Source organism: Exiguobacterium sp. SH4S7 (assembly GCF_004336795.1).
GTDB classification, from domain to species: domain Bacteria; phylum Bacillota; class Bacilli; order Exiguobacteriales; family Exiguobacteriaceae; genus Exiguobacterium; species Exiguobacterium aurantiacum_A.
This window is the reverse complement of record NZ_SJUT01000002.1, coordinates 1-115,343: the sequence shown is the minus strand read 5'-3', so window position 1 is coordinate 115,343 and position 115,343 is coordinate 1. Positions and strand designations below refer to the sequence as shown.

Sequence of the window (115,343 nt, the reverse complement as noted above, 5' to 3'; positions counted from 1 at the left end):
AACTTATTCAAGACGCTGTCCAAAAAACCGAGTTTGGCAACTATTTGGCGCTCGATCCGGAGCAAGCGCGCGAAATCATCGAGCGCTCTGGCGAACAACTGTCGATGTTTGAACGCTACGGGGCTTCGGCCGTCATTCTTTGCTCGCCGACGATTCGGATATTCGTGAGACAGCTGCTCGAACGGTACTATCCTGACGTTCCGGTCCTTGCGTATAACGAATTGCTCAGCTCGCTCGAAGTGAAAAGTATTGGGGTGATTTAATATGCAAATTAAAAAATATACAGGCAAGACGATGTCCGAAGTGATGGCGAAAGTGAAACAAGAGCTCGGCGATGAGGCTGTCATCTTAAATTCTCGCCAAGTCAAGAAAGGATGGTTCGGGTTGTTCGCTTCACAAGAAGTTGAAGTGATTGCCGCACTCGAGAAAGCGCCGCTAACGGTCAAGCCTCGAACCGAGCCGAAACTGCAGCCGAAACAAGCAAAGGCGAAGCCGATTCCTGCACCTACACCCACTCCACAACCGGTGACGCCTGTTCCTGAAAAGAGACGTTTGCCAGCGGGTCTGACCCATATCGAGTCGCTCTTAGCGTCTGAGTCGTTCACGAATGAATCGTGGGAAGAGCGAATCAACGAACTGTACTATACGACTAAATCGCTAGAGGTCGTCGAGCAATACGTCTATGACCAGATCCGCAGTTCCTTTTTACCGGTCCCGGATGCGTTGCGCTACGTCATGCTCGTCGGTCCGACCGGTGTCGGCAAGACGACGACGCTCGCGAAGCTTGCCGCCCACTATAAGCTCGACCAAGGGATGTCTGTCGGTTTGATTACGACCGACACGTACCGGATCGCAGCGATCGAACAGCTGAAGACGTACGCCGAGATTTTAAATATCCCCGTCGAGGTCGCCTATGACTTTGACGACTTTAAACGGGCAAAACAACTGTTTGCAAGAAAAGATATCGTCTTGATCGATACGGCCGGACGCAATTTCCGCGATGAGGCGTACGTCGAACAGTTTCATAACCATCACGACTTCTCGGAGACGAGCTTGTCACTCGTGCTCAGTCTGACGTCGAAAATGAAAGACATGGATTTGATTTACCGACAGTTTGAAAAGTTGCCGCTCCGGTCGCTCATCTTCACGAAAGCGGATGAGACGAGTGATATCCACGCGATGTATCGGATGGTGCGCGAGAGCGGACTCCCCGTCGCTTGGCTGACAGACGGCCAGGAAGTGCCGGACGATATGGTCGCCGGCGACCCAGACATCTTGACGCAAAAGATGCTTGAGAAGGAAGGGTGGACACGATGGACCAAGCAAGGCGTTTAAGAGCGAAGACGGATGTCGCACCAACGACAATCGCGTTCGCGAGCGGAAAAGGCGGCGTCGGCAAGACGAACGTCTGCGTGAACACCGCAATCGGGCTCGTCGAACTCGGAAAGCGTGTCTTGATCGTCGATCTCGACATCGGGATGGCGAACGTGCACATTCTTTTGAATGCGGCGCAGTCTAAAACGATGGTCGATTCTGTGAAAACTCGGACTCCGCTTGCGTCTTCGGTTCAGAAAGACGTGCACGGTGTCGATATATTACATGGAGGAAGTGGACTTGACACATTAGTTCAATTCTCAGAAGCAGACATGCAATTTTTAATGCGTGAACTTGAAGTGCTGACGACTTATGATTACGTACTGTTTGACATGGGAGCAGGAGCAACGGACACATCGTTACGATTCATTGAAGGATGTGACGAGATGTTTCTCATCCTGACCCCAGAACCGACATCGCTGATGGATGGTTACGCGTATACGAAACTCGTGCATCGTCAAAGTCCGGATTTACCGATCGGGGTCATTGTCAATCGGGCGCAGTCGGGGGAAGAAGCACTCCAGTGTTACGAACGGATGGAAGTCGCATGCCGACAGTTTTTGAATAAACCGATTCGGTTCCTTGGTTTTTTACCAGATGACGCTTCTGTAAGGAAAGCGGTCATCGCCCAAGTCCCGTTTTACCAATTTGACCGAAAGAGTGATATTAGCTGGCGGCTCGAGCGTATTTTGACAACGCTTACCGGAACACCACCGAAGCCACGGCACTTCATGGATCGGTTGATTGGGAATTTGCGGCAACAGTGGAAGCGAGTCTAACGACAGGGAGGCAATATAGATGGACGTGAACGAATACTTAGGGTTGTTTTTGGATGAGTCACAAGAGCATATCCAATCGGTCAACACACAGTTGATGAAATTTGAGCAGACGGCTAGCGCTGAAGCGGTTCAAGAGATTTTCCGTTCGGCCCATACGCTCAAAGGGATGTCGGCGACGATGGGTTACGAAAGCGTGGCCAATTTGACACACGAGATGGAGAGTGCCCTTGACCTTGTCCGGTCAGGCAAAAAAGAGAGCAACCAATTGTTGCTTGATACGATGTTTATCGCGATGGAACAGATTGAAGCGATGATTGCCGACATCGAGACGGGTGGAACTGGTACGAACGTCGACGTCAAAGCGACGGTTTCGGCATTCCAGTCGTTTATCGGAGGTAAGGAACAAACAATCGCTGCGGCGGAAGAGTCGTCGGTGTTTACTGTCGACTTGTATGCGGATTCGGTCATCGAACAAGCGAAACAGACCGGTTTTGAGGCGTTCCAACTTCATGTTAAGTTATCGGATGCCGTCGTCTTAAAAGCAGCCCGGGCTTACATGGTGTTTGATCGGCTCCAAGAGCTCGGTGAAGTCGTCCGGACCCACCCTGAGACGGAAGCGATTGAGCAAGAACAGTTCGACTTGTCGTTTGACGTCTTGTTCTTGTCACAAGAGACGGCTGCAGTCATCGAACACGCCGTCTCGCAAGTGTCGGAAGTTGAAACAGTCCACGTCTCGGTATTTACGAGCGTGAGCGAGAGCGAGCCGGAAATTGCTGTGAGTGCAGAAGCGGTAGCAGTGCAAGAAATAAAACCGAAAGCGCAAGAAGCAGAAGAACCGAAAGAACAAGCTGTCGCTCAAGCGAAGACGATTCGTGTCAATTTAGAACGGATCGATCGTCTCATGAACTTGTTTGAAGAATTCATCATCGACCGCGGCCGACTCGAACGCCTTGCCGACGAGGTCGGACAGCCTGAACTAAACGAGACGGTCGAGAAAATCAAACGTGGCACGAACGAACTGCAATCACTCGTGTTGACGTTACGGATGATGCCAATCGAGCAAGTGTTCAACCGGTTCCCACGGATGGTCCGCTCGGTCGCGAAAGACATTCATAAAAAAGTTCAACTCGATATCTCAGGAGCTGACACGGAACTCGACCGGACCGTAATCGATGAGATCGGTGATCCGCTCGTTCACTTGATTCGCAACGCGATCGATCATGGCATCGAGCTTCCTGACAAACGCGTCCAAGCCGGCAAACCGGAACAAGGGCGACTCGCCCTCCGTGCTTACCATGGCGGTAACCGTGTCTTCATCGAGATCGAAGATGATGGAGCGGGAATCAATGTCGATAAAGTTCGGTCGAAAGCGCTCGAACGTGGTGTCATCACGACCGAAGAAGCGGCGTCGATGACAGACAACGAGCTCGCGATGCTCATCTTTGCACCGGGCTTCTCAACGGCAGACGTTGTCACAGACTTATCAGGTCGTGGCGTCGGACTCGACGTCGTCAAAAATAAAATCGAATCGCTCGGTGGTGTCGTCACGCTCGAGACCGTGGTCGGACAAGGAACCAAGTTCCAAGTCAGTCTACCGCTCACGTTATCAATCATCTCAGCGATGCTCGTCCAAGCGGGTGATGAGACGTATGCCATCCCGTTGTCATCGATTCTCGAGACGACATTGCTCGATGAAGCCAACATCCTGACGGCCCATCGCGAACGTGTCTTCGATTTCCGCGGACAACTCGTCCCGCTCGTTTATTTAAAAGAAATTTTCGGGATCGATTCGGAAACAAAATCACAGTTCCCGGTCGTCGTCGTGCGTAAAGGTAATAAACTCGTCGGAGTCGTCGTGAACGACTTGATTGGTCAACAAGAGATTGTCATGAAGCCACTCGGGACGTATCTCGAAGGCATTCCGGCTATTTCGGGGGCAACGATTCTCGGAGATGGACGGGTCGCTCTCATCGTAGACAGCAACGATCTCTTTTAAGGAGGAAGAAAGATGGAACAAAAATGGGTAGTGTTTTCACTCGCATCGAACACGTACGGAATCGATGTCCAATCAGTCCGTTCGATTGAACGGTTACAACCTGTCACCCGGGTGCCGAACGCACCAACACACGTGAAGGGTGTCATCAACCTCCGTGGTGTGGTCACACCGGTCATCGACCTCAGGCTTCGCCTCGGTTATGAAGAAATCGCACCGACAGACGAGACACGGATTTTGATCGCTTCTTTGAATCAAGGCGATGCTGGTTTTATCGTCGATCGTGCCAACGAAGTCGTCGAGAGCGATGAAGTCCGGATCGAACCGATTCCGGATTCGAGCCACGAGATGCACTCGGCACACTTGACGGCGATCGCTAAAGGTGAGGACAAGCTGTTCTCGCTTCTCGATGCGAACGCGTTGTTCGAGGACCAACATGCTGAGTGAATTTGAACAAGATTTGTTAAAAGAACTTGGGAACATCGGTTCTGGACATGCGGCGACCGCGCTCTCGACACTGCTCGCCAAGCCGGTCAACATCACGGTATCGTCTGCTGAAATGGAACCGATCACATATTTACCGGACCGCGTCGGTGGTCCCGAGCGCCATGTGGCCTCTGTCCTGTTAGAGCTTGGGGGCGAGATCAGTGGCATGATCCTGATCATGTTCCCGGTGGATGATGCGGAGAGTATGGTGGCTTCGCTGATCGGCTCACCGTTCACGTTCCAATCGAACAACGAGCTCGGTAAATCGGCGTGGGAAGAGATCGGTAACATTATGAGCGGGGCTTACGCGCGAGCGTTAGGCGACTGGCTCAATACGCCGATTATGATTCAAGTGCCGGCGACCGCGATTGATATGGCCGGATCGATCGTCGAGTTTGTCGTCACGTCCGTTCAACCGGAAGAAGATGCCGCGCTCTATATCGACACGACGTTCATGATTGACGAGAAGGTGAGTGCCGGGCATGTGCTCTTCTTACCGACGCACGGCTCGCTAGATCGGATTCAACGAAGGTTGCTTGGCCATGGCTGAAGTTCTTAAAATCGGGATTGCCGAGTGGAAGCAAACGACAGCACCGAACCGGCTCCGCACGGCGGGACTCGGCTCATGCGTCGGTGTCATCTTGTATGATGCCCGGATGCAAGTGGCGGCTATGGCACACGTCATGCTTCCAGATTCGGCGATCGCAAGGAAACACCAGACGATCGAAGTCGGGAAATATGCGGATACGGCCATCGATGCTCTCGTCGAGTCACTCAAACGGGCCGGGGCAGGACGCCTGCAAGCCAAGATGGCCGGTGGGGCCCAAATGTTTCAATTCAAATATGAGAACGCGGCGATGCGAATCGGGGAACGAAATGCCGAAGCAATCCGCATCGCTTTAAAAGCACATCACATCCCGCTAATCGCCGAGGATTGTGGTGGGCATAACGGACGAACGATTGAATTTGACGTGGCAACATGCGTCTTATCGATTCGGACAGTGAGTATCGGAACAAAAGAACTATAAGGGGGGATCGACATGACGACTCAGCTTACCCAGTTGTGGGATCGTTGGAATACTGACCGCGATATGGATACGGCAAATGAATTATTATCACATTATGAATTTCTGATCCATTATCACGTGCAACGAATGATCGTGACGCTCCCAAAGAGCGTCGAACGCGACGAATTGAAAAGTTTGGGTTACATGGGATTGTACGATGCCCTCATGAAATATGATCCGGAACATAATAATAAATTCGATACGTATGCAGCTTTTCGGATTCGGGGTGCCATTATCGACGGACTTCGAAAAATCGATTGGCTGCCGCGCTCGGTACGAGAGCGCGTGAAGAAGATTGACCATGTCGCCGAACAACTCGAGCAAAAGCTGCACCGTGCCCCGACGAAAGAAGAATTGGCCGACGCGTGCGCGCTTCCGATCGCTGATATCGAAAAGGCGATGGCGGAAGGGTATTTCGCGAACATGTTGTCGATTGACGAGGCGGTGACGCTCCAAGAAGAAGGAAAAGTCATGTCGGTCACGTACTTTGACCCCGATTCGGAAAAACCGGAAGACACGTTGTTGCAACGCGAGTTAGTCGACGTGCTGACGACCGAGATTGATCATCTGTCTGAAAAAGAACGTCTTGTCGTCTCGTTATTTTATTTTGACGAGTTGACATTGACGGAGATTGGGGAAGTGTTAGAATTATCGACTTCCCGCATCTCACAGATTCATTCGAAGGCGTTAAAGACACTCAAACAGGCGCTAGGCCGCTCGTATCTAGAAGAGAAGACATCGTGAGGAGGTGAAGGGATGACTTTTGTGTTGATGATCGCGGGGATCGTGATTGCCTATGGTCTATTGATCGGGTTCCGGCAGATCCAAACATTGAACGAACGCGTCAATCGGCTCGAAAGCGAGAAACGCGAGACAGAGGCGTTGCTCTTGTCATTCATGGAATCGATGAGCGATGTTGTGAAAAACGACGCGCCTGAATCGTCAAAACCGACCTCGGTCGAAATCGCCGAGACAGAAACTGAAACGTCTGAAGACGGCGCGATTAACCCGAGCGTCGAAGAGGTGTTGCTCCGTCATTCAGTCCGCGACACGGCACGTCTCCTCGGAAAAGGGGAAGGCGAAGTGGCGCTTTATGCGAAACTTCGACAAAAGTGAGAGTTGCCGGATTCGGCGACATGTGCTATAGTAATTTTCGGTGTTAAACACATCACACACGTCTCGGGATGGTATTCCTCGGTGCCGAAAGGTCGGAGTACAACGATGAACGAGGCGGAGGACTTTTTTAAACCACAAGGAGGAAATTTATCATGGCAGTAATCTCAATGAAGCAATTGCTCGAAGCTGGTGTACACTTCGGTCACCAGACACGTCGTTGGAACCCAAAAATGGCGAAATACATCTTCACGGAGCGTAACGGAATCTACATCATCGACCTTCAAAAGACGGTTAAAAAAGTAGACGAAGCTTACAACTTCGTTCGTGAACTCGCGGCAGAAGGCGGAAACGTCCTCTTCGTAGGTACGAAAAAACAAGCTCAAGATACAATCAAAGAAGAAGCACTCCGTTCAGGTATGTACTTCATCAATGAGCGTTGGTTGGGTGGAACACTCACAAACTTCTCAACAATCAAAAAGCGTATTAACCGCTTGAAGCAACTTGAGAAAATGGAAGCTGACGGCACGTTCGAAGTACTTCCTAAAAAAGAAGTCATCATCTTGAAAAAAGAAATGACACGTCTTGAGAAGTTCCTCGGCGGAATCAAAGATATGCCAGGCGTTCCTGACGCTCTCTTCATCGTTGACCCACGCAAAGAGCGGATCGCGATTGCAGAAGCTCACAAATTGAACATCCCAATCGTTGCGATTGTCGATACAAACTGTGACCCAGATGAAATCGACTACGTTATCCCAGCGAACGACGATGCAATTCGTGCGGTTAAATTGCTCACTTCTAAGATGGCTGATGCGATCATCGAAGCGAAGCAAGGCGAAGAAGAAGTTGCTGAAGAAGCTGTAGCTCCAGAAGCTGAAGCTACAGAAGCTGAGTAATCAGTTAGACAACAGGTGATAAAGGGAAAGCCTTTTATCACCTTTTTTTAGGAAATAGTCTATTCGAAGCCTAGTGCTTTTATTTTAAAAAAATGTAAGTTTTACAAGGAGGAATTTCCGATGGCAGTTACAGCAGCAATGGTAAAAGAACTTCGTGAAAAAACAGGAGCAGGTATGCTCGATTGCAAAAAAGCACTCGTGGAAACAGACGGTGACATGCAAGCGGCAATCGACTTCCTTCGTGAAAAAGGGATTGCTAAAGCAGCAGCTAAAGGCGATCGTATCGCAGCTGAAGGCTTGACAGCAGTAGCGGTTGAAGGCAACAAAGCTGCTCTCGTCGAAGTCAACTCAGAGACGGACTTCGTTTCTAAAAACGAGAAGTTCCAAACACTCGTAAGCGATGTGGCGAAAGCGGTTCTCGCTTCAGGTGCGACAACAGTTGAAGCAGCACTTTCTGCTGAATTCGTGGCTGGTAAAACGCTTGAGATTCACATTCAAGAAGAAGCATCGACAATCGGAGAGAAAATCTCGCTCCGTCGCATCGCTGTTCTTGAAAAAGCGGACGACGCTGTATTCGGCACTTACCTTCACATGGGCGGACGCATCGGTTCGGTCGTCGTCATCGACGGCACGACAGATGAGTCAGTAGCGAAAGATGTAGCTATGCACGTAGCAGCAGCTAACCCACTTTACGCGACACGTGACGAAGTCTCGGCTGAAGAAGCAGAGCGCGAGAAGAAAGTCTTGACTGAACAAGCAATCAACGAAGGCAAACCTGCTAACATCGTCGAGAAGATGATCGCGGGACGCATGAACAAGTACTTCGAAGAAATCTGCCTCGTCGACCAAACGTTCGTCAAAGACGCTGACTTCAAAGTTGGAAAATACGTAGAGTCTAAAGGCGGCCGTATCAACTCGTTCGTACGTTTCGAAGTTGGAGAAGGTATGGAAAAACGCGAAGAAAACTTTGCTGAAGAAGTAATGAACCAACTTAAAAAATAATCTGCGTCATGTATGATGATGCAATTAAAATTGGGAACACGTCTGTATAACCTTGAGTTAGTTCGTTAAGGGAGCGTGTTCCCTTTTTTCAAGCATGAGGAGGCAAAGTATGGAACCGAAATATAAGAGAATTGTGTTAAAATTGAGTGGAGAAGCGCTCGCAGGAGATCAAGGATACGGAATCGATCCGGCAATCGTCAACTCGATTTCTGGACAGATTAAAGAGTTAGTCGCCATGGGCGTCGAAGTAGCGGTCGTCGTAGGTGCCGGAAACATCTGGCGCGGAAAGACGGGAAGCGAACTCGGTATGGACCGGGCCAATGCCGATTATATGGGCATGCTCGCAACTGTACTTAACTCGCTTGCACTTCAAGACAGCCTCGAAACACACGGTGTCCAAACCCGCGTCCAAACATCAATCGAAATGCGTCAAGTTGCTGAACCGTATATCCGCCGCCGGGCGATGCGCCACCTTGAAAAAGGCCGGGTCGTCATCTTTGCAGCAGGGACGGGTAACCCATACTTCTCGACAGATACGACAGCAGCGCTCCGGGCAGCCGAGATTGAAGCTGACGTCATCTTAATGGGGAAAAACAACGTCGATGGCGTCTACTCGGCAGACCCGAAACTTGTCCCGGATGCGGTCAAATACGAGTCACTCACATACTTGGACGTCTTAAAAGACGGTCTCCAAGTCATGGACTCGACAGCGACGTCACTATGCATGGACAACCATATTCCGCTGATTGTATTCTCATTGCTTGAAGAAGGAAATATCAAACGTGTCGTTCTCGGGGAACATATCGGGACGGTAGTGGGAGGAATCAATTCATGAGTGCAAACGAAGTTATGAAAACGGCTGAAGAAAAGATGGTTAAAGCCCATACATCATTAAAACGTGATTTTGGGACGCTCCGCACCGGACGCGCCAGTGCATCGATTTTGGACCCGGTCCAAGTCGACTACTACGGTGTGCCAACGCCGCTCAACCAAGTAGCGAACATCAACACGCCGGAAGCTCGTCTTTTGTTGATCCAACCTTGGGACAAGTCGCTCGTAACGGAAGTCGAGAAAGCGATTCAAAGAGCGGATCTCGGTCTGTCGCCATCTTCGGACGGGACAGTCATCCGTTTAGCAATCCCTGCCTTGACGGAAGAGCGCCGGAAAGAACTCGTTAAAATCACGAAGAAGTATGCGGAAGAAGCGAAAGTTGCGGTTCGTAACGTTCGTCGTGACGCGAACGAGAACTTGAAGAAGCTTGAAAAAGATGGTGATTTGACAGAAGACGACCTCCGCGGTTACGCGGACGACGTTCAAACGTTAACGGATTCTTACATCAAAAAGATTGATGAGTCTGCAGCGGTCAAAGAAAAAGAGATCATGGAAGTATAATCACGGAAGTGGTATACCAAAAAGCTGTGTGGGGACCCTTTTACTGAAAGGGTCCCTCTTTCATACAATCAGGAGGATAGACTATGTTTAAATGGGTGAATCCTAAAACGAAGACTGAGGCGGAATTGAGCATCCCCGAACATGTCGCCATCATCATGGACGGAAACGGCCGTTGGGCGAAGAAACGCGGGCTCCCGCGCATCATGGGTCACCGGGAAGGGATGAAATCGGTCCGTGAATCAGTCCGGACGGCTCAAGAGCTCGGCATCAAGTCGCTGACGCTTTACGCGTTCTCGACTGAAAACTGGACGCGTCCAGAAGAAGAAGTCAATTTTTTGATGAAGTTGCCGAAGCAATTTTTAGAGACCGACTTAAAAGAACTCGACGAACAAAACGTCAGAGTGCTCGTTGCCGGTGACGTGTCGAAACTACCGCGTGGAACACGCGAGGCGGTCGAGGAAGCGCGCACGCGTACCGCGACGAACACAGGGTTAGACCTCGTCTTCGCGTTGAACTATGGCGGCCGTGACGAACTCATCCAAGCGATGCGTGACATTGCGCGCGACGTATCGGCCGGACACATCAATCCGGATGAAATCGACGAGTCGATGATCGGAGAGCGGCTCATGACGAATATGCAAGATGTCGATTTGATCATTCGGACGAGCGGTGAACAACGGTTATCGAACTTCCTGCTCTGGCAAGGGGCGTATGCCGAACTCCACTTCACAGACGTATTGTGGCCCGAGTTCAAACGTGAGCACTTCGTCGAAGCAATCGAAGCGTACAATACACGTACGCGTCGGTTTGGTGGAGTGTAATATGAAAACACGAATTATTACCGGACTTTGGGCCGGCGCCATCTTTGTCAGCTTGATCGCCCTTGGCGGCAGCCCGTTCGTCATCTTGATGGGCGTGCTCGCTTTGATCGGTTTGAGCGAGTTTACGATGATGCGTGAACATAAGCTGACAGCGTTCCCGTTCCTCGTGACATCGTTGCTCGTAGCGTTCCCGTTCGTCATGATGCTCTTAGAACGGCAGTTGTTGACGAGTGAACTTCCGATTTCGACGAGTCAATGGATGGTGCTCGGGTTAATGCTGCTTCTCTTTTGGACGGTCGTCACAAAAAACCGTTTCACATATGAAGATGCGAGTTTTTATTTCGTCTCGGCTGTTTATCTCGTCATCGGGTTTTCAAGCTTTGCCCTCGTCCGTCTGTCTGAAGACGGGCTGGCGAAAGTATTGCTCGTCTTATTTATCATTTGGGCGACCGACTCGGGTGCGTATTTCACGGGGAAAGCAATCGGCAAGACGAAACTGTGGCCCTCGATCAGCCCGAACAAGACGATCGAAGGAGCTGTCGGCGGTATTGTTTCAGCTGTGGTCGTCGGTGTCGTCTATGTCTTGATTGAACCGGTCCTACCGCTCGTCGAAGTGCTCGTCTTAGCGGTTGTCGTTTCTGTCGTCGGCCAGCTCGGTGATTTGGTACAATCAGCGTACAAACGTCAGTTTGGCGTAAAAGATTCTGGACATCTATTACCGGGACATGGTGGCATTTTAGACCGATTTGATAGTATGATCGCGGTATTCACCGTAATTTGGATTTTCAATTTGTTGTAAAAGGAGTGTCAAGATGAAGCGAATCAGCTTAATCGGGGCGACTGGTTCGATCGGCGTACAGACGTGCGACGTGATCGAGCAGCACCCCGACTTGTTTGAACTTGAGGCGTACGCGTTCGGAACGAACGTCGAGGTAGCCGAGGAATGGATCAATCGCCTTCGCCCGAAATACGTATCAGCCAAAACGATCGAGGTACTCGAACAGCTCAAGCCACGCCTTACATACGAACCACTCTTTTTTATCGGACTCGAAGGGTTGATCGAATGTGCGACCGCTGAGCGGGCCGATGTGGTCGTCACGGCCGTCGTCGGGGCAGTCGGCTTAGAGCCGACGCTTGCCGCCATTAAAGCCGGTAAAGATATCGCCTTGGCGAACAAAGAAACGCTCGTCACAGCCGGACATCTCGTCATGGCCGCCGTCAAAGAGCACGGCGTCAGTTTGCTTCCGGTCGACAGTGAACACTCGGCCATCTATCAATGCCTGAACGGAGAACGTCGCGAGGACGTTTCAAAAATCATTTTGACGGCCTCGGGCGGAAGTTTCCGTGATCAGACACGCGCTGAATTAGCGAGCGTGACCGTCGAAGAAGCGCTCAATCATCCGAACTGGTCGATGGGTGCAAAAATCACAATCGATTCGGCGACGATGTTCAACAAAGGGCTCGAAGTCATCGAAGCGCACTGGTTGTTCGATATCGATTATAATGATATTGAAGTGGTGCTCCATCGGGAGTCGATCATTCACTCGATGGTCGAGTTTAAAGACGCCGCAGTCATGGCGCAACTCGGAAACCCCGATATGCGGGGACCGATCCTCTATGCGCTCTCTACCCCGAAACGGCTTGAAATCGAAGGGAACAAGCGGTTAAACTTGAGAGAAATCGGGACGCTCCATTTTGCGGAAGCCGATTTAGATCGCTATCCGGCTCTTCGACTAGCGTATGAAGCAGGTCGTCAAGGTGGTTCAATGCCAACTGTGTTGAATGCGGCTAACGAAACGGCTGTCGATTTGTTCTTGAACGGAAAGATTGCGTTCGTCGAGATTGAATCGATCGTCGCGCAAGCGATGGATGCACATACAGTCATTGTAGAACCGACGCTTGAGCAGATCCTTCAAGTCGATCAATCGGTTCGTGAACAAATTCAGCAACGAAAGTGAAGGTGGGAAATAGATCATGCAAACTTTTATCGCCATCGTTTTGATGTTTGGGGTGCTCATTTCAGTTCATGAATGGGGACACCTCGTCATGGCGAAACGGGCAGGGATTCTCTGTCATGAATTTGCAATCGGGTTTGGGCCGAAAATCTTTTCGTTCAGAAAGAATGAGACGCTCTATACGATTCGCTTATTGCCGATCGGTGGTTACGTCAAGATGGCGGGTGAGGATTTCGAGCCGATCGAAGTGAAGGCCGGTCAACAAGTCGGGCTCCGGTTAACGAGCGCTGGCACAGTCGACCGCGTCTATTTCCAACCGGACCAAGCGACGGATGTACACGTCGTCGGCACGGTCGACAAGTTTGATTCAATCCGTGAATTGAAGATTCAATTGCTCGTCGACGAAGAAGTGCGGGTGTACACACTCGAGCGCGACACACTCCTCGTCGATCAAGGTATGGAGATTCAAATCGCACCGTACGACCGCACGTTCGGAGCGCAATCAGTTTGGAAGCGAGTGCTCGCGATCGCAGCCGGCCCGGCCATGAACTTCGTCCTTGCTTTCGTCTTGCTCGTCATTGTCGGTCTCGTGCAAGGCACACCGACAGACGATGGTCAAATCGGGACGGTACAACCGGATTCAGCGGCTGATCAAGCCGGGCTCGTCACCGGAGACGAAATCGTCTCGATCGAGGGTGAGACGATTGATAACTGGCTCGACCTGAGAACGGTTTTGGCCGATCGTGCCGATACACCGACCGAGGTGACCTATATTCGGGCGGGTGAGGAACAAACGGTAACGCTCACACCTCAAGCAGTCGAACAAAATGGTGAGACGGTCGGTATCCTTGGCGTGACAAATGCGCTCGAGCGATCACCGACAAAAGCGTTCACAACAGGAGCTGAGACGACGTGGACGATGTCGACATTGATTTTCTCTGCGGTCGGTGATTTAGTGACCGGCCAAGTCGGAGTCGATCAACTCGCAGGTCCGGTCGGGATTGTCCGCATGACCGACGAAGTGGCGGCGAGCGGTTTCATCATGTTGCTCAACTGGACGGCACTTTTATCCGTCAACTTGGCGATCTTCAACTTGTTGCCACTTCCGGCGCTTGACGGGGGACGACTCATCTTCTTGTTGTTCGAGGCAGTGCGTGGTCGACCGATCGATCCAAAAAAAGAAGGGTTCGTCCACTTTATCGGATTTGCCCTGCTTATGCTGCTCATGCTCATCGTCACTTGGAACGATATCCAATCATTTTTCAAATAGACTGTGTTAGAGAAGGGAAACGTTGATATTTATGAAACAATCGAGATTGCTTATGCCTACTTTGAGAGAGGTTCCTGCTGACGCTGAAGCTGTCAGCCATCAACTTCTCGTGCGCGGTGGATTTATTCGACAAAATGCAGCGGGGATCTACTCTTATTTACCACTCGGTCATCGTGTGTTACAAAATATTCAAACGATCATCCGTGAAGAGATGAACCGGGCCGGGGCGCAAGAACTGCTCATGCCGGCGATCCAACCAGCGGAGCTATGGGAAGAGACGGGACGTTGGGACATCTACGGACCTGAACTGATGCGTTTGACGGACCGTCATGACCGCCGTTTCGCACTTGGAGCGACTCACGAAGAGTTGATCACGTCGATCGTCCGTGACGAGTTGAACTCGTATAAGAAGTTACCGGTCAACTTGTACCAGATTCAGACGAAGTATCGCGATGAGCGTCGTCCGCGGTTCGGATTATTACGCGGACGTGAGTTTTTGATGAAAGATGCCTACTCGTTCCACGCCACACAGGCTGATTTGGACGAAGAGTACGACAATATGTACAACGCTTATTCGCGCATCTTTGACCGCACCGGTTTGAAGTATCGTCCGGTCGTGGCCGATTCAGGCGCGATTGGCGGGAAAGACACGCACGAATTCCAGGCGCTCGCCGAAATCGGTGAGGATACAATCGTCTATACGGATTCGTCGTCATACGCGGCGAACATCGAGATGGCGGAAACGCTTGACCGTTACGACATGCAAGCGGGTGTTGTGCTCGAGCTCGATAAAGTCGATACGAAAGAGCATAAGACGATCGAAGACGTGGCGCGTTTCTTGGGCGTGGAGACGAACACGACGATCAAGTCGGTGTTGTTCAACGTCGACGGCGAGACGGTCATGGCGATCGTTCGCGGCGATCACGAAGCGAACGATGTCAAAGTGAAGAACGCCCTTGGCGGACTCGATATCCAAATGGAAGACGAGTCGAAGATCATTGAATTGTTCGGCTGTGAACCAGGGACGCTCGGACCGATCAACGCACCGGTCAAAGTCGTCGCCGATTACGCCGTTAAATATTTAGTCGATGCGGTATGTGGCGCCAACGTTGCGAACACGCACTTCATGCACGTCAATGCAGAACGCGACTTGTCGCACTTGACGTATCATGACCTCCGCTTCGTCGTCGAAGGCGACTTGGCACCAGACGAATCTGGTCCAGTCCGGTTCGCACGTGGGATCGAGGTCGGTCAAGTGTTCAAACTCGGCACGCGTTACTCAGAAGCGATGGGCGCGACGTTCTTGAACGAAGAAGGCCGGGCGGAACCACTCATCATGGGTTGTTACGGCATCGGTGTCTCGCGGACGCTTTCGGCGATCGTCGAACAGCACCACGACGACCGCGGCATCGTTTGGCCGAAGAGTGTCGCACCGTTTGATCTGCACTTGATCGCGATCAACGCGAAAGACGAGACGCAACTCGAACTTTCGAATCGACTTTACGATGAACTATCGTCGAAGTATGATGTATTGTACGACGACCGCAAAGAACGGGCCGGCGTTAAATTTGCCGACGCTGACTTGATCGGCTTGCCGATTCGTATCAACGTCGGGAAGAAAGCCGGTGAAGGCATCGTCGAAGTGAAAGTCCGTGCTACGGGCGAAGTGATTGAAACGACGGTAGAAGAGTTGCCGCAAGTGATTGTCGCGCAGCTCAACGAGACGCATTGATCGATGAAGGTGACGGTTTCTTGCCGTCACCTTCATTTTTCGACATTGTCATATAAAAGGGGGGGACGACTTACCCGTGGAAGCAAATCAAAAGATGCAATTACTGTTGACGGATCTCGGGATCACGACAGAGAGTGATCAGTTCGACGGAGCGGAACTATCGCGTCTTGTCGTCAATAAGCAACGACGGACGTGGACGTTTTACTTCAAGATCCGCCAAGTGTTACCATATGAGGTTTATCAATTGTTCATGAGTCGGGTCGAGAATCGGTACGCGACGTTTGCCGATGAAGTGTATGCTCGTTTTACGACAGAGACGGGTGGAAGCGAGCAGGATTATATCGACTACTGGCCGCGCATCGTCAGTGAGCTCAGTCAAGTGTCGGGGGCGATGCGAAGCTATTTCGCAACTGTCAAACCGCGCTTCGAGCAAAACAAGTTGCTCATTCCCGTCCGCTCCGCACCTGAGGCGAGCTATGTCGATAAAGAGCTGTGCCAAGAAGTTCAAGCGCTCTACAGTGCTTACGGGTTTATGAAAAAGCCGTGCCAAGCGAGTTTCTCAGAAGACGCGGAAGCGAATCAGGCGTTGCGTGAACAAGTCGTCCAAGAAGATATCGAACAGGCGAAACTCGCACTCGCGGCCCAGTTCGCCAAAGCGACCGAGACGAACGATGAGCCGATCACGGAAGTGCGGATGGGCGCCTTGATCAAAGACGAGATTGTCCCGATCAAGACGATCATCGAAGAAGAACGCCGTGTCGCCATCCGCGGACTCGTGTTTTCAGCCGAACGGAAAGAGTTGAAGAGCGGGAAGAAGCTATTCACGATCAAGATGACCGATTATACCGATTCGCTCATCGTCAAAGTGTTTGCACGTGACGATGATGACGACCGTATGCTCAGTGCCGTCAAAAAAGGCATGTGGATCCAAGCGGCCGGACGGGTCGAAGACGATAGCTTCATGCGCGAACTGTGCATGATGGCGTCGCAGCTCCAAGAAGTGAAAGTCGAACCGAAGCGTGACGAATGGGCCGGGGAGAAACGTGTCGAACTGCACGCCCATACGCAGATGAGCCAGATGGATGCGGTCACGAACGTGTCGGCGCTCGTCGCCCGGGCCGCCAAGTGGGGTCATCGCGCCATCGCCATCACCGACCATGCCGGTGTGCAGTCGTTCCCGGAAGCATATTATGCCGGGAAAAAGAATGACATTAAAATCTTGTACGGTGTCGAGGCGAACGTCGTCAATGACGGCGTGCCTGTCGCGTATCATCCGACCGACGTCTCGCTCGACGAGGCGACGTACGTCGTGTTCGACGTCGAGACGACCGGTCTGTCGGCCGTCTACAACAAAATCATCGAACTCGCCGGCGTCAAGATTAAAGACGGTGAGATCATCGACCGGTTCGAAGCGTTCGCCGACCCGAAGCATCAACTCTCGGCGACGACGATCGAACTGACCGGGATCACCGATGACATGGTCCACGGACAGCCCGACCCGGAAGTGATCGCGAAACAGTTCGTCGACTGGTGCGGCGACGGGATTCTCGTCGCTCATAACGCCTCGTTCGATATGGGCTTTCTCGAGGCGACGCTCCGAAGCGGAGGACATGAGCCGGACGATTATCCGGTCATCGATACGCTTGAACTGGCCCGGACGATTTTACCGACGCTCAAAAACCACCGTCTCAACACGCTCGCCAAGCGGTTTGATATCGAATTGACGCAGCATCACCGGGCCATCTATGACGCCGAGGCGACGGCGTACCTGCTCATGAAGTTGCTCGATTTGGCGAAACAGATGTTCGAGATGCAGACGCATCGGTCACTGAACGCGAAAGTCGGCAGTGACGTCTCGAAGATCCGTCCGTTTCATGCGACGGTTTACGCGAAAACGAAAAAGCCAGGATTGCGCCACTTGTATGAGTTGATCTCGTTGTCGCACATCGACTATTTGTTCCGGATGGCTCGAATGCCGCGCTCAGAGATCGAGAAGCGCCGAGAAGGGCTGCTCATCGGCTCGGCGTGCGACAACGGCGAGATCTTTGACGCCGCCTTGAACAAGTCGGACGAAGAGCTCGAGAAGATGATGGCATTTTATGACTTCATCGAGATTCATCCGCCAGCACTGTATATGCATCTGATCGATAAAGAGATCGTCGCGAACGAGCTTGAACTTCGTGATATTATCAAACGGATCATTCGCGTGGCAGGTCAAGCCGGACTTCCGGTCTGTGCGACCGGGAACGTCCATTACTTGGACCGGACGGATCGGTCGTATCGCGAAATCCTGATCCGGACGCAAGGTGGGGCCAACTTCATTAACACGAGAAAAGAGTTGCCTCATGCCCATTTCCGGACGACGAAAGAAATGATGGAAGAGTTTAAATTTTTAGGTGACGAGCTCGCACGGGAGATTGTCATCACGAATCCGAACGCAATCGCCGATCAGATCGAAGCGATTCAAATTATCCCGGATGAACTGTATACGCCGAAAATCGAAGGGGCGGATGACGAGGTCCGCAATATGAGTTATGACATGGCCCGCTCGATTTACGGGGACGAGCTTCCGGAGATCGTCGAGGCCCGGCTCGAGAAGGAACTGAAATCAATCATCGGCCACGGTTTCGCCGTCATTTATTTGATCTCACATAAACTCGTCAAGAAGTCACTTGACGACGGTTACCTCGTCGGTTCACGGGGATCGGTCGGGTCGAGTCTCGTCGCGACGATGACCGAGATCACCGAGGTCAATCCACTACCACCGCATTATGTCTGTCCGAAGTGTCAACACTCTCACTTCTTTAATGACGGGTCGATCGGTTCCGGGTACGATCTTCCGGACAAGCAATGTCCGGAGTGTGGGACGTGGTATACGAAAGACGGACACGATATCCCGTTCGAGACGTTCCTTGGCTTTAAAGGGGACAAAGTACCAGATATCGATTTGAACTTCTCAGGTGAGTACCAGCCTCACGCTCACGCCTACACGAAAGTGTTGTTCGGAGAAGAGTACGTCTATCGTGCCGGGACGATCGGGACGATTGCCGACAAGACGGCGTACGGATATGTGAAAGGCTATGCGACCGAAAACGACAAGATTTACCGGAACGCCGAAGTCGATCGTCTCGTCTCGGGTGTCACCGGTGTCAAACGGACGACCGGGCAGCATCCAGGCGGGATTATCGTCGTCCCGGACTACATGGACATCGCCGAAATCTCGCCGATCCAGTATCCAGCCGACGATCGAACGTCTGAATGGAAGACGACACACTTCGACTTCCATTCGATTCACGACAACTTGCTCAAGCTCGACATTCTCGGACACGATGACCCGACCGTCATCCGGATGCTCCAAGACTTATCAGGCATCGACCCGTTGACGATCCCGACGGATGATCCGACCGTCATGAAAATCTTTTCGTCACCGGAAGTGCTCGGTGTCACACCGGAGCAAATCGAGTCAAAAACAGGGACGCTCGGTATTCCTGAGTTTGGGACGAAGTTCGTTCGCCAAATGCTTGAAGAGACGAAACCGTCCACGTTCTCAGAGCTCGTCCAAATTTCAGGTCTGTCTCACGGGACGGACGTTTGGATTGGGAATGCGAACGAGTTGATCTATAACGGGACGTGTGAACTGAAAGACGTCATCGGGTGTCGTGACGACATTATGGTCTACTTGATCTACGCCGGACTTGAGCCATCGTTCGCCTTTAAGATCATGGAGTCGGTCCGTAAAGGGAAAGGTTTGTCTGACGATATGGAGTCAGAGATGCGGGAGAACAGCGTCCCGGAATGGTATATCTCTTCTTGTAAGAAGATCAAATACATGTTCCCGAAAGCACACGCGACCGCGTACGTGCTCATGGCCGTCCGGATCGCTTACTTCAAAGTGCACCACCCGATTCTGTATTACGCGACATACTTTACGGTCCGCGCCGGCGATTTTGATTTGTCGGCGATGATCAAAGGGTCTCAGGCCGTCCGCAAGGCGATGTCTGATATCCGGGAGAAAGGCTTCGACGCCACGGCGAAAGATAAAGGGCTTCACACCGTGCTCGAACTCGCACTTGAGATGCTCGAACGCGGCATGAAATTCCAAAACATCGATCTTTACCGTTCGAATGCGACCGAGTTCTTGATTGAAGGCAACACGCTCATTCCACCGTTCAACGCTGTCGATGGACTCGGGACGAACGCGGCGAAAGCGATTGTCGAGGCGCGTGCCGAAGGTCAGTTCTTGTCAAAAGAGGATCTCCGGAAACGGGCGAAATTGTCGAAGACGATTATCGAGACGCTCGATACGATGAAATGTCTCGAAGGCCTGCCTGACGAGAACCAACTTTCGTTCTTTGATTTTGGGGTGTAAGTTGCGAAAAAGCGGGAAAATATGATATATTGGTATCGAACAATGTTGGATACTACGACGGAAAGGAGTAGGGAACCCTACTCCTTTCTTGTATGTAAAAGCCAGAAGGAGGGATGAGAGTGTCCAAAATAACAGAAGTCGTCGAAACAATCGCGTTGCCGATTGTCGAGCAAGCGAACATGGAATTGGTCGATGTTGAATTCGTGAAAGAAGGGCCAGACTGGTTCTTGCGCGTCTATATCGATAAACCGGGGGGCGTCGATTTAGATGATTGCGTCAACATCAACGAGCAACTCTCGGAGAAATTAAACGCTACCGACCCAATCGAACAAGCCTATTATCTTGACGTCTCGAGTCCCGGTGCCGAACGACCACTTAAAAAGCCGACTGACTTTGAGCGGGCGATTGGGAAAAACGTCTACATTAAAACGTTTGCCCCGATTGAAGGTGCCAAAGAGTTCGAGGGCATTTTGACGGAGTACGACGGCGAGACCGCAGTTGTCGAAACGCGCATCAAGACTAGAAAAAAAGCGATATCGCTACCGGTTGATAAAATTGCACAAGCCCGCCTAGCGGTCACGTTTAGTTAAGGAGAGGTAAAGATGGGGCCACAATTACTCACAACAATCGAACAGATTGCACAAGAAAAAGGGATCGAGAAAGAAATCATCATCGACGCGCTTGAACAGGCGCTCATTTCGGCATATCGCCGAAACGTCGCCAACCCGAACGAGCACGTCAAAGTTGAGTTTGACCAAGTGACAGGTGACATTCGCGTGTTCGCGCTTCTCGAAGTCGTTGAACGCCTGACGCATCCGGACCAACAGCTTTCGCTTGAAGAAGCGCACGAAATCGACCCGAACTTTGAGTTAGGGGACTTCCATAAAGAAGAAGTGACACCGAGCGACTTCGGTCGTGTCGCAGCGATGACGGCCAAACAAGTCGTCACGCAAAAGATGCGTGAAGCCGAGCGCGAACGCATCTACAACCACTTCGTCGATAAAGAAGACGAGATCATGACAGGGATCGTCGAGCGGTTTGACCCGCGCAACTTGTACATCGGTTTAGAGAACAACATCGAGGCAGTGTTGACGCCGAACGAACAGATGCCGAACGAGTCGTATAAGATTCATGAACGCATCAAAGTATACGTGACGAAAGTTGACTCGACGACGAAAGGTTCTGGCGCGGCGATTCAAGTGTCGCGGACACATCCTGGCCTACTTCGTCGTTTGTTCGAACTCGAAGTTCCAGAAATCGCGAGCGGGACGGTCGACGTCATGTCGGTGTCGCGTGAAGCGGGAGACCGTTCGAAAATCGCGGTCCATTCAGACATCGTCGATCCGGTCGGCGCATGTGTCGGTCCAAAAGGGCAACGTGTCCAGACGATCGTCGATGAATTGAACGGTGAGAAGATCGACATCGTCCGTTGGTCGAACGATCCAAAAGAGTTCGTTAAAAACGCACTCAGCCCGGCTCAAGTCGTTGACGTATATGTCAATGAACCGAACAAGTCGACGACAGTCGTCGTGCCGGACTATCAATTGTCGCTCGCGATCGGGAAACGCGGTCAAAACGCGCGCCTCGCCGCCAAGTTGACAGGTTGGAAAATTGATATTAAGAGTGAGACGGATGCAGAGAGCATGAACTTGTTCGATACGTATGCCGAAAAAGTTGAATCAACGCCAGAAATTGTTCACAATGAAGTTGAACAGACTGACTCGGTTGATGTGACGCTCGAACCAACCGCGGTAAAAGAAGAGGAATGACCATGAAGCAAAAGAAACTTCCTTTGCGTAAATGTGTGATCACTCAAGAGATGTTACCAAAGAACGATTTGATTCGTGTCGTACGGACGCCGGAAGGCGACGTCGTCATCGACACGACCGGCAAACTGAACGGTCGTGGCGCGTATTTGTCAAGAGATGTCGATGTGATTCGTTTAGCAGAGAAAAAACGAACGCTTGATCATCATCTGAAAGTAAAGACGAGCGAGACACTTTATGAACAGCTAGAACAAGCTGTCACAGGTGCCGAATCATGAGTCAGTGGGAATCATTGTTAGGCCTCGCCTCACGTGCGAGGAAGGTAACGATGGGAGAAGAGTTTGTCTTGAAGGATGTACGGGCTGGCCGAGCCAAGCTCGTCATTCTTGCCGGAGACGCGGGAGCGTCGACGAGAAAACGGATTACCGACAAATGTACATCGTATGGTGTTCCATTAATCGAAGTGAGCGACCGACATACAATCGGAGCTGCTTTAGGTAAAGACATGCGAGTCGTCGTGTCTGTGACAGAATCCGGATTTGCGAACAAGCTTAAGCAACTTCTCTCTTAACTATTAACGGAGGTGGATGCTTTGGGAAAACGCGTCTATGAATTTGCAAAAGAACAGAATGTAACAAGTAAACAAGTCATTACTCAGCTCGAGAAGATGAACAAGTCAGTGAAAAATCACATGGCTGTATTGGATGATGAGTCGGTCAAGCAACTCGACCGTGTCTTCAACCCTGAGAAATATCGTTCGGCTGAGAAGCAAGAAAAACCTGCTGAGTCGAAGCCGGCTGAAGCGAAGCCTGCTGCGAAACAAGAAGCAGAGAAAAAAGAAGCACCGAAAGCCCGTCCACAAACTTCTAGCGCCCCGAGCAATCAAGCGGGCAACCGTGGTGGCAACCGTTTCGGCAACAACCGTAACGATAACCGCAACAAAAAGCGCGGCGGTAAATTTAAAGGGAAGCCTGCAAAAGCGGCAATCCCGTTAGAAGCAGATCCTAATTCGAAAACGAGCCAGCGTAAAGCATCTCGTTTAGCGCAAGAGTCTGAAATGGGCAACGTCATCAAGTACGAGGATGTCCTCAGCGTATCGGATCTCGCGGCGAAGATGGATAAAAAGCCAAACGAGATCATCATGAAATTGATGGGTCTTGGCGTCATGGCGACGATCAACCAAACACTCGATGACGAGACGATCGAATTGCTCGCAACTGAATTCGGTTTCGAAGTCGAAAAAGAAGTCATCATCGATGAGACGGACTTCGAAGAAGTAGAAATCGACTTCTCTGAGTACGACCTCATTGAGCGTCCTGCCGTCGTCACAATCATGGGTCACGTCGACCATGGTAAAACGACGTTGCTTGACTCGATCCGGAACACGAAAGTCGTCGCTGGCGAAGCTGGTGGGATCACGCAGCATATCGGTGCGTACCAAGTTGATATCAACGGTAAAAAAATCACATTCCTCGACACACCAGGTCACGCCGCCTTTACGACGATGCGTGCCCGTGGAGCTGAAGTGACGGATATCGCGATTATCGTTGTCGCAGCAGATGATGGTGTCATGCCACAGACAGAAGAAGCGATTTCTCACGCGAAGGCGGCAAACGTCCCAATCATCGTTGCCGTCAACAAAATGGACAAAGAAGGGGCTAACCCTGACCGCGTCAAACAAGAGTTGACTGAATTCGGACTCGTACCGGAAGAGTGGGGCGGCGAAACAATTTTCGTACCGATCTCTGCTTTGAAAGATGAGGGAATCGATGAGTTGCTCGAGATGATCTTGCTCGTTTCAGAAGTCGAAGAGTACAAGTCGACGCCTGAAATGCCAGCTCGCGGTTCGGTCATCGAAGCGAAGCTCGATAAAGGTCGCGGTCCTGTCGCCACGCTTCTCGTTCAACACGGGACACTTCGTATCGGTGACTCGATCGTCGTCGGCAGCACGTTCGGACGCGTCCGGGCCATGGTCAACGATATCGGTCGTCGTGTGAAAGAAGTTGGCCCATCGACGCCAATCGAAATTACAGGATTGAACGATGTCCCACAAGCTGGTGACCAGTTCATCGTCTTCGAAGACGAGAAAAAGGCACGTGCAATCGGAGAGAAACGTTACCAACGTTACCTCGAGTCGCAGCGCCGTGAATCGGCTAAAGTCAGTCTTGAAGACTTGTTCAGCCGGATTCAAGAAGGCGAAGTCAAAGACTTGAACGTCATCATCAAAGCAGACGTTCAAGGATCGGCTGAAGCGCTCGCTGGATCACTCCGCAAAATCGACGTCGCAGGCGTCAAGATCAACATCGTGCATCAAGGTGTCGGTGCGATCACAGAAGGTGACGTCATCCTCGCTTCAGCAGCGAACGCGATCATCATCGGATTCAACGTCCGTCCAGACGGTAACGCCCGATCAATGGCCGAACAAGAACACGTTGAAATGCGTCTGCACCGGATCATCTATAACGCGATCGATGAAATCGAAAGCGCGATGAAAGGGATGCTTGACCCTGAGTTCGTTGAAGAAGTGATCGGACAAGTCGAAGTCCGTGACGTCTTCAAAGTTTCAAAAGTCGGTGCGATTGCCGGCTGTTACGTCACTGAAGGTAAAATCTCACGTGATGCCGGCGTACGCGTCATCCGTAACGGGATCGTCGTGTACGAAGGTAAACTCGATACGCTCCGCCGCTTCAAAGACGATGTCAAAGAAGTTGCGACAGGCTACGAGTGTGGGATCAAAGTAGAGAAGTACGACGACATCAAAGTGGAGGACGTCATCGAAGCGTTCGTCATGAAAGAAGTCGAACGTAAATAAAGTGAGGAGGGAACACGTATGAACATTCGTGCCCAACGTGTTGCTGAACAGATGCGTAAAGAGATCACAGATATCCTTTTACGCGAAGTCAACGACCCACGTACAAAGAACGCGACCATCACGAGTGTAGACGTGACGGGAGATTTGCAACAAGCGACGGCCTATTACACGGTGCTCGGAGACGACGCCGACGTGAAGGCTGAGACGCAGGCAGGTCTTGATAAGGCGAGCGCCTTCATCCGCCGTGAAATCGGCAGCCGGATCCGTCTCCGCAAGACGCCGGAATTGTCGTTCGAATACGATTCTTCGGTCGCATATGGTAGCCATATCGATTCGTTGATCCGTGATTTGAATAAAGACTAATAAATTGAAGGGGGGACTTGTGTCTCCCCTTTTTTGATATGGAGGAATGAACGTGGAACCGACAGGGATTTTAATACTAGACAAAGACAGCGGGATGACGAGCCACGATTGCGTCTTCAAGCTGCGCAAACTGTTTCAAACGAAAAAAGTTGGCCATACCGGCACGCTCGACCCGGAAGTGACCGGCGTGTTGCCGATCTGTTTCGGCCGTGCGACGAAACTGTCCCGGTTTTTGACCGATGAGGGCAAGCGCTACGTCGCCGAAGTCACGATCGGGACGGCGACGATGACGGAAGACGCACACAGCGAAGTCGTCGCGCAAACAGATGTCGCGCCTGATGCGTTCACGGGTGAAGAAGTCGACCGCGTTCTCGGCACGTTGACCGGAAGCATCGAGCAGGTGCCTCCTTACTTCTCGGCCGTCAAAGTGAACGGGAAGAAGCTATACGAATACGCCCGCAAAGGACAGACGGTCGAACGGCCGCGCCGCATCGTCGAGATTCACCGGTTAGAACGGACGAACGAACCTGTCTTCGAGGACGGCGTCTGCCGGTTTCGCATTGATGTCGAGTGCGGAAAAGGCACGTTTATTCGGACACTTGCCGTCCAAATCGGGGAAGGGCTCGGTTACCCGGCCCATATGAGCGACCTGCGTCGCACACGGTCAGGCACGTTCGATGAAAGGGACGCCGTGACGCTCGCGGAGCTCGCGGCGTTAGAGACGGTCGAGGAACGCGCTGAACGGCTCATCCCGCTCGAGGACGTGATCAAACGTTGGCCTTCCATCACCATTCCAGCCAACCGGGAACGGTATATTCGCAACGGTGGGCGCTTAAACGACGTCTCACTCGAATTTGAACTGTTTACTGTCTATAATGAAGAAGGAATTCCGCTCGCCCTCTATAGACGGCTTGACGGAACGACAGACGCAACAGTCGAGGTCATGTTGACAATCGACTAAGGGGGAATTTGAAGTATGGAAACGATACATCTCACACATCCCGAGACGCCAGAGTTTGTCCCTTCGGTCATGGTACTCGGATTCTTCGACGGCGTTCACATCGGCCATCAAGCCGTGATCGAGCACGCCAAACAGCGCGCGGAGCAGCTTGACGTGCCCGTGACCGTCGTCACGTTCGATCCGCACCCGAAACAAGTGCTGTCGAACAATGCGGATGCTGTCCGTTATATCACGCCGCTCAAACGAAAATTACAGCGGATCGCCGCGCTCGGTGTCGAACGTTGTCTCGTCTTGACGTTCACAAAGCAATTGGCATCACTGTCACCGCAACAGTTCGTCGACGATTATTTGATCGGCGCGGGCGCCGTGCACGTGACGGCCGGATTTGACTATTCGTACGGGAAGTTCGGGGAAGGGACGATGGAGACGATGCCCTACCACGCCCGAGGACGCTTCACGACGTCCGTCGTCGCCGAACAGACGAGTGACGGTGACAAAGTCTCTTCGACCCGGATCCGCAAACTTCTTGGCGCAGGCAGTGTCGACCTGGCGAGTGAGCTGTTAGGGGCGCCTTACGTCATCTGTGGCGAAGTCATCCATGGTGACGCCAGAGGGCGGACGATCGGCTATCCGACCGCGAACATGGTGATGGATGCGTCTTATGTCATGCCACGGCTCGGCGTTTATGCGACCCGCGTCCGCCTAGAAGACGGCCGGACGTTTGATGCGATGACGAACGTCGGTCGTCGGCCGACGTTTTATGACACCGGAGACGTCTCGATTGAAAGTCATTTATTTGATTTTTCGGAGGACTTGTACGGACAGTTGCTCGAAATCGAATGGGTTCACTATTTGCGCGATGAACGGGCGTTCGACGGACTCGATTCGCTGATCGCGCAGTTGAAACGAGACGAGACGGCGGCTCGGGCAATCCTATCTTGACTTTGGAGCAGGGGTCATGTATTCTAATTTGGTACGCAAAGTACACCGCTTCGCTTGGCTGGACGATTCACCAACGACGGCTCGGCAACGCGGCAATTTTCTATTAAATGGAGGTGGAGAGGCAATGGCACTCTCAAAAGAACGTAAAAACGAAATCATCGCGGAATACGCGACAAAACAAGGTGACACTGGTTCACCGGAAGTTCAAGTTGCTGTTTTGACTGAACAAATCAACACTTTGAACGATCATCTTCGCACACATAAGAAAGACCACCACTCACGTCGCGGTCTTTTGAAAATGGTTGGACGTCGCCGTAACTTGCTCACGTACCTTCGTAACAAGGACGTAACACGTTACCGTGAATTGATTCAACGCCTTGGTCTCCGTCGTTAATCCGAACGGGCCAAATGACGGACTGGGACACTCGTTCCTAGTCCGTTTCTTCTTTTTTTGGAGGAAAATCATTAGACAAACATATGAATGAGTTACATAATAAACTAGATAAGGTTTGAGAGGAGAATGTACATGTTAGGTACGAAACAAGTTTTTTCTACAGAATGGGGCGGTCGTCCGCTGTCTGTAGAAGTAGGTCAACTCGCGAAGCAAGCGAACGGTTCTGCACTCGTCCGGTACGGGGACACGGTCGTGCTCGCCGCGGTCACAGCTTCAAAAGGACCAAAGGATTTAGATTTCTTCCCGCTTACGGTCAACTATGAAGAAAAATTATACTCGGTCGGTAAAATCCCAGGAGGTTTCCTACGTCGGGAAGGTCGTCCTGGTGAGAATGCGATTTTAACGTCACGTCTCATCGACCGTCCAATCCGTCCATTATTCCCAGACGGATTCCGTCACGACATCCAAGTCATGATTTACGTCATGTCGAACGATCCGGACTGCTCGGCTGAGATGGCCGGTATGCTCGGAACGTCGATCGCCTTGTCGATCTCGGACATCCCGTTTGACGGACCGATCGCTGGAGCGACGGTCGGACGTGTGGACGGACAGTTTGTCGTCAACCCGACGGTCGCACAACTCGAGAAGACAGATCTTGAACTTCAAGTCGCCGGAACGGCAACTGCGATCAACATGGTCGAAGCAGGCGCGAACGAAGTACCGGAAGACGTCATGCTCGAGTCAATCTTGTTCGGTCATGAAGAGATCAAAAAGCTCGTCGCGTTCCAAACGGAAATCGTCGAAGCGGTCGGGAAACCGAAGTTTGAATACACGGTCTCTAAATTTGACGACGCGTTGTCACAAGAGCTTGAAGCGGCTCGTCCAGAAATTAACGCTGCCGTCCAAGTCGAAGAGAAACACGCGCGTGACGAAGCAATCAACGAAGTCATCGCGAAGTATGTCGCGTCGTACGAAGCGCGTCTCGCTGACGAGCCGGCCAAGTTGAAAGAAGTATCTGGTATTTTGAACAAGTTCGTCAAAGACGAGGTCCGCCGTTTAATCACGGTCGATAAAGTACGTCCAGACGGCCGTCGCCCGGAAGTCATCCGTCCACTCGCGTCAGAAGTCGGCGTGTTACCGCGTGCGCACGGTGTCGGTTTGTTCACACGGGGGCAGACGCAAGTCATGTCGATCGCGACACTCGGCGTCATCGGTGATGCTCAAATCATCGACGGCATCGGCTTAGAAGAGAATAAACGTTTCATGCACCATTACAACTTCCCGCCGTTCTCGGTCGGTGAAGCTCGTCCGGTTCGCGCGCCAGGCCGCCGCGAGATCGGTCACGGTGCGCTCGGTGAACGTGCGCTTCTCCCGGTCATCCCGAACGAAGCAGACTTCCCGTATACGATCCGTCTCGTCTCAGAAGTGCTCGAGTCGAACGGTTCGAGTTCACAGGCTTCAATCTGTGGCTCGACACTCGCCCTCATGGACGCCGGAGTTCCGATCAAGGCACCAGTCGCGGGAATCGCGATGGGTCTCATCATGGAAGGCGAACACTATACAGTACTCACTGACATCCAAGGTCTCGAAGATCATCTCGGCGACATGGACTTCAAAGTCGCTGGAACGAAAGACGGGATCACAGCGTTGCAGATGGACATTAAAATCGCCGGCATCACGCGTGAGATTTTGGAAGAAGCGCTCGAACAAGCTCGTTCAGGCCGCCTCCACATTCTCAACCATATGCTCGAAACGCTTGACTCATCGCGTCCACAGTTGTCGAAGTATGCACCGAAGATCGTCACGATGAAAATCAATCCAGACAAGATTCGCGACGTCATCGGACCTGGTGGTAAGATGATCAACAGCATCATCGATCAAACCGGTGTCAAAATCGATATCGAACAGGATGGTACGGTGTTCATCGCCTCGACCGATCAAGAAGGTATCGACATGGCGATGACACTCATCGGTGATATCATCCGTGAAGTCGAAGTCGGCGAAGTGTTCGACGCGACAGTCCGTCGGATCGAGAAGTTCGGCGCGTTCGTCGAGTTGTTCAAAGGCAAAGACGCGCTCGTCCACGTCTCTGAGTTCAGCCTCGACCGCGTCGCCAACGTGGAAGACGTCGTCAAGCTCGGTGACACGATCAAAGTCAAAGTCACAGAAATTGACGATAAAGGCCGCGTCAACGCCTCGCATAAAACGTTGATTGTCGAAGGGCTTTCTCCGGAAGAGCGAGAAGCGTATGAAGCGAAACGTAAAGCACAACGCGAGAGCCGTCCGCCACGTGACAGCCGTCCTCCGCGTCGTGACGGAGACCGTCGTCCGTCAAGACCAACAAACTAATTATTTTGGCCATCGTCTGGTGCGATGGCCTTTTTCATAGGAGTGATAAAATGGAATGGATTACCTTAAAGAATGGCGTCCGCATCGTGGTCGAACCGATGGCAGACGTCCGCAGTACATCGACCGGTGTATTCATCAAAGCCGGGACACGGACCGAGGAAGACAATGAGATCGGGATCAGCCACTTGATCGAACATATGTTGTTCAAAGGCACAACAACAAAAACGGCGAAAGAAATCGCTTCATTTTTTGATGAACTTGGCGGCAGTGTGAACGCCTTTACTTCAAAAGACCATACATGCTACTACGTCAAGACGCTCGATGAACATGCTGTCATCGCCTTCGACGCACTGGCCGACATGTTGTTCCATTCAGTCTTTGATGAGACTGAGCTTGAAAAAGAGAAGCGGGTCGTGTTAGAAGAGATTAAAATGTACGAAGATACGCCGGAAGACCTCGTGCATGAGTTGCTCGCCTATGCCGTCTACCGTGACGATATATTAGCGAAGCCGATTCTCGGGACGGAAGCGAGCGTGCTCAGCTTCTCTCGCGATCAATTGCTGCGTTACGTCGAATCAATGTATACAGGCAATCGCGTCGTCGTCTCGATCGCCGGTCATGTGACCGACGAGCTGGTCGAAGCGGTCACGTCGAGGTTTGCGGAACTCCCATCAGGGGAATCACCGAAAGAATCGACGATTCCGGTTCTATACAGTGATGTATTGAAAAAGCATAAAGAGACGGAGCAGGCGCACCTCTGTTGGAATTTCGAGGCGATTTCGGCAACGAACGACCGGCTCCCGCACCTGGCGCTGGCAAACAACGCGATCGGTGCGACGATGTCGTCGCGGCTGTTTCAATCGATTCGTGAAGAGCAAGGGTTAGCTTACTCGATCTATTCGTACTATACGACGTTCGTTGACCATGGCACGTTCACGATTTATATCGGGACGTCACCGGAAACGCTCACTCAAGTCGAGACGATCATGGAGCGTGAACTTGAAGCGCTCAAGGCGCAGGGGTTAACCGAAGAAGAAGTCGCTAAAGGCAAACGCCAGTTGAAAGGTTCGCTCGTCCTCGGCAACGAAAGCACGAGCGCCCGAATGAACCGGAACGGTCGTAACCTCGTCTTACTTGACGAAGTCGAGGATTTGGACGAAGTGCTCAATAAAATCGACCGCATCGAAACCGATGAAGTTAACGCCTTGATTCGGGAGCTGCTCGGGCACGTCCCGGCAAAATCATATGTTCTTCCGTCCGAAGACTGACTTGAAACCAGATTGTAAGTTCTCTACACTGATTAAGAGGTATTCTTTACATTGGACAGGATACAGGTGAAAGAAGGGAAAGACTTGAACTTAACGGATTTAGTAACCAAGATACAATTGATTAATCAACCAACTATAGAGGGCATCAACGTGACCCATGTCACGACCGATTCACGGGAAGTCGTACCCGGAACGCTGTTTGTCGCGATTAAAGGCTACACCGTCGACGGTCACGACTATGCTGACTTAGCGGTGAGTAAAGGGGCGGTCGCGGTCGTCAGTGAGCGCCCGCTCGACATCAGCGTCCCAAACCTGCTCGTGCGCGATAGTTCGCGTACGGTCGGCTTATTAGCGTCGGCATTTTATAACTATCCGTCTGAACAGATGCGTCTGTTCGGTATCACGGGGACGAACGGAAAAACGACGACGACGACGATTTTACGTGACGTTTTATCAAAGCTTGGACATAGCACCGGATTGATCGGTACGGTCGAGGTCCGGATTAACGATACGGTCGTCCCGAGCAAGAACACGACGCCGCAAAGTTCTGAGCTTCAGCAGCTGCTGGCTCGCATGCGCGGTGAAGGGGTTACCGATGTGATGATGGAAGTGTCATCACACGGACTTGAACTAGGTCGTGTCATCGGAACGGACTTCGACATCGTCGGTTTCACGAACTTGACACACGACCATCTCGATTTTCACGGGACGTTTGAAAACTATGCGCGGGCCAAAGGTTTGCTGTTCGCCCAACTCGGACAGATGGCGTCGCGCGACAAAGTTGCCGTCTTGAATGCGGACGATCCGTACAGCAAGCTTTACGAGACGATGACGGGTGCTCGTGTCATCACATACGCCATCGACGAAATGGCGGATGTGACAGCGTCAGACATCGTTCAGACACTGTCAGACACGAGTTTCCGTCTCAACTATCAAGGAGTCAGTCTGCCGGTGACGGTCCAGTTCATCGGACGTTTCAACGTATACAACCTGTTGCTTGCGACGGGTTGCCTGCTCGCGGCTGGGTACAGTTTACCTGAGATCATCCAAGCGCTCGAATCGATTCATCCGGCCAAGGGACGGATGCAACGACTCGACGTGCCTGGGTATAACGTCTATGCGGACTATGCCCATACACCGGACGGGATTGAGCAATGTTTGAAGTCGCTTGTCGGTGTCCCTAAAGAGAACATCGTCTTCTTGATTGGAACAGGCGGGAATCGCGATGTGACGAAACGCCCGACAATGGGCGAGATGGCCTCAAAATATGCCGGTACCGTCATCATCACGACGGATGATCCACGTTTTGAGGCGTATGATTCGATCACGAGCGGCATTGCCGCCGGGATGACCCATGACAACTTTGTTGAAATCGGTGACCGTGAAGAAGCGGTGTCTTACGCCGCACGTCTAGCCAAAGCGGATAATATCGTCGTGTTGGCCGGTAAAGGACATGAGAAGTACCAAATCATCGGTAACGAGAAAATCCCGCTCGATGAGGAAGCGATCGTCCGGGCGACAATTTTAAATACGGAGGAATCTTGATTTATGGCAGTACAACCGATTACCTTGACAGAGACAGAGCATGACGATTTCGTCAAAGCACACGACCGCGGCGACTTGCTCCAACTTTCGAGTTGGGCAGACGTCAAAAAACAAAATGGTTGGTCCGCTGAGCGGATTGCCGTCGCTACAAATAGTGAGACGACAGGAGTGGCGCTTCTTTTATTCAAACAAGTGCCAAAGCTACCGTTCACGCTTTGTTACGCACCGCGCGGTTTCGTCGTCGATTACGATGACGTGGCATCATTGCGTGCCTTGACCGAGGAAGCGAAACGCGTCGCCAAACTGAAAAAGGCGATCGTCATCAAAATCGATCCGAACATCGACCGGGACGAAGTACCGGGCTTACTTACGGAAATGTCTAGCCTCGGTTTTACACATAAAGGGTACGGCGGCGGCTTTGACTATGCCCAACCCCGTTTCACGATGGAGACGGACCTCCGTCCGAGCGAGAAAGATATTTTCGCCAAGTTCCATCATAAGTTTCGCTATAACGTCCGTCTTGCCGAGCGTAAAGGGATTGTCTGTACTGAAGTCGGTCGGGACGGCTTGAAAACGTTCGCCGAACTGATGAAAGTCACAGGTGAGCGTGACGGCTTCGCCATTCGCGGGCTCGATTACTTCGAGAACTTATACGATTGCCTGCAGCCGAATGACGCTCGTTTATTTTTGACGAAACTTGAACCGAAACTCGCGCTCGATCAACAAATGGCGACGCTCGACAAAGCAAAACGGGATCTTGACAAGATCGAACGGTCTTTGGAAAAAGAAACGGTCGAGAAAAAACGGATCAGTTTGTCGAATCGTCAGAAACAGACGCGCGATCAACTCGTGAAAGCTGAAGCGGCCTTGCCGGAACTCGAACAGCTTCATGCCAGCTATCCGGACGGTCTCGTGTTATCGGGCGGCTTGTTGACGCTTGCCGGCCGCCGCTCGTATTACTTATACGGTGCTTCCTCGAACGAGTTTCGGGAGTTCATGCCGAACCACCTGATGCAATGGACGATGATGCAATCTGCCAAGGCAAGCGGTGCCGAGCGCTATGATTTCGGTGGTGTATCGGGCAGTACGGAGCCGGACGATGAATATGCGGGCCTGTATGCGTTTAAATCGGGCTGGGGCAGCGATCAAATCGAGAAAGTCGGCGAGTTCGACCTCGTCTTGAACCGGCCGCTCTACTTTGCCCTCGAGACAGGATTACCGCTCGTCAAAGGACTCCGTAAACGGTTAAGAAGATGAAATGGTCAGGCGTTTTGACGTTTGCGATGACGGCGTTTTTGATTGGGATCTTCTTGGCGTATACGTTCTCGCGGCCCGGACCAATGCCTTGGGTCGATGAACCGACGTTCGAAGCCGGGATGTGCGAACGGAGCCCGCGCTCGGAACAAACGATTGTCGACCGTAGTGACAAGGCGTTTGCCAACTTGCATCCTCATGTGCGTGATCGTGGCGAATCGTTCGTAAGACTGGCGTATTCATGTCTCGGGCTTGAAGTCCGCTTGACGTCAGGCTATCGTTCGGCCGATGAACAGAATGCGCTTTACGCGCAAGGACGCTCGAAACCAGGGCAAGTCGTGACGAACGCCAAGGCGGGACAAAGTTATCATAACTATGGACTCGCGGTCGATTTTGTCATCATCCACGATAACCGGGCCGACTACGATTTGAAAGCAGATCACAATAAGTCGGGGGAACCCGATTGGCAAGAACTCGGTGAACTCGGAAAAGCACTCGGCTTCGAATGGGGTGGGGATTGGAGAAGTTTTCCGGACTATCCTCACTTGCAGATGGACTTCGGCTTATCGGTTCGACAGCTCGCAGCTGGCAAGCGGCCGGACACTAAAGCGACGATGCCGCTCGCGGATGTGATGAAACCTCTAGTCGATTGAACGGAAATGGTGGCATATAAGCGTTTTTTCCGATACAATATTCAGTAGCGATAAGTGGACGAAACAGAATATGAATCATCTAGGAGGTTTTTGTTAGTGTCAAAGAAGAAGACTGAGAACGTTAGCGTCTTTGCGCTTGGTGGCGTAGGCGAAATCGGGAAGAACATGTACGTCGTGGAACTAGACGACGACATCTTCGTCATCGATGCCGGCCTTATGTTTCCAGGCGATGAGATGCTCGGGATTGATATCGTCATCCCGGACATTACGTATTTAAAAGAAAACAAAGATCGGGTACGCGCTATTTTCATCACCCATGGTCACGAAGACCATATCGGTGGACTCAGCTACGTACTCCGTGACTTGAAGCATGTCCCGGTCTACGGGACGAAATTGACGCTCGGTTTAATCGAGCTCAAGTTAAAAGAGGCGGGCTTACTGAAAGAAGTCGACCTTAGATTGATTGACGCTAAAACGAAATTGACTATCGCTGATCATTTCATCACTTTCTTCCGCGTCAACCATTCAATCCCTGACTGTGTCGGTGTCTGCATTCAAACGTCACAAGGCGCGATCGTTCATACCGGCGACTTTAAATTCGACTACACGCCGGTCGATGGGAAGCAGTCTGACTTTAACAAGTTAGCAGCCATCGGTCAGCGCGGTGTGCTCTGTTTATTGTCAGATTCAACAAACGCGGAACGACCAGGCCAAACAGGGTCTGAATCGTTAGTCGGTGCTGAATTAAACGATGTGATCTATCAAGCCGAGGGGCGTGTGATCGTCGCGTCGTTCGCTTCGAACGTCCATCGTTTGCAACAAGTATTTGCTGCAGCCGAGGCGAACGACCGTAAAGTCGCAGTCGTTGGACGCAGCATGGTCAACATCGTCGAAGTCGCACAACGTTTGAACTACCTTCGTTTCAAGCCGAAGACGCTCGTCGAGCTCTCGCAAGTGAACCGTTTGCCGGACGATAAAGTCGTCATCTTGACGACCGGTTCACAAGGTGAGCCGATGGCGGCTTTGACGCGCATGGCGCGTAACGCCCACAAACAAGTGAATATTCGCTTGAATGATACCGTGGTGATCGCGGCGACGCCAATTCCGGGTAACGAAAAATCGGTCTCGAAAACGATCGATCTCTTATTCCGTTCTGGTGCGAACGTCATCTATAACCAGCGTAAAGTGCACGTATCCGGTCACGGTTCGGCTGAAGAGCTCAAGCTCATGCTCAACCTCGTCAAGCCGAAATACTTCCTCCCGATTCACGGGGAGTACCGGATGCAGATGGCCCACTCGAAACTCGCCCAACAGGTCGGGATCAATTCGAGTAACATCTTTATCGTCGAGAAAGGTGACGTCGTCGAGTTCACGGGCCGTAAAGCCCGGATGAGCCGTAAAGTTCCTGCCGGCAACGTCTTGATCGATGGAATCGGTGTCGGGGACGTCGGGAATATCGTTCTCCGCGACCGTCGCCTCTTGTCGCAAGACGGTGTCGTCCTCTGTGTCGTCACGTTGAACCGTAAACAGAAGAAGTTGATTTCAGGCCCTGAACTCATCTCGCGTGGATTTGTCTATATGCGCGAATCAGAAGTGATGATCTCAGAAGCGAACCGGATTGTCACGAAACAGATTGAGAAGAGTCTCGAAGCTGGAAGTGATTGGACCGAATTGAAATCAAATATCCGCGAGCGGCTCAGCGTCTTCTTGTTTGAACAGACGAAACGTCGTCCGATGATCTTGCCGATCATCATGGAAATTTAAAGAATTGAGATCGAGGCAAAAGTCATCTGACTTTTGCCTCTTTTTTTAGGAGGAATAGAAGTTGGCACAAAAAACGAGAAAGACCCCGGTGAAGCGTAAGCCGCGACCGACGACGAGGAATCGTAAGCGGAAACAGCCAATCCCACTTCGTACATATGGTTGGGCCGGCTTTATCTTGTCGATGATCGCGTTTATCTTTTCGCTGTTCGAGTTCGGCTGGGTCGGGACTCAGACAGCGACGTTTGCGACGACGCTGTTTGGGGGCTGGGGTGCACTCACATATTTGATCGTCGCATTCATTTTGCTCGTATTCTTGAACGATTTCCGTCCGATCCAACGAGCCGGTATCTTCCTGCTGTTCGTGTCCTTCCTATTGTTCGGGGACATGGTGTGGGGAACGGAACGGGGAGTGGTGAACGGGGCGCTCTACGGATTGAACCAATACTTGCTATCGGACTTCGGGATTATCTTCCTTGGCATCATCAGCGTCGTCGTCGGTGTCTCGCTTCTGTCTCCGGCGATTTGGCGGACAATCGGGAACCGGTTGCTCGAAAGTTTCGTTGCGATTAAACAAGAATGGCGTGACCGAGAACGTACACCCGCCAAACCGAAACCGACTGAGAAGAAGCGGGTCGACGCACGCGCGTCCGAATCAACACCCAAGCCTCAAGAAGTGGAGGCCGAGGCGGACGCCGTCGTCATGCATGATATTCCGATTGTCGGGTTTAGTGAGACCATCGACGCCGAGAAGCGTCAGAAAGTGTCTGACGAGACCGTGAAGAGCGAGGTCGTATCAGATATCCCGACCGAGGACATGATGATGACAGCGGCTCAGGACGTGTCTGCGACATACGAATTGCCGAAGTTCACGATTTTAAGTGAACCGGTCGTGACCGACTTGTCAGGAGAGAACGCACGATTGAAGGCGAACGCAACGAAACTCGTCCAAACGCTCAAGTCGTTCGGCGTCGGGGTGAAAGTGCTCAAAATCCATCTCGGTCCGACTGTCACGAAGTACGAGCTGCAACCGGACATCGGCGTCAAAGTGAGCCGGATCACCTCATTGAGTGATGATCTCGCACTCGCACTTGCCGCCAAAGACATTCGTATCGAAGCACCGATCCCAGGGAAGGCGGCCATCGGCATCGAAGTCCCGAACCAAGAAGTCGCGCCGGTCTGTCTGCGTGAGGTGTTAGAAGCGGAGCCTGTCAAACGCGATGAGGCACCGCTCCTCGTCGCGCTCGGTCGCAGTATTAGCGGTGAGACGGTCACGATCGCGTTGAACAAGATGCCTCATCTACTCGTCGCAGGGTCGACCGGCTCCGGGAAGTCGGTCTGTATCAATGGGATGATCGTGTCTATTTTGATGCGGACGCGGCCAGATCAAGTCCGCCTCATGATGATCGACCCGAAGATGGTCGAGTTGAACGTCTACAACGGCGTCCCGCATTTATTGACGCCGGTCGTGACGGATCCGAAAAAAGCGGCTCAAGCGCTCAAGCAAGTCGTTGCCGAGATGGAGCGCCGCTACGAGCTGTTTAGCCGCTACGGTGTCCGTAACATCGAGGGCTACAACGACCTCGTCGACAAGTCAGAGGACGAAGACGCTAAACGGCTCCCGTTCATCGTCGTCATCGTGGATGAGTTGGCCGACTTGATGATGGTCGCCTCAAACGACGTCGAGGACGCGATTATGCGGCTCGCCCAGATGGCACGAGCGGCCGGTATCCATATGGTGCTCGCCACGCAACGTCCATCCGTCGACGTCATCACGGGTGTCATTAAAGCGAACATCCCATCACGGATCGCGTTCGCGGTCTCGTCAGCGACCGATTCAAGAACGATCCTCGACGGCGGGGGGGCTGAGAAGCTGCTCGGTCGAGGTGATATGCTCATGCTTGCGAACGGAATGAACAAGCCGGTACGCGTCCAAGGGGCGTTCGTATCCGATCAGGAAGTCGAGACGGTCGTCAACCATGTCATCGCCCAGCAGCGGGCCCAGTACGTCGAGGCGATGATGCCAAAAGAAGAAGAAGTGACGACGATCGACTCGGACGACTCGTTATTCGAAGAAGTCGTCCAATTCATCTTGACGCAAGAAACGGCGTCGACTTCGATGATTCAACGAAGATTCCGAATCGGTTATAACCGGGCGGCCCGCTTGATTGATTCGCTCGAACAAGCAGGGTACGTCGGTCCTTCGGAAGGATCGAAGCCACGGAAAGTACTCATTAACCAACAAGATGCATAATACGAAAAACGAACTATAAGGACGAATGCGTTCGAAATAGTTCGTTTTTTGTTTATTTTTAAAAGTATCGTCAATTCAGTTACCTCGCGTCGGATAAACATGTACAGTAGAAGTTATATAGCACATCTGGACTATATGACCTATTGAGACATACTACTGAAAACGTTGAAACGCTTTCATTTTTTAATACCGTTTTCATTTTACGATTTCTTTTCAAACACTCGTAGAACAGGTAATATAGACTAAGTGGTATACATAATCCCTTGGCTTTAAAACATTTCCTTGATTCCGAACAAAAAAGTATTGCGTTCTTTTTACGGAATCCCTATACTTAGAATTGGCAAGGACATTCATACGTCAGATGTCTGAGCACTGGTAAGAAATAGGTAAAGGTGGTGAGGCCCATGTCGATCAAGCTCGATCATCGCTTGCTCTATCTTCGCGTGATTGAGAAAATCAAGCAGGATATCGACGATGGTGTCTATCGTGAAGGAGAGAAACTTCCTTCAGAATTCGAGTTGTCGAAGCAACTAGGAGTCAGTCGAGCGACGCTCCGAGAAGCGCTTCGCATTCTCGAAGACGAGAAATTTGTCGTGCGGAAACATGGTGTCGGTACATTCATCAGTTCAAAACCCCCATTCACTTCTGGGATCGAGGAACTGTTCAGTGTCACGGACATGATCATGCGCGCCAAGATGACACCAGGAACAAAAGTATTGGTGGCCGAAAAAGTGTTAGCGACAGAGAGAGAAGCCGAGCGTCTGAAAATTGAACCGAACTCACCGATTTATCGGATTGTCCGGATTCGTTATGCAGATGAAACACCGGTCGTTTACTGTGTGGATAAAATTCCAGCCCATCTCGTCTCTAATCCTGAAGCGTTGACAGAAGGAAAGTCGTTATTCGATGCGCTTGAAAAAGAGGTAGGACGTCGGGTCGCATACGCGATCACGCACATCGAACCGAGTGTGAGTTCAGAGATCTCGACCCAACTTCAAACGGACCAACCGTTACTCGCTTTAAAACAACTGCATTACGATGAGAGCGATTTACCGTTGCTCGATTCGGCAAACTTTTTCCGAGCGGACCGCTTCGACTTCCACGTCGTTCGTAAACGCGTCTAAGCAAGTTCTTGTAAAGCGGAAATAGTTATTTTTGGGTAATTGCGTGAAAGCGCTTTCTTATACCGGTGTAAAGACGACTGATGACATGACAACCTTAATTGTTATGATCCGAAAGGGGAAACACGACGATGATGAACAAGAAAAAAACGATTCTTTCAGCTTTAGCAGCAGGTCTCACGCTCTCAACAGTACTTGCAGCATGCGGTGGGGATGACAACGAAGGTACTTCTTCAAATGGCGAAGGCGGAGAAGGCAGCGACTTCAAAGTCGCGATGGTAACTGATACAGGCGGCGTTGACGACAAATCGTTCAACCAATCAGCTTGGGAAGGTCTTCAGAAGTTCGGAGCAGACAACAACTTGACTGAAAACGAAGGCTTCAAATATCTTCAATCTTCAAAACAAGCGGACTATCAGCCAAACTTGCAACAATTGGCACGCGATAACTTCAACTTGATCTACGGTATCGGTTTCTTGATGGGTGAAGATATCCAGAAAGTTGCCGAGCAGTTCCCAGACAACAACTTCGCGCTCGTCGACATGGTCGTTGACGCACCGAACGTCGCGTCGATCACGTTTAAAGAACAAGAAGGTTCGTTCCTCGTCGGTGTCGTCGCAGGTCTCACAACGAAAACGGACAAAGTCGGTTTCATCGGCGGCGTCGAGTCAGACTTGATCAAAAAGTTCGAAAATGGATATAAAGCGGGCGTCATGGCCGTCAACCCAGACGCGACAATTGACGTCAAGTACGCTGAAGACTTCAACTCGGCTGAAAAAGGAACGGCAATCTCTTCAGGGATGTATGGAGCAGGCTCTGACATCATCTATCACGCAGCAGGCGGAACGGGTGTAGGTGTCTTCACAGAAGCGAAAAACCGTAAGAAGAACGGCGAAGACGTATGGGTCATCGGCGTTGACCGTGACCAGTACGAAGAAGGACTTCCTGAAAACGTAACCCTTACTTCAATGGTCAAACGTGTTGATACGGCAACTTACGAAGTATCGAAACTCGCAATGGAAGATAAGTTCCCGGCAGGCGAAATCGTTGAGTTCTCATTGAAAGATGATGGTGTAGGTATCGCTGAAACATCAAGCGAAAACGTTGCAGCTGACGTCCTCACAAAAGTTGAGGAATACCGCACGCAGTTGATCGACGGCGACATCACGGCTCCAGCTACTGACGCTGAGTTCGAAGAGTTCATGAAAACAGTAAAATAATTCATTAAGTTAGGGGGGACCCATGCGGTCTCCCTTTACTTAAAGTTAGGGGTGGACTTTCTTGGAATATGTAATTGAAATGCTCAATATTCGCAAAGAGTTCGGAACGTTCGTAGCCAACGACAACATCACCCTCCAACTTCGCAAAGGCGAGATTCATGCGCTGCTCGGCGAGAACGGTGCCGGGAAATCAACGCTAATGAACGTCTTGTTCGGTCTCTACCAGCCAGAAGGTGGAGAGATTCGAGTGCGCGGGGAGAAAGTGAATATTGAAAATCCGAACATCGCCAATGATCTCGGGATCGGCATGGTACACCAACACTTCATGCTCGTCGAGAAGTTCACGGTGACCGAGAACATCATTCTCGGGTCTGAACCGAGAAGTGGATTGACGGTCGACCGGGCGACGGCTCGTAAAAAGGTAATGGACATTTCGGAACAATACGGTCTTCGCATCGATCCTGATGCCAAAATCGAGGATATTTCGGTCGGGATGCAACAACGTGTCGAAATTTTAAAAACGCTTTACCGCGGGGCTGAAATCTTGATTTTTGATGAGCCGACCGCTGTTTTGACGCCGCAAGAAATCCAAGAACTCATTCAAATCATGAAGCGTCTCATTGAAGAAGGCAAATCGATCATCTTGATCACGCATAAATTAAAAGAAATCATGCAAGTCGCCGACCGTTGTACGGTCATTCGTCGCGGACGCTATATCGGTACCGTCGAAGTCGACGAGACCGTGAATGAAGATAGCTTAGCCGAGATGATGGTCGGGCGTGAGGTAAACTTTGATGCGGAATATTCCAAGGCAGATCCACAGCAAGTCGTACTCGACGTTCAACAGCTCGTCGTCAAAGACAGCCGCGGACTGAAAGTCGTCGAGGGCTTGGATTTACAAATTCGTTCTGGAGAGATTCTCGGTATCGCCGGGATCGACGGGAACGGTCAGACCGAATTAATTGAAGCGCTTTCAGGTCTGAAAAAGCCTGAAGCAGGTAAAATCTTATTGAACGGGAAAGACGTGACCGGATTCACGCCGCGTAAAGTGACAGAGTCCGGTGTCGGGCACATCCCACAAGACCGTCACAAGCACGGACTCGTCCTCGACTACTCGATCCGTGACAATATGGTGCTCCAAACGTACTATAAAGAGCCGTTCTCAAAGCGTGGTTTGATGAACTATAAAGCCGTCGCTGAGAAAGCGAAAGCGTTAATTGAGAAGTTTGACGTCCGAACTCCGTCGATCGACGTGCCAGCCCGTGCTCTATCTGGCGGTAACCAACAGAAAGCGATCATCGCCCGGGAAGTCGACCGGTCACCAGACTTGTTGATCGCCGCGCAACCGACGCGGGGGCTCGATGTCGGAGCCATCGAATTCATTCACGAGCAACTCATTAAAGAACGGGAGAAAGGACGCGCCGTCCTGCTCATCTCGTTCGAGCTTGAAGAAATCCTTCACGTCTCCGACCGGATCGCCGTCTTATACGAAGGAAAGATCGTCGGGATTCGCGATCCGAAAGAAACGACCGAGCAAGAGCTTGGCTTCTTGATGGCCGGCGGTAAGAGAGGGGAAGAAACAGTATGAACAAGCTAGCATATAATCGACTTCTCATCCCGCTTTTGTCGATCTTGATGGGACTACTTGTCGGTGCGATCGTCATGCTCATCGGTGGTTACAACCCGGTCCAAGGGTTCTCATCACTTTTCAGCGGCATGGTCGGCAGCCCGTATGCGATCGGTGAGACGCTCCGTGCGGCAGCACCGCTCATTTTCTCAGGTTTGGCCGTCGCGTTCGCGTTCCGGACCGGACTGTTCAACATCGGGGTCGAAGGTCAAGTCTTGATCGGGTGGGTGGCAGCGGTTTATGTCGGGATCAACTTTGACTTGCCGATGTTCATTCACTTGCCGCTCGCGCTTCTCGCGGCCATGTTCGCGGCAGCGCTATGGGCGTTCGTTCCTGGTTTCTTGAAAGCCAAGTTCCACGTCCATGAAGTTATCACGTCAATCATGATGAACTATATCGCCCTCTACACGACGAACGCGATTTTGCGTAGCGTCATCGGTGTGACGAACGAACGGACCGAAGATATTAAAGACTCGGCCTCGCTCGCCTCACCGTTGCTACAAGAATTGACGACGTTCTCGCGTCTGCACTGGGGTATTCTCATCGCCGTGCTCGCAGCGATCGTCTATTACTACATCTTACAACGGACAACGCTCGGGTATGAGCTTCGTGCCGTCGGATTTAACAAACACGCCTCGCAATATGCGGGGATGAGCGTTAACCGAAACATCATTCTCTCGTTCGTCATCTCTGGAATGTTCGCCGGACTTGCCGGCGCGATGGAAGGTCTCGGGACGTTCAACGGAATGACGCTCAGCGCGTCGTTCACCGGCGTCGGATTCGACGGGATCGCTGTCGCCCTGCTCGGTGCGAACACGGCGGTCGGTGTCTTCCTGGCAGCAATTTTGTTCGCCGGTCTCAACATCGGCGGACTTGCGATGCAACTCGGGGCCAACATCCCGTCTGAGCTCGTCAAAGTCATCATTGCCGCCATCGTCATCTTCGTGGCGTCAGGATACGCCTTGAACTATGTGATTGAAAAACTTAAAGGAAACCGTAAGAAAGGAGTGGAGAAAAAATGAGCTTCTTAGAAGTACTCTACATCGTCGTTCCGGTTGCGTTAGCCTATGCGACTCCACTCATCATCGCGGCGCTCGGCGGCATTTTCAGTGAACGTTCGGGTGTCGTCAACATCGCTCTAGAAGGCATCATGGTCATCGGGGCGGCGACGGGGATCATCGTCACGCTCACATTGACCGATATGGGATTTGGCGGGCTCAGCCCGTGGCTCTCACTGTTGATCGCCATGGTCGTCGGCGCGCTGTTCTCGCTATTCTTGGCCGTTCCTGCCATCCTCTGGCGGGCTGACCAAACCGTTCTCGGTGTCGCGATCAACATGCTCGCCGTCGGGCTCGCCATCTTCGTCGTTCGGGTTCTTTACAATAAAGGACAGACCGATTTCATCGAATATCGGATCGCCAAAGAGAACGTGCCGATTCTGTCAGACATCCCGGTGCTCCGCATGTTCTTCATCAACGTCCAATACACGTCGTTCATCGCGATCATCCTCGCGTTCGTCGTCTGGTTCGTCATCTTCAAGACGCCGTTCGGTCTTCGCCTTCGTTCAGTCGGTGAACATCCGATGGCGGCGGACACGATGGGAATCAACGTCACGAAGATGCGCTTCATGGGCGTCATGCTCTCAGGTGCGTTCGGTGGTTTGGCTGGTGCGGTCTATGCCGTCACGGTTACGACCAACTTCAGTGGGACGACGATCGTCGGACAAGGCTTCCTCGCCATTGCCGCGATGATCTTCGGGAAATGGAACCCGCTCGGTGCCCTAGGCGCTGGTTTATTCTTCGGGTTCGCCCAAGCGCTGTCGATCATCGGCAGTAACTTGCCGGTCATCAATAACGTACCGCAAGTATTGCTTTTGATCGCGCCGTACGCGTTGACGATCCTCGCCCTAGCAGGTGTCGTCGGACGAGCGGACGCTCCGAAATCAGTTGGTATCCCGTATATTAAAGGGAAGCGCTGACGAGGGAAAGGACATATGTCTCGTTTTGCCAAGGTTGTTTGACGCTTAAGTCAAACAACCTTTTTTGTTATACTGGTGTAGAGGTGAGACAATTGAAACAATGGTGGCAACTACTGCTCGTTCTCGTGCTGAGCGTTTCGTTAGCAGGTTGCTCGGTCGATGACTGGTTCGCCGAGCAAGTCGAGCCGCCGGAATCGCTCGTCGAACTCGAGGCGGATTACCCGGTAGCGGACGTCGGGACAAAAGTCAAAGCACCGATCGGCAAGACGGAGACGGTCACGTTAGACCGTGTCATCGATGGCGATACGCTTAAAGTCGAGTTTGAGAGCGGTGCGACCGAGTCGATTCGACTCCTGCTCGTCGACACGCCTGAGACGAGTCATCCGACGTTGCCGGTCCAACCGTTCGGTGAGGACGCGAAGGCGTTCGTCGCGCGTTGGTTACCGGAAGGTGAGACGATCGTCCTCGAGTACGACGTCGGGCGGTACGACCGCTATCAGCGGACGCTCGCTTACGTATGGTATGATGATGCGATGCTCAATGAAGAGCTGCTGCGTCGCGGTCTCGCACGTGTCGCATACGTTTACGCCCCGAACACCCAGCACGTCGATGCGTTCCGCGATGTCGAACGCGCGGCCCGGCGCGAGCTGCTCGGGATTTGGAGCATCGAGGACTACGTGACCGGCAACGGTTTCGACCATGAAGCGGCGCGACCGGCGAAACCTCGATCGGAGCCGAGCGAAGCGTGTGACATTAAAGGGAACATTAATCGGGAAGGCGAGAAAATTTATCACGTGCCGGGCGGTGCGAGCTATGAACGCACGAACCCGGAGGAAATGTTCTGTACGGAAAGAGAGGCCGAGGCGGCAGGGTTTAGAAGAGCGGCCCGTTAAAAAAAGACATGTGTGTCAACTTGACACACATGTCTCTCTTATTCGTATTTGAGTGCGTCGCCATCGAACGATTCGTCAGCGACTTTGATTGAGTCGGTCGGACATCCTTCGAACGCGTCCATCAAATCTTCCGACAGTTCGTCAGGTACTTCGACTGTGCCTGTGTTGTCGTCCATCAAGTTGAAGGCGAGACCTTCGTCATCATAGTCGAAGATGTCGGGAGCAGCTGCTCCACAAGCACCACATGCGATACATGTATCTTTGTCAACGATAGTAAATTTTGCCATTTGTAACCCTCCAAACGTTTCGTCTCTCTGCATAGAAATGACTTTCTACTGACTATGAGTAATTGTAGTCTACATACCCTAATATTTCAATGAGGAAACGAATAACGTTTTGGAGAGATAGTAATAATGAGAGAGGGTGGAAGGATGGTTCATTTAGCCGACGGAGTGTTGCTCCTATCGATTCAACGCTTAAAAGGGGAGCGCAGCGAACGCAGCCTGTTTCACGTTTTAAACGGAAAACGTTCGGCGACGACGCTCCAAGATGCTTTTTTTTATGACCTTGAACCGATTTTCGGACTGTTCCCTTATACGAAATATGATTATGAGAAGCTGTTAGTCTCGTTTGAGAAAAGAGGCTGGCTCAATCGGGCGACGTTCACGTTAACCGAAGCCGGAAGTATGCTCGCTAGTCCGGACGCGGTCAGCCAGTTGTTTGACCGGCTCGGTGGCGAGTACCGGGACTATACGACGATGACATGGAAACGTCTCAGTTTATTTATCCAGACGTTCATGTCACTCGAACACGAGCGCACGTTTTATCCGGTCCAAGCCGATCGGATGGCCGAGCGGTGGGTCAAGCAAATCGTGCGAACGGAACGAGAGTGGAAAGAACTGATCGCCTCGTTTCATCAAGAACTCGAAACAGCGCTTGAGACGGTCGGTGATCCATATGCGACGGCAGTCGTCTATCGCTTCACCGGAGCGTTCGAGACGGGATACACGTATGAACAGATCGCGACGCTCCTTGACGTCGATGCTCGGACGGCACGGCTTTACTTCTTGGCCGGATGGAACGCGCTGTTACGGACTGTGCCGCGAGACGCCAAAATACTAGGGTTTGCCCACGGGTTGTCGGATGAGCGGATGACGTTATCGGCGCGCGAATCGTTCGATTTGTTTTCGGCCGGCCGCACGTTCGCGCAAGTACAATCGATCAGGCGCCTGCGCACGAGCACAATCGAAGACCACGTCGTCGAGATGGCGATGTATTTGGACGACTTCCCGCTCGATCAATTCGTGCCAGCCGACGCGATTGCCCAAGTCGAACGGTTACGGGAAGAAGACAGCTGGGCGCTAAAGCCGATCTTCGAGAAAACCGACAATCTCAGTTACTTCCAAATTCGGTTAGTGTTCGCGAGATTGAAACGAGGTGAGACATTTGTATGAAAAAACGTTGAAGCGTGTGTTCGGTCACGAGACGTTTCGTCCTGGACAGCGTGACGTCATCGAAGCGGTCGCCGAAGGGCAGGACGTGTTGGCGATCATGCCGACGGGTGCCGGGAAATCATTGACGTTCCAACTCCCGTCGTATTTAAAGAACGAAGGCTTGACGATTATCGTCTCGCCGCTCTTGTCGTTGATCGAAGACCAAATGCTCCATATCCGGGAGCGCGGCGAGCGTGGCGTGGCGAGGCTGACGTCGATGGAGACGTTAGAAGAGAAACAAGACATACTGAATCATTTGAAGCGCTATCGGTTCTTATACCTATCTCCCGAACAGCTTGCCGTGCCGCACGTGACCCGGGCACTCGCAAGGACTCCGATTCAAATGCTCGTCATCGATGAAGCGCACTGTATCTCGCAATGGGGTCACGAGTTCAGGCCGGAATACGCACGGCTCGGGGAGCTCCGTAAACAACTCGGAAGCCCGCAATGCATGGCCGTCACGGCGACGGCCCCGGAAAACGTGAAACGGGACATTATTGAAAAATTAGCTTTATTCTCGCCGTCCCAGTTCGTCCATTCGGCCAATCGACCTGAGATCCGTCTCATCGTCGAACGGCTCGAGACGGAACGAAAGATGCCGCGACTGATCGAACTCGTTCGAGAAGTGCCGACACCGGCCGTCATCTATACGGCGACACGACGGGAAGCTGAAGCGCTCGCGCTTCAACTCGATGACGCCTTGTTTTATCACGGCGGGATGTCGACCGAGGATCGGCGCCTCGTTCAATCGCAGTTTTTACGCGACGAAGTCGCGATCATGGTATGTACGAGTGCGTTCGGGATGGGCGTCAACAAAGATAACGTGCGCTCTGTCATCCATTTCCAACTGCCGGCGACGCTCGAGGCGTATATGCAAGAGATCGGCCGGGCCGGCCGGGACGGCGAACCGGCGTTTGCCGTCTTACTGTATGCCGAAGGGGATGAACGGATCCAACAGTTTTTAATCGATCAACAGTACCCGAAAGATAAAGACATCCGCATAGCTTATCTAGAACGGGACAACGGCACGAGCTTGTCGCAATTACCGCGGCTGTTGAAGATGAACGAGGAAGATCCGGTATGGGGCTTGCTAAACCAAATGCTCGCCGAACGCACGCTTGCCGATGCGGTCGATTGGGTAAAAGAGAGAAAGCGGGCCCGGTACCGCCAGCTCGGTCAAATGATCGACTACGCGCTTATCAAGAAGTGCCGGCGCGACTACTTGCTGAATTACTTTTCAGAGCAACCGGTCAAACAAGCCGATTGCTGTGACGTCTGTGGTGAGATTTCATTCCCGCCGTCGGTTCAAGTTGTGTCTAAAAATGTGACAGATTGGAAACATCGGTTGGCGCGCATCTTTTCCTTTGATTGATATCATAGTAAAATGATAAAAAAGGTAAAGGAGGGCACACGTTGCGACATCGAAACCAAGCAGATTCTCTTCGTGAAAAAGTCGTGGACACGTTGCCGTCTCGGTCGGAACGGCAAGAGCACGAGCGGAAAGAAAAATTGAATGATAATTGGTTGAAACGACCGCTGGCTATGATGCTGACTTTGACGATGTTTGCGATTATCCTCGCATTTTTATATATAGGACGTCATACATTATTTTTCTGATGATACGGTGGAGACGCCGTATTTTTTTATTTTGTTTCAACATCCTCGCGATGTTTACTTGAATTGGAAAAGTCACACCTGTTTCTCACAAATTTGCACAATAAAACAGGTAAAGCTGAAATGATGGGTCTATACTTAAAGAGAAGAACCTGTAGGAGAGGAGGGCTGCTATGCCGAAGTACTCCATCAAGACGGTCGCGTCACTGACCGGTGTGAACCCGACGACGATTCGGGCTTGGGAGCGTCGTTATCAGTTTATCGAGCCGAGTCGGACCGATTCGGGTCACCGGTTGTATTCCGACCAAGACGTCGAAAAAATCAAATGGGTCGTTGAAAAACAACGGGAAGGGTTGACCGTCTCGCAAGCGATTCAGCAACTTCACGAGGCGCCGAGGCCGAAGCCCGCTCGTCTCTACGACGAAGAATTGAAGGATGGATTAATGGACGCGCTGCTCAAATTTGATGAACGGAAAGCGCACGATTTGATGAACCGTGCCTTCAACACGTTCAGTTTTGAAAAAGTGACGAAAGATATCATTAGCCCGTTGCTGATGGATATCGGCACACGCTGGGAAAATGGGAAGGTCACGATCGCGCACGAACACTTTGCGACGTCCTTTTTTCGAGCCCGCTTGTCGACGTTGTCTCTTCAAATGCCGATGAATCCATTTTTGCCCCGGATCATTTGCGTCTGCGCCCCGGGTGAAATGCATGAAATCGGCCTTTTGTTCGTGACACTCTATTTAAGACAATACGGCTTTGACGTCATTTTCCTCGGATCGGGGTTCCCGAAAGAGGATTTGAGCATAGCGCTCCATGATATCGACGCGAAATGTTTAATCTTTTCATGTACGTTGACTGAGCACATTGCCAATCTTCAAGAAGCGATGCGTTACATTCAAGCGGAGCATCCAGACCTCGTCATCGGTGCGGGTGGATACGCCGTCAGTCAACAAGCGTCGCAATTTGAAGGAGCGTTTCTAGGAGATACGCCCGAAGCTTGGAATGAGTGGTTGTCAACCATTTGACAGGTCGACAAAACGGGAGTAGCTTATTAAGTAGAATGATTTTTCTTTGGAGGTTTTCGTTTGAGATTTGAAAAACAGACAAAAGAACATTTGAGGGTATACTTGACTGCGAGCGACTTATCGATTCGAGGGATTGCCATCGATACGATTGTCGGAGAGAGCGGTCAAGAACTATGGCGGGAATTGCTTGAAACGGCCGAGGCCGAATATGGGTTCATGCCGCAAGGTGCTGTCGACTTGAATGTGACGATGTTTCCACGCGATGGACTCGTCATCGATGTTCAAAAAGTCGATACGGTCGTCGCGGAGTCGGATCAAGAACAAGTCGAGATTCGCTTGACGATCGATGTGATCCACCATTTGATTTATCAGTTTGACGATATTGAAGACGTGATCAATGCGTCGATTTGTGCGTTTCCGCATATGCAAGATACCGACCAAGGTGGGGCACTCTATCATTATGACGGCCGCTACTACTTACATTTTGTAGAAGTTCTCAAACCGCAAGTCGAGGAACGGCTCGCCGCCATCCTGTCTGAATATGGCAAGACGACGACCGTCAGCCCGTATCTCATGATGGAGTACGGGAAGACCATCCAAACTGAACAAGCAGTGAAACAGCTGTACGATACGTTCGCGTAAGTACGGCTTTTTTACTATTCTGTTTCTATTGTTTTCAGCTGACACATGGTATGATAAAACTTGAATTTTTGAGAAGTTAGCTGAAGGAGAGATATGATGAAAGTCGCTGTTTTATATGGTGGAGTATCGGGTGAGCGTGAAGTGTCGCTTACGAGTGGTAAAGGTATGATCGAAGCGTTAGAGGCACGGGGTCATGAAGTCGTGGCCATTGATTTTCACCCGGATCGGGCTGAAGAGTTATTGACGCTTCAAGCAGACGTCGTCGTCAGTGCCCTGCACGGCAAGTATGGAGAAGACGGTCGCGTCCAGTCGCTCCTCGAGATGGCGCAGCTCCCTTATACAGGGTCGGGCGTCTTGGCTTCGGCTCTCGCGATGGACAAGGCACGCGCGAAAATCATTTTCGCCGCTTCAGGTATTCGTGTCGCCCGTGACGTCCTCGTCCAAGCAGGGGATGACCTCGATTTGAAAGTGGCCGAATGGGGCGGCGAGTTTCCTTGCGTCGTCAAACCGGCGCAAGAAGGCTCTTCGAACGGACTGACGATCGCGACCGACGAGTCGATGCTACGGGCGGGCATCGCCAAGGCGTTCCAATGTGATACGGCCGTGTTGGTCGAACAGTACATCAAAGGTCGTGAGCTGACCGTTCCGGTGCTCGGCAACCGTGGGAACGAGCACGCCCTCCCGGTCATCGAGATCATCCCGAAGAATGAATTTTACGACTACGAGTCTAAGTATTCGGAAGGCGGGTCGATTCACGTCTGTCCGGCGGAGTTGCCGGAGGCGTTGACGAAAGAAGTGCAAGCGGCCGCGATTGAGGCGCACCGTGCCCTCGGCTGCAGCGGCTATTCACGTTCTGATTTCTTAGTGTCGGAGCAAGGATTGGCCTACATCCTCGAGACGAACACGCTCCCGGGGATGACGCCGCTCAGTTTGTTCCCGGACAGTGCGAACGTCGCCGGTATTTCTTATGGTGAATTGCTAGAGCGTTTCATCGCGCTCGCCTTAGAAAAATAAGAAGGGATTCCCCTTCTCTGCTTTTTAGAAAACGCTTTCATTATTTTTGTGAAACCCTTTCAAAATGCTTGCTTATCGGCTATACTTTTAAACGAATACGAGGTTGATTCTTGGGGGAGAATTGACAATTTAGGGGAGGAAACCTTCATGATTACGGATCAAGAAAAAGGTCATCAAAAACGAAAAAACATCCTTGAATCGACACAGGAAGTTGTCCACGAGGCGCTCGAGAAACTCGGTTATCCAGAAGAGATGTACGAGCTGTTGAAAGAGCCGCTTCGGATGCTGACCGTGCGTATCCCTGTCCGCATGGACGACGGTTCGACGAAGATCTTCACTGGCTATCGGGCGCAACATAACGATGCTGTCGGCCCGACGAAAGGTGGGATTCGCTTCCACCCGAGCGTGACGGAAGTAGAAGTCAAGGCGCTGTCGATATGGATGAGCCTGAAGGCCGGTATCGTCGACCTTCCTTACGGTGGCGGTAAAGGGGGCATCGTTTGCGATCCGCGTGAGATGAGTTTCCGTGAAATCGAACGGTTGAGCCGCGGCTACGTTCGAGCGATCAGCCAAATCGTAGGTCCGACCAAAGATATCCCGGCGCCTGATGTGTTTACGAACTCGCAGATCATGGCATGGATGATGGATGAGTACAGCCGTATCGATGAATTCAACTCACCGGGCTTCATCACCGGTAAGCCGCTCGTGCTCGGTGGTTCACACGGTCGCGAGACGGCGACGGCAAAAGGTGTCGCCATCATGATCCGGGAGGCGTCGCTTCGCCGTGGGATCGAGTTGAAAGGCGCGCGCGTCGTCGTCCAAGGATTTGGTAACGCCGGCAGCTTCTTATCGAAGTTCATGCACGACGTGGGAGCGAAAGTCATCGCTGTCAGTGACGCGTATGGCGCGATCTATGATGAGAACGGACTTGACATCCCGTATTTGCTCGATCGACGCGACTCGTTCGGGACGATCTCGACACTGTTCAAAAACACGATTTCGAACAAAGAGATGCTCGAGCTCGACTGTGACATTTTAGTCCCGGCCGCGATCGAGAACCAGATCACTGAAGATAACGCCGATAACATCAAAGCATCGATCATCGTCGAGGCGGCGAACGGACCGACGACGAACGAAGCGACGCGTATTTTGACAGAACGCGGCATCTTGCTCGTCCCTGACGTCCTCGCTTCAAGCGGTGGCGTGACAGTCTCTTACTTCGAATGGGTCCAAAACAATCAAGGTTATTACTGGACGGAAGAAGAAGTCGAAACGAAGCTTGAAAAAGTGCTCGTCCATTCGTTCAATACGGTATACAACACATCATCAGCCCGGAAAGTCGACATGCGTCTCGCTGCCTATATGGTCGGTGTCCGTAAAATGGCGGAGGCCTCACGCTTCCGTGGCTGGGTGTGATGGCGACTTGCCGATGAACATCGCAAAATGAGGAAGGACCCGCAGTCGGGTCCTTCCTCATTTTAGTTGAACAAGTTTATGACGATGTCACACCGATGCGCTCCCGAAGCGCTTCGGCGATCGCTTGGCCGTGAAAACGGCCGTTTTCGATGAAGATTTTGTTGGCATCGTTCCCGGCCGCGACGACGCCGGCGATGAACAGGTTATCGACGTTTGTCTCATACGTCGCCTCATCAAACTGCGGGATGCCGGTCTCGTCGTCGACGAGTACACCGGCTGCCGAGAACAGCCCATGGTCAGGCAAGTAACCGGTCATGGCGAGGACGTGGTCCGTTGCGACCCGTTTCTCTTCGCCATGTTGTCGATAGACGACATGGTCCTGTTCGATGCGAATGATCTCGGCCTCGAGCTCAAGACGTACTTTTTCATGACGAACGAGGGAGTCGAAAGCGGGTAGTACCCATGGTTTGACCGATGGGCTATAGCCGTCACCGCGGTAGAGCACCGTGACGTATGCCCCGGCTTTCTCGAGTTCGATGGCCGCATCGACCGCCGAGTTCTTTCCGCCGATGACGGTGACGTGTTGCCGATAAAACGGATGTGCTTCTTTGAAATAATGGGTCACGTGCGGGAGTTCTTCTCCCGGGACGTCTAACTTGCGGGGCCGTCCGTAGTACCCGGTCGCGAGAACGACGAAGTCGGCAAGGCGTTCTGTGACGCCGTGGCGGTCGTGACGGGACCGGACGATGAATTTGTCGGCACGACGGTCGATCGATTCGACCGTCTCGAACGGTTTGACGACAAGCCCGGTCCGGCTCACGACTTCACGATAATAGACGAGCGCGTCTTGGCGATGTGGTTTTAAGTCTTTACAGATGAACGGGATATCCCCGATTTCAAGCAAAGTGGCTGATGAGAAAAACGTCTGATGGGTCGGATAGCGGTAAATCGCATCGACGATGTTGCCTCGTTCGATGATCGTGCACGAGATACCGACCCGTTCTAATTCGATTGCCGCCGACAGGCCGCACGGGCCGGCGCCGACAATGATCGCGTGTTTGTCCAATGAAATCACCTCATCCCTCATTGTATGGAACGAAGGCTGAGATGGCAAGTCACTGCTGGAAGCTGAAGCTGTGTTCCATGACCGGTTGCGACGAGCCTGATTCGAGCTCGACGAGAAGACGGAGCCGTGCTTTTTGCGAATTGAGACCGTTCGAGAAGATGATGCCCATCTCTTTCAGTTGTTTACCGCCACCCTCATACCCGTACACGTCTTGAACGATACCGTTAAAACAGCGGCTGACGATGACGACCGGGATGTGGTCGACGAGTCGTTCGAGTGCCGGGACGATCGACGGTGGAACGTTTCCTTGACCGAGCACTTCGAGAACGAGCCCGTCGTAGCCGAGGTCGAGCACGGCTTCTAGCAAGTCAGGTTCCATGCCGGCGACAACTTTCAACACGGCGACTCGTTTCGTGATCGCTGGAATCATCTTCGGCTGTCTCGTTGTTGGTTGGCTGTAGATGAGGACGTGGTCCTTCGTCACCATCCCGACGTTTCCGAAGTGGACCGATTTGAACGTGTCGACGGAAGAGGTGTGCGTCTTCGTGACGTTGAACGCCGAGTGGATTTCGCCGTTGAAGACGACGAGCACCCCTTTGCCCCGTGCGGCTTCGCTCCTTGCGACCCGGAGCGCCGTGATGAGATTGAACTCGCCGTCCGACCCGATCTCGTTCGACGAGCGCATCGCTCCTGTCAAGACGATCGGCACGGGGGCACCGAGCGTGATCTGCAGGAAGTACGCCGTCTCCTCGAGCGTGTCGGTCCCGTGGGTGATGACGACGCCGTCATACGTGTCTTGCGTCAACTGCTGTGCGATGAACTGGGCGAGCTCGAGCATCTTCTCGGGCGTCATATGAGGAGACGGAATGTTTGAGAAGTGCTTCGTCGTAATTTTTGCGATGTCGGTCGCTTTCGGCAACGTCGCGTCAATCGGATTGACCTCACTTGGTGAGACGTGGCCCGAACCGGTCTGCGACATCGCGATCGTGCCGCCGGTATGGATGAGTAATAGATGATTCATAGTCGACCTCCAACTTTTTTTGTCCTTTTCTTCCATTTTCTAGGCGTTAGCTACTTTTTCTTTCGGCTTATTCAGTGTATGCTTAACGATAGAAAGGAGAGATGCATCATGATTGCAATCGCCTTGTCTGCGGTTGCGCCAGGATTCGCCCTTCTTTCCTACTTCTATTTACGGCATGAGTTGGAAGCGGAACCGCTCGGCTATGTGATTCGTTCGTTTGTCGCCGGTGCCATTCTTGTCTTTCCGATCATGTTCGTCCAATATGCGTTTGTGGAAGAAGGGGTCCTTGTCGGCCCGTTTTGGCAAGCGTTCGTCGCCACCGCTCTATTAGAAGAATTTTTTAAATGGTTCATGATCTATTATACAATATACATACATAAAGTTTTTGATGATTACTACGACGGGATTCTCTATGCGGTCGCCTGTTCACTCGGCTTTGCCACGTTGGAGAATTTTCTATACTTGTGGGTTTATGACTCGCTCGAGATTGCGATTTGGCGAGCCGTCTTACCGGTGAGCGGCCATGCGCTCTTCGCCGTGGCAATGGGCTTTTGTCTCGGTCGGGCCAAACACTCCGCGCATGAACGGTTTTGGCTGTTCACCGCTGTCATGTCGGCAACGTTGCTACACGGAATGTTTGACTATATCTTACTCGTTGAATCGACGAACAAGGTGCCGGCCGTGCTCTATATCGTCATTTTATGGATGGTCGCGCTCTTGCTCGTCCGCACTGCAAATCGATCAAATCGTCGTCAATACAAATAGATAAAAGGGGAACGGGTTCATGTTAAAAGTTGGTCAAGAGTTACGAGTTGAAGTTGAAGGGAGAAACGAAGGGAAGACGAAAATCGCTGCCATTAACGGCGGTGTCGTCTGGATCGAATCTCCGAGCGAGATTGCGACGCTAAAGACGTTTTTTTTGCATGAGGATGAACCGATGCGTTTGTACTTTTTCAAAGGCGAAGATCAACTGTACGCTTTCGATTCAGTCGTCACGAAACGGATCAGTGACGCCCAGCTGACGCTTCGCTATGCGTTTAACTTGCCGGATGAGAAAAAAATCAAGCGCGTCCAACGTCGCGAGTACTTGCGCGTGCCGGAGATGATCAACGTGACGGTGCTCGCGGCAGACGGCGAAGCGTTTCCGTCATTCGAGACGACGTCACTAGACGTGTCGGCCGGCGGGATGCGTGTCGTGGCGAACCGTTCGCCGGTCGACGTCGATGAGTCGGTCATCGTCGTATTCCGGATTGAGGACGAGCGAGGGATACCCCAGACGTTCCGCGTCAAGAGCCGTCTCGTCCGGGTTCAAGAGCAGGCCGTAAAGCACGAGCTGTCACTTTGTTTTGAGGATTTGACGCCTCGTGATCAGGAGACGATTTTACGTTATTGTTTCCGGGCCCAGCTCGAAGCCAGAAAACGGACCGGCTCCGTATTTTCTTCACGTTAAAAAACTGGTATGATGTTCTCGGAACAAACGACCGAGAGGAGGTGGGTATCGGAATGAGCCGATACCCAATTTTTATGACTAAACCGCTACAAATCGCATTAGATGGGCCGGCAGGAGCCGGCAAGAGCACAATCGCTAAAACGCTCGCTAAAAAGTTAGGTTACGTGTACATCGATACCGGGGCAATCTACCGGGCTGTCACATATCGCGCGCTCGAGCAACACGTCGGATTAGAAGACGGCCCCGCCCTCGCTGAGATGATCGGCAAGATGGAGTTACGTCTCGTCCCGAGCGAGAGCGGGCAACGCGTGTTTGACGGTGACGAGGAAGTGACCGAAGTCATTCGGACGAGTGAAGTGACGAACAACGTCAGTTTTGTCGCAAGACAGCCTGAGGTCCGGGACGCACTTATGGATTTACAACGGGACTTGGCTCGGGACGGCGGCATCGTCATGGACGGTCGTGACATCGGGACGCACGTATTGCCTGAGGCAGACTTGAAAGTGTTCATGACCGCGACCGTCGAGGAACGTGCCCGTCGTCGCCACGAGGAGAACGTGTCAAAGGGTCTCCCGAGCGATTTCGAACAATTGAAACAAGAGATCGCCTTGCGTGATAAACGGGACTCGGAGCGCGTCGTCGCTCCACTCCGTCAAGCGGATGACGCCCACTTCCTCGACACGACCCATTTGTCGATCGATGGTGTCGTCACGGCTGTTGAACAGCTCATGGAACAGGTGGTCGGACGATGAAGCCGCTCAACAACGGCCCGTTCGGGATGTATCGGTTAACGGTCGGCGTCGTTCGAATCATGCGTCTGCTCAGCTTCCGCGTCGAGTATGTCGGTCGTGAGAATGTACCTGAGGACGGCTCGATCATCGTCTGTTCGAACCACCAGTCGAACTGGGACCCGGTCTTGTTGGCCAGTGCCATGCCGAAGCAACGGCCAATTCGTTTTTTTGCAAAAAAAGAGCTGTTCGATGTCCCGGTTTTAAAACGGATTTTGACACGCTCCGGGCAAATCCCGGTGTCACGCGGGGAAGGGGACCGTCAAGCGCTACGTACTGTTCTTCAGAAGTTGAAAGAGGACGAGGTCATCTCGATCTTTCCGGAAGGGACCCGTTCGAAAGACGGATCGCTCGGTAAGGCGCAGGCGGGTGTCGGTTTTTTCGCCCTCCGTTCAAACGCTGCCGTCCTTCCGATCGCGATCATCGGTAAATACAAGTTCCGTTCGAAGTTGAAGGTCGTCATCGGCGAGCCGATCGACTTCTCGCAACTGAAAGCGGACAAAGCGAGTGCCCAAGACGCCGCCGATTTGATCATGGCGACAATCGCCGAACTGTACATGACCCATTCACAGAACGTTCGCTAATTTCAGGTTTAATCTGTTGCAATCAGAGGAACAAACCTGATAACACCTTGACAAATCTGTCGAATTATAAGAAGTTTATACTAGGTGTTAAGCGCCTTAGGGCGCTCCTTTTTGTACTCATCGTGAGGGGGTAGTGTTGGAATGGTCGAAGAAATGAAAGATATGCCTGATTTTGAAATTAATCGAGGTCAAATCGTGACCGGTATCGTCGTCAAAATCGAGGACAAGCAAGCGTTAATTGATATCGGTTACAAAACCGAGGCGATTTTGCCAATCAGCGAAGTATCAAGCATGCATTTAGACGATTTAAACGAATCACTCCATGTCAACGACGAAATCCGTGTCAAAGTGAAAAAGGTCACGGATGAAGAGGTTGTCGTATCGAAGAAAGACGTAGATGCCGAGGCAGCTTGGGATCAAATCGTTGAAAAATTCGAATCGGGCGAAGTATTTGAAGTCATGGTGAAAGATAAGGTCAAAGGCGGTCTTGTTGTCGATATCGGCATCCGCGGCTTTATCCCGGCTTCACTCGTAGAAAACCACTTCGTCGAAGATTTCTCATCATACTTGCATAAGCCGATTACGGTTAAAGTCGTCGAGATGGACCGCGAAAAAAATCGCGTCATCTTGTCGCATAAAGCGGTGGCAGAGGCAGAGATGAGTGCGAAGAAGGCGGAAACGCTTGAATCGCTCGAGGTCGGTCAAATTATCGAAGGAACCGTCCAACGTCTAACTGACTTTGGTGCGTTCGTCGATATCGGCGGCGTCGACGGTCTCGTCCATATTTCTGAGATGGCTCATAGTCGTGTTGAAAAACCGAGTGATGTCGTCACAGAAGGTGACAAAGTGAAAGTGAAAGTACTTGGTCTTGACCTCGACAATGAAAAAGTGAAATTGTCGATCAAAGAGACGCAACCGGGACCGTGGGAATCGGTTGAAGGCAAGATTCAACCTGGGGACGTGATCGCGGGGAAAGTCAAACGTATCGTCACGTTTGGTGCGTTCGTCGAAGTCGCGCCGCAAGTCGAAGGGTTGCTCCACATTTCTCAGATTGCGAACCGACACATCGCGACGCCATCTGAAGTCTTGTCTGAAGGACAAGAAGTGAAAGTGAAAGTGCTCGACGTCCATCTCGATGAGAAGAAAATCTCATTGTCGATGCGTGCACTCGAATCAGAAGACGGTTCACGCGATGATGAAGAGCAGTCGCTGCTTGACGAATATAGCGATCAAGGCGGATTCTCTGTATCTGAACTGACAGGTGAGAACGCCTCGGACGATTCTAAATAAGACGGTCGTTCAAGCGGGAGTCATACTCCCGCTTCTTTTTGTATGGTCACTAATATTCGACTGTGCTATAATTGTACAGTTGCAAATAAGAACGATAATTTTTTGAATGAAAGTTAAAGAGGTGTTTATATGGGAATTCCAGCAGTGGCCATCGTAGGCCGCCCGAATATTGGGAAATCCACGATTTTCAACCGGATCATCGGTGATCGCGTATCGATCGTCGATGACAAACCGGGAGTTACACGCGACCGTATTTACGGTACGGGTGAGTGGTTGAACCGAAAGTTTCATTTGATCGACACAGGCGGGATCGAGGTCGGCGATGAGCCGCTTCTCGTTCAGATGCGTCATCAAGCCGAACTCGCGATCGATGAGGCGGACGTCATCGTCTTCATGGTAAACGGTCGTGAAGGGATCACGGCAGCGGATGAAGAAGTCGCGAACTTGTTGTTCCGTTCGAACAAGCCGATCGTGCTTGCCGTCAACAAAGTCGATAACTTCGAGATGCGTGAACTCATGTATGAGTTCTACTCGCTCGGGTTTGGCGACCCGTTCCCGATCTCGGGAACACACGGACTCGGTCTTGGTGATCTGTTAGATCGTGTCCTCGAACTCGCGCCGGACAAAGACGATTACGAATACAACGAAGATGTCATTCAGTTCTCGCTCATCGGACGCCCGAACGTCGGGAAATCGAGTTTGACGAACGCGATTCTCGGTGAAGAACGTGTTATCGTCTCGGCGATCGCCGGAACGACGCGCGATGCGATCGATACACCGTTCACTCGTGATGGACAAGAGTACGTCATCATCGATACGGCCGGTATGCGTAAGCGCGGCAAAGTGTACGAATCGACGGAACGTTATAGTGTCATGCGTGCCCAAAAGGCGATTGAACGCTCGAACGTCGTCCTCGTCGTCATCGACGGTGAAGAAGGCATCATCGAGCAAGACAAACGCGTCGCAGGACTTGCCCACGAAGCAGGGAAAGCGATCGTGCTCGTCGTCAACAAATGGGACGCTGTCGAGAAAGACGACAAGACGATGAAGAAGATGGAAGAGAAGATCCGCAAGGAATTCCTATTCCTCGACTACGCGCCAATCGTATTCTTATCGGCACTCACGTCGAAGCGGTTGCAAACGCTTCTTCCTGTCATCAATCAAGTTGCCGAATCACACCGTCAGCGTATTTCGACGAGCGTGTTGAACGATGTCATCGTCGACGCGGTCGCGATGAACCCGACACCAACGGACAAAGGACAACGACTCAAGATCAACTATGCGACGCAAGTGGCGATCGAGCCACCGACGTTCGTGTTGTTCGTCAACGATCCCGAGTTGCTTCACTTCTCGTACAAACGTTATCTAGATAACCAGATTCGCCGCGCGTTTGACTTTACTGGTACACCGATTCACATCGTGGCTCGTCAGAAAAACTAGTAATGGGGGTGCCTCACATGGCAAAAGTAGCTGTCATTGGTGCAGGAAGCTGGGGAACGGCATTATCGCTCGTCCTCGCTGACAATGGACACGACGTCGTGCTCTACGGACGTGAGGAAGATCACGTCCATGAGATCAACACGTCGCATACGAATTCGACTTACTTGAAAGATGTGCCGCTTCCGGCGTCGATCCGGGCAACGACCGATTTGAAAGAGGCGGTTCTAAATTGCTCGATCATTTTCCTCGTCGTCCCGAGCTCGGCGATTCGTCCGGTTTCCCGTGAAGTGAACGATCTGCTCACGGAACCGGTCACGATCGTTCATGCCGCAAAAGGGATCGAACCGAAGACGCATAAGCGGTTGTCTGAGATCATCGCTGAAGAGATCGATCCGTCAAAACGTCGAGCCATCGGTGTATTGACGGGTCCGACCCACGCCGAGGAAGTGGCCGTCCGCAAACCGACGACGATCACCATCGCGTGTGAGGATTTATTTGTCGCTGATGAGATTCAAGAACTGCTCACAAACGATCAGTTCCGAGTCTATTTGAACTCTGACGTCATCGGAGCGGAATACGGGGGCGCGCTTAAAAACATTATCGCCCTTGCCGCCGGGATGACCGACGGGCTCGGATACGGCGACAATGCGAAAGCTGCCCTCATGACGCGCGGCATCGTCGAGATCGCTCGGCTCGGTGTCAAACTCGGCGCCAACCCGGCCTCGTTCTCGGGCTTGACCGGGATCGGTGATTTGATCGTGACCGCGACGTCACAGCACAGCCGAAACTGGCGAGCTGGTAACGCCATCGGACGTGGGGAGAAGCTTGAAGACGTACTCGATCAGATGGGTATGGTCGTCGAAGGTGTGCGTGCCTGTGAAGCAGCGCATACACTTGCCCGCGAAGCCGGCGTCGACATGCCGATCACGGAAGCGCTCTACAACGTGCTGTTCGAAGGAAAAAGTCCGCATGATGAAGTGAAAAAGTTGATGAGACGCCCGCAAAAACATGAAATGGAAGAAGTTTTCCATTTCGAGGGCGAATAACAGCAAAGGAACTGACGTTTTCGTTCAGTTCCTTTGTTTTTTTTGCTACACTAAATTACGGAGTAAGATTTATAGAGAAAGTCGAGGGGATAGACGTGACACCGTCACTCATCAAGATGTGGATTTCATTTGCGGGGATTGGGGCGTTTGCCGTCGCTGCGCTCATGGTGGCAGTCAGCCACACGAAACTTTCAGGCTGGTTTGCGGTGCTCATTCGAGTCGTCGCATTCGTGATTTTTCTATTCGGAACGATCATTATGATTTATGTGGTCGCTTCTGGACCGACAGGAGGGTAAACCGTGAAACGAATGTTATTAGCCGTCAGTTTGGCGACGGCGACGCTGCTCGCCGGATGTATGTTCCCGGAAACAAATCGGGTCGACAACGTGCCTTATGAGGACCAGTTGCAATCGGTCCAGACGGCGGTCGACTCGTTCAAAGAGACGACCGGTGTCTTACCGATCAAAACAAAGCCGGCCGAGACGCCGCTGATGGAACGTTACCCGATCGAGTTTAGCCGCCTCGTCCCTGGTTATTTGGCAGATCCGCCGGCAAACAGTTTCGAAGGGGGCGGCTTGTTCTTATACGTCCTTGTCGACGCCGAGACAGAGCCGACGGTCAAACTGATTGACTTGCGGGTGACCGAGCGCCTCCAACAACTGCAGACGAATATCAACTCGTTCCGAGTCAAAGAAGGGAAATATCCGTTCAAAGGTTCGCTCGGCAAGAATCAGTTTACGATCGATTACGACCTCGTTTTCGTCTCCGAAGAACCGTTCATCCCGAGCCCATACACGGAAAACGAGTTGCCGATCTATGTGGATGGGACTGGTCAATTGTTCGTCGATTACCGGGCTGACATCGAAGCCGTGCTCGAGAACACGGATGCCGAGCCGAAAGTAGGAGAGGATATTCGTTATTTGCTCTACGATGACGCACCGTTCGCTCCGGCTTATTCGCAAGGGTATACGATTAATGACCAAGGTGAGGTCGAGTTTTTAAACAATTGAGTCGAGCAAGGTGTCCGCTTATGACCTTTTCGCTTAAAAAATGTTGTCATATCAACGTTTGTACGATATGATTAATCCCGTAAACTCTCTGTGAGAGGAGGTGAATCGTGATGAACAAAACTGAATTGATCAACGCAGTTGTCGAGAAAGCAGATGTGTCTAAAAAAGACGCAACGAAAATCGTAGAAGCAACGTTTGAATCAATCACTGAAGCACTCCAAAGCGGTGAGAAAATTCAATTGATCGGTTTTGGTACTTTTGAAGTTCGTGAACGTGCTGCCCGTAAAGGTCGCAACCCACGTACGAAAGAAGATATCGAAATCCCTGCAAGCAAAGTTCCTGCCTTCAAAGCAGGTAAAGCGCTTAAAGATGCGGTCAAATAATGAGCAATACATAAGTCGCCGAGAGGCGGCTTTTTTTGTAGTTGAAAGCAAGTTCACATGGCGTGAATGTGACAAAAATGTGCTATACTATGTCAGAATGACAACGAAGAGGACGAGGGGGGATAGCATGGAACAGTTGACAAACGAAAGCGTTGTCACCGACCTTGCTCGTCAAATCGAACAACGTATGACTCATCCGTATTTGACGAGACACGAGATTGTACCCGCAGTCGACATGCCTTTACTTCGTTGGATGATCGACATGATTGAACTCGAATCGCATCAACATCGACAGCTCGTGCTCGCGACTTATTTTGCCCATCAAGCACTCGAGCTGCACGATCAAGTGAAGGAGTGCCCGAACGGGTCCCTTGAACGGCAACTTAAAGTGCTCGCCGGAGATTACGCCTCGGCTCAATTTTATAAAATATTGGCGATGTTTCCAGCGGACTATAGCAACCGTTTCGGTCGAACCGTGCAGCTTGTGAACGGCGCGAAGTGCACACTCGCCTTGGGGACGGACGTCGCTGTTGTGACGTGGATGGAAGCGAACTTCGGATTAATCAAAACGTTTTCCGAACTGCTAGGTCAATCTTATTTGACATCGTACGGGAAAGAAATCATCGAACAGAAGGCAACAGAACTGCGCCAAGAAAAAAGAGAACAGCTATCGACACTACTCGCGCATGCTGTCGCTTAGAACGGAAAGGGTGTTACGTGTTGCAACCGAAAGAGAAAGAGCAAAAAGTATATGAAGTATTTCAAACGATCTCGCCAAGCTACGATACGATGAACTCGATCATCAGTTTCCGTCTGCATAAATGGTGGCGCAGAGCGACAATGCGGCGCATGCAAGTGTTCCCCGGCGCAAAATGTTTGGACGTTTGCTGCGGGACGGCCGATTGGACGATTCAACTCGCCGAGGCGGCCGGAAACACCGGGGTCGTCAAAGGACTCGATTTTTCTGAAAATATGCTCGCTGTCGGACACGAGAAAGTGGCTGATTATCCGATGATCGAACTCATTCACGGGAACGCGATGGAGTTGCCGTTCGGAGATCATTCATTCGACTATGTGACGATCGGATTTGGCCTTCGGAACGTACCGGATTATATGACGGTCCTCCGGGAGATGCACCGCGTCTTAAAACCGGGCGGGACAGTGGTCTGTCTCGAGACGAGCCAACCGACGGCACCACTATTCAGCGGGCTCTATAAATTTTACTTTGGATCAGTCATGCCGCTATTCGGCAAAGTGTTTGCCGGGTCGTATGATCAATACAAGTGGCTGCAAGAATCGACGGATCAGTTCCCTGACCGGTTGACGTTAAAGCGCATGTTTGAAGAAGCCGGGTTCGAGCAAGTCGAAGTCAAGGCGTTTTCCGGTGGTGCGTGCGCCATGCACCTAGGAAAGAAGTGGTGAACGATGTCTTTAAAGCGACTTTATCGCCACATGAACCGAGAAATCGAACAGATTGATCGGTTTTTGTCGACGCGGGTCCACACGGAACATCCGGTGATCGAAGCCGCATCGAAACAATTGCTAGATGCCGGGGGGAAGCGGATCCGTCCGGCGTTCGTATTGCTCAGTGCCGGATTTGGGACTGGGAATGATATTCGTCTGACGAAAGTTGCGGCGAGCCTCGAGCTGATTCATATGGCGTCACTCGTTCACGATGATGTGATCGATGACGCGACACTGCGCCGCGGAAAACCGACCGTGATGGAACGATATGACGAGAGCGTCGCCATGTATACCGGTAATACGTTGTTCGGGGAAGCGATTCGGCTCGTGTCCGAAGTCGATTCCCCGGAAGTGATGCAAATCATGGCGGAGACGATGGAACTGATCTGTATCGGCGAGATCAATCAAATTCAAGACCAATATGACTGGGCGCAATCCCCGAAGCGGTACTTGGACCGGATCGCCCGGAAGACGGCACTCTTGATCGAGACGAGTTGCGCGGCCGGGGCCGTCGTCTCCGGGGCGTCACCTGACGTCGTCAAACAACTTCGGTTGTTCGGCTACGATATCGGGATGGCGTTTCAGATGACGGATGATTTGCTCGATTTCACGGCGAAGAGTTTTCAACTCGGTAAGCCCGTCGGTGAAGATTTGAAGCATGGGCATAAAACATTGCCGCTCTTCTATTCATCAGAAGATCCTGTGTTTTATGAGCGGTTGCAGCAAGTCACGAACGCCTCGAACGATGAGATGACCCGGACGCTCGTCCGCGAAGTGCAACGGAACGGTACGCTTGAACGAAGTCAACGCACGATCGACCGTTACGTGAGTCGGGCGATTCAGCGACTCGATTCACTGCCGGATATTCAAGACAAACGGTCGTTGATTGAGATTGCCGAATATATCGGCAAACGAAAATGGTAGTTCACACCTTGTAAACCCTTTCAAAAATGAAGATGACCGTGTAAACTGATAAAGTACATGGTACACATATTGATTTAGGGGGACTAGGGGTATGGAAAAGACATTTTTAATGGTAAAACCTGACGGGGTGAAGCGTGGTTTGATTGGGGAAATCATCACACGTTTCGAGAACAAAGGGTACACGTTGAACCGTCTCGAAATGCTGACGCCGTCAGTTGAGGTTGCAAAATCGCACTATGCGGAACATAAGGAAAAACCGTTCTTTGGAGAACTCGTCGCATTCTTGACGTCAGGTCCGGTCGTCGCGATGGAGTGGGAAGGCGAGAACGTCGTCGCCGTGTCTCGGTTGATGATTGGCAAGACGAACCCACTCGACGCGCAGCCGGGAACGATTCGTGGCGACTTGGCCTCGACAATGTCACAAAACGTCATCCATGGTTCAGACAGCGTGGAAAGTGCCGAGAGAGAATTATCGCTCTGGTTCGCCACTGAAACATCACACGTTTGATGACGATAAAAGGGACGGGGCCTCCTGTCCCTTTTTCTATTTGCATTAAAGCGCTTTCGTATGTTCGGACACGACATGATCTAGGATAAGAGAAAGAATTGAGGTTAGAACTGGTGATAAATGATTATGCGATCTTCGTAAAAAAGTTTTATTTAAAGTCTGGAATCGACTTGAATTTATACAAAGAAGCACAAATGAAAAGACGAATGGTCGCGCTCCGCGAGAAGAAGGGCTACGCCACATTTATCGAGTATTTTAAAGCGATGGAGTCAGACCGAGGTTTGTACGACGAATTTTTAGACCGGATGACGATCAACGTCAGTGAGTTTTATCGAAACCCGGTCCGCTGGCAACAGCTCGAGACGGACGTGTTGCCTGAGCTCATTCGTAGAAGCCAAGGGAAACTCCGGGTCTGGAGCGCGGCTTGTTCGACGGGAGAAGAACCGTATTCACTTGCGATGTTATTGTCGAAGCATTTGTCACCCGCCCAGTTCACGATCACAGCGACTGACCTAGATGACTTGGTGATCGAAAAAGCGAAACAAGGGAAGTATCATGAACGGGCGCTCGTCGATTTGCCGCCTGAGTTTCGAGATCGTTATTTCACCCGTCGAGATGACGACTATTTTGTCTCGGACGAGATTAAAAAACTCGTGACGTTCAAAAAGCACAACTTGCTCGCTGACGTCTACGAACGTAACTTTGACTTGATCGTCTGTAGAAACGTTTTGATTTACTTTACGGAAGAGGCGAAAGAGAAAGTGTACAAGTCGTTCCACCGCTCGCTTCGTCCGGGCGGGGTCCTCTTCGTCGGAGGGACTGAACAAATCTTCCAGCCGAAGCGTTACGGATACAAGATGAAACAAAGTTTCTTCTACGAAAAATTTGAGGAGTGAGGTGGCGCATATGCGTTATTTGACAGCGGGAGAGTCACACGGACCGGGATTGACCGTCATCATCGAAGGAGTCCCGGCCGGCTTAAGCGTCGACGTCGAGGCAATCAACGGCGAGTTGGCGAAACGTCAGTCGGGCTATGGCCGTGGACGCCGAATGCAAATTGAATCAGACAAAATCGAGGTGAGGGCTGGGGTTCGTCATGGGATGACGACCGGAGCCCCTGTTTCGTTTTGGATTGAAAACAAAGACCATGCGCATTGGCGGAACGTCATGCAGGCAGAGCCGGTCGACGACGAGTTTGAAATCAAGCGCCGGGTCGTTCGGCCTCGTCCGGGACATGCTGACCTTGTCGGCGGTCTTAAGTATGACCACCGAGACCTTCGGGACGTGCTCGAACGTTCGAGTGCCCGCGAGACGGCGGCCCGCGTCGCTGTCGGTGCGCTCAGCAAACAGTTGCTCGACGCAGTCGGCATGTCGCTCGTCAGCTATGTGAAAGTGATCGGCGGCATCGAGTCCGCGCCGAAGCACTACGCAGCACTCGAAGAACTACGGACCGTCATCGAGGCGTCACCCGTACGCACGACTGACGAAACGTCCGGTGAAGCGATGATGCGTTTGATTGATGAAGCGAAAGCGGCCGGAGATTCACTTGGCGGCGTCGTCTGCACCGAAGTGCATGGCGTCATCCCAGGGTTGGGTTCTTACGTCCAATATGATCGCAAGCTCGATGCGGCCATCGCTCGCGCCGTCATGAGCGTCAACGCCATCAAAGGGGTTGCCTTTGGCGATGGATTTGACATGGCGTACCGTCCAGGATCGGAAGTGATGGACCCGATCGCCTATGACGAGTCCGGGTATACGAGACTGAGCAACCATCTAGGCGGTTTTGAAGGAGGGATGACGACCGGGATGCCGATCGTCTGCAGTGCCGTGATGAAGCCGATTCCGACGCTCTACAAACCGTTGCAATCGGTCGATATCGATACGAAACAGCCGTTCCTCGCTCAAATCGAACGAAGTGACGCTTGTGCTGTCCCGGCTGCGTCACTTGTCGTCGAGGCGGTCGTCGCGTTCGAACTCGCGCGTGAGTTGTGTGAGACGTTCGGACACGACACCGTCAAACGAATTCAGTCGCGGGTCGAGTCGTATCGTGAGGAAATCCGGTCGTGGTGACGATTCATGTTGACGCATCAGTCCCTTATGACGTGTCGATTGAACACAGCGACGCCTGGTTGGACCGCGTGGATTATTTCCCGGCTTGCTCGACGGTATGGGTCATTACAGACCGGACGGTGGATGCGCTACACGGTAAGGTGTTCAAACAACGTCTAGCCGGCATCCATCCGCAGATCGTTTGGTCGGTCGTCACGCCGGGTGACGGCTCGAAATCACTCGAGACCGTTGAAAAACTCGTGACAGATGGGTTGACCGCACGTTGTGACCGCGACACGCTCGTCGTCGCTTTTGGCGGGGGCATGATCGGGGACTTGGCCGGTTTTCTTGCGAGTGTGTATATGCGAGGGGTCCGTTACATCCAAGTACCGACGACGGTGCTCGCCCATGATTCAGCGATCGGTGGCAAAGTCGCCGTCAACCACCCGCTGTCTAAAAATGCGATCGGTGCGTTTTATCAACCGATCGGTGTGCATTATAACGTGTCCCGTCTCGAGACGCTGAGCAATCGTGACGTCTTGAGCGGGCTCGGTGAGTTGATTAAACATGCTTACTTGTCACGTTACGTCCTCGCTGCTTCATTCGAGGACGAACTGTTTCAGGCGTTGTCAGTTGGTACGCTAGACTGGGAAATGTGGCTTGCGCGCGGGATTGAAGTGAAACGTGTCGTCGTCGAGGCAGACGAACGGGAACACGGTGTCCGGGCGTGGCTCAATTTTGGTCATACGTTCGGGCACGCTTTAGAGTCGGTCGAACGGTATCGACTGTCACACGGGGAGGCGGTGCTGTACGGCATGGTATACGCCTTTCTCGTCGGAGGAGACACGGATCGGGCCAGTAAGCTCGCCGCTTGGATGCGGGCGCGCCGCGTCAGCCCGGTTGAATGGAAACCGTTCGAGACGTATTTGACGGTGATGGGGCTCGATAAGAAAAATCGGGATGGACAAGTCCGTTTCGTGTTGCTCGGTGAAGCGGCTACCGTTGAGGCGGTGCCGTCCGAGCGGCTTGCTGAAGCATACATACAGTTGAAAGGGTGGTTCTGATGGGGTTGAATGGATTGATTCGCGTACCGAGTGATAAGTCGATCACGCACCGCGCGATCTTATTCGGTGCGATAGCGAGCGGGGAGACGGTCGTCATGAATCCGCTCCTTGGGGCAGATTGCCGTTCGACGATCGATGCGGTCCGTAGTCTCGGGGCAAGCGTCGAAGAACTCGACGAGCGGCTCCGGATCGAAGGTGTCGCGTCAGTCGTTCCGGCCACGCTTGACTGCGGGAATTCGGGGACGACGATGCGCCTGCTCTCGGGTCTCGTCTCCGGATATTCGGGTGAGTTCACGCTCGTCGGAGACGACTCGCTCTCGAAACGGCCGATGCGTCGCATCACCGAACCGCTTCGACAGATGGGGGCCGACATCGACGGCGAATTCGCCCCTGTTCGGATCAAGGGGCGGCGCTTGAGCGGGATCGATTACACGTTACCGGTCGCGAGCGCGCAAGTGAAGTCGGCTATCCTATTGGCCGGTCTTCGCGCTGACGGGACGACGATTGTCCGGGAACCGATGCTGTCACGCGACCATACGGAACGGATGCTGCCGCTGTTTGGTGGACGAGTCGAGATCACGAACGAAGATGGCGTGCGGACGATCCGGCTATCGTCAAGTCACCTCGACGGGGCGACAGTCGACGTGCCAGCCGACCCGTCGTCGGCTGCTTTCTTCTGGGCCGGGGCCGCCATCGTCCCAAACAGCCGCGTGACGACGACCGACGTCTGTTTGAACGAGACGAGAATCGGCTTTTTACGAACACTTGAGCGTATGGGAGCGAACGTCGAGATCACTCGGCTGCGACCACTCGGGGAAGAGACGGTCGGAGATGTGACGGTGACAACGAGCGAACTTCAAGGGGTGACGCTCGAAGGCGAGGCCATCCCACGACAAATCGATGAACTCCCACTCTTCGCTCTCGTCGCGTCGCAGGCGTCGAGCCCGTCAGTCGTAAAGGATGCGGGTGAACTGCGTGTGAAAGAGACCGATCGGATCAAGACGGTCGCGAGCGAGCTCGCGGCGCTCGGTGTCGATATCCGCGAGACCGAAGACGGGTTCAGCGTTTTCCCGAGCCGGCTTCAGGCTGGTCATGTGTCCTCGCATGCGGACCATCGTCTATCGATGATGCTACAAGTGGCAGCTTTACTGATCGACGAACCCGTCGTCATCGACGGGATCGAAGCCTCTGAAATCAGTTACCCTCATTTTCGTGACGATTTACAACGGCTCGGTCGTGAGATAGAATAACGGCAATACCTGAAAGTGGTAGGAGGAAATTAATTATGTTAGACGAATCAGTATTAAACCATATAATCGAGATGCTCGAAAAAGGTGAGACCGAGCACGCCTTGGCGCACCTTGAAGCGCTTGAGACAGAAGGTTCGGACGAAGATCGGTTGGCGATTGCCGACCTATATCTCGAACTGGGCCTCGCCGACCGGGCTGTGAATTTACTAGCAGCACTGTATGTCGACTACGCGGGCAACCCGCACGTGGCGCTGTCGCTCGCTGAAGCGTATCTCGACAGCGACCGGGAAGAAGAAGCGATCGCCGTCCTTGAAACGATCGATGCGAGCGACAAAGAGGCGCACATGAGAAGTCTCGTCTTATTAGCTGATTTGTATCAATCGCAAGGACTTGACGAAGTCGCGGTCAAGAAATTGATGGAAGCGTTACAGGCGAATCCGGACGAGCCGCTGCTCGTCTATGGGCTGGCCGAACTATACGCCTCGATCGGTTCGTTTGAACAGGCGGTACCGCTCTATGCTCGCTTACCGCACTTGCGATTACCCGAAGAACTCGATTATCAAGCCGATTACGCTGAAGCACTGACGATGATCGGCTCGTTTGAAGAAGCGCTCGATGAATTCGAGAAGACAGAGAACCGCAATCTGAACACCGTGTTCGGACATGCGATGACGGCCCACCGCATCGGACGTGATGAGGTCGCCATCAAACAGTTCGAAGAGCTCCGCTTGATGGACCCTGACTTTACATCGCTTTACTTGCCGTATACGGAAGCACTCGAGGAACTCGGTCGCATCGATGAAGCGCTCGAAGTGATCGATCAAGGGATCGACCGTGACGACTATAACGATGAGCTGCGCACTGTCAAAGCGAAGCTGTTCTTGAAGCAAGGGCGCACAGACGAAGCGGTCAATGAACTCCGCGAAGCGCTCGCCTTGAACCCGGAATCGCTTCAAGCGACCGAACTGCTGTTGTCAATCTTGTTCGAAGCGGGAGACATGGAAGCCGTGCTCGAGACGATCGATGCGCTCGAGGAGCACTCGACGTCGACGCTCATGACGTGGTACAAGGCGAAAGCCGCCTATGAACTCGAGGACTATGAGCAGGCCGTCAATCTATACACATCGATCGAACAAGTTTATAAAGAGGACGTGTCATTTTCGACTGAATGGGCTACACTATTGGTAGAAGAAGGACAGCGTGACAAGGCGCAGCGTGTGCTCGAGCAAACGCTTGCGCTCACCGTGGATATGATCGACCGCCAAATTCTCGAAGAGCGGATCGACTTGTTGACGGATCGCGATTAATCAATATAAAGGAGATGGGGTCATATGGTCGAGCGGAAAAAGAATTTTTTAAAGCGATTCCTCGCTCATCATACGCTTCGTAAGCGAGAGGCCAAATGGATCATTGATTATTGGCTTAGACATCCTGAAAAACTTGGGAACGTTCATTTCGTGACGAACGCCTCGGTTTCACCGCGCAGCCTCGTCATGACGGCGTACGGCTTCGAAGGGGAACCGTTCCGTTACCGACGAGGTGACCTCATCACGGTCAATCCGGAAAAGGCGTACCATGACATTCGGCTCCACGACGGGACGATTTATGTCGAACTAAACTTTCAAGGGATGATGATTGATGAGAGTTGGATCGACATCGTCGAGCTCAATCCGTTTGAGCCTGTCGCCGAGATTAAAGACGAAGTGACGAACTCGGCCCAGACGGTCATTCGAGCATCGGTCGCCCAGTTCGAGGAAGAGCGTCTGCTCGTCGAGATCGACGAGGCGCTTGATCGCCGGGACGAGAAGCTGTTTCGTAATTTGACGAGCAAACTTCATCAAGTGAGAGCATCGAAATTATTTTAGGAAAAACAAGCGCTTCCGTTATGGAAAGCGCTTGTTTTTTGGTATATTAATGACGTAGGAATACACAATAATTTCACATTTCGTTCATAACTTTCGAGAGGAAGCGAATGTAGGTACGCTACAATGGACATGATGATGTATGTCTTCTAAAGAGAGGAGGAGGAAGATGAGGTTCGATGGCATGGATGCGTTGAAATCGCTGACCGAACGCCAATACGTCGATACGCTCATCGTCCCACTCGTCGAACTGGCGTTTGATGAGGAGATGGTGCGTAAAGCCGAAAGCTACGAGGTCGTCCAAGCGGTGGCGCTTGAAACCGAACGACAGCTGTCTGGACGGACGATGCTGAATCCGACGCTTAGCTATCTCGATGTCGAGGCCGGGTACGAATTTGCATGCGCAGTCATGACAAAAGCAACGACGGCCGGGTTTGCCCACGTGTTGTTCATCTCTTCAGACGTTCGCTTCAAAGCGTTCGAGTTACCGGTCATATTCGTTCCGCCGCTTGCCTTGAAAGGCATGTCGGGGGAGCAGTCGCACACGATGGTCCAAAATTTTGCGACGCAAGTCATTACAGAGCTTTCGGGCCGTTGGATGGCGACATGAAGCGGTTGACGTAGAGGTTTTATTGATATACTATTTTGGTGAGTGAGAAATTTTTGTGAAGAATGCATAAAGAATTATGGGGTTATGCACACGAATGAGGGGGGAACCAAATGGCTCAAAATGGGTCAAAAGTCACGCGCCGTCAGTTCTTAACGTATACGTTAACTGGTGTAGGTGGCTTTATGGCGGCAACATTGATCAGTCCGATGGTCAACTTTGCGATCGATCCGGTCTTGAAAAAATCGGGTGCGGGCGACAAAGTGAAGGTCATGAGTCTTGACGACATCACGACTGAGCCGCAACGTGTCGACTTTAAAAAACAAACGCAAGACGCTTGGTATGAATTTGAAGAAACACTTTCAGCATGGGTGTTCAAAGACGAGAACGGTGAAGTAATCGCACTCTCTCCTATCTGTACGCATCTTGGCTGTCAAGTAGGTTATGGTGGAGATCCGACAAGACCGTCAGAATTTTTCTGTCCGTGTCACTTCGGGCGTTACGAAAAAGACGGAACGAACATTCCGGGTACACCTCCGACATCACCGCTGGCACGCTATGAAAAAGAAGAAAAAGACGGCTTCCTATACTTGGGCAGTCCAGTCGCACAGTTGTGAGAGGGGGAAATAGTCGATGTTACAAAAAATTTATGATTGGGTCGATGAACGCGTCGACATCACGCCGTTATGGCGCGACATCGCTGACCATGAAGTACCGGAACACGTCAACCCTGCCCATCACTTTTCAGCATTTGTTTATTGCTTCGGCGGTCTGACATTTTTCACGGTCGTGATTCAAATTCTGTCAGGGATGTTCTTGACGATGTACTACGTTCCAGATATCATCAATGCCCACGCATCGGTGTATTACTTACAGAACGAAATCGCACACGGACAAATCGTTCGTGGGATGCACCATTGGGGCGCATCGGTCGCGATCGTCATGTTGTTCTTACACACGCTCCGTGTGTTCTTCACCGGATCGTATAAGAAACCACGCGAACTCAACTGGGTCGTCGGAGTCCTCTTGTTCTTCGTCGTCTTGGCGCTCGGTCTTACAGGTTACTTGTTACCTTGGGATATGAAAGCGTTGTTCGCAACGAAAGTTACGCTTCAAATTGCCGAAAGTGTTCCTGTCATTGGTGGAATCGCCAAGACCCTTCTCGCCGGTGGTGAGATCGTCGGGGCACGGACGCTCACGAACTTCTTCGCCATTCACGTCTTCTTCTTACCGGCGGCCTTGTTCGGACTCCTCGGAGCCCACTTCCTGATGATTCGTAAACAAGGAATATCTGGACCGCTATAAGCCGATTCGAAGACAAAAAGGAGGAGAAACGATATGCATCGCGGTAAAGGGATGAAATTTGTAACCGACTCTCGAGTAGGAATCGGGAATCGGAAACAAAATATTGCAAAAGACTATTCTGAATATCCAGGACGCACAGAAGCGTTCTGGCCGAACTTCTTGCTTAAAGAGTGGATGGTCGGTTCGGTCTTCTTGATCGGATTCATCGCCTTGACGATCGTCGAGGCAGCACCGCTCCAAAACATCGCCGATCCAACGAACACGTCATACATTCCGTTACCGGACTGGTATTTCTTGTTCTTGTATCAATTGCTCAAGTATCAATTCGCGGCGGGGGACTGGATCCTTCTTGGAACGGTCATCTTGCCTGGGGTCGCGTTCACGGCGCTCTTGATCGCACCGTGGCTCGACCAAGGAATCGAGCGCAGGCCGGCCAAACGACCGGTCGCGATCAGCTTCATGCTGCTCGGGATTCTCTCGATCATGTACTTGACGTGGGAATCTGTTCAAACGACGCATTGGGATCAAGTTCATGAGCAAGGAATCTTAGTCGTACCGGGTGAAGGTCCGGAAATCGACACAGCCGCACCTGGCTATGAGATTTATGCAGCCCAGTCTTGTGTTAACTGTCACGGTCAAAACCTCGAGGGCGGGGCGGCAGCTCCAGGACTCATCGGAACGGCCTACACGGCTGAAGAGATCGCGGAGATCGCGGTCAACGGTGTCGGCACGATGCCGGCCGGTCAGTGGGACGGTTCGGATGAAGACCTCCAAGCCATGTCCGAGTTCCTCGCCTCATACGGTGAAGGCGGCGAAAATAACCAGTAAGCAATCGAGTGTAGTCCCCTATGGGCTACACTCTTTTACTTATCGGTCACGCAAGCTACAATAAAGAAAAAAAGGACGGAATGATTTCATGAACTATACGATGTGGCTTCCCTTTCTAAAACATAAAGCCGTTTTAACATTCCTCTTCATCGTCAATCTGCTCGGCACGATTTACGGATACGTCTGGTATGAACCACAGCTTCGCGACACGCCGCTCATCTATTGGCCGTTCGTACCGGACAGCCCGACGGCGTCACTATTTTTCACAATCGTCCTGGCGCTGTGGCTGCTCAAGAAAAGCTCACCGCTCATCGAGACACTCGCCTTCATCACACTCGTCAAATACGGGGTCTGGGCCGTCGTCATGAACGTCATGTTCCTCATGAAGCTAGGAGACGACGCGGATACGTTCATCGTGCTCATGGCCGTCATGCTCATGCTGTCTCACGGTGCGATGGCGGTCCAGGCGTTTCTATACGCCCCGTTCATGCGTTGGACCGTGTCGTCGTTCGTCTTGACGCTCATCTGGGTCATCCATAACGACGTCGTCGACTACGTGCTCGGACAATGGCCGCGTTATCCGTCGCTTGCCGAGCATATTATGTGGATCGGCTACGGGTCGTTCTGGTTGACGGGAATATGTTTTTTTGTGGGATACCGACTCATCCTGCGCGCTTCGCTTGATAATAAGTTCATAAGAATGTAAAATCGAGATATCAAATATACGCAGAGGTGATATAGAAAATGTCATTAGGTGGCTATATTTTCTATCTCGCGCTGATCATGCTCATCCCGTTATGGGCCCAGATGCGAGTGAAAAGTACGTACAAAAAGTTTTTACAACAACCACTTCAAAGCGGTGTCACCGGCGCTCAAGTCGCTGACTTCATCATGAAACAAAACGGTGTGCACGATGTCCGCATCGAGATGGTCGACGGTTTGATGAGTGACCATTACGACCCGACGCATAAAGTCGTCCGCTTGTCGCGCGAAGTGTATCAAGGATCAACGATCTCGTCGGCAGCGATCGCGGCCCATGAGATCGGTCACGTCGTCCAAGACGCGACGGACTATAAGATGATGCGTGTCCGCCATCGGCTCGTGCCGGTCGTGAACATCACGTCAAACTTGTCGTTCCCGCTGCTCATAGGAGGTTTCCTCTTAGGTGCGATGGGACTTGCCCAGCTCGGTGTCGTCATGATGCTCGGGGCGGTCTTGTTCCAACTCGTCACGCTCCCGGTCGAATTTGACGCCTCGAAACGCGCCATGGCCGAACTGACGAGCCACGGGATCGTGACCGCGACGGAAGAGTCAGGTGCCCGTAAAGTGTTGAACGCGGCTGCTTGGACTTATGTCGCAGCGACACTTGTCGCGGTTGCCGAACTGATCCGTCTCGCACTGATCGTCTTTATGCCACGCGATGAATAGAATCGATCCCGTCGACTGACGGGATTTTTTTGTATGAGGAGGGGAATTGTATGGCAAAACCACAGTTGACGAAGTCAGGCCGTCTTCGTCTCATCGAACAGCTCGAGTCGCTCCGCGGAAGCGGTCGGAGCGAGGCGCTCGAACGAGTGAAGACGGCGCGCAAATTTTGTGACTTTAGAGAAGACGTGACGTACTTTGAGGCGATCCGGGAACAGGAGCGCATCGAGGCGAAAATTGTTGAACTCGAGCGCGTGCTTGCCGACGCGATGATCGAGGATGATGCGCCAACGGATCGCGTCGGTTTCGGAGTGGAGGTATGGATCAGGGAACTGCCGGACGGTGAGGACGAGACGTATCGGATCGTCGGTGAGCTCGAGGCTGATTTGGCGAACGGGACGATCTCGGTCTCGTCCCCGCTCGGAAGCGGCTTGCTCGGAAAACGAGTCGGGGAGACGGCTAGTATCGATTCGCCGGGCGGTGCCCTTTACTTTGAAATTAAACGGATCGAACGATAGAGAGGGCGTCCGCACAAAAAAGACGAACACATCTCCAAATTAGGGATGTGTTCGTCTTTTTTATTTGAGCGGTACGCGATTCTCGTCGAACGTGAACCCTTCGCCGCCGACTTCGTATACGTGATGGAACGTGACGAAAGCGTGCGGGTCAATCTGTTTGACGATCGTCTTGAGGCGGTTGACCTCGTTGCGTCCGACGACGACGTAAATCACTTCGAGCTCTTTATTCGAATAGCCGCCTTTCGCGAGCAGACGGGTCGTCCCGCGGTTCATCGTCGCGTGGATGCCGTCGGCGATGGCGGTCCGGTGGTCGCTGATAATCATCGCGGCCTTACCGGCATATGTGCCTTCCTGCATCGAATCGATGACGCGGGCGCCGATATAGACGGCAAGGAGCGTATACATCGCCTCGCGGATGTCGAGATACGTCAAACTGAGGACGATGACGAAAAAGTCGAACACGAGGAACGTCTTGCCGATCGACCAACCGACGTAACGTTGGACGAGGCGAGCGATAATATCGATGCCCCCGGTCGTCCCGCCGTTGTTGAAAATGATGCCGAGACCGACGCCGATGAACAGACCGGCGAATAAACTCGCGAGCACCATGTCATCGGTCAAATCGATGACGAGGTTCGAGTACTTAGCGATCAGCCCATACCAGAGCGAAAAGCTGAACGTCCCGACGAGCGTATAGATGAACGTCGTCCGCCCGAGCAGCTTGTAGCTGACGAAGAAGAGCGGCAGATTGAGCGCCAAGTTCGTGATCGATGGCGACCAACCGAACAAGCCGCGCAGAATCAACGTGATCCCGGTGAAACCGCCTTCGGCCAAGTTGTTTTGGACGTTAAAATGAAACACGCCGAATGCAAAAATGAATGAACCGATGAGAATAAAGAATATATTGCGAAACCGAATCGGTAATTGTACCGTCATGTGGTTCACCTCCCATCCATAAGCGTACTCGAAAAACCTGTGGATTGCCTACCCTGAACATATGACATTCGACAGTGAGTCCGATATACTTTTCACAGAAGAGGTGATTTTTTATGAAAATAGTAGCAATCGGGGCCCATCCGGACGATATCGAAATCGGCATCGCCGGCATGACGGCCCAGTGGACGGGTGATCGCATCCCAGTCCTGTACGTCGATTTGACGCGGGCCGAACTGTCGTCGAACGGCGATGTCGTCACGCGGGCACAGGAAGCGGCAACAGCCGATAGAATTCTCGGCGTCCGTCGCATCAATCTCGGTTTCCCTGACCGTGGCCTGCTCGGGACAGCCGACCAAATTGAAACGCTCGTCCGCTTGATCCGGACCGAGCGACCGACGCATCTGCTCTATCCGTACGGCGTCGACCGCCATCCCGACCACGGGGCGTGCGCCCGTCTCGTCGAAGAGGCGCTGTTCAACGCCGGGATTCGCAAATATATGTCCGACGTCCCGGCTTACCGTCCGGACAGCGTCTATCAATACATGATCAACGCCCACGTGCGACCGGACGTCTGCATCGACATCACGGCGACGCTCGATAAAAAAGTGGACGCGTTGACGTCATACGCAAGTCAATTCACACCAGTTGACGGCGTCGACACACCATTGACCGATGCGTACGTCGACCGCGTCGTCGCGCGCGACCGTCACTTCGGTAGCTTGATCGGCACGGACTACGCCGAAGGGCTCATGACCGTCAAACCATACGTCGTCACGCAGGCGGGTGAGCTCGCATGAAGCTACGTATCGGAGTCCTCTGTTATCCGTCGGTCGGAGGTTCAGGCATCCTCGCGACCGAGCTCGGGATGAAACTCGCCGACCGGGGGCACGACGTCCATTTCATCACGTCGAGCATCCCGTTCCGGTTGAATGCGTATCATCCGAACATCACGTTCCACCAAGTCGAGATCAACCAGTACTCGGTGTTCCGCTATCCTCCGTACGATATCACGCTCGCCTCGAAGATCGCGAGCGTCATCCGTGCGTTCGGCCTCGACGTCATCCACGCGCACTATGCGGTGCCCCATGCGGTTTGTGCCGCGCTCGGACGCGAGATGGCCGAGAGTAAGACGCCGATCGTCTCGACGCTCCACGGCACCGATATTACGGTGCTCGGGGAAGATGAAGAGTTGAAACCGGCGATCCTGTACGGTTTACGTCAGTCGGACGCGATCACGGCCGTGTCCGACAGTTTGAAGCGCGAGACGCTTGAGCGGATCGATGCAGGCCTTGAGATCGATGTCATCCATAACTTTATCGACGAATCGGTTTATCAGCCGCAAGCCGAGCCGTCGCTCCGTGAACGTTACGGCTTGTCAGCAGCCGACCGCGTCGTCATCCATATCTCGAACTTCCGACAAGTGAAGCGGATCGACCTCGTGCTCGAGGCGTTCCAGCGGATGAGCGTCCCGGGCAAGAAGTTGCTCCTCGTCGGTGACGGACCGCTCATGGGGGCGATGCGTCGACTCGTGAGCGAGATGGCGCTCGAAGACAGTGTCATCTTCGCCGGGAAACAAGAGCAAGTCGCGGCGTTGTTGTCGATCAGCGACGTCCATCTTCTGTTGTCGGACAAAGAGGCGTTCGGTCTCGTCGCTCTCGAGGCGTTAGCGACAGGCGTCCCATCGGTCGTCAGCGATGCCGGGGGCTTGCCGGAAGTGATCACGGACGGAGTGGACGGTTTTGTCGTCGCGCGCGGCGACGTCACAGCGGCCACGACCGCGCTCGAAGCGATCTTGCTCGACGATGCGCTCCATGCGAAACTGCGTGCCGGCGGTCTCGTGAAAGCGAGACAGTTCGCGTCTAAAGACATCGTCACGCAATATGAACGACTATACGAACAGGTGGTGCGCCGATGACAGAATGGGAGTATGCGAAACAAATCATAAAAAAAATCAACGACCACGGGGGCGAGGCGTACATCGTCGGCGGTGCCGTTCGTGACTACGTGCGCGGCACGCTTCCCGACGACATCGATATCGCGACGTCGTTGTTCCCGGAAGACGTCATGAAACTGTTCCCGAAATCGGTCCCGACCGGAATCGATCACGGGACGGTCACGGTCATCCTCGATCATCATCCGTTCGAGGTGACGACGTTCCGTTCGGAAGGGACGTATTCGGACTCGCGACGCCCCGACCACGTCTCGCTCGGCGTCACGCTCGAAGAGGACATGTTGCGCCGCGACTTCACGATGAACGCGATGGCGTTCCATGACGGCAACGTCGTCGACTTGTTCGGCGGCCGGCTTGACCTCGAGGCGCGGATTATCCGGACCGTCGGGAGCCCGTACGAACGGTTCGGGGAAGACGCGCTCCGGATCATGCGCGCGTTTCGGTTCATGTCCCAGCTCGACTTCACGCTCGCTGATGATGTGCGGAACGCGGCGAGGACGCTCGGCCACAAATTGCAAGACATCGCGATGGAACGCATCGCCATCGAGTTCGAGAAGTTGATGACGGGACCTGCTTACCGCCGAGCGCTGACCGACCTCGTCGAGCTCGGCATCCATCAGTACTTACCGGACGTGTCCAAACAGCTCGTCCATCGTGTTATCGCTGACAGACGGGCACCAATCAACGCGGTCGGAGGCTGGGCGCTATTCGTCTATCACGCCGGAGACATCCGTTGGCTCTCGCCATGGAAGCGTTCGAACGCCTTGAAGCGGGAAGCGGGCGTATTGGCCAACCTGTTCGACTCCGGGCTCGATACGTTCACCGTATATGAGACGTCTCAAGCGACGCTCGAGACGTATTTGCGGATGACCGGGAGCACGGAATCGTCCGACGCCTTGAAACGTGTGCTCCCGATCCAGTCACGGCGGGAGCTCCGGTTCGACGGTCGCGATGCGCTTCAGGTCGGGGCGAGCGGCGCACGGATCAAGCACTTGCTCGCCGACCTCGAACGGCGCGTCGTCCTCGGCGAGTTAGCTAACGAGGAACAAACGTTACGAGAGGAGGCGGTCATGTGGCTTCAACGAGAGGAAAGGTCTTAAACTTGCTCCAAGACGGGGCGGTGTGGAGCGGACAGGAATTGGCCCGCCAATTAAATATTTCACGTACCGCCATTTGGAAACACATCGAGACGTTAAAACAAGACGGTTACGACATCGAAACGATCCCGCGTAAAGGGTATCAACTGTTCGGACGGACGGACCGGCTCGATGAACCGGCGTTCGTCTCGTTCCGGCACGGCCGGTTCGGGCAACACGTCTACGCCTACGACCAAGTCGACACGACGCAGCGCATCGCCCACGAACTCGCCCAAAAAGGGGCGCTTGAGGGGACGCTCGTCATCAGCGAAGAACAGACGGCAGGGCGCGGCCAACTTGGGCGCAGTTGGCACAACCCGAGCCACGTCAATATCGCGGCTAGTATCATCCTTCGTCCGGAGCTGCCGATTCGGGAAGCGTCGAAGCTGACGCTCATGGCGGCGAGCGCTTTCGCCCGGTCGCTAAGGCAACAAGGCGTCCCGGCATATATCAAATGGCCGAACGACCTGCTCGTGAACGGGAAGAAGATCGGTGGGATTTTGACCGAGATGCAAACTGAAGGCGACCGCATCCAAGCCGTCATCCTCGGCTTCGGATTGAACGTCAATACGGAGTCGATCCCGACTGACTTGGTTCACCGGGCGACGTCGATCAAATTGGAGACGGGCGTCGCGTTACGACGCAGTGAAGTGCTCGCCGATCTATTGGCCGAGCTCGAGACCGAATATGACGCGTTGCTCGAATCCGGGTTCGGCCCGGTCCGCGACAACTGGCTAGAGAACGCCGCTTATTTGAATGAAGAAGTGACGTTGACCGCCTCGGGGGAGTCTAAACGCGGTATCATGCGCGGCATCTCAGAACAGGGGGCGCTCCTGCTCGAGCGTCATGGTGCCATCGAAGCCATCTATTCCGCTGAAATCGCAGTCTGGAATGATTGATGGAAACGTATTCGTGGTCTATAATGAACGTGTCGGACGCTATCGCAAGAAGTGTACCGGAATTGCAGACCGTCGTTTTAGTTAATTGTCTGCCTTGATCATTTTGACAGGGACAGAAGGACACTCAACCTTGAGTTCGTTTTCGTGCGCCTTCTTGCCAATCGTGTAAGAAGGCGTTTTTCCTTTCCTGTCTCCACATTTAGGAGGAGAACATATGCATACGATGACTTCATTATTGAAAAAAATGAAGCAAGAAGAGAAGTTGGTCATGTTGACCGCTTACGATTATCCGTCGGCGAAACTGGCCGAAGCGGCGGGAGTGGACATCATTCTTGTCGGAGACTCACTAGGAATGGTCGTGCTCGGTTACGACTCGACGATCCCGGTGACGATTCATGATATGGTCCACCATGCCAAAGCGGTGCGCCGCGGGGCGAAGGACACGTTCGTCGTCGTCGATATGCCGTTCGCGACGTATCACGGTGATTTCGACCGAACGCTTCAAGCGGCGGCGACATTGTTCCAAGACGGACACGCCGACGCCATCAAACTTGAAGGGGCGGGCGAAGTGCTCGAGACGATCGAACGATTGACGAAAGTCGGCATGCCGTGTGTCGCCCATCTCGGGCTCACGCCACAATCGGTCGGCGTGCTCGAAGGCTATAAAGTCCAAGGGAAGTCGCTTGAGGATGCCGAGCAACTGATCAACGACAGCCTCGAGGCCGAACGGGTCGGGGCGAAAATGCTCGTTCTCGAGTGTGTGCCGCATCAACTCGCTAAAAAAATCGCCGAAGCGCTTCACATCCCGGTCATCGGGATTGGTGCCGGTGCCGACGTCGATGGGCAGGTGCTCGTCTATCACGACGTCTTGAAGTATGGCGTCGACCGTCTCCCGAAATTTGTCGAGGCGTACGCCGACGTGAACGCGGTCGCGACGAGTGCCATCGGCTCTTACGTCCAAGCGACGAAAGACGGCTCGTTCCCGCTCGAACGCCACACGTTCACGATGGACGAGACGCTGCTCGACACGTTGTACGGTGGCAAAGCATGAGGATCGTCACCGATCCGATGTCGTTACGTGAAACTCTGTCCGACGGGTTGACCGTCGGCTTTGTGCCGACGATGGGTTACCTGCATGAAGGACACTTGAGTCTCGTCGAGGCGGCCAAACGCGAGAATGATCGCGTCGTCATGAGCATCTTCGTCAATCCGACCCAATTTGGGCCGAATGAAGACCTCGATCGTTATCCGAGAGATTTTGAACGGGACGAACAGTTGGCGCGAGAAGCGGGGGTAGACGTACTATTTTATCCGGATACCGCGACGATGTATCCGCTCGATATGGCGCGCGTGACGGTGCGTACCGGAGCCGACGTCTTATGCGGCGCCAGCCGGCCCGGTCATTTTGACGGTGTATTGACGGTCGTCTCAAAACTGTTCAACTTGGTGCGGCCGACGCGTGCTTACTTCGGCTTGAAGGACGCCCAACAAGTCGCACTGATCGAGGGATACGTCCGGGACTATTTCGTGCCGGTCGAGATTATCCGCTGTCCGATCATTCGTGAGGACTCGGGACTCGCCAAGTCGTCGCGTAACGTCTACTTGTCTGAAACGGAACGGATTGACGCGAGCGACATCAATCGAGCACTCATCGAGGCGCGTGACGCGTTGACTGAAGGGGACGCGATCACGTCGGTACAAGAACGACTCGTCGAACGGCTGTCGGCCATCCCGAACAGTACGATCGACTATGTCGAACTGGTCGACTATCCGACGCTTTCGCACGTGACAGACTCGTCGACAGAACTGTTGATTGCAGTGGCGGTGCAGTTTGAACGCGCCCGCTTGATTGATAATACGATTTGGAAGAGAGGGTGAATCAAATGATTCGAACATTTATGCACGCCAAGCTACACAAGGCGACCGTGACCGAGGCGAATTTACACTACGTCGGCTCGATTACGATCGATGAGGATTTGATGGACGCGGTCGGGATTATGGAAAATGAGCACGTCCACATCACGAACAACCATAACGGCGCCCGCATTGAGACATACGTCATCAAGGGTGAGCGCGGTTCAGGCGTCATCTGCCTAAACGGGGCAGCGGCCCGCCATTTCCAAGTCGGCGATGTCGTCATCATCATGGCCTACGGTCAGATGACGGCTGAAGAGGCGAGATCGCATCGTCCGAAAGTTGCGGTGTTGAACGATCGCAACGAAGTCGATCAACTGTTGTACGAAGAAATCGCACATACGATTCTATGAACAGAGCGGGGATGCCCTTAGAGGCAACCCCGTTTTTTCGTGCATCGTTCTATGGTAAGATGAGACAGACAGAAAGAGACAGAAAGCACGAGCGTGCCGAAGATGGGATGGATGTTATGGACACTTATGTGATAGTGGATTTAGAGACGACCGGTCATTCCGTCAAATCCGGCGATGAACTGATTGAATTCGCGGCGGTGGTCGTACAAGGTAGTGAAGTGATTGAGCGCTACAGTACGTTGATTCGACCGAGTCGTCCAATCCCTCCTTTTATCACGCAGTTGACGACGATAACAGATCAGGATGTGGCGTCTGCGCCGACGTTTGAAGACGTTATCCCTGATATTTGGAAGATGTTAGATGGGCGAGTGTTCGTTGCCCACAACGTTTCGTTTGATTTGAATTTTTTAAATGAGAGTTTAGAACTGGCAGGATATTTACCTTTCCAAGGGCGGGCCATCGATACGGTCGAACTCGCGCGCATCTTGTATCCGACACTTGAAAGCCACGCGCTCGAGTCGCTCGCCGACACGTTCGACTTGGTGCACACGGACGCGCACCGCGCCCTCAGCGACGCCGAGGCGACCGCGGAGTTGTTTATTCAACAACTCAATCGTCTGCGGACGCTACCGGTCGTGACACTAAAACAGTTGCGCCGTCTGTCCGAGTCGTGGACGAGCAACATCGAGCCGTTGCTCGATGATCTCATCGTCGAGATCGGTATTCGGCCAGATGACGAGACGACGTACGATATCCACCGGAAAATCGCACTCCGTCGCCTGACTGATTCGTTTGAGCCGGCGGTCGAGCGCGAACCGTTCGAACCGTTTCTTCATCGGACGATCGAAGAGACGCTTCCGTCACTGTTCGACCAATTCGAACCGAGACAAAGTCAATTCGAGATGATGCGGCACGTCTATAAGGCGCTCGACGATGAGGCGACGCTTCTCATCGAGGCCGGGACCGGCACAGGCAAGACGTTAGCCTACTTGATCCCGAGCGCGCATCACGCCCTTGAGACGAAACGACCGGTCGTCGTCAGCACGCATACGATCCAATTACAAGAACAGCTGCTCAACCGGGACTTGCCGATCTTAAAAGCCATCTTCCCGGAAATCGAGTTCACGCTTTTGAAAGGAAGACGCAACTATATCGATCTCCGGAAGTTTGAGATGGTGCTCGAGGAGACGAATGACGGGATGCTCTCGGCGATGTGCAAGGCGATGGTGCTCGTCTGGTTGACCGAGACGGAGACAGGGGACTTGGAAGAGTTGTCACTCCCTGGAGCGGCGACACAAGGACCGGCTTCGTTCAAACGGCTCATTCAAGCCGACGCGGCAACGGACTTCGGCCGCTTCGATCCTTGGTATAGCCGTGACTTCTTCACGCGGGCCGTCCTGCGTTCGAAAGAGGCGGACATTATCGTCACGAATCACGCGTTGCTCTTCTCGGATCTGCAGCATCAGGCCGGGATTCTCCCGACCGACACGCCGCTCATCTTGGACGAGGCGCATCAAGTCGAAGAGGTCGCCTCGCATCATTTCGGCGTCACGTTCGACGCGATCCAGTTCGATCGCTTATTCAAGTGGTTCGGCTACGGGGCCGACGGAAAGTTCCATTCCCGGTTGCTGCAACTTGCCGACTTGACGTCCGTGTCCGAAGAGACGGAAGCGTTCAGTAAAGAGACCGACCAGGCGTTAGCCCAAGTCGATGTCGAACTAGACGACCTGTTGACGGCGCTCCAGTCGCTCGGCAAGAAAAAAGATCAACGGCAAACCGTTCGCTTCGAACGGGAAGGTGACGTGTTCCGACCGATCCGTGAAGTGGCGAAGCGGCTTGAGAACCGTTTACGGACGCTTCGGATGTCGCTCCGGCAGATGCTTCGTCTTCTCGATGAGCATAAAGAGCATATGACGTTCAAGCAACGCGCCGTGATCGGTGACTTGAAGGCGTTCATCGGTGACGTGCGGGAGATTGAGAGCGTGCTGTATGAAACGATGCTCACCCGCGACGACGACGCTGTCAGTTGGGTCGAGTTGAACTTGGCCAACCGCAAATTGACCTCGGTCTATACGCAACCTGTCGAAATCGGGCCGTTGCTCCATGAGCGCTTGTTTGCGAAACGGCCGACGATTTTGACGTCGGCGACGATGACCGTGTCCGGTCGCTTCGGCTTTATCGAGCGCAGGCTCGGTCTCGACGGGCAGGACGTGAGACGGGTCGTCCTCGCTTCGCCGTTTGACTTCAAGAAACAGGCGAAATTGTTCGTCCCGTCAGACATCCCGTTGATCAACGAAGTGCCGTTACCGCATTTCGTCGATCAAATCGCCGCTTCGATTGCCCGGATTGCCAACGTGACGAAAGGACGCATGCTCGTCTTGTTCACGTCGAACGAGCTGTTACGTTTGACGCACGAGGCGGTGAGACATCAGCTAGACGACGCGTATACGTTGCTTGCCCAAGGCGTCAGCGGCGGCTCGCGTAGCCGTTTGACGAAGCAGTTCAAACGAATCGATCAGTCGATTTTGTTCGGGACGGCCAGCTTCTGGGAAGGGGTCGATATCCCGGGCGAAGCGCTCACCTGCCTCGTCATCGTGCGTCTCCCGTTCGCCCCACCCGACCAACCGGTCATTCAGGCGCGGTCCGAAAAAATTGAAGCGACCGGGAAGTCGTCGTTTTTCGAACTGTCACTTCCGCAAGCGGTCATCCGCTTCAAACAAGGCGTCGGTCGCCTCATTCGCTCGAAAGAGGATTACGGCGCTATCTTCGTCTTCGACCGCCGTGTCGAGACGACGCGTTACGGGAAACAGTTTCTCAATAGTCTACCGGCTGTCGACCGGATCGAAGGATCGCTCGAGACGTCACTGGCCGAGCTCGAACTGTTTTTAGATGAGAAAGAAGAGACGACTCTAGGAAATCAGAGATAACGCTAGGCAGCGTGAAATTATCGCTTTATAATGATGGGTATAGTGTTTTGAAGGAGGAGTAAACATGAATTCGAATATTGAGACGCTCGCGACCGTTCGGATCGAGCCGACGGCAGACGTGTACAAAATCGTCGACCTATTGAATCGTACACTGAAGAGCCAAGATTTGATGTTCGGTCTTGCACTAGAGAAAAAAGTGAATGATCCGAAGAAAGAAGAGATGGTGTTCACCATCTATCGGACAGAATGACGCGGAAGACAAAAGTAGTGGTTGCTCTTATGACGGCACTCATCGGTGTCGTCATCGTGTTTAGTGGGATTTATTGGTTCACGGTCGGTCATACGGAACGGACAAAACAAAACATGATCGCGGAAGCGCGCGATCGTCTTGAGGCCGAACAGCCGACGGTCCGGATCGAACGGGCTGAGCTCTTTAACGGGACGGAACCGTACGTCGTCTTCGAGGAGACGGACCGCGTCCTGTTCGTGCCGGTCGACAGTAAGCAACCGATCGAGACGCGTGAGATCGAGTCGGTCGACTTAGATAAAGTCTGTGCCGATTCGCTCGAGGAGACCGGTGGTACGCTCGTCAGTTGTAAGTACGGGTTTGACGAGCGGGCGCTCATCGAAGTCGTGACGAAATCAGGGGCGACGTATACGTATTCCTATTACACGCTTCAAACCGGAGACTTTATAAGACGGGTCCAACTGGCGGATTCGAACTGAACGAGATTAGAGGAGGATATCGATGGAACATCTATTGGCAAGACGTGTAAAACAGTTAACACCTTCGACGACGCTCGCGATCACGGCGAAAGCGAAAGCATTGAAAGCTTCGGGACAAGACGTCATCGGACTCGGGGCCGGTGAGCCGGACTTCAATACGCCTGAACGAATTATTGAGGCCGCATGCAAGGCTGCACGTGACGGCGATACGAAGTATACGCCTTCAGGCGGAACGGTCGCTTTAAAAGATGCCATCATCGAGAAGACGAAACGCGACAGCGACCTCACGTTCGAGCGTAACGAGGTCATGGTCGCCTCAGGGGCGAAACATGCGTTATACGCCTTGTTCCAAGCGATTCTCGACGAAGGTGATGAAGTCATCATCCCGGTCCCGTATTGGGTGAGTTATCCGGAACAAGTGAAACTTGCCGACGGTGTCCCGGTCTATGTGGAGACGACCGAGGCGACGACGTTCAAACTGACGCCAGAGTCACTTGAAGCCGCCATCACAGACCGGACGAAAGCGGTCATCTTGAACAGCCCGTCCAACCCGACCGGTATGATCTATACGGAGTCAGAGTTGGTCGCACTCGCCGAAGTCGTCAAGCGCCACGACCTGCTCGTCGTCAGTGACGAAATCTATGAGAAGCTCATCTATGGTGATAGCGAGTTCGTCTCGATCGCCACGCTTCCTGACATGCGTGAGCGGACGATCATCATCAACGGGGTCTCGAAGTCACATGCGATGACCGGGTGGCGCATCGGGTACGCGATCGGAGACAAGACGATCATCGAAGCGATGACGAACCTCGCATCGCACTCGACGTCGAATCCGACGTCGATCGCCCAAGCGGCGGCCGTCGAGGCGTACAACGGCTCGCAAGATGATGTCGAGATGATGCGGGTCTCATTTGAAGAGCGCCTTGAGATCGTCTATGAGCGATTGATCAACATACCAGGCATCACGTGCCTAAAACCGCAAGGGGCATTCTACTTATACGCCAACGCCAAACAAGCCGCGTCGATGAGCGGCTACGACTCGGTCGACGCATGGTGCGAAGCAGTGCTCGGTGAAGCATTCGTCGCGCTCGTGCCGGGATCGGGCTTTGGGCAGGATGATTACGTCCGCTTGTCTTATGCAACAGAATTGAAGCGAGTACTAGAAGCGCTCGATCGAGTGGAAAACTTTATCAAGAGTAGCGCTCGATAAGCGAAAGGATGGATATGAACATGACAACTATTTCAATTAGCCAATTTAAAGATTATGAAGGACAATCGGTCCGGGTCGGTGCCTGGATCGCCAACAAACGTTCGAGTGGTAAAATCGCCTTCCTTCAACTCCGGGACGGGAGCGGGTTCGCCCAAGCCGTCGTCGTCAAAGCAGAAGTCGCGGAAGAACTGTTCGCCCTCGCAAAAGGCGTGACGCAAGAGACGTCAGTCTGGGTGACGGGTAACGTCAAATCGGACGGCGGCCGGACGCCGCTCGGCTTCGAACTCGAAGTGACAGCGATGGAAGTCATCTCGGAATCGATCGACTATCCGATCACGCCGAAAGAACACGGGACGGAGTTCTTGATGGACAACCGTCACCTCTGGCTCCGGTCGCGTCGCCAGCACGCGATCATGAAAGTCCGGAACGAATTGATCCGGGCCACATACGAGTTCTATAACCAAGAAGGATTCGTCAAGATCGATCCGCCGATCATCACGTCGAGCGCGCCGGAAGGAACGACGGAGTTGTTCGAGACGGACTACTTCGGTCAGCCAGCCTACTTGTCGCAAACAGGTCAGTTATATATGGAAGCCGCAGCGATGGCGCTCGGCAAAGTGTTCTCGTTCGGTCCGACGTTCCGCGCTGAAAAATCGAAGACACGTCGCCACTTGATCGAGTTTTGGATGATCGAGCCGGAGATGGCATTCTTCGACCATGATATGAGTCTTGATCTGCAAGAGCGTTACGTATCGTACATCGCGAAGTCAGCGCTTGACCATTGCCGGAACGAGCTTGAGTTGCTCGGACGCGACTTGGAAAAACTTGAAAAAGTTCAAGCGCCGTTCCCACGTATTCGTTATACGGACGCGATCAAGTTCTTGAAAGAAGAAGGCTTCGATGACATCGAGTACGGGGATGACTTCGGGGCGCCGCACGAGACGGCGATCGCCAACGCGCATGATTTGCCGGTGTTCATCACCCATTGGCCGAAAGAAATCAAGCCGTTCTACATGAAAGTCGATCCAGAGAACCCTGAACTCGTCCTTTGTGCCGATTTGATCGCACCTGAAGGTTACGGCGAGATCATCGGCGGTTCGCAGCGTGAAGACGACTACGACCGCTTGAAAGAAGAAATCGTCAAAGAAGGACTTGATGAGACCGATGCGTATGACTGGTATCTTGAGTTGCGTAAGTACGGCTCGGTCCCACACTCGGGCTTCGGGCTCGGTCTTGAGCGGACCGTCGCTTGGATCAGCGGAATCGAACACATCCGTGAAGCGATTCCGTTCCCACGTCTATTGAACCGAATTCACCCATAATCGCCAATCGGGGATGACTAATTGTCTTCCCCGATTGATTTGTCTAGAAAGGATGTGCGACATGGATGCACATAATCTGATCAAGCTGTTTGAACAAAGTCCGGTCGTCGTTCCGAGGAAGCTGTTCACCGATGCACGTCGTCTCAATCTCAACCCGGTCGAGTTTTGTCTCGTCGTCCACTTGTTGGAGTTGACGGGAGAAGGCATCGAGATGCCGCTTCCGAGCGAGCTCGGCGACCGGATGAACGTTCCCGAGAGCGAGGCACGCTCTGTTCTGCTCGGGCTGCTGCAAAAAGAGCTCGTCGCCATCGATGCGTCGGCGGAAGTGGAGCGTTACAGTCTGCTCCCTCTTTTCCAAGCACTCGAAGAAGACGGCGCCCCTGAAAAAAATACGCAGTCGCTAAACGAGAACCTTATCCATACGTTCGAGCGGGAGTTCGGGACAATCACGCCGTTTGAGATCGAGCAAATCGTCGGCTGGTTGACCGAAGACGGTTTCAGTGAAGAACTCATCTTGGCCGCGCTCCGCGAGGCGAAACTGCGTAACGTCCGGAACTTCAAGTACATGGATAAAATCTTGAGCGTCTGGCAAGACCATAAAGTCGAGTCACTTGAAGACTTGGTCGAGTATCAACGGAGGAAAAAGTGATGTTGACGAGAGCTCAATTGAACGAAATCTCGGAGACGATGCGGCAAATGTTCCCGGACGCCCATTGTGAGCTGACCCACCGCAACCCGTTCGAACTCGTCGTCGCCGTGGCGCTGTCCGCGCAGGCGACGGACGCGCTCGTCAACCAAGTGACGCCTGGACTGTTCGAGGCGTTCCCGACGGTCGAGGCGATGGCTGCGGCTGACGTAGCGGAAATCGAGTCGCTCATTAAACGAATCGGTCTGTTTCGAAACAAGGCCAAAAACGTCAAAGCGCTGTCGATGCGAATTCTTGATCTGCACGGAGGGATCGTCCCGGACGACCGGGAATCACTCGAGGCGCTGCCTGGAGTCGGGCGCAAGACGGCGAACGTCGTGTTGTCGGTCGCCTTTCATGAACCGGCGTTCGCGGTCGATACCCACGTCGAGCGTGTGTCCAAACGGCTCGGCATCTGCCGTTGGAAAGACAACGTCCGTCAAGTCGAAGACACGCTCATGAAGAAGTTTCCCCGTGAAGACTGGTCGCAGCTCCACCACCAGTTCATCTTTTTCGGACGGTATCACTGCAAGGCACAACGGCCCGGCTGCGAGACGTGCCCGCTCTTGCATATGTGCCGCGAAGGCAAGAAGCGGATGAAGTCGCAACAAGCGACGAATTCATAAAAAAATCGCCTCGTAGATGGCTACGAGGCGATTTTTAATGGTTCCAGGGATGGTCGCTCCATTCGCGACGTTTTTTCGTGATCGGGACTTTTTTGAAGCCCCAGTTGCGGAAATCTTGGTCTGGACTGTCTTTACGAATGTAAATCTTGTCCTTGATGGCTTTGAAGATTCGGTTTTCATCCCCATAATGGACGAACCGTGGTTTCACTTCGATCACGCCGCGGCGCACGCGCGAGAGCGGCAGGCAGACGAGGTCAGCGATTTCAAGACCAGATTGATAGATCGTGCTTTGTTTCTCTGAGAAGATGAATCCTTTGATTTTTTGTCGGCTCTTCTCGACGTCGAGATGGACCGTCCCGGAGTTGAAGATATCGAAAAATGCTTTTTGAATGAGCAGGTTCTGATAATCGTCGCGCGACTCGAGGACGACACGGGCGCTGACAGCTTCCGTCTCTTCCAAAAATGCATAAAACGATTTCATCAAATGGGCGAAAGCGACGACATAAGGGTCTTTCGGCGTCGAGTAGAAATCGTGAAGCTTCTGTTTATCGACCTCGACACTGACGATCGTGCAATTGATATCGCGCAAGAAGTCTGGGAGTTTGTTCCAAAAATCACGGAGCATATCGATTGTAATCCCATCGTCTTTTCCATATGGATGCTCGGCCTTTAAAATTTCTTTTAAATGCAGTGGGATATTTTCCGTTTTGAAGACATCTCGCTTGAACGCTTGTAAGCGTCGCTTCAATTCGCACGGCATTCCGGCCTCATCGGCGTCAATCGCATACTTGTATTCCATCAATACCCCGGTCAAGTTGAACTGGGTGTTGCCTTTTGGTGTACCGGTCTCATCGACGAACATGACATACTTCTTTTGTGTCTCCATCTTACTCCTCCAACAGGGCTTAGGGATGTGGATTCTAAGCCGCCTAGTTTATTTCCAGTCCTCGCGAAACGCTCTCGATCGCTTACTTTTTTAAAGTCTCGTCAATCAGCGTTTAGCCTGTTCACATTTCGGTTAATAAGTAGAGGACTTATTGTAGAAAAGTATTCAGTGACACGGTAACAAGGTCGTGTCAATTTGAATACACAATGTACTACACACTAGTTTAACATACGGGAGTTTGGTACGATATGGATTGCGGAAAATCCACGGAGGAGTCGAGCGACATAACTCGACAATCAGACTTCAGACGGAAGGAACGAGTGGATCAACCTGTTAAACTAGTAATTAGGGGTGACGACATTGTTCCATTATCCAAACGGGAAGAAACCGAGAGCGGCCGAGATGCCGGCAAAGTCCAGTCCGCCAACGTATGCGAATCGAGGCATGAATTTAGAGACGCTTCTGAACGATACGAACGAGTTTTATCGACTCCACGGAAAAGCGGTCATCCATAAAAAACCGACCCCGCTCCAAATCGTCAAAGTCGATTACCCGAAACGGAGCGCGGCCAAAGTGACCGAAGCGTATTTTAAGCAAGCCTCGACGACCGACTACAACGGGGTCTATCGCGGGAAATACATTGATTTTGAAGCGAAAGAGACGAACAATAAAACGTCGTTCCCGCTCGGAAACTTTCATGACCATCAAATCAATCACATGCGCGAGTGTGAGCGTCACGGAGGGATTTGTTTTGTCATCATCCGGTTTAGCCGCTATAATACGCAATATGTGTTATCAACGGAGCAATTATTACACTGGTGGGAACAGCGAGAGACGGGACGAAAGTCGATCCCACTCGCATACATTGAACAAGAGGCAATCGAAGTTCCAACACGAGCCCTTCCAGCCATCGATTATTTGACGGCGATTGAAGCGTGGCTCGATTGAATAGAAGGAGTGAAGCGTGAATGGAACGAAGTCGGATGGCGCGTCGACAAGATACGACGAAAAAGCCAAAGCAACAAACGAAAAAACCAAAACAACAAACAAAGAAACCGATGTGGAGACGCATCCTACTTATTATAGGATTGTTGTTGATCGTCGGAGTGGTCGTCGGAGGAGCTTATACAGCCTACGCGATTGCGACCGCACCGCCGCTCGATGAGGAGAAATTAGTCGATACGTATCCGATTCAGCTACTGTCGGCTGAAGGTGAACCGCTTGAAGAAAGCGGTCAGATCCGTGAGTACGTGTCAATCGATGATATTTCAGAAGTGATGCAGCAAGCGGTCATCTCGATCGAGGACCGTCGCTTCTATGAGCATAACGGAATCGACTTGCGCCGCATCGGCGGTGCCGTGCTCGCGAACGTGACCGACGGTTTCGGGTCTGAAGGTGGTTCAACGATCACGCAACAGCTCGTCAAACAGTCGTTCTTGTCGACCGACAAGAAATTAAAACGTAAATTGCAAGAGCAGTGGCTCGCCGTGAAACTCGAGCGCGAGTACACGAAAGAACAGATTCTCGAGATGTACTTGAACAAGAACTACTACGGTTCAGGGGCGTGGGGTGTGCAAGCGGCCTCGAAAACGTACTTCAATAAGCCGGTGTCAGAAGTGAACTATCAAGAAGCGGCTATCTTAGCGGGACTCCCGCAACGACCGAGCGCTTATGATCCAATCGCTGGCGACCAAGAACTCACGCGTTACCGTCAAGAACAAGTGCTGTCGGCAATGAAGCGGGACGGTCATATCACAGAACAACAGTATAACGAGGCGCTCGACGTCGAGATTGCCGACGTCATCTCGCCGGGTGCGCAGACAGAAGAAGAGTCTTACACCCGTTCGATTTATGCCCGTGTCCAAGCAGAGCTCGAAGAAGACTACGGCTTAGAGCAGTCTGATATTTACGGGACAGGTTTGAAAGTATATACGTCGATCAATAAAGAACTGCACGCGAAATTCAATAAAGATATTAAGACAGATAACGTGAACATTCCAAACAATAAGTTCCCGGAAGATCTCCGCATGGGAGCGACCGTGTTGAACACGAAGACGGGTGAAATCGTCGCCGTCATCGACAGCCAACAGGCGGAACAAGGTGACAAGAACTACCGTGATTACTCGCGGGAGAAACGCCAAATCGGGTCGACGGCGAAACCGTTCTTCGATTACGGTCCAGGAATCGAGAACGCCCAATGGTCGACCGGGAAGATCTTGATGGATGCGCCGTTTGATGAAGGCGAATTCAATCCAGAGAACTATTACAGAGACTATCGCGGCGCCAACACGATGCGTTACTATTTGACGATTTCCGGCAACACGCCAGCCGTCCGCGCTTTCTATGAAGTACAGGACGAGTTCGGTCCTGAGGCGATCGAATCGTTCGTCGAGAACGTCGGCATCGAGCCGGCGCGTGCGGGTGACGAGATGGTGCCCGCGAACAGTCTCGGTGTAGCAGAAGCAAGCACGACGCAAATGGCGGCTGCTTACGCGACGCTTGGTGCGAACGGGATGTACACGAAGCCGCACTTAATTCAAAAGATCGAGTTCAACGACGGATCGACGATCAACTCACCGATCAAAGCGAAGCAAGCGATGGAAGACTATACGGCGTATATGTTGACCGACATGCTCCGTGACGTCGTCAGTGGTTCGAACGGGACTTACAAGCCAGGCGCGTTCCCGTGGGACGTCGCCGGTAAGACCGGGACGACGAACGATGATAAAGGTAATGAGAACGACAAGTGGTTCACGGGTTATACGACCGACTACTCGATTTCGGTCTGGACCGGAAAAGCAAGTGGGGCTGGCGATAATGCGCTTGCTGAGGACCACGCCCAGTACTACTTCGAGTATATGATGCAAGAAGTGACGAATGCGACGGGAAGTCCAGACCGCTTCCAGCAACCGGATTCTGTCTTGTCGCTCGGCAATGAACTCTACGTCAAAGGGACGAAACCGAAAGATTTGGAACCGAAAAATCTTCCGGCACCGACCGGCGCGTCAATCAATTACGACATTCCGGCTGACAGCGGGACGTTGACGTGGTCATATAATCGTCAAGCGGTCGAAGCGGACGGCTATCAAGGTCTATCGTTCACCGTGACGGAGAAACGTCCGGACGGCAGCGAACGTGTCGTCGGAACGACGGAAGACACGAGCATCGCTATTTCGGGCCTCCAGAACGGGACGACGACGTTCACAATCGTCGCGACCGCTTCGAACCAACTCGTAGGGGAGCAACAGTCGAGCCCGGCCCAAACGCAATACACGGTCGAACGCAGTCAAGAACCGGCTGAAGAAGAGGAAGAACCGGCAACGGAAGAGACGCCTCCAGAAGAAGAGCCGGCTGAAGAAACACCACCGAATGAGACTGACAACAATAACGGTAATGGTAACAGCGAAAACGGAAATGGAAATGGGAACAATGAAGGCGGTGAAGGAGAGACGACTGAAGAGCCGGCGACAGAAGAGACGCCTCCGGCTGAAGAAGAATCTTCGACCGAGCTCGAATCACAGTCCAACTCAGACACGTCTGAATCAAACCAAGACCGTGAAAATGACAATCGCGAATAAATTGACTTACTTTAAACAGGGCGACATCAACGCCCTGTTTTTCTGTGTGGTTTGTTATAATGAAAAGAAAGCGAATAGGATGGTGACATATGGTTCAACTCTCTCTTAAGCGAAAGATGAAAGTGTTGTTTGTAATCGATCGACTGCAAGACGATGATCTTGGCCTGCCCCTTCACGGCGTCAACGGACTGAAGATGGGACGTATTCTGTTAGAAGAATCAATCCCGTTCGGACGATTAATCGATGATTCGGCCGTGGCAGAGGCGATCGGCCATCCTTATTTGAAACGGATCGGCGTCGAGACGATGTTTCTCGGCGATGAATCTTTTTATCCAGAACTTCTTCGCGGTAAGCGCCAAGCGCTGACGACGCACGAGGATTATCATAAAGCGGTGCAACGTTACACGAAACATTTGCAAGCAGTCCATTCGAAATGCACGAAGTTACATACCATCGTCTTGTTCGGCCGTTCGACGCACCTGTTATACAATGATGCGATGGAGCGGCTTGAAGAAGAAAATGAGCATGTCGCCGAGGCGTTCAAAGCGATGGAGGTGCTACACTTGCCTGCGGTTCATCGTCTCTTGCGTGACGAACGAATCAGTCAAGTGAAGACGATCGTGGAGCGACTTGCACCTTCAAAATCATGAAATAAGTTGGTGAGCACTATGCGGAAAAAACGTTCCGTCGAAGAGATGATTAAGACATTAAAGACCGACCCGAGTTTTTCCGCCAATGTCACACACTGGCATACGGTCGAGGCACAACCTGCAAGATACGCGGCCATCCCGTCGAGCGTCCCAGACGATCTTGTCCGGGTGTTAAACAGTCGCGGCATCGAGCAATTGTACACGCATCAGGCCGAAGCGGTCGAACAGACGTCACGTGGGAACTCGACTGTCATCGTGACGCCGACAGCTTCTGGTAAAACGCTCTGCTATAATTTGCCCGTGCTGTCTAGAATGATTGAGAAACCGACGGCACGAGCCCTCTATCTGTATCCGACGAAAGCGCTCGCGCAAGACCAGAACAGCGATTTGATGGAGATGGTCGAGGCGCTCGAAGGCGACCTCCGATGCTTCACGTATGATGGGGACACGTCGCCGGCAGCGCGGACGAAAGTACGGGACGCCGGCAACATCGTTATCACGAACCCGGATATGCTTCACTCAGGAATTTTGCCGCATCACACGAAATGGATCCGGTTGTTTGAAAACCTCGAATATATCGTTGTCGATGAACTGCATACGTATCGCGGCGTATTCGGGAGCCATGTCGCCAACGTCTTTCGGCGGCTCAAACGAATCTGTGCTTACTATGGAAGTTATCCGAAATGGATCATGACGTCCGCGACAATCGCGAACCCGGTCGAGCTGGCCGAGCTGTTGACCGAGGAAGAAGTGACGCTCGTCAACAATAATGGAGCTCCGCAAGGGAGAAAACACCTTATTTTCTATAACCCTCCGGTCGTCAATGAAGCGCTCGGGATTCGTCGGAGTGCCACGCTCGAAACGAAGCGGATCGCATCAAAACTTGTCGAGGCCGATATTCAAACGATCGTCTTCGCTCGGTCACGGGTCCGTGTCGAGGTGCTATTGACGTATTTGCAAGAATTGACGAGACGTGAACTTGGACCGAAGTCGATCGTCGGTTATCGGGGCGGTTATCTTCCGTCAGAGCGGCGTGAGATTGAACGCAGGCTCCGGAACGGTGAAATCAAAGCCGTCGTTTCGACGAACGCGCTCGAACTCGGTGTTGACATCGGTCAACTCGAGGCGTGCGTATTGAACGGATATCCCGGCACCGTCGCCTCGCTCTGGCAGCAAGCAGGAAGAGCCGGCCGTCGCCAGTCGGAATCACTCGTCATCTTCGTCGCCTCGTCGTCATCACTCGACCAACTCGTCGTCGAGCAACCAGACCTGATTTTAGAGCGTTCGCCTGAGGCGGCCCGTCTTGACCCGAACAACTTGATCATTTTAGTCGATCATATGAAGTGCGCCGCCTTCGAGCTCCCGTTCCAAAAAGGGGAGCGCTTCGGTACGGTCGAGACCGAGGATATCCTTGATTTCTTGACGGACGCGCAAATCTTGCATGAGCGTGCCAATAAATACTATTGGATGACGGACGCCTTCCCGGCCCACGACATCTCGCTGCGGACGAGCGATCAAGAGAACGTCGTCATCGTCGACCAGACGGCGAAACATCAAGTCATCGGCGAGATGGACACGTTCAGTGCGATGACGCTGCTTCACGACGAGGCGATCTATTTGCATGGGGCCGAGCAATATCAAGTCGAGAAACTCGATTTTGAAGAGAAGAAAGCGTACGTGCGGCGCGTCGATGTCGATTACTACACAGATGCGAACTTGGCCGTGGAGTTAAAAGTGCTAGAAGAAAACAAGACGAGCGGTGCCAAGACGTTCGGTGAAGTGTCAGTCATCGCGATGGCGACGCTGTTCAAGAAAATCAAGTTCGGGACGCACGAGAATATCGGATCTGGTCCGATCCACTTGCCGGAACGGGAGCTGCATACGACGTCGACGTGGTTCACGCTCGATGACCGGTTCGCTTACTCGGAAGCCGATATGGAAGATCAGCTCGAGGCCGTCAGCGACTTGTTGCGCCGGCTCGCCCCGCTCTACTTGATGTGCGACACGCTCGACTTGTTCACGACGATTCAAATGAAAGCGACCCATACGAATAAACCGACCGTCTACTTGTACGACCGCTATCCGGGCGGTATCGGCTTGAGCGAAGCGCTCTTCCGAGACGCCGCTGAAATTTTAGACGCAGCAATCCGCACGGTCGAGGATTGTCCGTGTGTGAGCGGATGCCCACGTTGCGTCGGGATGATCGGCTACGGTGACTTTAAAGACCAAGTTGTTAATCAGTTGACCGCATTGAAAGGAACGATATGAAAGCGAAGCTATCACGACTCATCAAAACAAATGAACCGAAACAAGCGACGGTCACACCAGATGACGCGGAGCAAGCCAAGTGGATTGCGCGAGGTGGCGAGATCTTGACGTTTGAAAGCGAGTGGTGCGTGCGCTTGAAAGAGATTTATCCGCTTGAAGCGACGTATCACGACTTTACGTTCGACGCGGCGAAACGTGCCCTCGGGACGGCAGACCATCCGTTCTTCACGGTCGACGTGCCGTATGACCAAGTGTTGTTCATGGATACGGAGACGACCGGGCTCCGTGGTGCCGGGACGTCCATCTTTTTGATCGGGTTCGCCCGCTTCAAGCCAGACCATCTCGAGATGATTCAGTACGTATTGCCGCACCCGGCGTTTGAGACCGCGTTCTACTATCACTTTCTCAATGACATCGGCGACGAGGTCCGGTTCGTGACGTACAATGGAAAATCGTTCGATTGGCCGCAAATCAAGACGCGTCATACGTTCGTCCGGACGAAAGTGAAGGCGTTGCCCGCCGTCGGTCATGTCGATCTGTTGCATGCGTCAAGGCGTCTGTTGAAGCCGACACTCGAGTCGGTCTCGTTAAAAGCGGTCGAGGCCCATTTTGGACATGCCCGAACGGACGATCTGCCAGGTTTTCTCGCCCCGATGCATTACTTTCAATACGTCAAAGAGCGGGACCCTGATATTTTACAACCGGTCATCGAGCACCATCACGCCGATTGCTTGAGCCTCGTGTCGCTTTATAAGCGGCTCTGTCACCTCGTCGAAGCAGACGAGCCGACATTTGGAGAAGAGCGGGCCCATTGGTTGAACGATCTAGGGAGTACGGACGAGGCACTCAAACAGTATGAACGGATCGAGCAACCGACAAAACGAGCGAAAATGCGTCAAGCGCTGCTGTTAAAGCGGACCGGCCGCATCGTCGAAGCGCTTCCTCTTTTCAAAGAAGTCGGGACGACCGAGGCGTTGGTCGAGCTAGCCAAGTATGCAGAACATCAGCAAAAAGATATCGTGTCAGCCATTCGATATACCGAGCAGGCGATTGCGATCGTGGAACAGCAAAAGACGGTCTTGAAACAGACCGTCCAAAAACAGCAACACGCGCTCAACCATCGTCTAGCTCGGTTAGAAAGGAAGAGGTTATGAAAGTTGTTGCGATTACCGGGTATCGGCCCCATGAGCTTGGGATCTTTAAAGCCGACCATCCCGGCATCGAGATCATCCAAGAAGCGTACCGCCGAAAGATCACTGAAGCAATCGAACTCGGGGCCGAATGGTTCATCTTCAGTGGAACGAACGGTTGTGAATTGTGGGCAGGACAAGTATTGTTAGAGTTAAGAGAAACACATCCGATTAAAATCGCGGTGTTTCCGCCATTTTTAGAGATGGAAGAACGGTATAAGCCGTATGAACAAGAGTTGTTCAGCCAGTTGCGGCTCGAAGCCGATTTTTTTGAACCGCTCACGCAACGTCCTTATGAAGACCCGAGTCAGTTGCGCGCAAAAACGGCGTTCTTTTTAGACAAGGCAGCAGGATTAATTACGTTGTATGACGAAGAGACGGGAGGAAGCCCCCGTTTCCTCGTTGAAGGGGCTAAACGAAAACACCAGATGGAACTATTCATGATCACACAAGACGACCTGCGTGTGATCGAGGAAGAAAAACAGTGGGAACAACAGTGGGAGTGAAGACTATGCAAACCGAATTAACAGCCGAAGCAATCTATAAACAAGAATTCAAGACGGCCCTCCGCGGCTACTCGCAAGAAGAAGTCGATCAATTTTTAGACGTCGTCATCCGGGACTATGAGAAGATGGCGAAAGAGATCGAACGTTTGCGACAAGAGAACGAATCGTTGCGCCGTGGTTCAAGCGAACCGACCGAGCCGGTGAAACCGGCCCAACCTGTCGCCTCGAACTACGATATGTTGCGTCGGATTTCAAACTTAGAAAAGGCCGTCTTCGGAAAACAAGTCGGACCTAGCGAATAACGAGAGGAGGTGGAATAGATGTTACAAGTGTTGACGGCCGTCAAGAAAGAGCCGGTGAAACGACAGACGAAAGGATTGTTCCGAACGAAAGAAGAGGTCATCTTGCCGCCGAAATCGTATACGGATGAGATCGTAGAAATCATTCGGCACACGTGTCGCTTCGATTGGATGATGATTGAACGGGTCGAAATCGGTGACAACGTGCTCGACTACGTGCTCGTCGGACCGAAAGGCGTCTTTTTAGTCCAAATCAATCGGACGACGACGGCCGTCCATGTGACGAACCGAGAGTGTCGGTTAGAAACCTCACTCGGGTGGAAAAACATCTATCCGCATCCGGTCGAAGGGCTCGAGCAGATGACGAAACAAGTTCGGAGCCTATTAAAAAAAGAATGCGGCAAGGCCGTACCGGTCACGTCATTTTTAATTTTTCCAGAAGCGTCACGTCTTAAAGTCGAACGTGTTAAAGCGAACTGTGAAGACTCGTTTGAAGCGATCGACAAAGTCATCGCCAAGACGAAACTCGAGCTCCTATCCGAGGCGACAATCAAACAAATCGCTTATTATTGTTCAGAGCGCCAGTTACATAAGTAAAAAAGGTGCCGCGGCACCTTTTTTACTTTAGTAGCTCTTTTGCTTTTTTTTCATCATTTCGGTGCACGAACAAGGCGACCCGGTCATCCAGGTTTTTGGCGAGCGGTTTAAACAAGCGTCCGGTCGGCAAGCCTTGTTCGATTCGGCACGTGACGCCTTTTTCCGTCAAATAGGTATAATCTTCGAGTAACTCCTCACCTTGTTTCCCGAACGCCTCACCAAAGCGGACCCATTGTAAGTTACGAATCGTTCGGATTGTCACGAGGATGACGAACAGCGCGCCAAGCGCAATAATCAATATAGTTTCCAACACATTCAACCCCTTCTTTACACAATTTTAAAGGGGGAAACGGTTGAAAGCAACAGCGGCGGACCGTATACTCGAAAAGAAGAGAGGGATGACTGTGAAAACGACGATACAATCACGGCGTGAAGCCGTAAAATTACTGCAAAGTGAGCACGTGCTCTACATTCGAATTCATAACGGACAGACGGGCATGATCAAATCGACGGTCGATGGCATCATCGTCGCGATACCGAACGAACAGACGGACAAAGTCGATTTTCGGAAATTAGAGGACGTGGAAGCGTTCGAGGCGTTTTATGACTTGACCCTCTCGAAACCGGGGACACTTTATTACAATGCACCATCCTGACAAAAGCTCCACTCTCACGAGTGGAGCTTTTGACTTAAGACGGTAACCAGACCGACAGTTTGTCACGTAGCGGTTCAGGTCGCATATGACGCTGTTTATGCAGCAAGTATCCGTCCGGTCGAATGACGAGGACACCCCGGCGCATGAACAAGGATTTCGCAAGTTCGTTGCCTTGGTCAAAGAAAGGACGGCTTGTTTTAGACAACGTGATGATTTGGAAGAATGATTGATGAGCGTTCAAGTATTCATATAACTCACTTGGGTCACGTTTGCCGTCATCGAGGACAAGTACTTGAAAGCGGCCATCGGCGACTTCTGAGATCTTTTGACGAAGGCCATCATCGGATCGGATCATCTCGATCTCGGGAAAGATCTTTCCTTCGGCGACCCGGATGAACGGTACACGTGAGTGCCCAGGGTAAGACAAGTGAAGCTGGGCGATTCGTTCGGTGATCTTTTCATTAATCAAATTGACGCGGGTGAACACGTCCGCTCCGACTGCTTGAAACGGCAATAAGATCGGGAGCGTCGTTTGGAGCACTTCGGTCGCGACGTTCGTCGTCTGCAAGACGTTTCTGGCGACGTGTTCACGCTCGTCCCGGTACGTGTCGACGACACTGAACGGCGCCCCTGCTTTCAGATGAAGCCAAAGCTTCCAGCCGAGGTTGAACGAGTCGGCGATGCCCGTATTCATCCCTTGGCCGCCGACGGGCGAATTGATATGCGCCGCGTCGCCCATTAAGATGACACGGTTATGGATGAACGAGTCGACCATGCGATTGTGCACCCTAAACAGCGAGAACCATTCGACCTCGTCGATTTCTACCGGCATGTGGCTCCGTTGTTCGACCAATTCGTGCAATTTGGCCTCGCTGAATGATTCGTCGCTCGCGAGATTACCGGTAATCCGGATTGTGTCATCCGTCAGCGGGAATACTTCTAACACGCCACGGTCCGAGAAAAAGATGTGTACTTCTTCACGGGAGATGTTCCATTTCGCCTTCATATCGGCCAACACCCAAGACTCTTTGAACGACTTCCCGCTGAACGGGAGCGCGAGCATACGGCGAATCGAACTGTTGGCGCCATCGGCCGCAACGATATACTTGGCTTCGATCGTGCGGTTCGAGTCGGATTCGAGATGGGCGAGCACACGTGTCGGATAGTGGGTCAACGAGACGAGTGACTCGCCGCGCTTGACGTAGTGCCCGTGGTCGTTCAACGCCTGTTCTAAGATGGCCTCGGTCTCGTTTTGTCGCAATAGCGTGACGAACGGGTAAGGTGTGACGAGACGTGAGAACTCGAGTTTGGCCGTCCACTGCCCAGAAAAGTATAAGTTTCCTTTTTCGATTGTTCTGGCGCGACTGAGTACTTCTTTGGCGACATCAAGGCGTGAAAACACTTCGATTGTTCGCGGCTGAATCCCGATGGCCCGTGAGTTGTTCGAAGGCGTCGTTTTTCGATCGATGATTTCAAAAGAGATTCCATATCTGGCTAATGTCAAAGCGAGTGTGAGTCCTGTCGGCCCCGCCCCGACGATCAATATATCAACTTGTTGAACCAATTCCACCATCTCCTATCATTAATAATGATATTTCCGACATTTGCCACGTTTAAACGAGGAGACGCTGGTGGAACTGTAAAACAGAGAGAGCGAGGTTGAAAATCATGAAACAATCATGGGTTACTGAAGCGAAATTACGAGAAAGTTTCTCGATGGAAGAGAATTATGAACAGACCGCCGCCGTCTTGATCCCGTTGACGCGAATCGATGACGTCTGGCACGTCGTCTTTGAAGTCCGGGCCCATACGATGCGGCGCCAACCTGGAGAGATCTCGTTCCCTGGAGGTCGGCTCGAGCGAGGGGAGACACCTGTCGAGGCCGCGGTCCGAGAGACGAGTGAAGAACTCGAGGTACCGCTCGAGACGATCGAGGTCATCGGTCGCTTACAGCCGCTCGCCACGCCGCACCGTCAACTCATCTATCCGTTCGTCGGGATGATTCCGACAGTTCCGGACGTACGTCAAACGGATGAAGTCGATCATTTGTTCACCGTTCCCGTCGAAACGTTACTGTTAATTGATCCGTTTCACGGCGAGATGGAATGGACGATGAATCCGGATCAAAATATTCCGTTTGACCGAATGGCGAACGCTAAAGCGTATGAAAAACGGGTAATTAAAATGAGAGAACCTTTTTACGAACATGAAGACTACATTATTTGGGGATTGACTGGAAAAATTTTGTCACAATTCATCAAATGTACAAAAGAAAACGTATTCAAACCTATATAATTTAGTTATAATGATAAAAACAAATTTAAGATTGGAAGTGAATGGGTGTGTCTTTAGAATTCGCTGTGGGTGATATCGTCAAGTCAACTCGTGAAGGATGGGTCGCAGAAGTGACTGCCGTATTAACGAATACGGTCATCGGGGACGTTTCCATCATGGAGGAATATCAACAGCTCGGCCTCGAGTTTGAGAAACAAGTTTTGTTGAAAAAAGAATTGGAATTGATTGAACGCGCCAGCTGACCTTTTAACCGAAAGGGATGATTCAGGTGTCCATTGACAAAAAAGTTCGTGAATGGAAAGAGGCGGGTTTGCTAGATGAAACGACCGGTCAACGGTTGATTGATTTTGAATATAAGAAATTGGCGGTTAGTGACAAACGTGAGCACAAACCGCCAATTCTTGTCATTATCGGATCAATCCTGCTCGCCCTTAGTCTATTCAGTTTTGTCGCCGCCAACTGGCAAGCGATCCCAGACCTCATCAAAGTATCCATATTCCTTGTCTTCATGCTCGGGATGTACGTAGCAGCGGAGCGGCTTCAAGTGAAAGCCCCTCGGTATGTGACGTTGTTCCGCGTCCTCGGCGTCGTTTTCTTCGTCGCCACGATGATTGTCATCTTCACAACGTATAATCTTTCCTCGCAACTACCGCTTCTATTCTGGCTATTCTTTGCTGTCGCCGTCCTGCACAAACTGATCTATAAGCACCCGATCTTCACGTTCATCGCAGCGCTAGCCGCTTTTTTAGCGGTCACGAACAGTTTTCAAGGAATCGGGATCACACTCATCCTGTTCGGCCTGCTCGTGACGTGGGTTTGGTTCCATTACGGTGATAACGAGCTCGACCGGATTTTCGCCTGGTTCAGCTTTTACGGACTGTTGCTCACGATCGGTCAGTATATCGATTACGAGGGACGGTTTTGGCCGCTTTGGGCACTCGCAGCACTGCATATCCTGTTCCTCGTCTACCGGGAGCGGGCTCAGTGGCAGTATCTCTACTTGTTCGTCGCTGCCATCTTGTCCATCGGTTACTTGGTCAATGCGACCGAGGGTTGGTTGTCTCAACGTCAGCCGTCCGTCATCGAGGCCACGCTGCTTTCCGTCGTCCTCGTGGCTGTGTACTTGACACATCGTCGCCCCGATTTGCTGTGGGTGAGCCTACTCGCGGTCATCCCGTTCTCGCTATTCGAAGATTCAGGTATCTTACTCGCGATCTTGCTTGAAGTGGTGGCGCTCGCTTACTTGATCATGCAAGACCATGAGCGGAAACCGATCGTTTTGGCGTTCATCTATTTCTTACTTGTCCAAATGACGATCTACTTCATTTATGTTTGGGACCGGCTCGACATCTCGCTCTTCTTCTTGATCGGGGCGTTGATCGTATTCGCGTTGTCGCTCGCGTTGTGGTGGCGTAGCCGTACGAGAGGGGATGCTCGGACATGAAACGAATCACTCCTTGGCTTGTACCGATCGTACAAGTATTGATTGCCATCGGTTTTATCTTGCTCGTTTATGCGGTGTCTTGGTTCGGCCAGTCGTATACGTTCAAAGCGACGTCGTACGAGCCGTATGACCCATTTTTTGGGGATTACGTCTATCTCGAGTTCGATTCGTTGCAAGGGCGACAAGATGTCGATTCCGGGACGGTCTACGTCTCATTCAAAACGGATGACGCTGGTTTTGCCACAATCGACCGGGTCAGCTCCCGACCGTTCTTTGGTGGGACGCGGGCTGAATATTACGATCGCCAAGTCTTCATCACCGACATGAGTTCATACCGTGTCGCCGAGGACGAGAAAGCTGTGATCGAAGGTGCGAAAACGTTCGAAGTTGAAGTCGATGTGGCGCCTTGGGGGATGGTCCGGGCCCATGATTTACGTCCAATCGAAGCTGAAACAGAATGACAAACAGATTACAGATTTGTTACGAGAACGTTTGTAACCGATCTGTAATTTTTTTGTTAGGTCGCTTGTATAGCAACGTTTTCGGCAATTGTTACAATCTGTAACTAAGCGTTCGCCCATATGTCAGCAATATTTCACTTCGTCAAAACCACTTCTCGGGTTCGAGACGGCATGGTAAATTTACTCCTGTTCGTTAGAAGACGAGAAAGGGATGACCTAATTTCAATGACATTCTTAAAATATATGATGACGCTTCTGTTTGTCCTAGCCGGTACGTTCGTGGTATCTACGACTGCCGACGCTGCTCAAATTGGAATCGGAACAGAACAGAAAATCGTACAAAACCCGCTTGAATTGGAACGGATTGCGATCGAGCTTGAACGCCAACAAAAAATCGAGCGTGAAAAGCGACTCGCGGAAGAGAAGCGCCTCGCTGAAGAGAAACGAGTGGCAGAAGAACAAGCGAAGCAGCAGGCAGAGCGGGAAGCGAAACGGTTGGCGGAAGCCAAGCGAATCGCGGCTGAGGAAGCGCGGCTTGCAGAAGCAGCGAAACGCCAGGCAGAAGCGACAGCAAAGCAAGCGAAAGCAGAGCAAGCCACGACAAACGCTGTGGCGACACCTGTCTCGACAAGCAGCGGGCGCGTCATTCAAGCCGAGTCGACAGCTTACACGAATGATGCGGCAGACAATGGCTCATACGGGGGCCGGGTGTTGACGGCGACGGGACACGACGTGACGGATTCGATTTTTTATAACGGCATGCGCATCATCGCCGTCGATCCGGGCGTCATCCCGCTCGGTACGGTCGTACAGATCGAAGGCATCGGTCAAGCGATCGCTCTCGATACAGGGGGACGCATTAAAGGCAACATCGTCGATCTACTCGTCGATACGAAGAGCGAGGCGATCAATTGGGGTCGTCGCCACGTTACCATCACACTTCCATAACGAAAAGGTTCTCCCGAGGGAGAACCTTTTGTTGTTTAACAATCGTTGGAAACGGGCAAACTAATATTTGACTTTCATATAATGTGAAAAGCCGAGGAGGGATTGTGTTGATTGAATTTCAAAATGTTTCCAAGCGTTATGATGATGGGACATTGGCCGTCGAAAACTTGAGTTTGACGGTACGAAAAGGAGAGATTTTCGTATTGATTGGGCCATCAGGTTGTGGCAAGACGACGACGATGAAGATGGTGAATCGTCTGATTGACCACACTGACGGGAAAATCCTGATTGATGAGCGCGAAATCTATCAGTTCGATATTTATGAACTGCGACGCAACATCGGCTATGTGCTCCAACAAATCGCATTGTTCCCGCATTTGACGGTCGAAGAGAACATCGCCGTCGTTCCGGACCTATTGAAATGGCCGAAGACGAAGACGAAAGACCGTGTGACCGAACTGATGAAAATCGCCGGTCTCGACCCTGTCCTCCGTTCTAAAAAACCGCCTGAACTGTCGGGTGGTCAACAACAACGAGTCGGCGTCCTGCGAGCGCTCGCGGCCGACCCGGAAGTCATTTTAATGGATGAACCGTTCTCGGCGCTCGATCCGATCAGTCGGGCCCAGCTCCAAGATGACATCAAACGGTTGAACGATGAGTTAGGGAAGACGATTCTGTTCGTCACTCATGACATTGAGGAGGCGATGAAACTCGGGGACCGGATCGCTCTCATGCGTGACGGGAAACTGGTCATCGTCGGCACGCCTGACGAGATTCGAGCGAGTGATGATCCGTTCGTGCTCGACTTTACACAACACGGAAGAGGTGAGGTAGATGCTTGAAACGTTCCAAAACCGACGCGGGGAATTGGTCGAAGCGCTAATCGAGCATTTACAACTTTCTGTCGTCTCCCTTTTGATTGCGGTGTTGATTGCGGTCCCGCTAGGTATCTGGCTGACGCGGCGTAAAAAAGTGGCTGAAACGGCAATCGGCTTCACCGCCATCATCCAAACGATTCCTTCTTTGGCTCTACTCGGTCTTATGATTCCGCTCGTTGGGATCGGTGCACTTCCTGCCACGATTGCGCTCGTTCTGTACGCGTTGTTGCCAATCCTTCGCAATACGTTCACAGGGTTGAACGAAGTCGATAAGTCACTGATCGAAGCCGCGCAAGGTTGCGGCATGAAACCGAACCAAAGTTTGATGAGAGTCGAACTACCGCTCGCACTACCGGTCATCATGGCCGGGATTCGAACGGCGATGGTGTTAATTGTCGGTACAGCCACGCTGGCGGCACTCGTCGGAGCAGGCGGACTCGGGACGTTGATCCTGCTTGGAATTAACCGAAACGACAACTATTTGATTTTGCTCGGAGCGATTCCAGCAGCCATTCTCGCATTACTGTTCGACTTCTTGCTCCGTCAAATGGAAGGTGCGACGGCGACCCGCAACAAGACGAAGCTGATCGCCGTATCGACCGTCTTGGCGTTAATTATCGCAGCACCGCTCGCATTGGGACGCACCCAACAGACCGACCTCGTCGTCGCCGGGAAGCTCGGTCCCGAGCCGGAGATCTTGATGAACATGTACAAACTGTTGATCGAAGAAGAGACGGATCTGACCGTATCGGTCCGTCCGAACTTCGGAGAGACGACGTTCGTATGGGGAGCGTTAAAATCCGGTGATGTCGATATTTATCCTGAATTCACCGGGACGGTACTCGCGAGTTTAGTGAAAGAAACACCGAATTCAAACGATGCCCGTGAAGTGTACGAACAAGCACGGGATGCGCTAGCAGACGACGGCTTCGCTTTACTTGAACCGATGCAGTTCAATAACACGTACGCCATCGCGATCCCGCGTGACTATGCGGAAACTGAAGGCGTCACGACGATTTCTGATTTACGTAGCGTGCAAAATGACATCCAGGCCGGGTTCACGCTCGAGTTCACGGACCGTGAAGACGGATATCCAGGACTTCAGCAAGCGTACGGACTTGATTTCCCTTCTGTCGTTTCGATGGAGCAGAAACTTCGTTACCGCGCCATCGCACGGGGCGACGTCAATCTTGTTGATGCGTATGCGACCGACCCGGATATCGCCGAAAACGACCTGCTCGTGTTAGAAGACGATCAACAGTTCTTCCCGCCTTATCAAGGTGCTCCACTCTTGAAAGCAGAAACGCTTGAAGAACATCCGGAAATCGAGGACGCGCTCAACCAGTTGGGCGGACTCATCACTGACGAAGAGATGTCTGAATTGAACCGTCGGGTCGCTTACGGGAAAGAACGGGCCTACGACGTGGCCGAAGACTTCTTGGAACAAGCGGGTCTATTATGAAGGCGATGATCATTTCGAACCCGAAGTCGGGTGCGAGCGAGACGATGCTCGGCGAAGTGGTCGGGACAATCGAGTCGATGTATCAAGAGATTCTCATCCGAAAGACGCTAGCTGAAGGGGATGCAGCGCACCTTGCTCGAACGAGCAGTGGGTTCGATCATTTGATCGTCATCGGTGGGGATGGGACGCTTCATGAAGTCGTCAACGGATTGATGGCGTTGCCTCGTGACGAACGTCCGAGCGTCGGTCTCGTACCGGCGGGGACGTGCAACGACTTCGCGAGGGCGATTGATCTGCCTGTCGAACCGATTGAGGCGGCTCGCCTGTTTAAAATGAGCGAGCAGCAATCGGTCGATGTGATGCGTGTCAACGACCGGTTCGGTCTCAACTTTGTCGGGGTCGGATTGATCGCGGACGCTTCCCGACAGATCGATCCGCTCCAAAAAGAAACGCTCGGCTCGATCGGATACTTTTTAGCGACGATCCGTCAGTTCCGCGAACTCGATCCGTTCAAGGTCCGTATCGAGCGGGCGGGCGAGGTCATCCACGATGGGGCCGTCAGTTTTCTATACGTCGGCAACGGTGCCTATCTCGGAACGGTCCCGACGAAGCTCGCGACGCAATCGTTCACGGACGGTCTCGTCGAAGTCGTCCATAGCTCGGCCATCGGCTTCCCGATGATTCGTCAGCTATTGACGCAACAGCTCGGACTCGAACAGTCGTCGCCAGAATGGGTCCATCTCCAAATGGAGCAACTTGATGTGTTTTTACGTGAGCCACAAGTCATCGATGTGGACGGTGAACACTTTGAGACGGATCATTTACAGATTGAAGTGTTGCCGAATGAGCTGACATTTCTCGTCCCATAATCGTTTACGAAGGCAGAGGAAAGAATTCAGACTTTTCTCTGTTTTTTGTTGTTCTCGTTTCTGAACCGTGTTAGTATTTCACTATTATTATGAAAATGAAATGAAATTAGGAAGTAGGGATAGTAATGGCGCAAAATTCGTTCGCCTCAAAAATTGGATTCATTTTAGCGGCCGCAGGGTCCGCAATCGGTCTCGGTGCCATCTGGAAATTTCCATATGTCACGGGAACAAGTGGGGGCGGCGCCTTTTTACTCATGTTTTTAGCATTCACATTCTTACTCGGTCTGCCGCTTCTCATTGGTGAGTTCATCGTCGGGCGTTCGACGCAAAAGACGGCGCTCCTTGCCTTTAAAAAACTTGGCCATCGCCGTTGGACATTGGTCGGTTACCTCGGCGTAATCGCTTGCTTCTTACTGCTATCATTCTACAGTGTCATCGGTGGATGGGTGTTGATCTACGTCGGGCTCGGCTTGAGCGGGACGCTCAGCGGCCGGTCACCTGACGAGTTCGGGACCGTGTTCGCGGACGTCGTCGCATCTCCTGGGATTGCCGTCTTCGGACAATTTTTGTTCTTATTGATCACGCTACTCATCGTCTTGAAAGGGGTAGAAGGCGGAATCGAGCGGATGAGCAAGATTTTAATGCCGCTCCTGTTCGTCAGTTTCATCGTGCTCGTCATCCGCTCGTTGACACTTGACGGTGCCATGGAAGGGGTCCGCTTCTTCTTGCAGCCTGACTTCTCGGCACTGACCGGCGAGTCGGTCTTGTTCGCGCTCGGGCAAGCGTTCTTCTCGCTGTCGCTCGGGGTGGCGGCGATGCTCACATACGCCTCGTACATTCAAACGAAAGGGACGCTCAACCGCTCGGCAAATATGATCGTCTTGTTGAACGTCACCGTTTCAATTTTAGCGGGGCTCGCCATCTTCCCGGCCGTCTTCGCCTCGGGGCTCGATCCGGCAGAAGGCCCGGCGCTCCTGTTCGTCGTGTTGCCGGCCGTATTTAACCAAGTCCCACTCGGCGGCTTCTTCATGGTATTGTTCTTCTTATTGTTCACGTTCGCCTCGATCACGTCTTCGATTGCGATGCTCGAAGTCGTCGTCGCCGGTGTGACGGATAAATTGAACGAGAAGAAACAAACGATGTCGAAGCGTAACGTCACACTCCTCTCGGCGGCCATCGTGTTCGCTGTCGGGATCCCCTCGGCCTTATCGTTCGGACTGATGAGTGAGTTGCAGTTCTTGAACGGCCGTACGTTCTTTGACTCGATGGACTATGTCGTCAGTTACATCCTCATGCCGACAGGTGCGTTACTCACGTCGATCTTTGTCGGACATGTCGTCGATGAGCGTATTTTGCAAGACGAGATTAAAACGTCCGGGACAGGCGCTAAACTGTATCCGGTATGGCGTTTCCTCATTCGTTACGTCATCCCGGTGACGGTCGCAATCGTTATGGTCTCGACATGGGTAATCAGCTAAGCAAGGGGAACTTCCCCTTGCTTTTTTTCGTACTTGCGACCGAGAGAGTGAACGTCGTCATTATGCTAAGCTTATAAAGATGACGAAACTTTTGTTGACGGTTCACGTAAGGTACAATAGAAGTATCATGAGACGAGGTGACAAGGATGAAGACATGGATGAAATGGGCCCTGACTGGGGCGATCCTGTATTTTGCCATAAGTGTGTTTGATTTCTCCTGGCTGTTTATCATCGTCGGGGCGCTCGTATTGAACGAGGTGTGGTCGAGTAACAAACGGCGTAAGCGGGCACCCGCACCGGTAGCGAAACGGGCGAAGAAAAAACTGCTGCTCGATGAAGAAGAACCGTTCGTCGGTTCTCGCATCCTTAAGCCGATGGAAGATGTGGCACCGGTCCGTCAGTTCGAAGCGACAGACGACTTGGAACTACAATTTTTACAACGGACGATCGAGCAAGGGTACGAGAAACTCCAGCAGATCGATCGTATCTTGCCTGAAATAAAAGATGTCGAAGTTCGTCGTGAAATGAAGGCGGTCTCGAGAGAGGCCCACGAACTGTTTGCCGAATTGTTCGAGAACCCTCAAGACGCGAAACACGTCAGAGATCTGTTCACGTTTTATTTGGACTCGCTCGTGTCCGTCGTCTTGAAATTTAAAGAACTAGAAGGAAAACGTGTCGTCATTCAAGAAGAGACACGAGAGCAACTGATCACCAATATGCGGCTCATCGTCGATAAGTTCAAAGAGCAACGGAGCCGTCTGCTCGAGGACGACGCTGTCGACTTCGAACGCGAATTGATCATGATGGAACGGGTATTGGCAGATCAACCGGAAGGGAGAAAAAAACATGACTTCATCGAATGAAACGAACTGGCAGTCATGGCCAGAAGAAGAGCTCACTTCACAGACAAAAACAAAGACCGAGACAGAGGAAATCTCTGACCCGTCTGTGGATTGGTCCGCGATGACAGAAAAACATGAGGTGCCGGCCATCCAACCGAAAGCCGACGTGCCGCAACAACATCGGGAACGAATCACCCGGATCGCCGAGTCGATCGATATTAAAAAAACAGACTCCGTCATGTTATTCGGATCGAACGTCCAACGTGAACTATCTCAATTCTCTGACCAGATCTTGACCGAGGTCCGCATGAAAGACGGTGGTGACGCAGGCAAGTTACTATCCGATTTGATGCAAAACGTTCGGAAGATGGACCCGGATATGCTTCAACCGGAGAAGAAGAGTTTTATGGACAACTTGCCGCTCATCGGACGAGCGAAAAAGAAAGCTGAAAACTATAAGCTTCAATTTGAAAAAATGAACGTCTATTTGGAAGAAGTCATTCACAATCTCGACCGAGCCAAGTTCGGTCTGATGAAGGACATTACGATGCTCGATCAAATGTATGACAAGAACAAGCGCTACTTCGAAGAATTGAACGTCTATATCGCAGCCGGTGAGACGAAGCTCGACCACGTTCGCGATCACGAGATCGCGCCGCTCCGTCAAGAAGTCGAAACGACGAGAGATCAAGTGAAGCTGCAACAGCTAAACGATATGATTCAACTGACAGACCGGTTCGAGAAGAAGTTGCATGATTTGAAGTTGAGTCGGACGATCAGTCTGCAGATGGCACCACAAATCCGTGTCATCCAACAAAATAACCAAATCTTAGCGGAGAAAATCGAGTCGGCTGTCGTCAATACGATTCCTCTTTGGAAAAACCAAGTCGTCCTCGCTCTCAGTTTGACGCGCCAGAAAACGGCACTCCGGATGCAGCAAGACGTCACGAAGACGACGAACCAACTGCTCGAACAAAACTCGAAAATGTTGAAAGACTCGTCGATCGAGATCGCAACCGAGAACGAAAAAGGGATCGTTTCGGTCGAATCGCTCAAAGTCGCGCACGAGAATCTATTGTCAACGCTCGACGAAACGCTGCGTATCCAACAGGAAGGCAAGCAGAAGCGTCGTGAGGCCGAACGTGAGCTCGATCGGATGGAGCACGAACTGAAAGAAAAAGTCATCGAAATTGCCTCAAAGAATAAAGAGTTGCCAAAAGAGACTGGATACTAAAAAGAAAGTCTGAGCATTCAGACTTTCTTTTTCCATGAGGAGGATCAGGATGGAGAAACAACGATTGTGGGACGAGACGTGGTTGCAGTTCGCCGATATGATGGCGGAACGGCACTCGAAATGTGCCTCGAAGAGTGTCGCCTGTGTCATCGTCAAAGATGAGAAACCGATCTCGATCGGATTGAACGGGACACCGCCGGGACATACGAACTGTAATGAAATCTTTTTAAAACGTGATGACGGATTTTACCAACGAGCCGAATATGTGACGGATGATACGGTCGACTTGACCGAGCCGTCTGTGCGCATCATCGAGCAAGGTGTGACATTTGTTAAATGTAGCGACCCGTTCGAACATCACAATTGGTCAAAACAACATGAGATCCATGCCGAGATCAATGCGATCGGAAAATTGGCCGCTGATTCGACGAACGCGTTCGGTGCTACGGCTTATGTGACCCATTCACCATGCCATTCTTGTTCTCTCGCGCTCATCGCGGCGCGCGTGGCCCGAGTCGTGTACGCTGTCGGTTATGAGCACGGGGATGGCCTTGATTTGATGCGGGAAAGCGGGATTGACGTCTTACATATGCCGCTTGAAAAAAGTTTCAAAAACACATTGTAAACGTTTACATTCGATGTTATATTATTAATGTACTGCCAATGGTGTTTTACTCTTCCATTATTTGCCCCTCCTCGGAGGGGCCTTTTTTTATGTCTAATCATGAGGTGAGACAAAGTTTACACATAATGTTCAATATTTCACAAACTATTCCGCTGAATCTTTTTTATAATAAGAGTAGATAAACGAGAGGGGATATGTCACATGGAAAAACTAGTTCGTTTCACAGATGGTGCCTATGATGTGGAAGCGTTGATCACACTTGAAGAGGTATGGGAAGATAAATTTGCCATCGGCACGCACAAAGAGCTGGCTGTTAAATCACTCAAAATTAATGGGAATGACGTCTCCGAGATGAAGCATGTCCGGGCGTTGCTCCGTTACTACCCGACGCTAGGTGTCTCAGGAATTCTACTCGCCCTTGACGGCGCGGCTGCTGAAATCGTCGCCCTGTCAGGTGATACCGATCCAGCCCTACGCTTCGTCGAGCTCGTCGCCCTTCAGATGGATGAAGCCGCGACGAAACAGTTAAAAGACATGTATGCCGAAATGGCAGTTTAAAAGTTAGGATGACTTTCGGGTCATCCTTTTTAATTTTGTCTTGTAACTCGTGACGAGTGTGGTAATATAGATAGTAGATGAAGAAATGGAACGCCATATCGTTGTCGACAAACCAAACATGGGGATCTAGATAGCTAGATCGCTGTTAAGGAGCCACGTTCATAGGAACGTGGCTTTTTTTTGCATATTTGTGAACTACTCACCACTTATTTGCTTCGCAACTTGAAGTGGGAGCTTCTTGGGAAGACCGTGCTTTGACCAGCCACGGTTGTGGACCAAGCTCGTCGGGCAGTCCCTGCCCTGGGGTGTTTCAGTCGGCGAGGCGCAACAGGTTGAGGCTCGCGTTGACGTCGCGGTCATGGTGCGTGCCGCATACGGCGCATGTCCACTCGCGGACGTGCAGGTCCTTCTTGCCGCCGTTCTCGCCACAGG

Annotated in this window: 118 protein-coding genes and 1 pseudogene (1 of these 119 running past the window's edge); 111 read left to right on the top strand and 8 right to left on the bottom strand. The window is 52.3% G+C overall.

From position 1 onward, the window contains the following. From flhA to EVJ29_RS04470, 41 genes are all read left to right on the top strand, one after another. Positions 1-263, top strand: the 3' end of a protein-coding gene (gene flhA / locus EVJ29_RS04670) for a flagellar biosynthesis protein FlhA (protein ID WP_255569991.1). It extends 1,756 nt beyond the left edge of the window; only the last 263 of its 2,019 coding nucleotides appear in the window; its start codon lies beyond the left edge, outside the window; the stop codon is at positions 261-263. Position 264: 1 nt separating this feature from the next. Then, positions 265-1,335, top strand: a complete 1,071-nt coding sequence (locus EVJ29_RS04665; protein ID WP_131465275.1) for a GTP-binding protein — start codon at positions 265-267, stop codon at positions 1,333-1,335. Beyond that, positions 1,314-2,153 (top strand): MinD/ParA family protein, encoded by an 840-nt coding sequence (locus tag EVJ29_RS04660; RefSeq protein WP_070327481.1) that lies wholly within the window; start codon positions 1,314-1,316, stop codon positions 2,151-2,153. The genes EVJ29_RS04665 and EVJ29_RS04660 overlap by 22 nt, the downstream gene beginning before the upstream one ends. A gap of 19 nt (positions 2,154-2,172) precedes the next feature. Further along, a complete protein-coding gene (locus EVJ29_RS04655; RefSeq protein ID WP_131465273.1) occupies positions 2,173-4,149 on the top strand; it encodes a chemotaxis protein CheA in 1,977 nt (658 codons plus the stop codon). A 12-nt stretch (positions 4,150-4,161) separates the two neighbouring features. Then, a complete protein-coding gene (locus EVJ29_RS04650; RefSeq protein ID WP_016508282.1) occupies positions 4,162-4,593 on the top strand; it encodes a chemotaxis protein CheW in 432 nt (143 codons plus the stop codon). Further along, positions 4,583-5,182 (top strand): chemotaxis protein CheC, encoded by a 600-nt coding sequence (locus tag EVJ29_RS04645; RefSeq protein WP_131465271.1) that lies wholly within the window; start codon positions 4,583-4,585, stop codon positions 5,180-5,182. Before EVJ29_RS04650 ends, EVJ29_RS04645 begins: the two co-directional genes overlap by 11 nt. Then, on the top strand, positions 5,175-5,660 hold the full coding sequence (locus EVJ29_RS04640) for a chemotaxis protein CheD (RefSeq protein WP_131440252.1): 486 nt from the start codon (positions 5,175-5,177) through the stop codon (positions 5,658-5,660). Before EVJ29_RS04645 ends, EVJ29_RS04640 begins: the two co-directional genes overlap by 8 nt. A 12-nt stretch (positions 5,661-5,672) precedes the next feature. Then, complete coding sequence (locus EVJ29_RS04635) at positions 5,673-6,443, top strand: FliA/WhiG family RNA polymerase sigma factor (RefSeq protein ID WP_035385905.1); 771 nt, start codon at positions 5,673-5,675, stop codon at positions 6,441-6,443. Between the two features lie 12 nt (positions 6,444-6,455). Further along, a complete protein-coding gene (locus tag EVJ29_RS04630; protein WP_131504762.1) occupies positions 6,456-6,815 on the top strand; it encodes a hypothetical protein in 360 nt (119 codons plus the stop codon). A gap of 152 nt (positions 6,816-6,967) precedes the next feature. Beyond that, complete coding sequence (gene rpsB, locus EVJ29_RS04625; protein ID WP_021067146.1) at positions 6,968-7,708, top strand: 30S ribosomal protein S2; 741 nt, start codon at positions 6,968-6,970, stop codon at positions 7,706-7,708. A 120-nt stretch (positions 7,709-7,828) separates the two neighbouring features. Continuing rightward, the gene (gene tsf / locus EVJ29_RS04620) at positions 7,829-8,710 is read left to right on the top strand and encodes a translation elongation factor Ts (protein WP_070327475.1); all 882 of its coding nucleotides are present in this window, start codon (positions 7,829-7,831) and stop codon (positions 8,708-8,710) included. Between the two features lie 109 nt (positions 8,711-8,819). After that, a complete protein-coding gene (gene pyrH / locus EVJ29_RS04615) occupies positions 8,820-9,545 on the top strand; it encodes a UMP kinase (protein WP_071399619.1) in 726 nt (241 codons plus the stop codon). Next, the gene (gene frr, locus EVJ29_RS04610) at positions 9,542-10,102 is read left to right on the top strand and encodes a ribosome recycling factor (protein WP_035385902.1); all 561 of its coding nucleotides are present in this window, start codon (positions 9,542-9,544) and stop codon (positions 10,100-10,102) included. Before pyrH ends, frr begins: the two co-directional genes overlap by 4 nt. A gap of 83 nt (positions 10,103-10,185) precedes the next feature. After that, a complete protein-coding gene (locus EVJ29_RS04605) occupies positions 10,186-10,923 on the top strand; it encodes an isoprenyl transferase (RefSeq protein WP_070327473.1) in 738 nt (245 codons plus the stop codon). 1 nt (position 10,924) lies between these two features. Continuing rightward, the gene (locus EVJ29_RS04600; protein WP_070327472.1) at positions 10,925-11,722 is read left to right on the top strand and encodes a phosphatidate cytidylyltransferase; all 798 of its coding nucleotides are present in this window, start codon (positions 10,925-10,927) and stop codon (positions 11,720-11,722) included. Positions 11,723-11,735: 13 nt separating this feature from the next. Next, entirely contained in the window at positions 11,736-12,881 is a 1,146-nt protein-coding gene (locus EVJ29_RS04595; RefSeq protein ID WP_131440242.1) for a 1-deoxy-D-xylulose-5-phosphate reductoisomerase, read from the top strand. 16 nt (positions 12,882-12,897) lie between these two features. Then, a complete protein-coding gene (gene rseP, locus EVJ29_RS04590; protein ID WP_131440240.1) occupies positions 12,898-14,148 on the top strand; it encodes an RIP metalloprotease RseP in 1,251 nt (416 codons plus the stop codon). Positions 14,149-14,179: 31 nt separating this feature from the next. After that, the gene (locus EVJ29_RS04585; protein ID WP_131465269.1) at positions 14,180-15,880 is read left to right on the top strand and encodes a proline--tRNA ligase; all 1,701 of its coding nucleotides are present in this window, start codon (positions 14,180-14,182) and stop codon (positions 15,878-15,880) included. 94 nt (positions 15,881-15,974) lie between these two features. Then, positions 15,975-20,249, top strand: a complete 4,275-nt coding sequence (locus tag EVJ29_RS04580) for a PolC-type DNA polymerase III (protein WP_236633392.1) — start codon at positions 15,975-15,977, stop codon at positions 20,247-20,249. A gap of 119 nt (positions 20,250-20,368) precedes the next feature. Then, on the top strand, positions 20,369-20,839 hold the full coding sequence (gene rimP, locus EVJ29_RS04575; RefSeq protein WP_070327467.1) for a ribosome maturation factor RimP: 471 nt from the start codon (positions 20,369-20,371) through the stop codon (positions 20,837-20,839). Positions 20,840-20,851: 12 nt separating this feature from the next. Then, positions 20,852-22,018 carry a transcription termination factor NusA gene (gene nusA, locus EVJ29_RS04570; protein WP_070327466.1) on the top strand — a complete coding sequence of 389 codons (1,167 nt, stop codon included), beginning with the start codon at positions 20,852-20,854 and terminating at the stop codon, positions 22,016-22,018. Further along, positions 22,015-22,293, top strand: a complete 279-nt coding sequence (rnpM, locus tag EVJ29_RS04565; RefSeq protein WP_233589595.1) for an RNase P modulator RnpM — start codon at positions 22,015-22,017, stop codon at positions 22,291-22,293. Before nusA ends, rnpM begins: the two co-directional genes overlap by 4 nt. Beyond that, positions 22,290-22,586, top strand: coding sequence for a YlxQ family RNA-binding protein (locus EVJ29_RS04560; protein ID WP_070327464.1), 297 nt, complete (start codon positions 22,290-22,292; stop codon positions 22,584-22,586). Before rnpM ends, EVJ29_RS04560 begins: the two co-directional genes overlap by 4 nt. 21 nt (positions 22,587-22,607) lie before the next feature. Continuing rightward, the gene (infB, locus tag EVJ29_RS04555) at positions 22,608-24,827 is read left to right on the top strand and encodes a translation initiation factor IF-2 (RefSeq protein ID WP_070327463.1); all 2,220 of its coding nucleotides are present in this window, start codon (positions 22,608-22,610) and stop codon (positions 24,825-24,827) included. A gap of 18 nt (positions 24,828-24,845) precedes the next feature. After that, a complete protein-coding gene (rbfA, locus tag EVJ29_RS04550; RefSeq protein ID WP_016508272.1) occupies positions 24,846-25,190 on the top strand; it encodes a 30S ribosome-binding factor RbfA in 345 nt (114 codons plus the stop codon). 46 nt (positions 25,191-25,236) lie between these two features. Continuing rightward, entirely contained in the window at positions 25,237-26,151 is a 915-nt protein-coding gene (truB, locus tag EVJ29_RS04545) for a tRNA pseudouridine(55) synthase TruB (protein WP_201738977.1), read from the top strand. Positions 26,152-26,166: 15 nt separating this feature from the next. Continuing rightward, positions 26,167-27,093 carry a bifunctional riboflavin kinase/FAD synthetase gene (locus EVJ29_RS04540; protein ID WP_131465261.1) on the top strand — a complete coding sequence of 309 codons (927 nt, stop codon included), beginning with the start codon at positions 26,167-26,169 and terminating at the stop codon, positions 27,091-27,093. Positions 27,094-27,217: 124 nt separating this feature from the next. Beyond that, entirely contained in the window at positions 27,218-27,487 is a 270-nt protein-coding gene (rpsO, locus tag EVJ29_RS04535) for a 30S ribosomal protein S15 (RefSeq protein WP_015881433.1), read from the top strand. A 132-nt stretch (positions 27,488-27,619) separates the two neighbouring features. After that, positions 27,620-29,836, top strand: a complete 2,217-nt coding sequence (pnp, locus tag EVJ29_RS04530; protein WP_131504760.1) for a polyribonucleotide nucleotidyltransferase — start codon at positions 27,620-27,622, stop codon at positions 29,834-29,836. A gap of 50 nt (positions 29,837-29,886) precedes the next feature. Then, entirely contained in the window at positions 29,887-31,104 is a 1,218-nt protein-coding gene (locus tag EVJ29_RS04525; RefSeq protein WP_131504759.1) for a M16 family metallopeptidase, read from the top strand. Positions 31,105-31,170: 66 nt separating this feature from the next. Then, complete coding sequence (locus EVJ29_RS04520) at positions 31,171-32,649, top strand: UDP-N-acetylmuramoyl-L-alanyl-D-glutamate--2,6-diaminopimelate ligase (protein WP_131440226.1); 1,479 nt, start codon at positions 31,171-31,173, stop codon at positions 32,647-32,649. Positions 32,650-32,652: 3 nt separating this feature from the next. Continuing rightward, positions 32,653-33,906 carry a lipid II:glycine glycyltransferase FemX gene (locus EVJ29_RS04515; protein ID WP_070327458.1) on the top strand — a complete coding sequence of 418 codons (1,254 nt, stop codon included), beginning with the start codon at positions 32,653-32,655 and terminating at the stop codon, positions 33,904-33,906. After that, the gene (locus tag EVJ29_RS04510) at positions 33,903-34,556 is read left to right on the top strand and encodes a M15 family metallopeptidase (RefSeq protein WP_070327457.1); all 654 of its coding nucleotides are present in this window, start codon (positions 33,903-33,905) and stop codon (positions 34,554-34,556) included. Before EVJ29_RS04515 ends, EVJ29_RS04510 begins: the two co-directional genes overlap by 4 nt. A 96-nt stretch (positions 34,557-34,652) precedes the next feature. Then, positions 34,653-36,320, top strand: a complete 1,668-nt coding sequence (locus tag EVJ29_RS04505; RefSeq protein ID WP_070327456.1) for a ribonuclease J — start codon at positions 34,653-34,655, stop codon at positions 36,318-36,320. Positions 36,321-36,381: 61 nt separating this feature from the next. Then, entirely contained in the window at positions 36,382-38,571 is a 2,190-nt protein-coding gene (locus tag EVJ29_RS04500; RefSeq protein ID WP_131504758.1) for an FtsK/SpoIIIE family DNA translocase, read from the top strand. 404 nt (positions 38,572-38,975) lie between these two features. After that, positions 38,976-39,695, top strand: coding sequence for a GntR family transcriptional regulator (locus EVJ29_RS04495; RefSeq protein ID WP_016510124.1), 720 nt, complete (start codon positions 38,976-38,978; stop codon positions 39,693-39,695). Between the two features lie 131 nt (positions 39,696-39,826). Then, entirely contained in the window at positions 39,827-40,912 is a 1,086-nt protein-coding gene (locus tag EVJ29_RS04490) for a BMP family lipoprotein (protein WP_131489986.1), read from the top strand. Between the two features lie 61 nt (positions 40,913-40,973). Next, the gene (locus EVJ29_RS04485) at positions 40,974-42,500 is read left to right on the top strand and encodes an ABC transporter ATP-binding protein (RefSeq protein WP_131489828.1); all 1,527 of its coding nucleotides are present in this window, start codon (positions 40,974-40,976) and stop codon (positions 42,498-42,500) included. Then, positions 42,497-43,561, top strand: a complete 1,065-nt coding sequence (locus EVJ29_RS04480; RefSeq protein WP_131504757.1) for an ABC transporter permease — start codon at positions 42,497-42,499, stop codon at positions 43,559-43,561. Before EVJ29_RS04485 ends, EVJ29_RS04480 begins: the two co-directional genes overlap by 4 nt. Then, positions 43,558-44,517 (top strand): ABC transporter permease, encoded by a 960-nt coding sequence (locus tag EVJ29_RS04475; RefSeq protein WP_071399634.1) that lies wholly within the window; start codon positions 43,558-43,560, stop codon positions 44,515-44,517. The genes EVJ29_RS04480 and EVJ29_RS04475 overlap by 4 nt, the downstream gene beginning before the upstream one ends. Before the next feature lie 83 nt (positions 44,518-44,600). Further along, positions 44,601-45,410: a thermonuclease family protein gene (locus EVJ29_RS04470; RefSeq protein WP_131504756.1), complete on the top strand. Its 810-nt coding sequence runs from the start codon at positions 44,601-44,603 to the stop codon at positions 45,408-45,410. Positions 45,411-45,448: 38 nt separating this feature from the next. Here EVJ29_RS04470 and EVJ29_RS04465 read toward each other — a convergent pair whose 3' ends face one another. Continuing rightward, entirely contained in the window at positions 45,449-45,697 is a 249-nt protein-coding gene (locus tag EVJ29_RS04465) for a ferredoxin (protein WP_016510114.1), read from the bottom strand. A 144-nt stretch (positions 45,698-45,841) separates the two neighbouring features. On the opposite strand from EVJ29_RS04465, the gene EVJ29_RS04460 reads away from it, so the two are divergent. The 7 genes from EVJ29_RS04460 (at position 45,842) to EVJ29_RS04430 (ending at position 52,620) form a co-directional block, all read left to right on the top strand. Beyond that, a complete protein-coding gene (locus EVJ29_RS04460; protein WP_236633390.1) occupies positions 45,842-46,864 on the top strand; it encodes a helix-turn-helix domain-containing protein in 1,023 nt (340 codons plus the stop codon). Then, positions 46,848-48,275 carry a RecQ family ATP-dependent DNA helicase gene (locus EVJ29_RS04455; protein WP_131440210.1) on the top strand — a complete coding sequence of 476 codons (1,428 nt, stop codon included), beginning with the start codon at positions 46,848-46,850 and terminating at the stop codon, positions 48,273-48,275. Before EVJ29_RS04460 ends, EVJ29_RS04455 begins: the two co-directional genes overlap by 17 nt. A 41-nt stretch (positions 48,276-48,316) precedes the next feature. Further along, entirely contained in the window at positions 48,317-48,520 is a 204-nt protein-coding gene (locus tag EVJ29_RS04450; protein ID WP_070327448.1) for a hypothetical protein, read from the top strand. 170 nt (positions 48,521-48,690) lie between these two features. After that, positions 48,691-49,548, top strand: a complete 858-nt coding sequence (locus EVJ29_RS04445; RefSeq protein ID WP_131504755.1) for a MerR family transcriptional regulator — start codon at positions 48,691-48,693, stop codon at positions 49,546-49,548. A 60-nt stretch (positions 49,549-49,608) separates the two neighbouring features. Then, positions 49,609-50,190: an adaptor protein MecA gene (locus tag EVJ29_RS04440; protein WP_131440208.1), complete on the top strand. Its 582-nt coding sequence runs from the start codon at positions 49,609-49,611 to the stop codon at positions 50,188-50,190. Between the two features lie 96 nt (positions 50,191-50,286). Further along, a complete protein-coding gene (locus EVJ29_RS04435) occupies positions 50,287-51,204 on the top strand; it encodes a D-alanine--D-alanine ligase (RefSeq protein ID WP_070327445.1) in 918 nt (305 codons plus the stop codon). A 147-nt stretch (positions 51,205-51,351) separates the two neighbouring features. Continuing rightward, positions 51,352-52,620, top strand: a complete 1,269-nt coding sequence (locus EVJ29_RS04430) for a Glu/Leu/Phe/Val family dehydrogenase (RefSeq protein ID WP_070327444.1) — start codon at positions 51,352-51,354, stop codon at positions 52,618-52,620. Positions 52,621-52,696: 76 nt separating this feature from the next. Here EVJ29_RS04430 and EVJ29_RS04425 read toward each other — a convergent pair whose 3' ends face one another. After that, complete coding sequence (locus tag EVJ29_RS04425; RefSeq protein ID WP_131465244.1) at positions 52,697-53,707, bottom strand: YpdA family putative bacillithiol disulfide reductase; 1,011 nt, start codon at positions 53,705-53,707, stop codon at positions 52,697-52,699. Between the two features lie 28 nt (positions 53,708-53,735). Continuing rightward, positions 53,736-54,707: an asparaginase gene (locus EVJ29_RS04420; protein WP_070327442.1), complete on the bottom strand. Its 972-nt coding sequence runs from the start codon at positions 54,705-54,707 to the stop codon at positions 53,736-53,738. Positions 54,708-54,815: 108 nt separating this feature from the next. Here EVJ29_RS04420 and prsW point away from each other — a divergent pair, with 108 nt between their 5' ends. From prsW to EVJ29_RS04285, 27 genes are all read left to right on the top strand, one after another. Then, positions 54,816-55,472, top strand: coding sequence for a glutamic-type intramembrane protease PrsW (gene prsW, locus EVJ29_RS04415; protein WP_070327441.1), 657 nt, complete (start codon positions 54,816-54,818; stop codon positions 55,470-55,472). A gap of 19 nt (positions 55,473-55,491) precedes the next feature. Continuing rightward, on the top strand, positions 55,492-56,157 hold the full coding sequence (locus EVJ29_RS04410; RefSeq protein ID WP_131465242.1) for a flagellar brake protein: 666 nt from the start codon (positions 55,492-55,494) through the stop codon (positions 56,155-56,157). Between the two features lie 74 nt (positions 56,158-56,231). Next, positions 56,232-56,909: a (d)CMP kinase gene (cmk, locus tag EVJ29_RS04405; protein ID WP_070327439.1), complete on the top strand. Its 678-nt coding sequence runs from the start codon at positions 56,232-56,234 to the stop codon at positions 56,907-56,909. Further along, positions 56,906-57,529, top strand: a complete 624-nt coding sequence (locus EVJ29_RS04400; RefSeq protein WP_131443335.1) for a lysophospholipid acyltransferase family protein — start codon at positions 56,906-56,908, stop codon at positions 57,527-57,529. Before cmk ends, EVJ29_RS04400 begins: the two co-directional genes overlap by 4 nt. A 141-nt stretch (positions 57,530-57,670) precedes the next feature. Further along, a complete protein-coding gene (gene rpsA / locus EVJ29_RS04395) occupies positions 57,671-58,819 on the top strand; it encodes a 30S ribosomal protein S1 (protein ID WP_070327437.1) in 1,149 nt (382 codons plus the stop codon). Between the two features lie 129 nt (positions 58,820-58,948). After that, complete coding sequence (der, locus tag EVJ29_RS04390) at positions 58,949-60,259, top strand: ribosome biogenesis GTPase Der (RefSeq protein WP_035386714.1); 1,311 nt, start codon at positions 58,949-58,951, stop codon at positions 60,257-60,259. Between the two features lie 17 nt (positions 60,260-60,276). After that, positions 60,277-61,305, top strand: coding sequence for an NAD(P)H-dependent glycerol-3-phosphate dehydrogenase (locus EVJ29_RS04385; RefSeq protein WP_131440198.1), 1,029 nt, complete (start codon positions 60,277-60,279; stop codon positions 61,303-61,305). Positions 61,306-61,421: 116 nt separating this feature from the next. Beyond that, on the top strand, positions 61,422-61,601 hold the full coding sequence (locus EVJ29_RS04380) for a DUF2768 domain-containing protein (protein WP_233589594.1): 180 nt from the start codon (positions 61,422-61,424) through the stop codon (positions 61,599-61,601). 12 nt (positions 61,602-61,613) lie between these two features. Beyond that, positions 61,614-62,315, top strand: coding sequence for a hypothetical protein (locus EVJ29_RS04375; RefSeq protein WP_201738990.1), 702 nt, complete (start codon positions 61,614-61,616; stop codon positions 62,313-62,315). A 107-nt stretch (positions 62,316-62,422) separates the two neighbouring features. Beyond that, positions 62,423-62,698, top strand: a complete 276-nt coding sequence (locus EVJ29_RS04370) for an HU family DNA-binding protein (protein ID WP_198010937.1) — start codon at positions 62,423-62,425, stop codon at positions 62,696-62,698. A gap of 127 nt (positions 62,699-62,825) precedes the next feature. Further along, on the top strand, positions 62,826-63,398 hold the full coding sequence (locus tag EVJ29_RS04365) for a heptaprenyl diphosphate synthase component 1 (protein ID WP_071399652.1): 573 nt from the start codon (positions 62,826-62,828) through the stop codon (positions 63,396-63,398). A gap of 20 nt (positions 63,399-63,418) precedes the next feature. Beyond that, positions 63,419-64,120: a demethylmenaquinone methyltransferase gene (locus EVJ29_RS04360; protein ID WP_035386712.1), complete on the top strand. Its 702-nt coding sequence runs from the start codon at positions 63,419-63,421 to the stop codon at positions 64,118-64,120. A 30-nt stretch (positions 64,121-64,150) separates the two neighbouring features. After that, positions 64,151-65,086 (top strand): polyprenyl synthetase family protein, encoded by a 936-nt coding sequence (locus EVJ29_RS04355; protein WP_236633389.1) that lies wholly within the window; start codon positions 64,151-64,153, stop codon positions 65,084-65,086. A 91-nt stretch (positions 65,087-65,177) separates the two neighbouring features. Beyond that, positions 65,178-65,594, top strand: a complete 417-nt coding sequence (gene ndk, locus EVJ29_RS04350; RefSeq protein ID WP_131489824.1) for a nucleoside-diphosphate kinase — start codon at positions 65,178-65,180, stop codon at positions 65,592-65,594. A 116-nt stretch (positions 65,595-65,710) separates the two neighbouring features. Then, entirely contained in the window at positions 65,711-66,490 is a 780-nt protein-coding gene (locus EVJ29_RS04345) for a CheR family methyltransferase (protein ID WP_070327943.1), read from the top strand. Positions 66,491-66,500: 10 nt separating this feature from the next. After that, a complete protein-coding gene (aroC, locus tag EVJ29_RS04340; protein ID WP_131465238.1) occupies positions 66,501-67,664 on the top strand; it encodes a chorismate synthase in 1,164 nt (387 codons plus the stop codon). Beyond that, positions 67,658-68,707: a 3-dehydroquinate synthase gene (locus EVJ29_RS04335; RefSeq protein WP_131489823.1), complete on the top strand. Its 1,050-nt coding sequence runs from the start codon at positions 67,658-67,660 to the stop codon at positions 68,705-68,707. Before aroC ends, EVJ29_RS04335 begins: the two co-directional genes overlap by 7 nt. After that, on the top strand, positions 68,707-69,957 hold the full coding sequence (gene aroA, locus EVJ29_RS04330; RefSeq protein ID WP_131489822.1) for a 3-phosphoshikimate 1-carboxyvinyltransferase: 1,251 nt from the start codon (positions 68,707-68,709) through the stop codon (positions 69,955-69,957). The genes EVJ29_RS04335 and aroA overlap by 1 nt, the downstream gene beginning before the upstream one ends. Positions 69,958-69,992: 35 nt before the next feature. Further along, on the top strand, positions 69,993-71,264 hold the full coding sequence (locus EVJ29_RS04325; RefSeq protein ID WP_070327427.1) for a tetratricopeptide repeat protein: 1,272 nt from the start codon (positions 69,993-69,995) through the stop codon (positions 71,262-71,264). A 24-nt stretch (positions 71,265-71,288) separates the two neighbouring features. Further along, positions 71,289-71,822, top strand: a complete 534-nt coding sequence (locus EVJ29_RS04320) for a ReoY family proteolytic degradation factor (protein ID WP_016509965.1) — start codon at positions 71,289-71,291, stop codon at positions 71,820-71,822. A gap of 166 nt (positions 71,823-71,988) precedes the next feature. Then, positions 71,989-72,429: a DUF2487 family protein gene (locus EVJ29_RS04315; RefSeq protein ID WP_236633388.1), complete on the top strand. Its 441-nt coding sequence runs from the start codon at positions 71,989-71,991 to the stop codon at positions 72,427-72,429. A gap of 110 nt (positions 72,430-72,539) precedes the next feature. After that, positions 72,540-73,043: a QcrA and Rieske domain-containing protein gene (locus tag EVJ29_RS04310; RefSeq protein ID WP_131465232.1), complete on the top strand. Its 504-nt coding sequence runs from the start codon at positions 72,540-72,542 to the stop codon at positions 73,041-73,043. 16 nt (positions 73,044-73,059) lie between these two features. Continuing rightward, the gene (qcrB, locus tag EVJ29_RS04305; RefSeq protein ID WP_016509980.1) at positions 73,060-73,731 is read left to right on the top strand and encodes a menaquinol-cytochrome c reductase cytochrome b subunit; all 672 of its coding nucleotides are present in this window, start codon (positions 73,060-73,062) and stop codon (positions 73,729-73,731) included. A 33-nt stretch (positions 73,732-73,764) separates the two neighbouring features. Beyond that, entirely contained in the window at positions 73,765-74,559 is a 795-nt protein-coding gene (locus EVJ29_RS04300) for a menaquinol-cytochrome c reductase cytochrome b/c subunit (protein WP_070327424.1), read from the top strand. Between the two features lie 88 nt (positions 74,560-74,647). Further along, the gene (locus EVJ29_RS04295) at positions 74,648-75,265 is read left to right on the top strand and encodes a DUF1405 domain-containing protein (protein ID WP_131489821.1); all 618 of its coding nucleotides are present in this window, start codon (positions 74,648-74,650) and stop codon (positions 75,263-75,265) included. 38 nt (positions 75,266-75,303) lie between these two features. After that, entirely contained in the window at positions 75,304-75,987 is a 684-nt protein-coding gene (locus tag EVJ29_RS04290; protein ID WP_070327422.1) for a zinc metallopeptidase, read from the top strand. A 50-nt stretch (positions 75,988-76,037) separates the two neighbouring features. Next, entirely contained in the window at positions 76,038-76,502 is a 465-nt protein-coding gene (locus tag EVJ29_RS04285; protein ID WP_131504753.1) for a GreA/GreB family elongation factor, read from the top strand. Between the two features lie 60 nt (positions 76,503-76,562). Here EVJ29_RS04285 and EVJ29_RS04280 read toward each other — a convergent pair whose 3' ends face one another. After that, positions 76,563-77,438 carry a YitT family protein gene (locus EVJ29_RS04280; RefSeq protein ID WP_016509982.1) on the bottom strand — a complete coding sequence of 292 codons (876 nt, stop codon included), beginning with the start codon at positions 77,436-77,438 and terminating at the stop codon, positions 76,563-76,565. Between the two features lie 113 nt (positions 77,439-77,551). Here EVJ29_RS04280 and bshB1 point away from each other — a divergent pair, with 113 nt between their 5' ends. From bshB1 to nth, 14 genes are all read left to right on the top strand, one after another. Then, positions 77,552-78,235 carry a bacillithiol biosynthesis deacetylase BshB1 gene (gene bshB1, locus EVJ29_RS04275; RefSeq protein WP_131465226.1) on the top strand — a complete coding sequence of 228 codons (684 nt, stop codon included), beginning with the start codon at positions 77,552-77,554 and terminating at the stop codon, positions 78,233-78,235. Further along, entirely contained in the window at positions 78,232-79,353 is a 1,122-nt protein-coding gene (gene bshA, locus EVJ29_RS04270) for an N-acetyl-alpha-D-glucosaminyl L-malate synthase BshA (protein WP_131489819.1), read from the top strand. Before bshB1 ends, bshA begins: the two co-directional genes overlap by 4 nt. Then, a complete protein-coding gene (locus EVJ29_RS04265) occupies positions 79,350-80,489 on the top strand; it encodes a CCA tRNA nucleotidyltransferase (protein WP_070327418.1) in 1,140 nt (379 codons plus the stop codon). The genes bshA and EVJ29_RS04265 overlap by 4 nt, the downstream gene beginning before the upstream one ends. Continuing rightward, positions 80,462-81,424: a biotin--[acetyl-CoA-carboxylase] ligase gene (locus EVJ29_RS04260; RefSeq protein WP_131504752.1), complete on the top strand. Its 963-nt coding sequence runs from the start codon at positions 80,462-80,464 to the stop codon at positions 81,422-81,424. The genes EVJ29_RS04265 and EVJ29_RS04260 overlap by 28 nt, the downstream gene beginning before the upstream one ends. A 214-nt stretch (positions 81,425-81,638) precedes the next feature. Then, on the top strand, positions 81,639-82,475 hold the full coding sequence (gene panB, locus EVJ29_RS04255) for a 3-methyl-2-oxobutanoate hydroxymethyltransferase (RefSeq protein WP_070327416.1): 837 nt from the start codon (positions 81,639-81,641) through the stop codon (positions 82,473-82,475). Further along, complete coding sequence (gene panC, locus EVJ29_RS04250) at positions 82,472-83,302, top strand: pantoate--beta-alanine ligase (RefSeq protein ID WP_131456109.1); 831 nt, start codon at positions 82,472-82,474, stop codon at positions 83,300-83,302. The genes panB and panC overlap by 4 nt, the downstream gene beginning before the upstream one ends. Positions 83,303-83,307: 5 nt before the next feature. Beyond that, the gene (panD, locus tag EVJ29_RS04245) at positions 83,308-83,691 is read left to right on the top strand and encodes an aspartate 1-decarboxylase (protein WP_070327414.1); all 384 of its coding nucleotides are present in this window, start codon (positions 83,308-83,310) and stop codon (positions 83,689-83,691) included. 59 nt (positions 83,692-83,750) lie between these two features. Next, positions 83,751-86,618 (top strand): ATP-dependent DNA helicase DinG, encoded by a 2,868-nt coding sequence (gene dinG, locus EVJ29_RS04240; RefSeq protein WP_236633387.1) that lies wholly within the window; start codon positions 83,751-83,753, stop codon positions 86,616-86,618. A 64-nt stretch (positions 86,619-86,682) separates the two neighbouring features. Further along, on the top strand, positions 86,683-86,868 hold the full coding sequence (locus EVJ29_RS04235; protein WP_016509977.1) for a YpmA family protein: 186 nt from the start codon (positions 86,683-86,685) through the stop codon (positions 86,866-86,868). Beyond that, a complete protein-coding gene (locus EVJ29_RS04230) occupies positions 86,865-87,344 on the top strand; it encodes a hypothetical protein (protein WP_070327412.1) in 480 nt (159 codons plus the stop codon). Before EVJ29_RS04235 ends, EVJ29_RS04230 begins: the two co-directional genes overlap by 4 nt. Before the next feature lie 22 nt (positions 87,345-87,366). Next, positions 87,367-88,554, top strand: coding sequence for a pyridoxal phosphate-dependent aminotransferase (locus EVJ29_RS04225; protein WP_070327411.1), 1,188 nt, complete (start codon positions 87,367-87,369; stop codon positions 88,552-88,554). 20 nt (positions 88,555-88,574) lie between these two features. Beyond that, positions 88,575-89,876, top strand: a complete 1,302-nt coding sequence (asnS, locus tag EVJ29_RS04220; RefSeq protein WP_070327410.1) for an asparagine--tRNA ligase — start codon at positions 88,575-88,577, stop codon at positions 89,874-89,876. A gap of 61 nt (positions 89,877-89,937) precedes the next feature. Further along, positions 89,938-90,525 carry a DnaD domain-containing protein gene (locus EVJ29_RS04215; protein WP_070327409.1) on the top strand — a complete coding sequence of 196 codons (588 nt, stop codon included), beginning with the start codon at positions 89,938-89,940 and terminating at the stop codon, positions 90,523-90,525. Next, on the top strand, positions 90,525-91,187 hold the full coding sequence (gene nth / locus EVJ29_RS04210; RefSeq protein ID WP_131465218.1) for an endonuclease III: 663 nt from the start codon (positions 90,525-90,527) through the stop codon (positions 91,185-91,187). Before EVJ29_RS04215 ends, nth begins: the two co-directional genes overlap by 1 nt. A 34-nt stretch (positions 91,188-91,221) precedes the next feature. Here the strand turns inward: nth and EVJ29_RS04205 are convergent, their stop codons facing one another. After that, complete coding sequence (locus tag EVJ29_RS04205) at positions 91,222-92,073, bottom strand: DUF3800 domain-containing protein (RefSeq protein ID WP_083273962.1); 852 nt, start codon at positions 92,071-92,073, stop codon at positions 91,222-91,224. Between the two features lie 351 nt (positions 92,074-92,424). Here EVJ29_RS04205 and recU point away from each other — a divergent pair, with 351 nt between their 5' ends. The 8 genes from recU (at position 92,425) to EVJ29_RS04165 (ending at position 101,161) form a co-directional block, all read left to right on the top strand. Then, positions 92,425-93,021 (top strand): Holliday junction resolvase RecU, encoded by a 597-nt coding sequence (recU, locus tag EVJ29_RS04200; RefSeq protein WP_083273961.1) that lies wholly within the window; start codon positions 92,425-92,427, stop codon positions 93,019-93,021. 20 nt (positions 93,022-93,041) lie between these two features. Beyond that, positions 93,042-95,651, top strand: coding sequence for a transglycosylase domain-containing protein (locus EVJ29_RS04195; protein WP_131504751.1), 2,610 nt, complete (start codon positions 93,042-93,044; stop codon positions 95,649-95,651). A gap of 89 nt (positions 95,652-95,740) precedes the next feature. Continuing rightward, the gene (locus EVJ29_RS04190; protein ID WP_233589592.1) at positions 95,741-96,301 is read left to right on the top strand and encodes a hypothetical protein; all 561 of its coding nucleotides are present in this window, start codon (positions 95,741-95,743) and stop codon (positions 96,299-96,301) included. Between the two features lie 18 nt (positions 96,302-96,319). Then, positions 96,320-98,569: a DEAD/DEAH box helicase gene (locus tag EVJ29_RS04185; protein WP_070327406.1), complete on the top strand. Its 2,250-nt coding sequence runs from the start codon at positions 96,320-96,322 to the stop codon at positions 98,567-98,569. Then, positions 98,566-99,723: a ribonuclease H-like domain-containing protein gene (locus tag EVJ29_RS04180; RefSeq protein WP_131489816.1), complete on the top strand. Its 1,158-nt coding sequence runs from the start codon at positions 98,566-98,568 to the stop codon at positions 99,721-99,723. Before EVJ29_RS04185 ends, EVJ29_RS04180 begins: the two co-directional genes overlap by 4 nt. Next, entirely contained in the window at positions 99,720-100,265 is a 546-nt protein-coding gene (locus EVJ29_RS04175) for an SLOG family protein (protein WP_016509942.1), read from the top strand. Before EVJ29_RS04180 ends, EVJ29_RS04175 begins: the two co-directional genes overlap by 4 nt. Before the next feature lie 5 nt (positions 100,266-100,270). Then, positions 100,271-100,567, top strand: a complete 297-nt coding sequence (gene gpsB, locus EVJ29_RS04170) for a cell division regulator GpsB (protein WP_051121542.1) — start codon at positions 100,271-100,273, stop codon at positions 100,565-100,567. 18 nt (positions 100,568-100,585) lie between these two features. After that, positions 100,586-101,161, top strand: a complete 576-nt coding sequence (locus tag EVJ29_RS04165) for a nuclease-related domain-containing protein (protein ID WP_070327404.1) — start codon at positions 100,586-100,588, stop codon at positions 101,159-101,161. A 22-nt stretch (positions 101,162-101,183) separates the two neighbouring features. Here the strand turns inward: EVJ29_RS04165 and EVJ29_RS04160 are convergent, their stop codons facing one another. Then, positions 101,184-101,459, bottom strand: coding sequence for a hypothetical protein (locus tag EVJ29_RS04160; protein ID WP_070327939.1), 276 nt, complete (start codon positions 101,457-101,459; stop codon positions 101,184-101,186). A gap of 106 nt (positions 101,460-101,565) precedes the next feature. On the opposite strand from EVJ29_RS04160, the gene EVJ29_RS04155 reads away from it, so the two are divergent. Then, positions 101,566-101,817 carry a hypothetical protein gene (locus EVJ29_RS04155; RefSeq protein ID WP_236633386.1) on the top strand — a complete coding sequence of 84 codons (252 nt, stop codon included), beginning with the start codon at positions 101,566-101,568 and terminating at the stop codon, positions 101,815-101,817. Positions 101,818-101,851: 34 nt separating this feature from the next. Here EVJ29_RS04155 and EVJ29_RS04150 read toward each other — a convergent pair whose 3' ends face one another. Further along, entirely contained in the window at positions 101,852-103,390 is a 1,539-nt protein-coding gene (locus tag EVJ29_RS04150) for an FAD-dependent monooxygenase (protein WP_084812875.1), read from the bottom strand. 95 nt (positions 103,391-103,485) lie between these two features. Here EVJ29_RS04150 and EVJ29_RS04145 point away from each other — a divergent pair, with 95 nt between their 5' ends. From EVJ29_RS04145 to EVJ29_RS04085, 13 genes and pseudogenes are all read left to right on the top strand, one after another. Continuing rightward, positions 103,486-104,112, top strand: a complete 627-nt coding sequence (locus EVJ29_RS04145; RefSeq protein WP_083274014.1) for an NUDIX hydrolase — start codon at positions 103,486-103,488, stop codon at positions 104,110-104,112. A 65-nt stretch (positions 104,113-104,177) separates the two neighbouring features. Next, positions 104,178-104,354 carry a DUF2187 family protein gene (locus EVJ29_RS04140; protein WP_016509936.1) on the top strand — a complete coding sequence of 59 codons (177 nt, stop codon included), beginning with the start codon at positions 104,178-104,180 and terminating at the stop codon, positions 104,352-104,354. A gap of 17 nt (positions 104,355-104,371) precedes the next feature. Next, positions 104,372-105,556: a DUF2157 domain-containing protein gene (locus tag EVJ29_RS04135; RefSeq protein WP_131504750.1), complete on the top strand. Its 1,185-nt coding sequence runs from the start codon at positions 104,372-104,374 to the stop codon at positions 105,554-105,556. Beyond that, on the top strand, positions 105,553-106,017 hold the full coding sequence (locus EVJ29_RS04130) for a GDYXXLXY domain-containing protein (RefSeq protein ID WP_016509950.1): 465 nt from the start codon (positions 105,553-105,555) through the stop codon (positions 106,015-106,017). The genes EVJ29_RS04135 and EVJ29_RS04130 overlap by 4 nt, the downstream gene beginning before the upstream one ends. A gap of 225 nt (positions 106,018-106,242) precedes the next feature. Then, positions 106,243-106,965 (top strand): 3D domain-containing protein, encoded by a 723-nt coding sequence (locus EVJ29_RS04125; protein ID WP_131504749.1) that lies wholly within the window; start codon positions 106,243-106,245, stop codon positions 106,963-106,965. Positions 106,966-107,072: 107 nt separating this feature from the next. Further along, a pseudogene (locus tag EVJ29_RS04120) lies at positions 107,073-107,741 on the top strand (ABC transporter ATP-binding protein); the annotation flags it as partial. A 58-nt stretch (positions 107,742-107,799) separates the two neighbouring features. Beyond that, the gene (locus EVJ29_RS04115) at positions 107,800-109,305 is read left to right on the top strand and encodes an ABC transporter permease/substrate-binding protein (protein WP_070327398.1); all 1,506 of its coding nucleotides are present in this window, start codon (positions 107,800-107,802) and stop codon (positions 109,303-109,305) included. Next, positions 109,302-110,174, top strand: a complete 873-nt coding sequence (locus EVJ29_RS04110; protein ID WP_131440138.1) for a diacylglycerol/lipid kinase family protein — start codon at positions 109,302-109,304, stop codon at positions 110,172-110,174. Before EVJ29_RS04115 ends, EVJ29_RS04110 begins: the two co-directional genes overlap by 4 nt. 125 nt (positions 110,175-110,299) lie before the next feature. Beyond that, positions 110,300-111,652 carry a sodium-dependent transporter gene (locus EVJ29_RS04105; protein WP_070327396.1) on the top strand — a complete coding sequence of 451 codons (1,353 nt, stop codon included), beginning with the start codon at positions 110,300-110,302 and terminating at the stop codon, positions 111,650-111,652. Between the two features lie 146 nt (positions 111,653-111,798). Continuing rightward, positions 111,799-112,515, top strand: coding sequence for a 5-bromo-4-chloroindolyl phosphate hydrolysis family protein (locus EVJ29_RS04100; RefSeq protein WP_016509957.1), 717 nt, complete (start codon positions 111,799-111,801; stop codon positions 112,513-112,515). Further along, on the top strand, positions 112,499-113,728 hold the full coding sequence (locus EVJ29_RS04095) for a toxic anion resistance protein (protein WP_016509945.1): 1,230 nt from the start codon (positions 112,499-112,501) through the stop codon (positions 113,726-113,728). The genes EVJ29_RS04100 and EVJ29_RS04095 overlap by 17 nt, the downstream gene beginning before the upstream one ends. Before the next feature lie 49 nt (positions 113,729-113,777). After that, on the top strand, positions 113,778-114,353 hold the full coding sequence (locus EVJ29_RS04090; RefSeq protein ID WP_131465208.1) for a deoxycytidylate deaminase: 576 nt from the start codon (positions 113,778-113,780) through the stop codon (positions 114,351-114,353). A 201-nt stretch (positions 114,354-114,554) separates the two neighbouring features. After that, complete coding sequence (locus EVJ29_RS04085) at positions 114,555-114,911, top strand: hypothetical protein (RefSeq protein WP_016509485.1); 357 nt, start codon at positions 114,555-114,557, stop codon at positions 114,909-114,911. Positions 114,912-115,221: 310 nt separating this feature from the next. Here the strand turns inward: EVJ29_RS04085 and EVJ29_RS04080 are convergent. Next, on the bottom strand, positions 115,222-115,343 hold a 122-nt coding region (locus tag EVJ29_RS04080), incomplete at its 5' end, for a zinc ribbon domain-containing protein (RefSeq protein WP_146256761.1).

Coding starts and splice junctions, on each gene's coding strand:
- EVJ29_RS04665 (WP_131465275.1), top strand. CDS start 265: ATGCAAATTAAAAAATATACAGGCAAGACGATGTCCGAAGTGATGGCG.
- EVJ29_RS04660 (WP_070327481.1), top strand. CDS start 1,314: ATGGACCAAGCAAGGCGTTTAAGAGCGAAGACGGATGTCGCACCAACG.
- EVJ29_RS04655 (WP_131465273.1), top strand. CDS start 2,173: ATGGACGTGAACGAATACTTAGGGTTGTTTTTGGATGAGTCACAAGAG.
- EVJ29_RS04650 (WP_016508282.1), top strand. CDS start 4,162: ATGGAACAAAAATGGGTAGTGTTTTCACTCGCATCGAACACGTACGGA.
- EVJ29_RS04645 (WP_131465271.1), top strand. CDS start 4,583: ATGCTGAGTGAATTTGAACAAGATTTGTTAAAAGAACTTGGGAACATC.
- EVJ29_RS04640 (WP_131440252.1), top strand. CDS start 5,175: ATGGCTGAAGTTCTTAAAATCGGGATTGCCGAGTGGAAGCAAACGACA.
- EVJ29_RS04635 (WP_035385905.1), top strand. CDS start 5,673: ATGACGACTCAGCTTACCCAGTTGTGGGATCGTTGGAATACTGACCGC.
- EVJ29_RS04630 (WP_131504762.1), top strand. CDS start 6,456: ATGACTTTTGTGTTGATGATCGCGGGGATCGTGATTGCCTATGGTCTA.
- rpsB (WP_021067146.1), top strand. CDS start 6,968: ATGGCAGTAATCTCAATGAAGCAATTGCTCGAAGCTGGTGTACACTTC.
- tsf (WP_070327475.1), top strand. CDS start 7,829: ATGGCAGTTACAGCAGCAATGGTAAAAGAACTTCGTGAAAAAACAGGA.
- pyrH (WP_071399619.1), top strand. CDS start 8,820: ATGGAACCGAAATATAAGAGAATTGTGTTAAAATTGAGTGGAGAAGCG.
- frr (WP_035385902.1), top strand. CDS start 9,542: ATGAGTGCAAACGAAGTTATGAAAACGGCTGAAGAAAAGATGGTTAAA.
- EVJ29_RS04605 (WP_070327473.1), top strand. CDS start 10,186: ATGTTTAAATGGGTGAATCCTAAAACGAAGACTGAGGCGGAATTGAGC.
- EVJ29_RS04600 (WP_070327472.1), top strand. CDS start 10,925: ATGAAAACACGAATTATTACCGGACTTTGGGCCGGCGCCATCTTTGTC.
- EVJ29_RS04595 (WP_131440242.1), top strand. CDS start 11,736: ATGAAGCGAATCAGCTTAATCGGGGCGACTGGTTCGATCGGCGTACAG.
- rseP (WP_131440240.1), top strand. CDS start 12,898: ATGCAAACTTTTATCGCCATCGTTTTGATGTTTGGGGTGCTCATTTCA.
- EVJ29_RS04585 (WP_131465269.1), top strand. CDS start 14,180: ATGAAACAATCGAGATTGCTTATGCCTACTTTGAGAGAGGTTCCTGCT.
- EVJ29_RS04580 (WP_236633392.1), top strand. CDS start 15,975: ATGCAATTACTGTTGACGGATCTCGGGATCACGACAGAGAGTGATCAG.
- nusA (WP_070327466.1), top strand. CDS start 20,852: ATGGGGCCACAATTACTCACAACAATCGAACAGATTGCACAAGAAAAA.
- rnpM (WP_233589595.1), top strand. CDS start 22,015: ATGACCATGAAGCAAAAGAAACTTCCTTTGCGTAAATGTGTGATCACT.
- EVJ29_RS04560 (WP_070327464.1), top strand. CDS start 22,290: ATGAGTCAGTGGGAATCATTGTTAGGCCTCGCCTCACGTGCGAGGAAG.
- rbfA (WP_016508272.1), top strand. CDS start 24,846: ATGAACATTCGTGCCCAACGTGTTGCTGAACAGATGCGTAAAGAGATC.
- truB (WP_201738977.1), top strand. CDS start 25,237: ATGAACGTGGAACCGACAGGGATTTTAATACTAGACAAAGACAGCGGG.
- EVJ29_RS04540 (WP_131465261.1), top strand. CDS start 26,167: ATGGAAACGATACATCTCACACATCCCGAGACGCCAGAGTTTGTCCCT.
- rpsO (WP_015881433.1), top strand. CDS start 27,218: ATGGCACTCTCAAAAGAACGTAAAAACGAAATCATCGCGGAATACGCG.
- pnp (WP_131504760.1), top strand. CDS start 27,620: ATGTTAGGTACGAAACAAGTTTTTTCTACAGAATGGGGCGGTCGTCCG.
- EVJ29_RS04525 (WP_131504759.1), top strand. CDS start 29,887: ATGGAATGGATTACCTTAAAGAATGGCGTCCGCATCGTGGTCGAACCG.
- EVJ29_RS04515 (WP_070327458.1), top strand. CDS start 32,653: ATGGCAGTACAACCGATTACCTTGACAGAGACAGAGCATGACGATTTC.
- EVJ29_RS04510 (WP_070327457.1), top strand. CDS start 33,903: ATGAAATGGTCAGGCGTTTTGACGTTTGCGATGACGGCGTTTTTGATT.
- EVJ29_RS04495 (WP_016510124.1), top strand. CDS start 38,976: ATGTCGATCAAGCTCGATCATCGCTTGCTCTATCTTCGCGTGATTGAG.
- EVJ29_RS04490 (WP_131489986.1), top strand. CDS start 39,827: ATGAACAAGAAAAAAACGATTCTTTCAGCTTTAGCAGCAGGTCTCACG.
- EVJ29_RS04480 (WP_131504757.1), top strand. CDS start 42,497: ATGAACAAGCTAGCATATAATCGACTTCTCATCCCGCTTTTGTCGATC.
- EVJ29_RS04475 (WP_071399634.1), top strand. CDS start 43,558: ATGAGCTTCTTAGAAGTACTCTACATCGTCGTTCCGGTTGCGTTAGCC.
- EVJ29_RS04465 (WP_016510114.1), bottom strand. CDS start 45,697: ATGGCAAAATTTACTATCGTTGACAAAGATACATGTATCGCATGTGGT.
- EVJ29_RS04460 (WP_236633390.1), top strand. CDS start 45,842: ATGGTTCATTTAGCCGACGGAGTGTTGCTCCTATCGATTCAACGCTTA.
- EVJ29_RS04445 (WP_131504755.1), top strand. CDS start 48,691: ATGCCGAAGTACTCCATCAAGACGGTCGCGTCACTGACCGGTGTGAAC.
- EVJ29_RS04435 (WP_070327445.1), top strand. CDS start 50,287: ATGAAAGTCGCTGTTTTATATGGTGGAGTATCGGGTGAGCGTGAAGTG.
- EVJ29_RS04430 (WP_070327444.1), top strand. CDS start 51,352: ATGATTACGGATCAAGAAAAAGGTCATCAAAAACGAAAAAACATCCTT.
- EVJ29_RS04425 (WP_131465244.1), bottom strand. CDS start 53,707: ATGAGGGATGAGGTGATTTCATTGGACAAACACGCGATCATTGTCGGC.
- EVJ29_RS04420 (WP_070327442.1), bottom strand. CDS start 54,707: ATGAATCATCTATTACTCATCCATACCGGCGGCACGATCGCGATGTCG.
- prsW (WP_070327441.1), top strand. CDS start 54,816: ATGATTGCAATCGCCTTGTCTGCGGTTGCGCCAGGATTCGCCCTTCTT.
- EVJ29_RS04410 (WP_131465242.1), top strand. CDS start 55,492: ATGTTAAAAGTTGGTCAAGAGTTACGAGTTGAAGTTGAAGGGAGAAAC.
- cmk (WP_070327439.1), top strand. CDS start 56,232: ATGACTAAACCGCTACAAATCGCATTAGATGGGCCGGCAGGAGCCGGC.
- EVJ29_RS04400 (WP_131443335.1), top strand. CDS start 56,906: ATGAAGCCGCTCAACAACGGCCCGTTCGGGATGTATCGGTTAACGGTC.
- rpsA (WP_070327437.1), top strand. CDS start 57,671: ATGGTCGAAGAAATGAAAGATATGCCTGATTTTGAAATTAATCGAGGT.
- der (WP_035386714.1), top strand. CDS start 58,949: ATGGGAATTCCAGCAGTGGCCATCGTAGGCCGCCCGAATATTGGGAAA.
- EVJ29_RS04385 (WP_131440198.1), top strand. CDS start 60,277: ATGGCAAAAGTAGCTGTCATTGGTGCAGGAAGCTGGGGAACGGCATTA.
- EVJ29_RS04380 (WP_233589594.1), top strand. CDS start 61,422: ATGTGGATTTCATTTGCGGGGATTGGGGCGTTTGCCGTCGCTGCGCTC.
- EVJ29_RS04375 (WP_201738990.1), top strand. CDS start 61,614: ATGTTATTAGCCGTCAGTTTGGCGACGGCGACGCTGCTCGCCGGATGT.
- EVJ29_RS04365 (WP_071399652.1), top strand. CDS start 62,826: ATGGAACAGTTGACAAACGAAAGCGTTGTCACCGACCTTGCTCGTCAA.
- EVJ29_RS04355 (WP_236633389.1), top strand. CDS start 64,151: ATGAACCGAGAAATCGAACAGATTGATCGGTTTTTGTCGACGCGGGTC.
- ndk (WP_131489824.1), top strand. CDS start 65,178: ATGGAAAAGACATTTTTAATGGTAAAACCTGACGGGGTGAAGCGTGGT.
- aroC (WP_131465238.1), top strand. CDS start 66,501: ATGCGTTATTTGACAGCGGGAGAGTCACACGGACCGGGATTGACCGTC.
- aroA (WP_131489822.1), top strand. CDS start 68,707: ATGGGGTTGAATGGATTGATTCGCGTACCGAGTGATAAGTCGATCACG.
- EVJ29_RS04325 (WP_070327427.1), top strand. CDS start 69,993: ATGTTAGACGAATCAGTATTAAACCATATAATCGAGATGCTCGAAAAA.
- EVJ29_RS04320 (WP_016509965.1), top strand. CDS start 71,289: ATGGTCGAGCGGAAAAAGAATTTTTTAAAGCGATTCCTCGCTCATCAT.
- EVJ29_RS04315 (WP_236633388.1), top strand. CDS start 71,989: ATGAGGTTCGATGGCATGGATGCGTTGAAATCGCTGACCGAACGCCAA.
- EVJ29_RS04310 (WP_131465232.1), top strand. CDS start 72,540: ATGGCTCAAAATGGGTCAAAAGTCACGCGCCGTCAGTTCTTAACGTAT.
- qcrB (WP_016509980.1), top strand. CDS start 73,060: ATGTTACAAAAAATTTATGATTGGGTCGATGAACGCGTCGACATCACG.
- EVJ29_RS04300 (WP_070327424.1), top strand. CDS start 73,765: ATGCATCGCGGTAAAGGGATGAAATTTGTAACCGACTCTCGAGTAGGA.
- EVJ29_RS04295 (WP_131489821.1), top strand. CDS start 74,648: ATGAACTATACGATGTGGCTTCCCTTTCTAAAACATAAAGCCGTTTTA.
- EVJ29_RS04290 (WP_070327422.1), top strand. CDS start 75,304: ATGTCATTAGGTGGCTATATTTTCTATCTCGCGCTGATCATGCTCATC.
- EVJ29_RS04285 (WP_131504753.1), top strand. CDS start 76,038: ATGGCAAAACCACAGTTGACGAAGTCAGGCCGTCTTCGTCTCATCGAA.
- EVJ29_RS04280 (WP_016509982.1), bottom strand. CDS start 77,438: ATGACGGTACAATTACCGATTCGGTTTCGCAATATATTCTTTATTCTC.
- bshB1 (WP_131465226.1), top strand. CDS start 77,552: ATGAAAATAGTAGCAATCGGGGCCCATCCGGACGATATCGAAATCGGC.
- bshA (WP_131489819.1), top strand. CDS start 78,232: ATGAAGCTACGTATCGGAGTCCTCTGTTATCCGTCGGTCGGAGGTTCA.
- EVJ29_RS04265 (WP_070327418.1), top strand. CDS start 79,350: ATGACAGAATGGGAGTATGCGAAACAAATCATAAAAAAAATCAACGAC.
- panB (WP_070327416.1), top strand. CDS start 81,639: ATGCATACGATGACTTCATTATTGAAAAAAATGAAGCAAGAAGAGAAG.
- panC (WP_131456109.1), top strand. CDS start 82,472: ATGAGGATCGTCACCGATCCGATGTCGTTACGTGAAACTCTGTCCGAC.
- panD (WP_070327414.1), top strand. CDS start 83,308: ATGATTCGAACATTTATGCACGCCAAGCTACACAAGGCGACCGTGACC.
- dinG (WP_236633387.1), top strand. CDS start 83,751: ATGAGACAGACAGAAAGAGACAGAAAGCACGAGCGTGCCGAAGATGGG.
- EVJ29_RS04235 (WP_016509977.1), top strand. CDS start 86,683: ATGAATTCGAATATTGAGACGCTCGCGACCGTTCGGATCGAGCCGACG.
- EVJ29_RS04230 (WP_070327412.1), top strand. CDS start 86,865: ATGACGCGGAAGACAAAAGTAGTGGTTGCTCTTATGACGGCACTCATC.
- EVJ29_RS04225 (WP_070327411.1), top strand. CDS start 87,367: ATGGAACATCTATTGGCAAGACGTGTAAAACAGTTAACACCTTCGACG.
- asnS (WP_070327410.1), top strand. CDS start 88,575: ATGACAACTATTTCAATTAGCCAATTTAAAGATTATGAAGGACAATCG.
- EVJ29_RS04215 (WP_070327409.1), top strand. CDS start 89,938: ATGGATGCACATAATCTGATCAAGCTGTTTGAACAAAGTCCGGTCGTC.
- nth (WP_131465218.1), top strand. CDS start 90,525: ATGTTGACGAGAGCTCAATTGAACGAAATCTCGGAGACGATGCGGCAA.
- EVJ29_RS04205 (WP_083273962.1), bottom strand. CDS start 92,073: ATGGAGACACAAAAGAAGTATGTCATGTTCGTCGATGAGACCGGTACA.
- EVJ29_RS04195 (WP_131504751.1), top strand. CDS start 93,042: ATGGAACGAAGTCGGATGGCGCGTCGACAAGATACGACGAAAAAGCCA.
- EVJ29_RS04190 (WP_233589592.1), top strand. CDS start 95,741: ATGGTTCAACTCTCTCTTAAGCGAAAGATGAAAGTGTTGTTTGTAATC.
- EVJ29_RS04185 (WP_070327406.1), top strand. CDS start 96,320: ATGCGGAAAAAACGTTCCGTCGAAGAGATGATTAAGACATTAAAGACC.
- EVJ29_RS04180 (WP_131489816.1), top strand. CDS start 98,566: ATGAAAGCGAAGCTATCACGACTCATCAAAACAAATGAACCGAAACAA.
- EVJ29_RS04175 (WP_016509942.1), top strand. CDS start 99,720: ATGAAAGTTGTTGCGATTACCGGGTATCGGCCCCATGAGCTTGGGATC.
- gpsB (WP_051121542.1), top strand. CDS start 100,271: ATGCAAACCGAATTAACAGCCGAAGCAATCTATAAACAAGAATTCAAG.
- EVJ29_RS04165 (WP_070327404.1), top strand. CDS start 100,586: ATGTTACAAGTGTTGACGGCCGTCAAGAAAGAGCCGGTGAAACGACAG.
- EVJ29_RS04150 (WP_084812875.1), bottom strand. CDS start 103,390: ATGGTGGAATTGGTTCAACAAGTTGATATATTGATCGTCGGGGCGGGG.
- EVJ29_RS04145 (WP_083274014.1), top strand. CDS start 103,486: ATGAAACAATCATGGGTTACTGAAGCGAAATTACGAGAAAGTTTCTCG.
- EVJ29_RS04135 (WP_131504750.1), top strand. CDS start 104,372: ATGATTCAGGTGTCCATTGACAAAAAAGTTCGTGAATGGAAAGAGGCG.
- EVJ29_RS04130 (WP_016509950.1), top strand. CDS start 105,553: ATGAAACGAATCACTCCTTGGCTTGTACCGATCGTACAAGTATTGATT.
- EVJ29_RS04125 (WP_131504749.1), top strand. CDS start 106,243: ATGACATTCTTAAAATATATGATGACGCTTCTGTTTGTCCTAGCCGGT.
- EVJ29_RS04115 (WP_070327398.1), top strand. CDS start 107,800: ATGCTTGAAACGTTCCAAAACCGACGCGGGGAATTGGTCGAAGCGCTA.
- EVJ29_RS04110 (WP_131440138.1), top strand. CDS start 109,302: ATGAAGGCGATGATCATTTCGAACCCGAAGTCGGGTGCGAGCGAGACG.
- EVJ29_RS04105 (WP_070327396.1), top strand. CDS start 110,300: ATGGCGCAAAATTCGTTCGCCTCAAAAATTGGATTCATTTTAGCGGCC.
- EVJ29_RS04100 (WP_016509957.1), top strand. CDS start 111,799: ATGAAGACATGGATGAAATGGGCCCTGACTGGGGCGATCCTGTATTTT.
- EVJ29_RS04095 (WP_016509945.1), top strand. CDS start 112,499: ATGACTTCATCGAATGAAACGAACTGGCAGTCATGGCCAGAAGAAGAG.
- EVJ29_RS04090 (WP_131465208.1), top strand. CDS start 113,778: ATGGAGAAACAACGATTGTGGGACGAGACGTGGTTGCAGTTCGCCGAT.
- EVJ29_RS04085 (WP_016509485.1), top strand. CDS start 114,555: ATGGAAAAACTAGTTCGTTTCACAGATGGTGCCTATGATGTGGAAGCG.